Origin of the sequence: Nonomuraea sp. NPDC049714 (genome assembly GCF_044465295.1) — a bacterium.
GTDB lineage: Bacteria > Actinomycetota > Actinomycetes > Streptosporangiales > Streptosporangiaceae > Nonomuraea.
Genome location: NZ_JBITLM010000002.1, coordinates 738,303 through 851,698 on the forward strand (window position 1 = coordinate 738,303; position 113,396 = coordinate 851,698).

Below are 113,396 nucleotides of genomic sequence, written 5' to 3' on the forward strand. Positions count from 1 at the left end.
GTACAAGATCTTCACCGCGCGGCGCGACGTGCGCTTCCTGGAGATGGAGTACGCCATCCCGCGCGAGCGGCTGGGACAGGCGCTGCGCGAGACGCGCGACCTGATCGACCGGATGGACTGGAAGATCACCTTTCCGGTGGAGGTGCGGGTCACGCCCGCCAGCGACGCGTGGCTGTCCACCGCGTACGGCAGACCGACGGCCTACCTCGCCTGCCACATCTACCGGCCCACACCCCACCCCGCCTACTTCGAGGGGGTCGAGGAGATCATGACCCGGCTGGGAGGACGGCCTCACTGGGGCAAACTGCACACCAAGGACGCCGCCTACCTGCGGGGCGTCTATCCCCGCTTCGCCGACTTCGTCGCCCTGCGCGACCGTCTCGACCCCGGCCGCCTGTTCGGCAACGCCTACCTGGAGACGGTTCTCGGCTGACTCTCGTTCCCGCCGGATGACCTTCCGTTCCCGCCGAAGGTAAAAAGCGTTCCCTGAATGGGCGCGAGCGCGTGTCCCGCCGCTCCCGCGCGCCGCGTGCGGGGCACCCTCGACGCTCGTGCCCCGACGATTCGGCCTGCCCTCCGTATACCTCGCGGCGGCCGTGGTCACAGCCGCGGCGACGGCCGTGACCACCGCTGTGCCCCTCGCCATGACGCCCGCTTCCGGACTGGCCGGCCACCCCTCCGCGACCGAGCCCACCCGCCCCTACATCGTCACGGCGCGTGACCGGGCCGCCGCCCGCGATCTCGTCGGCGAGGTGCGCTGGCGAGTGCGGCGTTACTACACCGCCGCGCTGCCCGGCTTCGCCACCTGGCTGAGCGCCGCCGAGGAGGCGGAGCTGCGCGCCGACCCACGCGTGCAAGCGCTGGAGCCCGACCGCGAGATCCACCCGATGACCGGCCGCGCGCCCGCCTCCGTCCAGGCCGAGGGCGGCAAGGGCGTCACCGTCTACGTCGTGGACAGCGGCCTGGACCTCGACCGGAGCGAGTTCGGCGACCGCGCCTGGCGGGCCTTCGACGCCACCGGCGGCACCGGCCAGGACTGCTCTGGACACGGCACCCAGGTGGCCCGCGCCGTCGCCGGCCGCTCGCATGGCGTGGCGCCGCAGGCCAGGATCGCCTCGGTGCGCGTGCTCGGCTGCCGCGGCTCCGGCACCCTCTCGGACCTGCTGGCCGGCCTCGACTGGGTGCACCGGCACGCGCGCGGCCCGGCCGTGACCAACCTCTCGCTCAACGGGGCCGACTCCCCCGCGCTGAACGCCGCCACCCACATGCTCGTGCGCTCCGGCGTCTTCGTCACCGCGGCCGCGGACTCCGGCGCCTGCCGCACCACTCCCGGCGGGCAGGCGTACTCAGCGGCCTCCCCGCAACTCGCCGGCGCCGCCGCCCGCCAGTTGGAGCTCCAGCCAAACACGAATCCCACCGCTCTGGCGTCTTCGCTCAACTGCACAACGGCACGCGGCGATATTCGCCAGAATCCGTCGAGGACGTCTAACCTCCTCCTGCGCGGCGGCGGGCTCTGAAAGGATGGATTCCTCAAATGTGACCGGCGTCACAACGCCCCGAGGCTATCCCACGAAGGCGATGTTCGGACATGCCGGGTACGGTGCTGGCAGGCAACCGGCACACGCGAGAGACTCAAGGGTCCGGGGGAAGAATGAGCACGCTGACGAAGGGACTCGCATGCAGGAGCTCCGACTCGTCGCGGTGAGTGAGGACGGCACCTATCTCGTGCTGGCTACTGCCGGGCGAGGCACGCGCTTCACACTTCCCGTGGACGACCGGCTCCGTGCTGCCGTCCGCGGCAACTTCTCCCGTCTCGGCCAGTACGAGATCGAAGTGGAGAGTCCGTTGCGCCCCAAGGAGATCCAGGCCCGCATCCGTGCCGGCGAAACCGCGGAGGAGATCGCCGCGACCGCCGGCATCCCGGTCGAGCGAGTCCGCTGGTTCGAGGGGCCCGTGCTCCAGGAGCGCGAGTACGTCGCGCAGCAGGCGCAGCGCGCCGCCGTCCGGATGCCCGGCGAGTCCTCCTCCGGTCCCGTCCTCGGCGACCTCGTCGCCGAGCGGCTCAACCGGCGCGGCGTGCCCACCGACGAGATCGACTGGGACTCCGCCAAGCGCGACGACGGCCTGTGGCGGGTCAAGCTCGGCTACGTCTGGAACGGTCACACCAGGCACGCCGAATGGCTCTTCGACCCGCGCCGGCGCCACGTGAGCCCGAACGACGACGAGGCGATGCGGCTGTCGTCGGCCGACTTCGACCCCGACCCCGTGGTCGAGGACACCACCGTCACCCCGTTCACCCCGCGCGTGGCCAAGCTCCAGCCGGTCCCGCCGCTCGCCGCCGACCCGCTGCCGTTCCCGTCCGTCGTCCGGCAGCAGGATCACGAGGAGCCCGCCGTCGGCTATGAGCCGCAGGCCAGGCCGCCCTCGTACGACGTGCCGCCGCCCACCCCCGCCAGGGAGGCCCCCTACGACCGGGCGCCGGCCCGCGAGACCGACCCGGCGCCGCCCCACGACGGCTCGGCGGGCCGCGCACCCGACACCCACCGGACAGAGCCCCCTGTCAGGGAGACCGGCCACACCCGTCCCGGCGAGACCACCTCTCGCCGTGGCGGGTCTTCGCCATGGCTGCCCGACTTCGGGCAGTCGCGGGACCGCGAGTCCATCTACGCCCCCCGCACCACCACACCCGCGCCCGGCTCCCCGACCCACCCGGACCAGTCCGGCGGCTCCACGCCCCAGAGCCCCGCACCCACCGGCACCGCCCCGGGCTCCACCTCTCCGGGCACCGCCTCCCCTGGCACCACACCGCTGCGCGCCTCCACGAGCGCGCCGCCCACCACACGGCAGGACGACCGCACGCCGGACGCCGAGGCCCGCCCCGCCACACGCCACGACGACCGCACGCCGGACATCGGAGCCGGCCCGGCTGCGCGCCACGACGAACGGCCTTTCGCCGCTGACGCGGGCGCGGCGGTGTCTTCCGCCGAGGTCTCGCGCGCCTTCGAGCCCGAAGTGGTGCAGCCCCCCAGGGCCGCTCCCACACCCGAGGCCCCCTCCTCATCGCCCGAGCCCATACCTGCGCAATCGTCCGCCTCAGCGGTCTTCACCCCAGAAAGCACCACGACACCGCCCCCCACGGCGGAGGCCGCCCACACCGAAGGGCCGCCGCCCACCGTCGAGCCCTCCGCGCCCACGGATCTCGCCACGGAGAACGAGCCCGCCACAGGCGCCACAGCGACCACGAACACGGCACCTCCTGCCGAGGCCGCGCCCGCAAAGGCGACGCCGGCAGCAGAGAGCCTCGCTGCGGGAACGCCTGTTGCAGAGCAGCCCGTGGCGGAGCCGTACGTCGCAGAAGCACCCGTGGCAGAAGCACCCGTCGCAGAAGCACCCCTCGCGGAGGCGCCCGTCGCGGAGACGCTGACGCCGTCGCATCCCGCCGCCGATTCTCCTGCGCAGCACCAGCAGGCCACCGAGACCACCTCGCAGGCGCACGGGGCCATCGATTCCGCCGACAGCGCCGCCGTACAGGCAGCTGACGCGTCCGCCGCCGCCGACGCACGCCCCTCTCAGGTATCCGCCGGCCAGGAGGCGACGCCAGCGCCGAGTCCCACCAGGGACGCGGAAACGTCTCCCACCGAGGGGCAGAGCCAAGCCGCAGAGACGAAGGACGACGCCTCACAGGCACAAGAGGCACCCGCGGCGACTTCCGACACGTCGACGGTGACCGCCTCCGACCAGGCGACGACGGCCACTGCCGAGGAGACGGCATCGGCCTCGGCAGAGACCCCGACGCCCGCCGTACCGGAGAAGGACACCGCGCCCGCCGCGCGCCAGGAGGACGCGGCGGCACCGGCCGTCGACAAGCACGCCGCGGCCGCCGTACCCCAAATGGACGCGTCACCAGCACCTCAGCAGGACGCAGGTGCCACCGCACCCCAGAAGGACGCAGCACCCACGCCGCCACAGCGGGAGGCTGTTGCCTCCGCACCCGCGGAGAGCGCAGCACCCGCCTCGCCTCGCCAGGACGCCGCGCCCGCCGCATTCCACGAGAACGCGACGTCCACCTCTCCTCAGCGGGAGGCGGCATCCGCCGCACCCCAGAACGCCACGCCCACCGACGAACCGCAGCAAGAGGCCGCGCCTGACAAGGAGGCGACCCCCGCCGCCGCGAAGCAGGCGGCCCCCGCAGCGCCCACGCAGAACGTCAAGCCGGCCGCCGCCAGTAAGGACGCGGCACCCGACGTCAAAGCACAGCCCGACGTCAAGGCGGAGCCTGAGGTCAGGGCAGAGCCCGAGGTCAGGGCGGAGCCTGCGGCGAAGGTCAAGCCTGGGGGCAAGGGCGCTGAAGGCAAGGGTGCTGAGGGCAACGGGGCCGGAGGCAAGGGTGCTGGGGGCAAGCCGGTGCCCGCCGCGCGGCCGAGCAAGGAGGACGAGGCGAAGGAGGAGCCCGCCGCCAAGGAGGAGCCTCCCGTGCCGGTCCCCTCTCCGCCCCCTGCACCGGCAGCACGCCAGCCGCGCAAGGGCTCCCGGGGCCGTCGCGCGTCGGTGCCCACCTGGGACGAGATCATGTTCGGCGCCCGCCGCCAGGACTGACCCAGCCCAGCGCCACCCACACCGGCCTCAGCACCGGGCCCGCACGAGACCGACGCAAGACCGACCCGGCCGGACCGCCCGGGACCGCTCCAAACCGGGCCTCAACGCCAGAACCGAGCCGGCCGGACGGGCCGGGACCGCTCCAAACCGGGCCTCGACACCAGGACCGAGGCGGCCGCAAGCCCGGCACCGCCACCACCGGGCTCAGCCCTGCCCAGGACCTCGCCCCCCCGGATACCGACACAGGACCGAGCCAAGCCGGGAGCCCGACCCACGACCGCCCACCAGGCTCAAGATCCCTTAGAGCTGGGCCCGAGACCACTCACGACCAGGCCACGACCCACCGCCCCACCAGGTTCAAGACCTCCTGGAGCCGGCCGGCCAAGACCCGGTCAGAACCAAGCCGAGCCGGCAACCCAACGTACGCCCGTCCCCGGGCCCCAAGACCCACCCACCGCCTTGCTCACCCAGGACGCGCCGGGGATCGTGCCGATCAGAAATCGGGTCGGGCTCAGGGGCCTGACCCAAGGGGGTGAAGCCGCTCGGTGGTCACCCCTTCAGAAAGGGTGCCAGCCATTCCGGGGTCACCTCGGCGGGGAAGGCCGTGGCCTGGGATTCGGAGACGTCGATGGCCGAGTAGCCGCCCTTGCCGGCGCCGACTCCCGTGATCATGGTGAGGACTCCGGCGCGTCGCTGGAACCAGGTCTGGCGCAGGCGCCAGCCCACCACGGCGCGCCGCTCCACCACCGCCTGCGCGCGCCGTAGCGAGCCGGAGCGCACCGTCAGGCGGACGCCGTCGTAGCCGTGGCCGAGCGAGTGGTAGCGGTCGATGCCCAGGGGGATGCCGAGGGCCGCCAGGAGCAGGCTGAGCACCAGCAGGACCCACCACAGCGGCGACCCGGTGGCCCAGATCAGCGCGGCGGCGACGGCCGTGAGGACGAGCCACGGGGCGATGGCCCGGAACAGGCGGCGGTTGCGGGCGATGGGCGGGTGGGGGCGCAACTCGGCCTCGTAGGGGCCGATGGCGTCGCCGGTGACCTTGAGGACCACGGGCCGGGGCACGACCGGCAGGAGTTGCCCGCGGGTCTCCGAGTCGCCGAGGCCGGTCACGATGGCCCAGGCCCGGGCGACCCCGGCCCAGCGTTCGGCCAGGCCTTCGACGATCTCGTAGCCGCGCACCCGCCTGGACTCCAGCGACACGCTGCGTCTGTTGATGAGGCCGCGCTCGGCGACGAGGTAGCCGTCGCGTCGGTTGAGCTTGAAGTTCCAGTTGAACACCGCGTACATCACGCCGCCCACGAACGGCATCGCCACCACGAGCAGCACCGCGGCGGCCACCAGCAGGGACGGCCGCTCCCAGAGCCACTCGCCGACCGTCCAGGCGGCGTTCCTGCCGAGACCGAACTCGTCGCCCCACTGGAACGCCAGACCGATGGCGCCGCCCGCGAGCGCGAACGGGGTGAGCAGGTACGCGCCCGAAAGCGGGCCGTACAGGAGCCACTTGCGCGGCACGGCGACGATGACGTCCGCGCCGGCCGCCTCACCGGGCGGCGGCGCGGCCTCGATGACGTCCTGGACCTCGGCCCCGGCGGCGCGGGCGCGGCGCAGCAGGATGGGTCTGAGCCGTTCGGCCTCCTCCAGGGTGACGCCGTCGAGGGTGGCCTCGCCGTCGCCGCCGCTCGCGCCCGTGTCGATCTTGAGTACGGCCAGGCCGAGCAGCCGGTGCATGGGCGGGGTGGACACGTCGACCCCGCGTACCCGTTCCAGAGGGATCGTGCGGACGGAACGGCTGATCAGCGAACGTTTGATCTCCAGCCGGTCGCCGGCGAAGTCGTAGGTGAAGGTGAGCCACCTGATCACCGCGAAGACCACGGTGCCGACCAGGCCCAGCGCGGCCCACAGGTAGGACCTGCCGGAGAAGCCGCCGACGACGAGCACCCCGACCAGCGGCAGCAGCAGCGAGGGCAGCATCCGTACCGGGTCGATGAGCAGCACCTTGGGACTCAACCGCCGCGACGTCACAGCCGCAGGCACCGTACCGAGCTCCGGCGGCCCGCCCGACGGCGGCGGCGAGCCCTCGACCGAGGGCGACCCGTCAGCCGGGGAGGCCCCCTCGACCGAGGCTGAACCGCTGGACCTGGGCGGGCCTCCAGCCGGGGGTGAGCCGTCTGACGGATCCGGGTCCTCAGCCCGGGGCGGGCCTTCAGACGCAGCCGGGCGATCGTACGAGGAGGACATGCCCACGGACGGAGGTGGACCGTCGGACGGGGACGGGCCCTCGGACGGGGACGGACCGTCGGACGGAAGTGGACCCCCGGACGGAGGTGGACCATCGGACGGGGGCGGGCCGTCGGGCTGGGAGGGCTGGGTGGGGCCGGTCACGTCGCGTCGTCCCTGAGCTGCTCGGCGCGGTGGGCGAGGTCTTCGGCCAGGCCCGCGGCCACGAGGTAGTCGAGGCCCTTGATCGTGGAGGAGCCGGCGTGCGAGGCGGTGCGGATCTCGAGCGTCGCCAGCCCGAGCAGCCGCTCCAGCCAGCCCTGCTCCTTGTCCACCGTCTGGATGCGGCTGACGGGCACGAACACCCATTCCCTGGTCAGGAACCCCTGACGGGCGTAGACGACGTCGCCGGACAGCTCCCACCGGTGCACCCTGTAGCGCACGAACGGCTCAGCCACCAGGAACGGCGTCGTCAGCACCCCCACGGCGACCGGCAGCGCCCAGGGCCGGGCGGCGAACCACTCCGGCACCCACGACCACCCGCTCCCGCCCACCCAGCCACCGACCAGGATCGATCCGCCGATGAGGAGCACGAAACCGATCAACGCCTCGATCAGCCAGAGCCCGCGGGCCTTGGGTGAGACGCGGTTCGCCGGATCGCGTAGGGGGCCTGATGACATCACAGCACCAGCTTATGGCTCGCGGCATATCAGCGATCTGTCAGCGGCGGGCCGATTCGTATCCGGAAACTGTCAGTGGCGTAAGCCACAGTTGGGTCATGCGATATGCGATAGAGGCCGAAGGCCTGGTGAAACGCTATGGCGAGACCAAGGCGCTGGACGGCGTCGATCTCGTCGTGCCCCCTGGCAGGCTGCTCGGCGTGCTCGGCCCCAATGGCGCGGGCAAGACCACCGCGGTGCGCATCCTGGCGACGCTGCTGGTGCCCGACTCCGGGCGGGCCTCGGTGCTGGGGTTCGACGTGGGCCGCCAGTCCCACCAGGTCAGGTCGCTGATCGGGCTGACAGGGCAGTACGCCGCGGTCGACGAGATGCTGACCGGCGTCGAAAACCTGGTGATGATCGGCCGCCTGCTGGGGCTGTCCCGCCGCGAGTCGCGCGAGCAGGCGACGGCGTTGCTGGAGCGGTTCGACCTCGCCGCCGCGGGCGGGCGGGCGGCCAAGACCTTCTCCGGCGGCATGCGCAGGCGGCTCGACCTGGCCGCCAGCCTGGTGGGCAGGCCGCAGGTGCTGTTCCTGGACGAGCCCACCACCGGGCTCGACCCGCGCAGCCGCACCGAGCTGTGGGGCGTCGTGCGCGGGCTGATGGCCGACGGCGTGACCGTGCTGCTGACCACCCAATACCTTGAGGAGGCCGACCAGCTCGCCGACGACATCGTGGTCTTCGACCACGGCAAGGTGATCGCCTCGGGCACCTCCGACGAGCTCAAGGCCACCACCGGCGGGCAGGTGCTGGAGGTGCGGCCGCTGGAGGCGCACCAGCTGGAGCTGGTCGCCAAGATCGTCGCCGACATCGTGGACGAGCGGCCCGAGACCTCCGGCGGCAAGGTCACCGTCGCCGTGCACGACCCTGCGGTGGTGCCGGCCATCGTGCGCCGCCTCGACGATCTGGGGATCGTCGCCTCGGAGCTGGCGCTGCGCAAGTCCAGCCTGGACGAGGTGTTCCTGGCCCTGACGGGCCACCGCGCCGAAGAGCCGGCGAAGGCCGAAGAGGAGATCTACTCATGACCGCGATCACCACTCCCCTGCCCGCCCTGCCCGGGAGGGTGGGCCCGGGGGCCACGGTCAGGCAGACGCTGACGCTGGCATGGCGCAGCCTGGTGCAGATCAAGCACAACCCCTGGGAGCTGCTCGACCTCTCCATCCAGCCGATCATGTTCCTGCTGCTGTTCACGTACGTGTTCGGCGGCGCCATCTCCGGCTCGACCGGCGACTACCTGCAGTTCGCGCTGCCCGGCCTGCTCGTCCAGAACGCGCTGTTCTACACCCTGTCCACGGCGATCGGGCTCAACACCGACATCACCAAGGGCGTCTTCGACCGGCTGCGCAGCCTGCCGATCGCGCGGACCGCGCCGCTGGCCGGGCGGATCATCGCCGACACGTTCAAGCAGGTGTGGGCGTTCGCGCTGCTCGTCGGGTTCGGCATGGTGCTGGGGTTCAGGATCTCCACCGGCGTGGCCGGGCTGCTCGGGGCGCTGGTCCTGCTGGTGATCGTGGCGCTGGCCATGTCGTGGATGTCGGTGCTGATCGGGCTCAAGGCGTCCAGCCCCGAGAAGGTGCAGATGATCGCCTTCTCGGTGATGATGCCGCTGACGTTCACCAGCAGCGCGCTGGTGTCGCCCGACACCTTCCCCGGCTGGCTGCGGGCCTGGTCCGACGTCAACCCGGTGACCCATCTGTCCGACGCGATCCGCGGGCTGCTGATCGGCGGCGACGTGGCCAGCCCGGCCATGATCTCGCTGCTGTGGTCGGCGGGCTTCGTCGTGGTGTTCGCCCCGCTGGCGATCAGAGTCTTCCGCAGCCGCGTCTGACCGGGGTCACATGCGCAGTGCGAGCGCGACGACTTCATCCTGGTCCATCCCCCGGCCGCGTTCGAGGTGACGGCGAAACGCCTGATCCCCGAGCGCGGCCTTCGCGTCCGCGGTGAGCCGCACGTGGTCGAAGTCCACCACAGCCGCGATGCCCTTGACCGTCTCCGCGCCGCCGAGCAGCGTCGCGGCCTCCTCCGCCCGCCGCTGCGCCAGGGCCAGCCCCGCGCAGGCGATGATGGCGATCCCCGCGAGCTGCGCGTCGCTCACCTCGGTCGCCTGTTTCAGCGCCAGCGTGAGCAGCCGCCGCGCCCCGGCGAGATCACCTTCGTGTACGGCCAGCAGCCCGAGCGAGGAGTTGACGGCCGAGATCATCTGGATCGGCACGGCGGCGCTCGCGTCCATCATGCTCAGCGCCCGCGCGTAGTGCTCGCGGGCCCGACGCAGGTCGCCGTCCTGCCTGGCGAACTCACCCCAGGCCGCCATGATCCCCGCCTCGCCGAGCTGGTCGCCGCTGTCGGCCGCCACCTGGGCGATGTCGTGCAGGAGCCGCTCGGCCTCGGCGCGGCGGCCCAGCAGATTGAGTCCGAGCGCCAATCTGGCCCGCATGTACGCGGTGTCCTCCAGCGCGCCGAGCTCGACGGCCAGCTCCAGGGCGTCCCGCATCACCGCGATGCCGAGCTCGGACTCGCCGCGCAGGAAGTGGACGTCGGACAGGGTCGCGAGCGCGGTGGCGGCACCCCACCGGTCGCCGATCCTCCGATAGCCGTCGAGCGCGGTCAGGGTCTCCCACTCGCCCTGCTCGATGCGCCCGGCGGAGTAGTGCGTCAGCCCGCGCAGGAGCATCCCGGTGGCGACCACCCACGGGTCGGGGTGCCCGGCCATCTCAGCCACCAGCGCCTCCGACTGCGGCGCGCCACCGCCGGACAGCACGAACATGGGTCCCGCCAGCGCCACCAGCGGATGCGGCGCCACCTCCGGCGAGCCCAGGTCGCGCATCTCCTCCAGCATGACCTGGGCCTCCTCCCACGACAGGAGCAGGCCGACCCCGTTCAGCACGTGAATGGCCAGGTTCGTGGCCCGCATCGGGGCGGGGCCGTCGCTCGCGACCGCGAGCGCCTCGCTCGACCGGAGCGCGCCTTCGAGCCGGTGCCCGCGTAGCCACCAGTACCAGCCGAGCGCGCTGACCAGCCGGAGCGCCAGCTCGCCGGCGCCGCTCTCGATCGCCCACCGCAACGCGGTGGACAGGTTCTCGTGCTCGGCGCTCAGCTCGGCCAGCCGGTCGATCTGCTCTCCGGTACGCAGCCTCGGCTCGGCGGCCTCGGCCAGCTCGGTGAAGTGAACGGCGTGCGCCCGCAGGACGACGTCCAGCTCGCCGGACTCGTCGAGCCGCTCGGTGGCGTAGGCCCGGATCGTCTCCAGCATCCGGTAGCGGCCGGCGTCGAAGATCACGAACGACTTGTCCACCAGCCGGGCCAGCGATCCCAGCACGTCATGGGCGGTGGCGTCGGCGGACCCGCCCTCGATCCGTTCGACGGTGGCGGCGTGGACCCGCTCGATCGCGTCGAGTGTGGCGCCGCCCGCGAACACCGCGAGCCGCCGGCCCAGCACCCGTTCCTCCTCGTCCAGCAGGTTCCAGCTCCACTCGACCACGGCGCGGAGCGTCTGGTGGCGTGCCTGGGCGGTGCGGCTGCCCGAGCTGAGCAGCCGGAACCTGCCCTCCCTCGCCCCCAGCCGGGCGGCGATCTCCCCGGCGGTCAGCGACCGCAGCCGGGCGGCGGCCAGCTCGATGGCGAGCGGCAGCCCGTCCAGGGCCCGGCAGATGGCCCCCACCGGGCCGGCGTCCTGCCGTACCTGATAGCCGGGCCGTACGGCGGCGGCCCTGTCGGCGAAGAGCCGCACGGCGGGATAGCCGACGGCGTCGTCCGGATCGACGCCGGCCGGCGGCAAGCCGAGCGGCGGCAGGGTCCAGGTGACCTCGCCGGTGATGCCGAGCGGTTCCCGGCTGGTGGCCAGGATCCGTACGCCCGGGCAGTCGGCGAGCACCTGGTCGGCGATCCGCGCCGCCTGCTCGACCACGTGCTCGCAGTTGTCCAGCACGATCAGCAGCCGCTTGCCGCGCAGCGCCCTGATCAGGCGTTCGAACGGGTCCTGCGGCAGGGAGGCCATCGGCAGGGACCGGCCGTCGCGCAGGTCGAGCGCGCTCAGCAGGCTCTGCACCAGCCCGGCCTCGTCGCTCACGGGAGCCAGCTCGGCCAGCCGCACCCCGTCGGGCATGCTCTCGGCCACGGCCTCGGCGACCTCCGTGGCCAGCCGCGTCTTGCCCGCGCCGCCGGGTCCGATCAGCGTCACCAGCCGGTGCGCGGACAGCAGGCCGGCGGTGTGGTCGAGGTCGTCCTCCCGGCCGACGAAGCTGGTCAGCCGCGCCCGCAGATTCCCCCGCCGCCCACCCGCCGGAGGCACCCCCTCAGACCCTCGACCCTCGCGCCCCCAGCCCTCCGCCCCACCGTCCGGCTCCCGACCTCCACGTCCGCCGACCTCCGGCTCACCGTTCGGTGTCCGCCCTTCGCGTGCGCTGGTCTGGGGCAGGCCGTCCGGTGTCCGGCCTTCGCGCGCGCCGCCGGGCGCGCTGCTTCTGCGCGTGCCCGGCGTGGGCCGGCCGCTGCCATATTCGGCCGTGGGCTGGTCGCTGCCGCCATCGGTCATGGGCGGGGCGCCGCCGTTGTCGGTCGTGGGCGGGGCGCCGCGGAGCATGGTCAGGTGCAGCTCCGCCAGGGCCGGCGAGGGGTCGGCGCCGAGTTCGTCGCGGAAGGTGCGGCGTGCCGTCTCGTACGCGGCCAGGGCCTCCACCCGTCGGCCCGCGCCGTACAGGGCTCTCATCCGCTGGCCGTGCAGGCGCTCGCGCAGCGGGTGGGCGGCCAGCAGGCCGGACAGCTCGTCGATGAGGCCGGCGGGCCGGCCGAGCCGCAGCTCGGCCTCGATGCGGTCCTCGGCGACCGACAGCCGCCTGCTCTCCAGGCGGGCGATGTCGGCGGCGATCACTTCGCCCGCCAGGCCCGCCAGCACCGGACCGCGCCACAACGCCAGCGCCTCCCGCAGGGTGGCGGCCGCCGTGGAGGCGTCACCGGCCGCCAGCGCCTCCTGGCCCGCACGGGCGAGAAGCGTGAATCTGCGTACGTCGACCTGGTCAGGTCCGGCCGCCAGCCGGTATCCGGCGGGTTCGGCGACGACGAGGCCGGGCGCATGTTTTTTTCCCAGTGCGGAGCGCAGTCGTGAGATCAGCGCCTGCAGCGCGTTGCCGACGCCCGACGGCACCTGGTCGTCCCAAATTCCGGCGATCAGCCGCTCGACGGGAACGATCCGGCCCGCGTCGAGAACGAGCAGGCCAAGCAAGGTCCGCAGCCGCTGCCCCGCGATCTCCACGACCTCGCCGTCTCGGCGGACCTCGAGCGGGCCGAGGACGGCGAAGGTCATGCTTGGGTCCAAGCTCACCCGCTCCATGCCTCGATTCTGACGGATTTCGCGACCTTTACCGGCCACCGACCATCGCGAAACGGTCTTCGCAGCGTCTAGACCCGCGTAGCATCATGCGGCATGGGGCTGCGTAACAAGGCAAGGCGTGTGCGACGCACCGCTGTCATTGTGACAGCGGTGATGGCGACACTCGCCTCGACCGGTTGCGGAGCCTTCTTCGGCAGATCCGAAGCCAGCGACATCGCGAGGATCAACGTTTCGAGCCCGGATCTGAGCGAGGGTAAACCGCTGCCCCGCCAGCACTCCTGCAAGGGCGCGGAAGGCAGCCCGGCGCTGCGTTGGTCCAGTCAGCCCCTGCCGAAGGCGAAGTCGGTCGCGATCGTCGTCGATTCCCATACTCCGTCCACGTCGGCCGTGCACTGGGTGCTGTTCAACATCCCCGCCACCACGACCGAGCTGGGCGCCGATTCCGCCGAGAGCCTGCCAGAAGGCTCCAGTCAGGCGAAGGTCACCAGCGGCAAGGTCGGCTACGAGCCCCCTTGCAATGACAAGGGCACCTACCGGTTCAGCGTCTACACGCTGAGCGGGCGGGTCGAGGTCCAGGAGGGCGCCCACCTCTCCGAGATCCTGAAGAAGATCGCGGACCAGACCATTGCCCGTGGAAGACTCACGGTGGTTGACATTGAGTGAAATCGCGGACACTGCGCGTATTAATGGTTACCAATTCTTCACTTAGGGTGTGACAACGCTCATAGTGGTCCGACAGAATCAGATCGAATTGTTAGGTGCTGGTGATCACAGGGGGCAGGTCGCGTCGATGGCCGCGCGATCTCACCGGCGCCACAGGGAGGCCATGGCTTTGAGGGTGGTGCAATGATCGCGGTCGTCGTGAGCTTGGTCGCTGTCGTGCTCCTCGTGCTCGTCGTCGTGGCACTGGGCATGCGTTCCATGAACCGCCGGGAGAGTTCGCTTCCTCCCGAACGGCTGAAGGAGATGGCTGAGAAGGAGGGGTTGACCCACGCGCGCTCGACGGACGAGTTCGCCGCGTCGGAGCCCAAGATGAGTAAGTTCAGCCCGGACTTCAGCCCTATTGACGAACGCAAGGCCAAACCGGTGCGCACCGGCCAGCGTGGCAAGCGTGGCGTTGACGAGTGGGGCAACCCCAGCTCCGATGATGAGGACGAGGAGTTCTGGGCCAACATCCGCAGCGACGCCGAGGAGGGTGGTTTCGGCGCCGGCGGCACGGTCGCCGCCCGTAAGGGCGCTTCCCGTCCCGTCGATCGTGAGCGGCCCAGCGGCGAACGGCCCGGCGGCGAGCGTCAGCGCCCCGGCGGTCCGGCGGAGCGTGAGCGGCCCAGCGCCCCCGCGGAGCGTGAGCGGCCCGCGGCCCGGCCCGGCTCCGCTGAGCCCGGCCGACCGGCCGCCCGGCCCGCCCGCAGAGGCAGGCGTGAGCCCGTCGCCGCCGACCCGAACGCGGCGACCATCCAGGCGCCGCTACCCCAGCGCCCCGCGAAGGCCCCCGCACCGACCCCGGCTCCCGCCACCGCCTCCGCAGGCCTGGCGAACCTGGTCGAGCCGGTGCAGCAGCGCCCCGCGCAGTCCAACGGGCAGTTGGCGGACCAGCGCACGGTGACGTTCGCCGCCCCGACGGCCGACGTGATGAGCATCCTGGGCGCCGGCGCCCAGTCGGTGCCGTCGACCCGGCCCGACCCGCTGCAGACCGGCGGCTCCTTCCCCGCCACGCAGAGCCAGTCCCTTTCGAGCAACGGCCAGCCCGCGCCCGGCGGCGACTCCCGCTACCGGTCGGTGTCCAGCAACGGCTCTCCCGGCAGCGGTTCCTTCCCGGCCGTGCACCCGGCGTCCAGCGGTTCCTTCCCCGCCATGCCCGCCGCACCCCTGCACGGAGCGCCGACCAGCGACCCGTTCCCCGCCTACACCGGCGGCGCCGGCCCGCTCGACCCCACCTGGAACAGCACCCCGGCCACCCCGGCCACCACGTCCGGCTCCTGGGCGGCCTCGCCCGACATCCTTGACGACCCCGCCCCCGCCGGCTCGACCCCGAGCGGATCCTGGCCCGCGTTCGAGCCCGCGCCGACCGCGCCGGCATCCACCTACCCCACCTCCTACGAGGTGCGGCCCGGCTGGGCGGTGGCCGACGACTCCGACCCGCTGACCGGCCCCTCCCCCGCCACCAGCACACCCACGGCTCCGGCCAGAGCCGTGTCGGCCTACGACGACGTGCTGTCGGCCCCATCGCCCGTGCAACCCGCCCAGGCGTACGCGTACGAGACGGGCGACTACGCCAACAGCCCGGCCGCGTGGCAGGAGCAGCCGCCCGCGGCGGCCGCCGGAACCTGGCCCGGCTACAGCGCGGCCCCCGAGGCCGGCCGCTCCGCCGAGCAGACCGGCGGGCACCGCCGGACGACCCCGGAGCAGGAGTTCCCCGACTACTACCGTTGATCGGCGCGGCGCCGAGCGACACGACGGGGACGGCATACTTCTGTAAAACCCGTTGTCCGCGTCTTAAGGACGACCGTGGCGGCACTAGGGTTTGCACCATGACCCGCGTGACTGACAGTAGCGTCCTGAGTACTCTCAGGCACGACGTGCCCGCCTCGCTCGTGGTCTTCCTCGTCGCGGTGCCCCTCTCACTGGGCGTCGCGATGGCCTCGGGGGCCCCGCTCGCCGCAGGATTGATCGCCGCCGTGGTCGGCGGCATCGTGGCGGGAGCCCTGGGCGGCTCGGCCGTTCAAGTGAGCGGGCCCGCGGCCGGACTGTCCCTGGTCGTCGCCGACCTGGTGCAGACGTACGGCTGGCGGGCCACCTGCATGATCACCCTGCTCGCGGGGGCGGTGCAGCTCCTGCTGGGCGTGTTCCGGGCGGCCAGGGCGGCGCTGGCCGTCTCCCCCGCCGTCGTGCACGGCATGCTGGCGGGCGTCGGCGTGGTCATCGCCCTGTCCCAGTTGCACATCGTGCTGGGCGGCAGCCCGCAGCGTTCGGCGCTGGCCAACCTGGTGGAGTTGCCCGGCCAGCTCGCCGAGCTGCACGGTCACAAGATCGCGGTGGGCCTGCTCACGATCGGGGTGCTGGCTGTCTGGCTGCGGATGCCGAAACCGGTCAAGGCGGTGCCCGCGCCGCTGGCGGCGCTGCTCATCGCCTCGGCCAGCGCCTGGGCCTTCAACTGGGACGTCACCCGCATCGACCTGTCCAACACCTTCACCCAGTGGGCCTTCCCCGTGCTGCCGCAGGGAGACTGGCATCTGATCCTGGCCGCGGTGCTCCTGGTGGCGCTGCTGGCCGGGGTCGAGTCGCTGCTGTGCTCGGTCGCGGTCGACAGCATGCACACCGGCCCTCGCGCCGACCTGGACCAGGAGCTGGCCGGGCAGGGCGTGGCCAACATGGTCTCCGGCGCGCTGGGCGGCCTGCCGCTGGCGGGAGTGATCGTACGCAGCACAGCGAACGCGCATGCGGGCGCGCGCAGCCGGGCGTCGACGATCCTGCACGGCGTGTGGGTGCTGGTGTTCGCGCTCGGCTTCGGCTGGTCGATCCAGCTGATCCCGATGGAGGCGCTGGCGGCGCTGCTGGTGTTCATCGGCGTGCAGATGGTCAACCTCGGCCACATCAAGAAGGTGCACGGCCACGGCGAGGTGCCCGCCTACATCGTCACGATGGGCGGTGTGATCGTGCTGGGGCTGGCCGAAGGCGTGCTGTTCGGCCTGGCCCTGGCCGCGCTGCTCGCGCTGCGCCGGTTGACCTGGGTCACCGTCAAGACCCGGCTGGAGGCCGACGGACGCCACCACGCGACGATCTCCGGCTCCCTCACCTTCCTCGGCGTGCCGCGGCTCACGCAGGACCTGCGGGCCATCCCCGCGGGGGCGGCCGTGGACCTCGACCTGGACATCGATTTCATGGACAACGCCGCCTTCGAGGCGATCCACTCCTGGCGGCAGGACCACGAGCGGCTCGGCGGCACCGTCGACATCGACGAGCTCCACGACGAGTGGTACGCCATGGCGGCCAGCGGGGTCCGCATGTATCCCGCCAAGAACCCGGCCAGGGCGCCGGAGCGGTCGTGGCTGCCGTGGGCCCACCGGCGTCACCGTACGGCCCACCGCGTCATGCCGATGCACGGCACTCCCGTGCAGCCGGACTGCCAGCTCACCGCGGGCGCGCGGGAGTTTCACCGGCGTACGGCTCCGCTGGTGCGGCCCATCTTCACCGAGCTGGCCCGTAAACAACAGCCGACCCACCTGTTCATCACGTGCGCGGACTCCAGGGTCGTGCCCAGCCTGATCACCGCCAGCGGCCCCGGGGATCTGTTCACCGTGCGCAACATCGGCAACCTGGTGCCGCGCAAGGGCGACGACTCGCACGACGACTCGGTGGGGGCGGCGATCGAGTACGCGACGCAGGTGCTGGGTGTGCACACGATCACGGTGTGCGGGCATTCGGGCTGCGGGGCGATGGCCGGGCTGCTCAGCGGCGGGGTGAAGGCGGGCAGCCTGCCGGCGATGCGGCGCTGGCTGCGTCATGGCAACCACAGCCTGGCCAGGTTCATCGAGACCGAGGGCGACCGGCTGGACGGCAACGCCCTGGACACGCTCTGCCGGGTGAACGTGCAGCAGCAGCTGGAGAACCTGCGCACCTACCGGAAGGTGGACGAGCAGATCCGATCCGGGCGGCTGAAACTGGTGGGCCTCTACTTCGACATCGGCTCGGCCAGGGTGCACATGCTGCCGCCGGTGCCCTCCACGCTTTCGGTGAAGAAGTGACGGCGCCCGTTCTGCGTAATCCTCCACAGACCGGGCGCGCGTCCGCGCCTAACGTCGTCGGCATCCGCGAGGCCGTCCCCAGTGCCCATGGCTCGCTTCGCGGGAGGTCCTGACTCCCAGGGGCCCGAGGGGCGGAGGCGCCGGGGCCCTTCGCCCCTCATTCAGCGCCGGTGTGCGCGTACGACTCCCCCGGACGTCCTGCGGCGACGGCCGGGTAGTAGGCCGCCCACGCCTCGTCTCCCATGCGCAGCACCTTCAGCCCGATCCAGCCCAGCCCGACGACCGGCACGGTCCAGAAGACCACCGTCGCGGGCCCGTACTCCACCAGGAACGACCCGAGATAACCGGCGGCGACCAGCGCCGGCACCCACCAGCCGGTGAACCCGGTCCGCCACACCGCCGCGACCAGCACCGGCAGGCCGAGGAAGCCGAAGAACATCCACGGCATCTGGAAGCCGAAGACGACGCCCGGCAGGTTCAGCATCTCGTCGAGGATCTTCTGCGCCTGCTCCGGTGTGTAGCGCTGTCCCAGCCACCACTCCACGGGGTCGCTCAGCAGCAGGCCGGAGAGCGACAGGTAACCGATCACGGTGAACGCGCCGGACACGTGCCCGAGCCGGGTCGCCCTGCGCCTGGTGAGATGGACGAGCCCGAACGCGGCCACCGCCATCAGCATCCAGCTCCAGTGATAGAGCACGGACTGGGTCTGGGCGAGGACGGGGTTGTCGCCGAAGCTGACCGCCTCACGATCGTCGCCCCACGTGCCGGGGTCGATGATGACGGCCAGCGCCTGCAGCAGCGGGGCCACGATGAGCAGAAGGCCTGCTGTGACGCGGCGGAAGGTCACCTGATTGTTCAACATGCCGCCGACATTAGGCGGGGGTCGCGGTGGCGGTCGTCCGCCTGCCGAATGACCGCCTGTCGCCTTCTCGGCGGACGTCGGCGCCTCCGCGCGGCCCTCCCCGAGCGTCCGCGCGCCCCGAGAGCCCACGCGCTCATGACCGGTACGCGGCCCGAGCCGGCGAGAGGCGGCGGCCGGGTGTGAGACGAGCCGGCCTGTAGGCCGGGTTCTGTTCTAGGCGCTTCGCTGACCTTGGGTTGCTTCGCGATCTCGGTTCTGAGCTGCGGCAGCATGTCTCAGTAGTTGTCAGTAGCTTCCGGCGCTTCTTGGGCTGTGGCGGAACAGAGACGGAACAAGATCCACCGCGCACCGTGGCTGCGGTGCTCGTCTACCGTTAACTGGGACTCGAACCAGTGACCTCTTCGGTGTGAAGCAATAGCGATTCACCTTGGACCTAGTATTTGACCTGGTCAGGAGCGTCTTAAGATGCATGGATGTGCAGGGGCGAGCGTCTGATGGCACCTGGAATGTCACTCAGTTGGTCACTCATGTTCCTAGCTGAACCTCTCGTCCAGCAACACAGGGAGCTAGGGACAAGCGAGGATTCGCATGCCGGACTCGTTTGGCTCGTCTGATCCGGTTGTCTCGGACCCGATGCAGACTAGTATGTATGAGTATGTTCTGGTCGGGAGTTCTGGCAGGGCTTTTCGGGGCAATCATCGGTGGCGGATTCACGTGTTGGGCAGCATGGATACAAGTTCGCGGAATGGTAAATGCTGCACAACTTGAGATCAGAGCTTCCGCTATTCACGCGAACCGGTCACGACAAATCGAATTGAAAAGACATGCTTTGGCTGAGACTTTACGCGCAGCCGTTGTTACTGAAAGGCTAGTGGATAGCCTTGTGCGCTTACATCGGCACGAGAATTTAGAATTAGCAACATGTAGTGCTGCAGACCTTCCCGATGAACTTGTTCGGGCTACCCAAAATCTAAGTTCATGCGTTTGGGAGTACGGGGATGAGCTCCTCGGAAAGGAAGCAGCAGATGCTGTTGATCGGATTGTAGACATGTTAGATGGTGTATTGTTTCGTGATCATAATCCTGGGCGCTATGTACCCGATGCACCTGACAAGGGAACGAATGGCCTGTGCAAATACGGCTTGGCGGCGTATTATGATTTAGGCACTTATTCAGTAAGAGCGACTATCGCATTAAGGGATGCGAGAAATGCACTGCATGAAATCGAGGGGGAGTTTAGCGATTGCTAAAGACCATATCTCTACATGCAACCGTCTTCCCTCCCTGTTAGCAATTAGGTCACTATGGGAGGTTTTATGAGGGGATCGAGTTGACAGCAAGGAGCTGGAAGGAGGTCCTACCGCTTGATGACATAGTTGAGCAAGTTGCCAATTATTCTGCAATCCCTCTCGCTCTACTAGGGTTCTCTTTCACCTTATGGCAATTGTTAAAAACTAGACGTGCGGCCGAAGCCGCTAGGGATGCTGCACGAGCAGCACAGCAATCTATTGCACGGAATAGCTTGTTAATGCTGATACCACAACTTCAGCGCATTGAAGAGGAGTTGGATAGAGCCGTTCATGTCTCTTCTCTAGAATTGACTATGGCTTGGCTCACGAGTTGGCGTTGGCAGGCGGGTCAAGTGAGGGGATATTTGAGCGTTGTCTCAGTTACCGATAAGAAAGTTATGAAAGTCTTACAGTCGTCAGTTATGAAAGCTTCGGTAGCGAAGACTGATCTTATAGATGGCGCCGAAGGGCTCGATCTTGTTCTCGCAACAAAGACGGCCAGAGAGGCTATTGCTGCTGTCACTAATGAGTTAGGCGTTCTTGCGGCAATGCAGGGCGCACAAGCGGAAGAGGGACAGTGATGACAGAACCGAAAATTGAAGCAGCACGTCCAGATCCACGTTTGGCTAAGATTGTGGCCAATCTACTAATTAGAACACGAATGGGTTCCATTACATGGGAGCATCTCCGCAGAGGACCACGCGGCATGCAAGCACTTGAATTCTCCTACTCAACTTCGTCAGCTAGTATTGTTGTAGCTTCATCTGCCATGGGGCAGGACCCATACACGCTTCAGATATATAATGGAGATGGGATCATAATTGAACAGCTGGAAGTAAGTGCCCGCAGTAGGATGGTGCAAGAATCTGCTAAAGAAATACCGAAAACAGTTATATTCAAATCTCCCCTCTTTGATGAGATCAGAGAGTTGCATGGCCTGGCTTATCGGCAAGCTCTCAATGTTGATCAGATGCTTGACACCATTGTTCAAGAGCTCGAACAGGGAGAGTGAACAAGCAACATGCGCATGCCCATCCCGTCTGCCGTCGACCCACCGCGGAGCGGCAGCGGGCCGGCGACGGAGGTGCAAGCCCGGCTTCGCGTGTCCCTGCGCCTGGGCGCCTTCCACGGTCATGAGACCCCAACGGTCACGGCCGGGCTTGCGGCGGAGGAGGCAGTCTGCTGGGCTTGCCTGGATCGATGGCAGACGGGATGGGCCTCTACCCCAGCCACTCCACCACCGCACGGGCGTGCGACGCCATCCCGGAGCCGGAGCGCCCCCGCCGGAGGCACGTAGTAAGGCCAGCCCTGTGGCTGCCTCCGCTTGCGCTGACCAGCTCGGCCCTGTGAGCAGAGCAGTGCGCCCCCTCCAAAAGCGGCCCTGTCCTCGTCCGCGCCAGCCGACCGGCGTTCTGCGGGTCGGGCATGGAGCCCAAGTGGAGTGCCCGGCCCGCGTCGCGTCGGCGGCGCGTGCGGCCCGGTCAGGGCCGCTTTAAGTTTGTAGAGAAAGTTCTCACAAGCATCAGCTGTTACAGGCTCTTGGGCATGCCTACTGCGCTGGCCAGGGCTGCAAGGTCGGGTAGCTCTACAACCTCGACTCCGTGCTCCTGAAGAATTTCGACTCCTTGGCAGTCGGCCACGAATAGGCTGGGTTCTCTCCACGCAATCACGACACGTGGGATACCAGCAGCCAGGATGAGCTCTGTACATGTCGTTGGACGTGACTTACGTACCGAGCAAGGCTCAAGAGTGCTGTATAGCGTCGCGTCACGCAATGACGTCTCACCGGCTCTGGACAATGCCGATTCTTCGGCATGTGCATGTATGTCAACATCTCGTGAGTATCCGTTGACGATTTCCCGTCCATCCTTGCCCACAATGATCGCGCCAACGGAGAAGGCCGTTGATGATGGTGGACACTTTCTGGCGAGATCGATTGCTTCAAGCATCCATTGACGGTCGGCATCGGTAGCCTTGGCCGGATTCATGATGTGGAGTCTCCGGAGGACTGCTTGGGCAAGTACCGGATTACGATGACGTCGCCAACAGTCTGGACGTCTGCAACCTTCATCCGGCGAGCTGTTCCGCCTGGAAATATTCCGTCATTGACGAACCGGGGAGCTTTTGAGTCGCCTACGAAGATCGGTGCAATCGCAAGATGGATCTCGTCGGCAAGGTTCTGGGTGAGGAATTGTGTATGGATGGTGCTGCCGCCTTCAACCATGAGTCGATGCACGCCACGTGAACCCAGGTCGTCCAGCATGGCGGCCAAACTGAGGATGGGTCCGGTGCCTACGACGTCGGCGAGGCCATCCAAGTTCGCTCGAACCTTCGGCACCGTTGAATTCGGGCAGTAAACTACCTTTTCGCCACCGTGGTGCCAGAACTTGAGGTTAGGGTCCAGGTCGCCACTGGCGGTGATAGTGACTTTGAGGGGATACGGAGAAAGCCCCCGTTTAACACGTTGAGTGCGTCGCTCCTCGGAGTTGACCAGCAAACGCGGATTGTCCTTGCGCATCGTGGTCGCACCGATGAGGATGGCATCGCTCTGGGCGCGCACCTCGTCTACTCGGTCGAAGTCTGCGACGTTAGAAAGCAACAGTCGCTCAGGACTGGCATCGTCGATGTAACCGTCTACGGAGACGGCGCAGCTCAGTAGTACATATGGGCGCGGAGACAAGAGTAATCGTCCTTTGAACGCAGTACGGTGATCTTACGCCTGATGGGCCACGATTTCGTCGAAGGTATCGCGGAACTCTGAGACGGCAGGAATGCTGCCCCAACGCTCCAGTTGACCGTCCAACCTGGTTAGCTCGGTGATGATCCGAGCAGAGCTTGTGGCCTGCGCAATGCTAAGAGCTTGTAGGCCAACCGTGGCGGCCTGCTCGATCTCTTTCGCTCCCGCGTGGGCGAGTGATTCTCTGGCAAGGTAGACACCTCGATCACGATGATAGCCGGAAGGCAATCCTATGATCGCGTTCTGGAAACCCTCGGCCGCACGTCTGTGGTCGCCGAGAACATGATGACTCCGCGCTCGGTGGACGTCGACATAGGACGAATCCATCCACGTCCCCCACGGTGATGAGGGATCGAGATCGAGGGTGGAGAGGATCGTTTGTGCGTCGTCAAGAGCGCGAGCCGATGCTGTTGGGTCCTTCGCCAAAGCGTGGCCGTATGCAGCATAGGTTGCGGCGATCGCTCCAAGTTTGGTATCCGGACGTGCTTGAGCTTTGGCCGCTGTCGAGACACCGATTGCGGTTATGGCGTCACCCATGTCCCCCGCGAGTTGCCCTTTACGCGCCAGGATGTACGTGGTGATGTCGATATCGCCAGTCGCGTAGGACCACTCAAGAGCTCGGTCAAGCCAGTACCGCGAAGCCTGGAAGTTACCTGCATCGTGGTGCAGCCATCCGCAGAACTCAGCGTACTGCGTCTGGATGTAGAGCAGATCGCGGCCGTCAGATCCTCCGTGAACCTGGCGAAGCTGCTGAATGGCGCTGATCTGGGCTTCTACGGTCGGAATCGTGCGTAGTGGTCCCAAGAGGTTGTCGTTGTCGATGAGGACCTGGCGAAGCTGCCGGAAGTGCTCCGCAGGATTGAGGTCCGGAGCTGCTGCACCTGCAAGAGGTACTGATCTGGCTTGTGCGATAGCCGGCGGTCCGGTGACGGCTGCCGTTACAGCGCTAAGACCCAGGCCGCTGAGGAACGTACGGCGGGGCAGAGTCACGAAGATGATCCCTCCGTCTGAAGTGCGGCAGGGGACAGTGATCCCCGCCTCTTCAGACTCTGCTGGGAGATGGGCCACGGAGGCCACAACCTGACTCGTGTTGGCCACATGGTCAGCCTGATTGGCCACATGATTGGCGTGACGAATCTCATTCGGGTTGGGATCAACAAGATTCCAGAGGCGAAGAAGTGCGCCACTCGTGTTGAGTTCGCGATCTACTATTTCAGCCAGTTCGCGTGGTGGCTTGCGCTCACCGCGCTCAATTCGAGCTAAGTAGCTGGCGTTATAACGAATCAGTTCTCCCATTTTGGCCAGTGAGAGACCTCGACGATCGCGCCATGCCCGTAGTTCGGAGCCCCAGAGGTGCAAGGGAGAACGATCGGGTGTCAGCTCTTTCCTGGGCTGTCCCATGCTGCCTCCGCGAGGTCAATGTGGTCATCCTCCTTGGCCACTTCGAAAGTATCCCCGAATTCGAGAAGAAGCGCCAACCTCGAAGCACAGGGAGTTCGCACCACAAGGGTGCGGCCCTCGAATCGGAGGTGAGCTCAGTGAAGCTCTTGATCGACGTCACCGGCAAGTCGTTCATGGTGACGAAGGAAGCGGTCGAGAAGTCCGACCAGAACGGGCGTCAGAAGTCCGAGCGGGAGACCGGCCGACCGATGTGGGTCACGCAGGTCATGGCGCTGGACGAGACGGGCGGCGAGATGATCAACGTCACTACGGCCGGTGAAAGGCCCACGGTGACCGTTGGTTCTCAGGTCTCCCTGTTCAAGCTGGAGGCACTGCCTTGGGCGACCAACGGTCGCAACGGCGTGGCCTTCCGCGCGGCTGACATCAAGCCCGCTGGTGCTCCGGCCAGCAAGTAGACCGCATTTCCCCGACCTACGCCAAGGACAGCGTCCCGAGCTGAAGGTCGAAGCGAAGTCCGCTCACATCAAGAACACAACAGGTGATCAGTGGCCCGCATAGGGCCCCATCGCCCGGAGAGCATCTGCTACCTCTCCGACCTGATCTGCCTGATCTCGCCTGGGATCGGTTCTGACATTCACGTGAGGACCGATCCCGGCGATCATCCCTGGCTATTCCAGGTCCGCATTGAGCCGCAATCGGCTCAAATCCACAATCTTCAGAGGAGTCGTCATCATGACGAACACCGCTGATTTCGCTGCGGTTTTTGTGACGCTCTACGTCGCACACAGCGTAGGAGATCACTGGGTTCAGACCCACCATCAGGCGTGCGCCAAGGGCGCGCCCACAATCGCGGGACGACTCGCGTGCCTTCGGCACGTGGCCACCCTGACCATCACCAAGGGCATCGCGTTCGTCGCGCTCGCTCTGACCACCGACCTGACGACAGAGCCATTGTCTCTGCTCGCTGGATTCGCGGTGGATGCGCTCTCGCACTACTGGGCTGATCGCCGTACCACGCTGGCCCGTCTTGCCGAGGTTATCGGCAAGTACGACTTCTTCCGAATGGGGCTCCCCCGTCCTGGAACTGACGACGCCGCACATCTCGGCACGGGCGCTTACGCCCTCGACCAGTCCTGGCATGTGGGCTGGCTATTCATCGCCGCTCTCATCATCACCGCGTAATCCGATCAGAAGGGATTCCTACCATGGGCTGGCTCTTCAAGGATCGCGAAGACGCGATCACCTGCAACTCCGATGCCGCCGCCGATGCGTGGCGCAAAGCCGCCAAGGCCAAGAAGGCCGGCGACCAAAAAGCCGCAAAGGCATGGACCGATTGGGCGCGTGACTGCGACCAAACCGCAACCAGGTTCGCCAACGGCGACTACGACGACGTTATCCAGAACCCCTAATCACAGGTTCTAAATCGTCGTTATTCAGCCTCGTCACACATAAGCGGGACCGTATCGCCTGCTACAACGCACGGTCCCGCTCTCAACCCCCACCCTCGCCACGAGGAGGAGAGTCATGTCCAAGAGTACCTTCGGGGTACATCACCACAACAGAGGCGGCATTGGCCGTCGCGGTAGCTCCGTCACCGTGATCCAGAACAACGTGCAGCACAGCTACCTGCGCACCGCGAAGATCACCTTCTACGTGGTCTTGGCGGTTGTCGGCATCTTCGCCGCCGTCATCTCCACCTACTACCTGCCCCCGCTCGCTGCCGTCCCGATCGGTCTCGCGGCCGGAACCATCATCGGCGGCCTCGCCGCTTCCATCATCGCCATCTGGCCCGTCCTGCGCGCCATCTGGTGGTGGCTGCCGGAAATCACCCTCGTCCTGCTGCTGATCGGCGGCTGGGTGTACCTCCAAGACCAGACCAACCCCCTCATCACCGGCGCCGCCTACGCTAGCGTCATCGCAGGCTGCTGCCTCACGCCCGCTTCGCGCCGGTATGCGCTCGCTCTGCTGTGGTGCCTCATCGTCCGGCACCGCCTGCGCGCCTGCTTCAGCACCTTCCTGCCCACCGACCGGCACGGCCATCTGCCGTTCATCGGCCTGGCCAAGCCCATCCCGGTCGGGGAACGCGTCTGGGTCTGGCTGCGTCCCGGCCTGTCCCTGGACCAGATCGAAAACCAGCTCGGCAGAATCGCCGTTGCCTGTTGGGCCGCCTCGGTCACCGTGACCAAGGCCCGCACCTCCAACTCCGCCGCTATCTACCTGGACATCAAACGCCGTGATGTCCTCGGCGGCCTGGTCGGCTCCCCTCTCACCGAGGAGCTGCCGACCGACGTTCCGGCCATCACCCGGCCGATCGCCACCGTTCCGGCTCAGCTCGATCTCGCTGACGTGCCGGAAAACGACGACACCGACCCCACCGAGCGTCCGGCCAAGAAGAACGGCCGACCCCCGGCCGTCAACGGCATCCCTGCCAAGACGGCCACGGACAACCCCGACCTCGACTGGATCTGACGCGTCGTCCGCTACCGGGAGAACCTCGTTTGCTCCTCCTGGTAGCACCTCTCACATTCGCCTGACACGTAAGAGGTGACGCTGCCATGCACGCGGCTCTTTCCGACCTTCCGGCCACGATCCCGGTAGCGCCGTCGATGTCCATGTTCGACCCGGTGTTCATCGGGATCAATGAATTCGGCAACCCGGTCTACCTCGACCTGGTGTATCACAACCTGCTGGACGCCGGAGAACCCGGCGGCGGCAAGTCCGTACTGATCCAAAACCTCGTCGGGCACGCCTTCCTGTGCCACGACTTCACTCCCGTTCTGCTCGACCCCAAGTGGGTCGAACTGGGGATGTGGATGGAAGCCGCCGAAGCAACCGGCGGCGTCTTCGTCGGCCCCGACATCGACAAGGGCCTACGCGTGCTGCGCCGCCTGCAAAAGGTGATGGATCGCCGTTACTCCTGGCTGGTCGCGCATGGACGTCGCAAGTTCCTGGCGAGCGACGCCATCAAGGTCATCGGTGTCTTCATCGATGAACTCGCCTACTACACCGCCACCACCGGCACTCCCGAGCAGCAGAAAGAGTTCATCGCACTCGTCCGCGACCTGGTCGCACGAGGCCGCGCCTGCGCCATACCGGTCATCGCCGCTACCCAACGCCCGAGCGTGGACATCATCCCCACCTCGCTACGCGACCTGTTCGGCTACCGGGCAGCCTTTCGCTGCACCACCCCGAACAGCTCCGACATCATCCTGGGCCACGGCTGGGCCTCAGCTGGATTCAACGCCCAAGCCATCAGCCCGGAAACCCCCGGCGTCTTCTACCTCATCGCCGAAGGCGGCATCCCGCACCTGGTCAAAGCCGCCTATCTCACCGACGCGCAAATCCACCAGCTCGTCGACTACGTCACCTGGACCCGCCGCAACGGCGACCAGGCCGCCGTACCTCTCGCCGCCTGAATGGAGAACCCATCATGCACCACGACACGGCCCTCGCCTCGAATGCGAGCACCGCGGGGAGGTGTGCCCCGATGCCCGCTGAGGCCAACCCCGGCATCGCCTGGCTGGAAAGCCCGCACATCATCCAGCACACCCGCTGGTACGACGAACTCAGCCGCCCCTACACCTGGCGCCTGCCCATGTTCTGGCTCAAGAACGACGTCGACACCGGCATCGATGGAGAAACGACCGCGATGACCGTCCCGGCCTCCGCCTACGACGACCCCCACTGGAGGCCGCTGTGATCCACAAGGCCTACCACCCCAACGGCAGTCCCGACCTACGCAACTGGATAGCCCAGTGCGACAACCACTGCCGCAACATCGTCGCCCTGCTTGAGGCGACACCCGCCGGCTGGCTCATCGGCCAGCGCGAAAACGGCCGCTGCTACTGCCCGGCCTGCGCCGAGGTACTCGCCATGGGCCTCATCTCCTGGGCGCTGGCCTGCCCGATCTGCCAATCCCCGTGGCTCATCTTCGGCACCGACAGCAACGGCACCGCCGAATTCGTCCTGTGCGACGGACAGTGCCGCTCCACGTACCTGGCTGCTGACGGCTGGCGCTGCACCTGCTGCGGCGACCCCATCACTTTGGCTGACGGCACCGACTGAACATGCACGCGAGGGCCGGACCTCTCGCCAAAGATCCCCGGCCCTCGCCTCAGCTCACTCCCAGCAAAGGAGCAGAACTGTCATGCACTCTATTCCCGCTTCGGCTGCTCGGATACCGCAGCTCGAACGGCTCAACGCCACCCCCGGTACACGGGTCGTCTTCTACGACCCCACTGGCTCCGAGTACAAGTTGCCCACTTATCCGTGGAAGTGGGCACCCAAGCACCTGAAGACTCGACGCCAACTCGCCGCCCTCGGCCTGCGCCCCGGCGGACAAGCCCCCGTCGCCCAAATCCTGTGGCGCAAAGGCGGCCGTGTCGCCTACCTCTACGACGTCACCCGCGCGCTGCCCAAGCGTAAGCCCACCGGGAAGCAGCTGGCCGCTCTCGACAAGGCCTTGCGTGCGCGTCGTACCAAGCGGAGCGCCTCATGAGCCGCTCCATCGAAACCCCCGACTACGCCGCGTTCCTCAAAAGGATCATCCGCGCCTACAGCAAGCGCATCGCCGAAGGCGACATCGAAGCCCTCGCCGACCTCGCGGGCGTCGTCGCTGAACTCGATCACGCCATCGCCCAAGCCGTCATCCAGCTCCGAGCCAACTACGGCTACTCCTGGGCCGACATCGCCCGCCCTCTCGGCATCACCCGCCAGGCCGCCCAACAGCGCTGGGGCGGTGAGCGCCCATGAACGCCGGAACCGTCTACCTGCTGCACTTCGAGCGGCCCTACAAGCACGCCCGCCACTACATCGGCTGGACCCCCGGCGACCTGAACCGCCGCCTCCGCCAGCACCGTAACGGCACCGGTGCCCGTCTCATGGCCGTCATCACCGCCGAAGGCATCGACTTCGTCGTCGCCCGACTCTGGACCGGCGGACGCAACCTCGAACGCTCCCTGAAACGGCGTGGAGGAGCATCACGCTGCTGCCCCCTGTGCGGCATCACCCCACGTGTCACCGGCTGGGATCAGCCCGACATCGAGCACGTCACCGCAGAGCCCTACGCGATCAACATCGTGCCTGCCATCTGCGCGTGCAACCGAGTCACCCACCACGCGGCCTCGTTCCTGGCAACCGCCTCGATCACCTGCCTTGACTGCCATCAACCCGTCGTCCCCCAACGCGACGTCCAGGAGGAACACCATGTCCTCATCCGTTAACCGAACCGAACGCGTCGAATCCGGCGTCCAACTCCTCATCCTGCTCCTCGTCGGCCTCATGGCCGGAGCAGCCTCCTTCACCCACGTCCACGACTGGACCATGGCCAACAGCCCCGAAGGAACCGGCGAATGGTTCGGCTGGACCAACGCCGTCATCTCCGAACTCACCCCCACCGCCTCCGGCCTGGAAGTCCGGCGACGCAAGCGCAACGGACAATCCATCACCTACCCGATGATCGTCCTCATCGCCTCCGCCGGACTGTCCATCGCGGCCCAAATCGCCGTCGCCAAACCCCACCCCACTGGCTGGCTGATCGCCGCCATCCCCGCCCTGGCCTTCCTGGCCCTCACCAAACTCGTGCTCTCACGCGCCCCCACCACCCAACCGGCGACACCCGAGCCGGTCACCGTGCCGGAGCTTGACCCGGAAACCACACCGAATTCCACGCCTGAACCTGCGGACGCGCCCCTCGGCCATGAGCGCCAGGACCACGCGCACATCGACCACCGCACCCTCCAGGAGCGAACCCCGGCCCTGCCGGTCCTGCAACTGCCCACCCCCGCCCTGGAAGGACAGCACTGACCCATGCAACTCCAGCTCGACACCGCTTCGGCGCTGGCTCTCACCCCCGGGACCACTTCCCTGGCCCCGGGCGTGGGGGCGAACACCGAAACCCTCTTCGCGCGTGAACCTCGCCAGCACATCCGCACCGCCCTGGAACGCGCCGCACGCCCCGACTACCCCGCCTGGCTCGGTCACGTCGAATCAGCCGCCGCTTACACCCACCCCATCCGGCTGCACGGCAACCTGGCCACCGTCGACACCCGCACCGGCGAGATCCTCACCGTCCGGCACACCTCGACCCTGCCCGACGGCGTCATCTACAAAGCCTGCGGCAACCGCCGCCACACCGTCTGCCCCGCCTGCGCCACCACCTACCAACACGACGCCTACCACCTCGTCCGGGCCGGACTCGTCGGCGGCAAGACCATCCCCGACACCGTCCGCACCCATCCGGCCGTCTTCGCCACCCTCACCGCCCCCTCCTTCGGCCCCGTCCACACCCGCGACGTCCGTCACTGCGCCTGCCGCGACAAAAGCCGCTGCACCTGCCGCCCCGCCCCCTGCCATGCCCGCCGCGATGCGCCGAGTTGCCCGCACGGCAGAGCGTTGGCCTGCTGGCAGCGCCACTCCCCCGGCGACGAGCAGCTCGGCCGGCCTTTGTGCGCCGACTGCTACGACCACGCCCACCACGTCGTGTGGAATCACCACGCCGGAGAACTCTGGCGCCGCACCAAGCAACACGCCGAACGGCACCTCAACCAGCTCGCCCGGCAACGCGGCCTGCCCAAAGTCCGGCTCTCCCACGGCAAAGCCGCCGAATACCAAGCACGCGGCGCTGTCCACTTTCACATCCTGCTCCGCCTGGACGGCATCGATCCCGACCAGCCCGACGCCATCACCCCGCCCCCCGGCGGTATCACCATTGACGACATCACCGCCGCCGTCACCCTGGCCGCCACCACCATCGCCTACACCACCCCCGCCCACCCCGACCGGTCCGGCGGCTGGACCATCGCCTGGGGCCGCCAGCACGAGATCCGGCCCATCACCCTGTCGGCCTCCGGCGACGCCCTCGACGATCAGGCCGTCGCGGCCTACCTGGCCAAGTACTCCACCAAGGGCACCGAAGCCACCGGTCACACCTCACGGCGGCTCACCGCCGACACCATCGACCTGTACGCCAACCCCACCGGCACCCACCCCGAACGGCTCATCGCCGCCGCCTGGAAGCTCGGCCATACTCCCGAATGGAGAGGACTGCGCAGGTGGGCGCACATGCTCGGCTTCGGCGGACACTTCCTCACCAAAGCCCGCCGCTACTCGATCACCTTCGGCTCCATCCGCGAACAACGAGCCGCCTACAAACGCGCACACGCCCTCAACCGAGCCCAGCAAGGGCCAGAGGGACACCCCGAACCAACGCCATTTCAGCGTCAAGCCGTCCTTGACACCCAAACCGAGGAAACCACCCTCGTCATCGGATTCCTCACCTACGCAGGCACCGGCTGGCACACCACCGGTGACCAACTCCTCGCCAACACGGCAGCGGCCCAAGCCCGCGAACGCACCCGAGCAGGACGCGAAGAACTCGCCCACCACCAGGCATGCAGTTCGTCCACACCGCTCGCCGCCTGACCAACCTCAGAACGCGAACGGAGTGCACCACCGCCATGAATCCCACCACCCAGCGAACATGGAGCACCGAAGACGTCTCAACCTTCCTCGGCGTGCCCGTTGCCACCTTGTACCAATGGCGACACCGAGGAATCGGTCCAAAGGCGGCCCGTGTCGGTCGTCACCTCCGTTACCTGGAGGAGGACGTTCTTGACTGGTTCCGTCAGCAACGAGATGCGGCCTGATGGCTCGCGTCCGTGACCTCTGGTTCCGGACCGTCACAGGATCGGATGGTCAGAAGCATCGACAGAAGACGAAGCGGCATCCCGACAACGGTGGCAGCAAAGAGGCCAAACGCTGGCTCGCCATCTGGATCGGCTTAGACGGCAGGGAGGAGACGAAAGCTTTCACGACCAAAGTCCAGGCGACGAATCACGGGACGGCCAAGGAGGCTGACCGGCTCCGTGGCATCTATGTCGACGAACGCAGGGGCAGGCTCCTGTTCCGTGAGTACGCCCAGGACAAGTGGCTGCCATCACAGGTGCACTTGAGGACCAACAGTCTCGACACTTACACCGTCCACCTGCACGCGCACCTGATCCCCGCCTTGGGCGAAAGGCGGATCGGCAGCCTCACCAGGGCGGACATGAAAGCCGTCGTCGCACGGTTGAACAAGACCTTGGCCCCGACGACGGTGCACACCGTGTTCGCGGTCCTGCGTCTCGTCATGCAAGCCGCCGTCGATGACGGCGACATCCCCAACAACCCGTGCTCACGCGTTCCCCTACCGCGCATCACGGCCCGCGTGGTCGAGCCCTTGCCAGTAGAGGCTGTCTTGGCTCTCGCCAACGCCATGACCCCTCGCTACCAGCTGGCCGTGTGGCTCGGCTTCGGGCTCGGGCTTCGACTGGGCGAGGCCCTCGGACTGACAGTCTCGAAGGTGGAGACGGGAGCCAAGCGCGTTCTCGTTCATCGCCAAGCGCAGAACGGTGAACTGGTCGAACTCAAGACCAAGGCATCGCGTCGCGCGCTGCCCGTTGATGACCTCGTCCTCGCCCAGATCGTAGAGCATCAAACGTGCTATCCCACTGGTCCTGAGGGCGTGCTTATCACCAACAGGTGTCGTCGTATCGCTCAGCGAAAGTCGTTTAACGAATGCTGGCGCGAGGCCGTAGCAAAGGCCGGCCTTCCCAAGGGCACTCGATTCCACGATCTGAGGCACTTCTACGCCTCCGGGCTGATCAAGGCCAACCTCAACCCGAAGGTGATCCAGACTCGGCTGGGCCATGCCACCATCGCCGAGACGATGGACACCTACGGCCATCTCTTTCCGGACCAAGACGATCTCGGGCGTGGGGCCATTGACGCGCTTCTGCTTCCGAATCTCACGGAACAAGGACGGAACAGGCAATCTTGAACAGTGCTCCGCCCCTGGTCACAGCGGCGGAGTGAGACGAGCCGGCCTGTAGGCCGGGTTCTGTCCTTCGCGATGCGAAGGGGCGACCATCCATCTAGGGCCGTCGTTGCCGGCGGCCTCAAGCGGTCTACCCGTGCGCCTCGGGCGGGCAGCCCTCAAGCGGTGCACGCGGGACGCCCCGGAAGGCGTCCCTTCTTGACCTTGCTCCAGGTGGGGTTTACCGAGCCGCCCACGTCACCGTGGGCGCTGGTGGTCTCTTACACCACCGTTTCACCCTTACCTCCCGGGGACCGGGAGGCGGTCTGTTTTCTGTGGCACTGTCCCGCGGGTCACCCCGGGTCGGCGTTACCGACCACCCTGCCCTGTGGAGCCCGGACCTTCCTCGGCGGGCCCGTGCGGGCCCGACGCGGCCGCCCGGCCGGCTCGTCTGAGTCGAGGTTATCGCATGCAAGCTGTTCGCAAGCAAATGACAAGATCGGGGCGATGGGATAGGGGAGTGTCATCGCCTGAGGGGGGCGGTGCACGATGGTCGTGCCGGGTGTTCTGGCGGCATCCGGCACGACCGGCCTCGGGGGCCGGTCAGCGCAGGTGGGACGTGTCGTTGAACGTCTTGACGACGGACTGGCCGTCGGCGTAGTGCTCGATCAGGGACAGGCAGGCCAGGTCGAGGTGCATGCGGTAGAGGGCTGCCGGGGGTGCCAGCAGGGCCAGGCGCAGCAGGGTCTTGATGGGGGTGACGTGGGAGACCACCAGGATCGTGCGGCCCTCGTAGGTGTCCTTGAGGCGCTGCTGAGCTCGTTCGACGCGGCGCGCCACCGTGGCGAAGCTCTCGCCTCCGGGGGGCGGGGTGTCGGGGTCGGTCAGCCAGGCCGCGAGCTCGGCGGGCCAGCGTCGCTGGACCTCCGTGAACGTGTGCCCTTCCCAGGCGCCGAAATCGGTCTCCCTGAGGTCTTCGTCCACCTCGTAGTCGAGGCCCGTCCGCGCCGCCACGGCCTGGGCCGTCTGCCTGGCGCGGGTGAGGGGGGAGGTGACGATCACGTCTGGCCGGTACGGGTCGCGCGACAGTTTCTCGGCGGCCGCCGTGGCCTGGGCCAGGCCGTTGGGTGTGAGCTCGGGATCGCCGAGGCCCGAGAAGCGCCGCTCCACCGACAGCGGGGTCTCGCCGTGCCTGAGCAGGACCAGGGAGGTCGCCACGTGGGTGGGAGGGGACCAGCCGGTGCCTCTGGTGCGCTGCTGGGCCGCTGCCACGGAGGCGGTGGGGGCGGACAAATCCGGAATGTCGCCCGCATCCAGGAGATCCGTCTGCTCCACCAGGGACGCCGTCCGCTGCGCGGCCGAGTCACTCGCCGTAGGTCGCGCGCTCGCCGTCGGCTGCGCGCTCGCATCGCGCGCCCGGGGGGCGGTCCGTGGGGCCGCGCCGGGGGCGGGTGGTGTGTCGCCGGTCGTTTCGTGGTGTACGGCGGAGCCGCCCGCCTTCCAGGTCAGGCCCTTGGCGGCGGCGTCCATGGCCTCGTTGGCCAGGCGGTCGGCGTGTTGGTTGCGGGCGCGGGGGATCCAGGTCCACTCCGTCACCCGCAGCCGCCTGGCGAGCTTGGCCGCCTCCAGGGCCAGCGGGCGCAGCCCCTCATGCTTGATCTTCCAGCGGCCGGCCATCTGCTCGACGACCAGCTTGGAGTCCATCCGCACGGCCACCTGGGCGCCGTCGCCGGCCAGCTCCAGCACCGAGCGGAGGCCGGCGATCAGGCCGCGGTACTCGGCCACGTTGTTGGTGGCGACGCCGATCGCCTCGGCCGCCTCCGCCAGCACCTGGCCGTCGGAGGCGTCCTTGACCACGGCGCCGTAGCCGGCCGGGCCCGGGTTGCCGCGTGACCCACCGTCGGCTTCGATGACGTACGAGGTCAAATGCCCGACTCCGGGGTGCGGACGAGGATCCTGCGGCACTCGTCACAGCGCAGCACCTCGTCGTGCGGCGCGGCCTTGATCCGGTTCATCTCGGCGATGGACAGGGCCACCTTGCAGCCCTGGCAGCGGCCGCCGTGCAGCATCGCGGCGCCGACGCCGTACTGGTCCCTGAGCTTCTCGTAGAGCGCCAGCAGGTCGGCGGGGATATCGCCGGTGGCGGCGGAGCGGTCGGTGCGCAGCTCGGCCGCCTCCTTGTCGATCTCCGCGAAGGCGGCGTCGCGGCGGGCCTCGGAGGCGGACAGAACCGCGGCGAGCTCGTCGCGCTTCGCGCCGAAGTCGCGCACCTGGGCGTCGGCGGCCTCGCGGCGCTCCATGATCTCCAGCACGACCTCTTCGAGGTCGCTCTGCCGCCGCTGCAGCGAGGCGATCTCGGACTGCAGGCCGGACAGGTCACGCGGCGAGGTCACGGCGCCGGAGTCGAGCCGCTTCTGGTCGCGGTCGGCGCGGGTGCGGACGGTGTCGACGTCGCCCTCGGCCTTGATCTGATCGCGGGCGAGGTCGCTCGCCTCGGTCTCGGCCTCGATCGCCTGGGTGACCAGCCGGGCGTAGCGCTTGGACTGCTCGTCGATCTCGGCCAGCTCGGGCAGAGTGCGGCGGCGGTGTGCCAGCCGGTCGAGCTTGGAGTCGAGCTCAGCCAGGTCGAGCAGTCGCTTCTGGGCCTCGGGGGCTGCTTTCATGATCAATATCCTCTTGTCCAAGCATCGGTGACCGTGGCGGAGACACGTGTCTCAACGTTAACGCCACTGGAGCCCAGGATGGACGCGGCGCTGTCGAGCCACGGCCATTCGGTGGCCCAGTGCGCGGCGTCGATCAGCGCGGGCCCGCCCGCCTCCACGAACTCACTGGCCGGGTGGTGTCGCAGATCGGCCGTGAGGAAGACGTCCACCCCCGCGGCACGGGCGGTGTCCAGGAGCGAGTCGCCCGCTCCCCCGCTGACGGCCACCCGGGAGACGCGGCGGGACTCGTCACCGGCGACGCGGATGCCCCACGAGGTGCGCGGCAGCCCGGCGGCGGCCCGCTCGGCGAACTCGCCGAGCGTCGTCTCCTCGGGCAGGTCCCCGATACGGCCCAGCCCGCGCCAGGGGTCGTCCGGGAACGGCCGCAGCGGCACCAGGTCGCCCACCAGGCCGACGGCGCGGGCCAGGGCGTCGGACACGCCCGGGTTCGCCACGTCGGCGTTGGTGTGGGCGGTGTAGAGGGCGATGTCATGCTTGATCAGCGTGTGGAGCAGGCGTCCCTTGGGCGTGGTGGCGGCGACGCCGGTGACGCCGCGCAGGTAGAGCGGATGGTGGGTGACGATGAGGTCGGCGCCCCAGTCGAGGGCCTCCTCGGCGACGGCGGCGACCGGGTCCACCGCGAACAGCACCCGGCTCACCGGCAGGGCCGGATCGCCGCAGACCAGGCCCACCGCGTCCCAGGACTCGGCTCGGGCGGGCGGGTAGGCCACCTCGAGCACGTCGATCACGTCGGTCAGTGTCACAGCAGCCACCTGCGCAGACTATCGGTTCACCGGGGCCCGCCGTGGCGGACGGCGACGGCCCGGGGCGTCGTTCCTAGGCGGCAGGAGCGCCGGTCCCCGGGGCTCGGTGCGTTGATCACACCAGACGAATACCGACGCGGCATGCATCGGCCGGCGACGGTGACCAACCTGACCGTCCGTGGTCCACGCCACGCGCTCCTGTCGCCTACCGGCGGGCCATCCCCTGAGAGGAAGCGCATTCATCCCCTGCCTGAAGGCCTGGGGCTTGCTGCGGGCCTTCGGTAAGTGGATCCTGATGGGGGTGGAGGACGGCATGACACCTAAGGTCGCGATCATCGGAGCGGGGTTCGGCGGGCTGTGCATGGCGATCCGGCTGGAGCGGGCCGGGATCGGTTCGTACACGGTCTTCGAGAAGGCGGGCGACCTCGGCGGCACCTGGCGCGACAACGGCTATCCGGGCGCGGGCTGCGACATCCCCTCGCACCTGTACTCGTACTCCTTCGAGAAGTACGCGAGCTGGACCCGCCGCTATCCCGGGCAGCCCGAAATTCTCAAATATTTACATCACTGCGCCGATAAATACGGCGTCAGGCGAAAAATCCGGTTCGCCACAGAAATCACCGCCGCCGACTTCGACGGCTCCCGGTGGCACCTCACCACCGAAGGCGGCAGGTCCGAGGCGTTCGACGTGGTGGTGATGGGCGTAGGCCAGCTCAACCGCCCCCGCTTACCCGACATCCCCGGCATGCGGGAGTTCGAGGGCACGTCCTTCCACTCGGCCCGCTGGAACCACGAGCACGACCTGACCGGCGGACGGGTGGCCGTGATCGGCAACGGCTCGTCGGCCGCCCAGTTCGTCCCCCATGTCGCCGAGCGGGCCGAGCGCCTGGAGCTGTTCCAGCGGACCCCGAACTGGGTGATCCCCAAGCCCGACGCCACCTTCGCCCCGGCCGCCAGGCTGGCCTTCCGCTACCTGCCCGGCCTCCAGCGCGCCTACCGCGAGTGGATCTTCCGCTACGCCGAGAACACCCTCTACCCGGCCCTCGCCCAGGGCTGGAGCAGGGAGCTGCTGCGCAAGCGCGCCCTGGCCCACCTGCACGCCCAGGTGGCGGATCCGAGCCTGCGGGCCAAGCTCACGCCCGGCTACCCGGCCGGCTGCAAGCGGGTGATCATCGACAGCGCCTTCTATCCGGCCCTGTGCAGACCCAACGTGGACGTGGTGACCGACAGGATCGTCCGCATCACGCCGAAGGGCGTGCGGACGGCGGAGTCGTCGTACGAGGTGGACACGATCATCTACGCCACGGGCTTCAGGAGCACCGAGTTCCTCGCCCCCATGAGGGTGACGGGACGCGGCGGACGCGACCTCGCCGAGCAGTGGGCGGACGGCGCCGAGGCCTATCTCGGCATCTCCGCGCCGAACTTCCCCAACCTCTTCCTGCTGTACGGCCCCAACACGAATCTGGGGCACAACTCGATCGTCTTCATGATCGAGTGCCAGGTGAACCACATCATGGCGTGCCTGCCGCACCTGTCGCGGGGCGGGCGGCTGGAGGTGCGGCCGGAGGTGATGGCCGCCTGGCGCGCGCGGCTCGACGCGTCGATGGCGCGCATGGTGTGGGGCGGCTGCCAGAGCTGGTACAAGACGGCCGAGGGCCGCGTCACGAACAACTGGCCCGGCCCGGCCACCCTGTATCGCAGGCTGACGGCCAGGCCGCCGCGGCGGGCGTACAGACAGGTGTGACGCCCCGCCAAGGACAGGCGGGTGATCTCGTACGGCGCCACATGGCCGTGGCGGGGCCCACCAGGTAGCGTCCGACCCATGACGACCTCCCTGCACCAGCGCTCCCTCGTGGCCGACACCCACAACGACCTCCTGATGGCCGTCGCGGCGAGGCCGCGCGCGAAGTGGGCCGCCTTCTTCCGTGAGCGCTGGCTGCCGCAGCTCCTCGACGGCGGGGTGAACCTCCAGGTCCTGCCGGTCTTCATCGACGACGGCTACCGGCCCGAGGGGGCGCTGCGGCAGACGCTGCGCATGATCGAGTGCGCGCACGTGCTGGCCGAGGGCAATCCGGAGCACGTACGGCTCTGCCGTGACGCGGCGGAGATCGACGCGGCGCTCGACGCCGGCCTGATCGCGCTGGTCCTGGCCATGGAGAGCATGCCGGGGCTGGACGCGAGCGTGGAGCTGATCTCCACCGTGCACCGGCTGGGCGTGCGGGTGGCCTCGATCGCGCACTGGGGGCGCACGCCGCTGGCCGACGGCAGCGGCGAGGACGCCACCGGCAGCGGGCTCACCTCGCACGGCGTGGCCGCGCTGCGCGAGATGGAGCGCCTCGGCATCGTCTTCGACATCTCCCACCTGGGCGCCTCGGGGGTGGCGCAGGTGCTGGAGCTGGCCACCAAGCCGCTGATCGCGACCCACTCCTCGGCCCGCGCGCTGCGTGACCACCACCGCAACCTGACCGACGAGCAGCTGCGCGGCGTGGCCGGCACAGGCGGCGTGATCTGCGTGAACTTCTTCGCCGGGTTCCTCACCGAGAACGAGCACGAGGCGACGCTGGACCACCTGCTCGACCACATCGAGCACGTCGTGGAGGTGGCCGGGATCGACCACGTCGGCATGGGGCCGGACTTCGTCCGCGAGGTGCTGACGGACCTGACGCCGCCGTGCTGCGAGCACACCTACGGCGTGGACGTCAACGCGGCCATCCCCGGGCTGGACGGCCCGGCGGGGCTGCCCATGGTGACCGAGGGGCTGCTCGGACGCGGTGTGCCGGACAAGGACGTACAGAAGATCATCGGCGGTAACGTGCACCGGCTCTTCGGGGAGATGCTGGGTATGACCCCTTCGTGACGGATCTGGCGGTGGAGGCGGCCGAGCGCAGCGGCGTGGTGATCCGCGAGTTGCGGGAGTTCGCCGAGTTCGAGCGGGTGTACCGGCTCTTCGACGACATCTGGCATCCCGAGCCGGGCAATGCGCCCGTGCCGATGGAGCTGCTGGTCGCCTTCTCGCATACGGGCGGTTACGTGGCGGGCGCCTTCGAGGGCGAGGCTCTGGTGGGCGCGTCGGTGGGGTTCCTGGCGGCGGATCGGACCCTGCACTCGCACGTCACCGGGGCGGTGCTGGGGCGCGGCGTCGGCTATGCCCTCAAGCTGCACCAGCGCGCCTGGTGCCTGGAGCACGGGCTGGGCCGGATCACCTGGACGTTCGACCCGCTGGTGCGCAGGAACGCGCACTTCAACCTGGTCAAGCTGGGGGCCAGGCCGGAGGCGTACCTGGAGAGCTTCTACGGCGTCATGGGCGACGCGATCAACGAGGGGGACGAGTCCGACCGGCTGCTGGCGGTGTGGCGCCTGGCCGAGCCGCCCGGCGGCGAGGCGAGCGAGCCGGCGTGGCCGTGCGCCCTGGAGGCGGTCGGTGAGCGGCCGGTCGGGACGGCGGTGTCCGGCCCCGTGGTGCTGGTGGCGACTCCGCGCGACATCGAGACGCTGCGCCGGGAGGATCCGGGGGCGGCGCGGGAATGGCGGCTGGCCATGCGGGAGGCCCTCGGCGGGCGGCTCGCCCGAGGAGCCCATGTCACGGGCATGACCACCGACGGAAAATACATTGTGAATCATCGCTGACGGGGTATTCCACCGTAGTTTCGGCTCTCTGTAATGTGGCGATAAGGAAGAGCGAGCAAGGAGATCCGCATGACGGAATTCACTCCAACGGTTCCTGCGCGAGTCCTACCCCCCGTCGCCATCCGTGATCTGCCCGACCCACCCCGGTCGCCGTGGCGCATCATCGGCCCCGGCCTGGTGGGAGCCGGAGTGGGGCTCGCCTCGGGCGAGTTCATCCTCTGGCCGTACATCGCCTCCCAGGTGGGCCTGGTGTTCATCTGGGGCGCCCTGATCGGCATCATCACCCAGTGGTTCCTCAACATGGAGATCGAGCGCTACACGCTGGCCACCGGCGAGACCGCGCTCACCGGGTTCAGCCGGATGTGGAAACACTGGGGGCTGGTGTTCGTCCTCATGACGCTCGGCTCGAACCTGTGGCCGGGGTGGGTGACGACGTCGGCCACCATGGTGACCTACCTGACGGGCACGGGCGAGGACAGCGTGCGCTGGATCGCCATCGGCATGCTGCTGGTGATCGCGCTGGGGCTGACGCTGGCGCCGATCATCTACGTGGCGCTGGAACGAGTGATCTTCGTCAAGATCGGCCTGGTGGTCGTCCTCGTGGTGGTCGCCATCGTGTTCGCGATCACCGCCGAGAGCTGGGTGCAGCTGGGCCGCGGCCTGAGCGTCGGCGCGCAGTTCCCGGTGCCGCCGCTGGACTTCGCCCTGCTGATGGGCGCCATCGCCTACGCGGGCGCGGGCGGCGGGCAGAACCTGTGCCAGAGCAACTGGATCCGCGACAAGGGCTTCGGCATGGGCCTGTACGTGCCGCGCCTGGTCAGTCCGGTCACCGGGCACGAGGAGGCCGCCGCGTCGACCGGCTTCCAGTTCGCGCCCACGAAGGCGAACCTGGAGCGCTGGCGGGCGTGGTGGCGCTTCGCCAACATCGAGCAGGCGTCCACGTTCGCGCTGGTGTCGTTCGTGACGATCGCATTGATGTCGATGCTGGCCTACTCCACCGTGTTCGGCCGGGAGGGCCTGGCCAACAGCATCGACTTCCTGCAGGTCGAGGGGCAGGTGCTGCAGGAGACGGTGGCGCCGTGGTTCGGCGTGCTGTTCTGGGTGATCGGCGCGCTGGCGCTGTTCGCCTCGGCGATGGGCATCGTCGACTACACCTCGCGGCTGGCCTCGGACATGCTCAAGACCGTCTACCTGCGTGACCGGGCCATCTCGGTCAACCGCGTGTACTTCCTGCTGGTCTGGGCGATCGCCGTCATCGGCACCCTGATCCTGCTGCTGGGCTTCGACCAGCCGCTCATCCTGCTGGTGTTCTCGGCGAGCTTCGCGGCCGTGATGATGTTCGTGTACTCGATCCTGCTCATCATCCTCAACCGCAAGTCGCTGCCCGAGGCCATCAAGGTCCGCTCCTACCGGCTCGGCGCGCTGATCTGGTCGGTGGCCTTCTTCGGCACGCTGACCGTCATCGTGCTGTTCCAGCAGATCCAGCGAATCTTCGGAGGCTGACCGCCGTCGGCAATGCGGAAGCGAACCTTCCTCGATAGCGGGCAGACTGGCAGGCATGCTGGAAACCTCGGCCCGCCTGCTCAAGCTGCTGTCCCTGCTCCAGGCGCACAAGGAGTGGTCCGGCCCCGAGCTGTCCGCGCGGCTCGGGGTCTCGACCAGGACGATCCGCAACGACGTCGAACGACTGCGCAGCCTCGGCTACCCGGTGCACGCCACCCCCGGCGTGGCCGGCGGTTACCGGCTGGGTGCCGGAGCCGCGCTGCCTCCGCTGCTGCTCGACGACGAGGAGGCCGTGGCGGTCGCGGTCGGGCTCGGCCGGGCGGCGGGCGGCGGCGTGGCGGGCATCGAGGAGTCGTCGGTGCGCGCGCTGGCCAAGCTGGAGCAGGTGCTGCCGTCGCGGCTGCGGCGGCGGGTCAGCACGCTCAACGCCTTCACCGTGCAGATCCCTGGGCAGATCCCCGGCAAGTCGCCGCTGGTGGCGCCGGAGGTGCTGACCACGATCGCGAACGCGGCCCGCGACCGAGAGCGGCTCCGCTTCGACTACACCGGCCACGACGGCGCCGACAGTGTGCGGGACGTGGAGCCGTACCGGCTGGTGCACCGCCACAGCCGGTGGTACCTGGTCGGCTACGACACCGAGCGGCGGGACTGGCGGACGTTCCGGGCCGACCGCATCACTCCCCGCACGCCTGCGGGCCCCCGCTTCACCCAGCGTGACCTGCCCGCCGACGGCGATGTGGCGGCGTACGTGGAGAAGGGCGTGAACACCGCCATGTGGCGCCATCGGGGGACGGTCCTGGTGCACGTCTCGGCGGAGGCGCTGCGGGCCCGGCTGCCCTCGCCCGAGCTGGACATCGAGCCGGTCGACGACGAATCCTGCCTGCTCCGGCTGGGCGGCGACGACCTCAACGGGATGGCCACCTGGGTCGGCTTCCTCGGGCTGGACTTCGAGGTGCTCGACCCGCCCGAGCTGGCGGACGCCGTACGCGTGCTGGCGGAGCGTTACGGCCGGGCGGTCAGCGGGCGGTAAGAGGCCGGTCAGCGCCCCCGCCCAGGATCGGCGCATGGACATCGCGCAGATAGCGGGAAGCAGGGACGACTTTCAGGTCGTTCACCACCTGACGCTCCGAGGCTCGCAGGTGGAGATCGGCAGGCAGCTCGCCGAGCGGGCGCGCAGCCTCGGCTGGGCGCCGCAGCCGATCGATCCCACGGTCGGCAGGGCCCGCAGAACCTGGTTCGAGCGCCACTGGCCGCAGCATCACGCCCGGCTGGACGGCGCCGCCCAGGTGCTCGGGCTCGACCCGGACCAGGACGAGCTCGCGCTCGACGGCCTCGGCTACGTCCCGGCGGGGTCGGGCTGCTCGGCGCTGTGGTGTCCGCCTGCCCGCGCCACCGACGGGCATGGCAGGATCGGCCGCAATTACGACTTCTTCACCATGACGACAACCGAGATCATGGGTGGCGCCGGGCCCGCCCCCGGCGAATTGCCGATGGCCTCGCGCCCCCACGTCATCTCCACGGTGCCGGACGAGGGCCTGGCCTCCACCGTCATCACCATGTCCGACCTGGACGGCTGCATGGACGGCGTCAACGAGGCGGGCCTGGCCGTGATGCTGCTCATCGCCGACGTCACCGACGCCGCGCCGCCCGAGCAGTTCGCTCCCCAGGTCGGCCTGAGCAGCGTGCAGGCTCCCCGGTTCCTCGTCGACACCTGCGAGACCGTGGAGCAGGCCAAGCAGGCGCTGCTCGGGGCCAAGCACTACGACCACGGCATGGGCCTGCACTACCTGGTCGCCGACGCCCACGGCGGGGCGTTCGTGTGGGAGCGCGGCAAGGACGGCTCCGAGCACATCATCGAGAACCCCGGCGAGCCGCTCGCCGTCACCAACCACCTGTTGCACCGCAACCCGGACCCGGCGAACCTGCCGGAGGACACCCCGGCCACCTTCGGCACGTTCGGCCGGCTGTGCGCGCTGCACGAGTGCGCCAAGGCGGCCACCATGTCGCCGGCGGAGCTGCGCGAGAGCCTGCTGCGGGTGGCCACCGGCGCCGATCCGGCCGAGCCGTGGCGGACGACCTGGAGCACGGTCTTCGACACCCACGAGCGCACCCTGGCGACCCGCTTCTACCTGGGTGATTCGGCCGGCGTGCCGAGGTACACCGAGGAGCTGACCTTCAGCGCGCGTCCAGGTACGCCTGCCTGACCGCGGAGCGGGAGAGCTTCCCGGTGGGGGTGCGGGGCAGCCGCTCGCGGTACTCGATCACCTTCGGGTGCTTGAACCTGGCGAGCCGCGGCCCGCAGTGGCCGAGCAGCTCGGCGGTGAGCTCGGGCCCCGGCGTGACGCCCTCGGCCGGCTCGACGAGGGCGACCACGTGGTGGCCCCACTCCTCGTCCGGCACCCCGATGACGGCCACGTCGGCCACCGCCGGGTGCTCCAGCAGCGCGGCCTCGATCTCGGCGGGATAGATGTTGACCCCGCCCGAGACGATCAGGTCGGTGCGCCGGTCGCACAGGAAGAGGTAGCCGTCCTCGTCCAGATAGCCGATGTCGCCGGGGGCGTACCACTCGCCGCGCATGCTGGCGGCGGTCTTGGCCCGGTCCTTGCGGTATTCGAAGGTGCCCAGGCCGGACTTGACGTGGACGAGGCCGGGCTCGCCGGCGGGCGCCTCCTCCCCCGCCGCGTCGAGGATCTTCGCCTCGAACGTGGGCGCGGGCCTGCCCACGGTGCCGGGCCTGGCCAGCCAGTCGTGCGGTTTGACGGCGAAGGCGATGGCGGACTCGGTGGAGCCGTAGTACTCGTACAGCACCGGCCCCCACCAGTCCATCATCGCCTGCTTGACCGCGACCGGGCAGGCGGCGGCGGTGTGGATGACCTGCTGGAGGCTGGAGACGTCGTAGCGCTGCCTGACCTCGGCGGGCAGGCGCAGCATCCGGTGGAACATGGTGGGCACCATCATCGCGTTCGTCACCCGGTGCCGGTCGATCAGCTCCAGGACGGCGACCGGCTCGAACCGGGGCGCGATCACCACGGTGTGCCCGAGATGCAGCGCGAACTGCGTGTGGGCGCACGGCGCGGAGTGGTACATCGGCGAGGTCACCAGGTGCACGCCGTCGCCCGGCCGCAGGTCGAGGACCTCGCCGAGGAACCAGGTGTAGAGCGGCACGACGCTCTCCGGCTCGGCGCCCGGCAGCGGGCGCTGCACCCCCTTGGGAAAGCCGGTGGTGCCGGAGGTGTACCACATGACCGCCCCGGCGGCCCGCCCCTCCGGCGCGGTGACCGGCCGCCCTTCGGCCAGCCGGTCCGTGCCGGTCTCGGCCCCCGGCACCGTCCGCGCCTCCCCCGCCACGACCAGCCTGGCATCGCAGTCGTCCAGGATGTACGCCACCTCGGCCTCGGTCAGATGCCAGTTGACGGGCACGTAGTAGAGGCCGATCTGCCCGGTCGCCATCAGCATGACGATCGCGTCCAGGCCGTTGGGCAGCACGCCCGCCACGACGTCGCCGTCGGTGAGCCCGCGGGCGCGCAGACCGTGTGACACCTGATGGACCCGCGCGAGCAGCTCGCCATAGGTGGTCCGGGACCCGTCGGCGTCGATCACCGCGAGCCGCTCGGGGTCGGCCCCGGCGATCGCGTAGAAGCCCGGCAGCCCGCTGACGTCCATCACAGCCCCAGTGACTCGGCGAGGCGGGCACGGTGGACGCGCGGCGGGCCGAGCAGCACCTCGTCGGTCTTGGCCCGTTTGTAGAACAGGTGCGCGTCGTGCTCCCAGGTGTAGCCGATGCCGCCGTGCAGCAGCAGATGGTCGCGGGCCACCTCGAAGCAGGCGCGGCCGACGTACGCCTGGGCCAGCGCGGCGGCCTCGGGCAGCTCGCCGGGGGACTCGTCGGCGGCCCAGGCGGCGTAGCGCACGATGGACTCGGCCTGTTCGAGCTTGCAGTGCATGTCGGCGAGCTTGTGCTTGACGCCCTGATAAGAGCCGATATAGCGGCCGAAGGTCACGCGGATCTTGGCGTACGCCACGATGGCGTCCAGCGCGGCCCGCATCACGCCGAGCTGCTCGGCCGCCAGCGCCACCGCCAGCCGGTCGCCGGCGCCGTCCTCGGGCCAGGCCCCGAGCACCCGCGCACGGGCGCCGTCGAGCTCGACCCTGGCCTGGCCCCGGGTGGGGTCGAGCGTCTCCAGCGCGGTCCTGGTGACGCCCTCGCCGGCGAGTTCGACGGCGACCATGACCACGCCGCCGCCGGTCAGCGCCGGCGCCACCAGCACGTCGGCCTCCATGCCGGACAGCACCTGGGCCAGCGTCCCGGTGACGGTGGCTGACTCCCCCGCGACCTGTTCGGCGGTGACGGCGTCGGCGGGCGGCAGGGCGAGGGTGGCGGCGAGCCGGCCTTCGGCGATCGCGGTGAGCAGCTCCTTGTCCGGCACCCGGGCCAGCGCGATGGCGGCGAACGTGGTGGCCAGGAAGGGGCCGGGCAGCAGCGCCGCGCCGGTCTCCTCCAGCGCGACCGCCAGCTCCGCGAAGCCCGCGCCGGCTCCGCCGTACTCCTCGGCGACGATCAGCCCGGACAGGCCGAGCTCGCCGGACAGGCGCGCGTACACCTCGGGGTCGTAGCCCTCGCGGACCTTGGGCAGCGGCGAGGCCGCGCCCAGGAAGGCGCGGACGGCGGCGCGCAGTTCCCGCTGCTCCTGGTCGAGTACGAGCTTCACGTCTGCGTCCCCACCTTCAGGTCCTTGAACGGCACGGTCTTGTCCACCCTCGGCTCGGGCGGCAGGTTGAGCACGCGGTCACCGATGATGTTGCGCATGATCTCGTTGGTGCCGCCGCCCAGCGCCATCCCGGGGGCGACGCTGAGCGCCTGGCCGAGCGGGTGGCCGCCGACGACCGAGGCGGGGCCGGCGAGGCGGGTGGCGAGGTCGGCCTGGAACAGGTAGAGCTCGGCCAGCAGCAGCTTGGCGGCGCTGCCGCGGGCGCCGGGGAAGACGCCCGCGTTGGTCTCCTGGGCCAGGCGCTGGTTGAACAGCGCCAGGGCGCGCGAGCGGATGTGCAGCTCGACGAGCTCGTCGCGGACCAGCGGGTCACTCGTGTCGAGCACCTCGCGCAGCGCCGCGACGGAGGCGGGGTTGTCCCGCTGGCCGCCCATGCCGACGCCCGCGGAGATCGACAGCCGTTCGTGCAGCAGCGTCGTGACCGCCACGCTCCAGCCGTCGTTCACCTCGCCGACGCGGTGCTCGTCGGGGATCGGCACGTCGTCGAAGAAGATCTCGTTGAAGTTGGCCCGGCCGCTCATGTCCCGGAGCGGCCGGACGGTGACGCCGGGGTGGCGCATGTCCACCACGAACATGGTCAGGCCCTTGTGCTTGGGCACGTCCACGTCGGTGCGGGCGAGCAGCAGCCCCCAGTCGGCGTGCTGGGCGACCGAGGTCCACACCTTCTGGCCGTTGACGATCCAGCCGTCGCCGTCGCGCACCGCCCTGGTCTGCAGTGCGGCCACGTCGCTGCCCGCGCCCGGCTCGGAGAACAGCTGGCACCAGATCTCCTCGCCGCGCAGCAGCGGCCGGACGAAGCGGGCGCGCTGCTCGTCGGTGCCGCGGTCGACCAGGGTGGGGCCGGTCATGCCGAGGCCGATGGAAAAGACGTACAGGGGCAGGGTGAAGTGGGTGGCCTCGGCGGCGAAGGCGCGCTCCTCGGCCTGGGTGAGGCCCTGGCCGCCCCACTGGCGCGGCCAGGTGATGCCGCTGTAGCCGGCGTCGTGGAGCCTGGCCATGAAGTCCTTGGCACGGGCGATCGGATCGCCCTGCGGCGGCAGGTCGTCCGATGGGGTGTTGGCCACCAGCCAGGCCCTGGCGGCGCGGCGGTAATCAGCGAGATTCACGTCGGCTCCTCAGCATCAGCGCTCACTTACTTTATCCACACGCAGGAGGAGGGTACAGAGCAATGCTCTAGTAGTGTTTTATCCAGATTTGTCGCTGAATCTCCGCTAATTGGAATCGTAGCGACTTAATGTGATCACCTGGTTACCGGGGGGAAAGGCGTGATCACACCGTTCGGCACGTCCGTGCGCGCGCGGCTGACGTTGTTCGCCAGCGTGGCCATGGCGCTGCTCTGCGTCGCGGTCAGCTCCTTCCTGCTCTACATGCTGCACTCCTCGGCCGCCCACGAACAGCGGGTCGCGGTGTCGGGAGCCGCCCTGCGGGTGGTCCACCTGATCGAACGGGACCGGCTGCCCGACGTCCTGCGTTCCGGCCAGCCCAGCATCCAGGTGATCGACGACCGGGGACAGCTGGTGTCCTCGACACAGGACCTCGCCGGAGCACCGCGCATGAGCACGCTCGAACCCACCCGCGGGGCCAGAATGCTCCTGGAGACGTGCGACCTGCCCACCTACCCTGGCCAGTGCAACGTCCTGGTCGTCGTCCGCGTCTATCGGCCGGCGGGCGACTGGCTGGTCTACGCCACCCAGAAGGCGGTCCCCTGGTACGTCACCCCGAGCGTGCCCGCCACCCTGCTCGTACTCTCTCTCGGGCTGGTGGGACTGACCTGGTTCGGTGTCTCCCGGGTCGTGGCCAAGACGCTCGCGCCGGTGGATCGGATCCGCGCCTACCTGGCCGAGATCTCCGCCGGCGGCGGCGGCATGCGCGTGCCGGTGCCCGCCAACGACGACGAGATCCGGGCCCTGGCCGAGACCGCCAACCAGACGCTGGAGCGGCTGGAGGCGGCGATGGAGCAGCAGCGCAGGTTCGCCTCCGACGCCTCGCACGACCTGCGCAGCCCGATCACCGCCATGCGCACCCAGATCGAGGAGGCCCTGCTCTACCCGAACGACACCGACTGGCCCGAGACCGGCCGGGCCCTGCTGGCAAGCCTGGAGCGGCTGCAGGCCCTGGTCACCGACCTGCTCACGCTGGCCAAACTCGACGCGGGCACGATCGCCGCCAAGGAGCCGGTGGACCTGTCCGAGCTGGTCACCGTGGAGACCGCCAGGCACCGTTCCAAGCTCGTGGTCATCACCCTGCAGTCGGGCGTGACGGTCACCGGCGACCGGCTCAGGCTCGCCCGCCTGCTGACGAACCTGCTCGACAACGCCGAGCGGCACGCCGAGAGGATGATCTGCGTCACCGTCCGGAGGAACGGCCAGGCCACCCTGGAGGTGCTGGACGACGGCGGCGGCATCGCGCCCGAACAGCGGGAGGAGGTCTTCCGGAGATTCACCAGGCTGGACGCCTCACGCAACCGCGACGCCGGGGGCACGGGACTCGGCCTGGCCATCGCCCGCGACATCGCCGAGACGCACGGCGGCGCTCTCACCATCGAGGATTCCGACAGGGGCGCCCGGTTCGTGCTGCGGTTGCCGCTCCGGCAGGGCTGAGCCTTGTTTCTGCGATGGTCTCTCACCCGATGGTCGGTGCGCCGCCGCCTGACCGTGGTGACCCTGCTGACGACGCTCTGCGCCGGCCTGCTCGGCGTGGTGCTGGCCACCCCGCTGCTGTACACCCTGCTCGCCAATTATGTGACCGAGCAGGCGGCGCAGGCCGCGCGCCGGGTCGCCTTCGACGTCGAGCGGCGCGCGCCGGACGACCTCAAGCCGGTGGCCGTCACCGAGAGCGTCGACCTCATCCAGGTGATCGACGACCGGGGCGTGGTCCGCCAGGCCAGCTCCTCGCTGCTCGGCTTGCCCGCGCTGACCAGGGCGAAGGTCGAGGGCGACGCCATGCGCGTGGACGGCCGGACCTGCACCGACCGGCTCCCGGGCGAGCACTGCCTGATCACCGTCGGCTACTGGGTGCCCGTGCGCGGCGAAAGCTGGATGGTGTACGCCTACGCGCCCGACGTGCACTACTACATCAGCCTGGAGTACGTGCTCGGCATGCTGCTCGGCGTGCTGGCCGTCTCGCTCGTCACGGCCAACGTGGCCTCGGTGACCGCGGGCAAGGCGCTGGAGCCGGTGAAGGCCATCAAGAGCGAGCTCGCCGAGATCACCGCCACCGACCTGGAGCGCCGGGTCCCGCGCTCGACGCACCAGGACGAGCTCGACGACCTGGCCCGCACCGTCAACCAGACGCTGGACCGGCTGGAGCGGGCGGTGGAGCAGCAGCGCAAGTTCGCCTCCGACGCCTCGCACGACCTGCGCAGCCCGATCACCGCGATGCGCGCCCAGATCGAGGAGGCCCTGCTCTACCCGGAGGGCACCGACTGGCCCGACACCGGCCGGACGGTGCTGGCGAGCCTGGAGCGGCTGGAGGCCATCGTCACCGACCTGCTCGCCCTGGCCAGGCTGGAGGCCAGCGCGCCCCTGGCCGCCGAGCCCGTGGACCTGGCCGACCTGGTGCAGGAGGAGCTGGCGCGACGGCCGCGGACCAAGCGCGTCAGGCGGGGCCTGAGCCCCGGCGTGGTGGTGTCCGGGGACAGGATCCGGCTGTCCAGGCTGCTCACCAACCTGCTGGACAACGCCGAACGGCACGCCGAGTCCATGATCAGGGTGACCGTGCGCGCGCACGGAGGACTGGCCGTGCTGGAGGTCGTCGACGACGGCGAGGGCATTCCGCCCGAACATCGCGAGAAGGTCTTCCAGAGATTCGTCCGGCTGAACGCCGCGCGCAGCCGCGACGCCGGCGGCACCGGACTGGGCCTGCCCATCGCCCGTGAAATAGCGCGTGCGCATAACGGCTCTCTTACGATCGAAGACTCCGACCTCGGCGCCCGCTTTGTCCTACAAATGCCTTTGCGTAGTGATTAAAGTGAACACATGTGACTCCAGGTTTCAGCCGGTTACGGCGCGAGGATTTGTTGGCAACCGCTTGCGAGGTCATCGCGGCTCAAGGTTTCGGCCATACCCGAACGATGGACATCGCCCGAGCCGCCGGTGTCAGCCAGGGCTTGCTCTTCTACCACTTCGAAACGAAGGACCGGCTTTTCGCCCAGGCGTTCTCGTACGCGGCCAGACGTCACCTGGAAGCGCTGAACGGGGTCGAGCGGTCGCAGCGGCCACCGCTGGAGCGGCTACGGGCGCTGCTCCGGCTCTGCTCCCCCGCCGGCTCCTCCGAGGGCTGGCGGCTGTGGATCGACGCCTGGGCGGAGTCGATGCGCAGCGACGACATGGAGGAGACCTCACGGCTGCTGGAGCTGCAGGGGCGGATGGTGCTGCGCGGCATCATCGAGGCCGGGGTGGAGTCGGGCGTCTTCACCTGTGCCGACCCGGAGGCCTCCACCTGGCGGATCTTCGCGCTCATCGACGGGCTGGCGATCCAGATCAACGTGCACGGCAAGGTCCTGTCGCGCCGCCGCGTCACCCAGCTCGTCCGTACGGCGGCCGTCATGGAGCTGGGCGTGGCCGTGGCTGACCTCTGAGCGCAGGACGGTGGCCGCACCGCCGAACGGGTCTGACGAGGGTGGGACCATAGACGGGTTCGGACGGCGATCGACGGAAGGTTTTGATCGGTGAGGCGGCTAGTCACGGTCCTGCTGCTCGCCTGCGCGGCGATGGCGATCGCTCCCCCCGCTCAGGCGCACAACGTGCTGATCAGCAGCGACCCCAAGGACGGGGCGACGCTGTCGGCGCCGCCCGGGCAGATCACGCTGGTGTTCGACCAGCCGGTGCGCCAGGGCTACGCGCAGATCGGCGTGACCGGCGCGGACGGGTCGGCGTGGGCCGACGGGGCGACGACGGTGGCCGCCGAGCGGGTGACGGTCAAGGTGAAGCCGCTGACGACGGCCGGCGCGTACGTGGTCGGCTACCGGATCCTGTCGGCCGACGGGCACCCGGTCACCGGCAAGATCGGCTTCACCCTCGCCGGCGAAGGCGCGCCCACCGGGGCCCCGCAGGAGGCCGGTACCGACCCGGACGCCGCGGCCCAGCCTGATGCTGCGGCCCCGCGGAACGCCGGAGCCGACCGGGACGCCGGAGCCCAGCCGGACGCCGGAGCCGCGGCGGCGGAGGCCGCCGCGAACGGCGGCGCGGGCATGGCCGTGGTGTGGATCGTGGCCGCCCTGCTGGTGCTGGCGGCGGGCACCGCCGTGGCCCTGCGCCGCGCCAACCCCCGCCCGCCGGCCGACGCACCCGACCCGACGGACGCGGCCGACGCGACCGACCCGGCTGACCGGACCGACCCGACCGACGCGGCGGACGCGGCGGACGCGGTCCGGATCGGCGGTGTGCCGGGGCGGCCGGAGGAGGGGACGCGCGCGTGACGCTCATCGACACCCCTCGTGACCAGCGGATCGGCGGGCTGCTGAGCGGCGGGGCGTTCGCCGTGTGCGCGGTCGTGGCCGCCGTGGTGGCCGGCACGCTCACCGCCCAGGAGTCCGTGCCCGGCATCCCGATGCCGGGGCTCGTGGTGACGGTGGGGCTCCCCGTGGTGCGGGTGCTGCTCGACGTCTCGGCCGTGGCCGTGGTCGGGCTGAGCCTGCTGGCCAAGCTGCTCGGCTTCGACGCGCCCGACAAGACCGAGCCGGTCATGCGCCGGGTACGGCCGCTCGCGGTCACCGCCGCCTGGGCGTGGGCCGTCTGCGCCCTGCTGACGATCGTGCTCCAGACGGCCGAGCTCAATCCCGGGAGCGTCCCCACGCTCGGCATGATCGCCTCCTACGTCGACACCGTCGGCACCGGCCAGGGGCTGCTCTTCAGCGCCGCCTGCGCGCTGGCCGCCGCGGGGATCGGGTTGATGGCGGTGCGCTTCGGCGAGAAGGTGCCGGCCGAGCTGCGCATCATCGTCGCCCTGTTCGGCCTGCTGCCCATCCCGGTGACCGGGCACGCCGTCAACTCCGTCTGGCACGACCCCATCATGATCATGATGGAGGTGCACGTCATGGGCGCCGCCGCGTGGACGGGCGGCCTGGTGGCGACGGCCGTGTTCGTCGCCTCGCGCAGGGAACTGCTGGCCGTCGTGCTGCCTCGCTTCTCCCGGCTGGCGACCGTCTGCCTGCTCATGGTGGGCGCGTCCGGGCTGGTGAGCGGGCTCGGCACGATGGCGCTCACGCCCGGCGTCGAGCTGCCCGCGGCGATCCTGACCAGCCAGTACGGCATCCTCGTGGTGATCAAGGTGACGCTGACCGCGCTGCTGGTGCCGCTGGCGGCGCACATCCGGTTCCGGCTGATGCCCGGCATCCGCAGGGGCGAGGCCATGGCCGTCGCCGGCTGGGCGACGGCGGAGCTGGCCGTGATGGGGCTGGCCTACGGCGTGGCGGTGGCGATCACACGGGCCTCCATCGGCTGACGCCGGGTCGCGTACCACTCACACGCCAGCCAGACGACCAGCAGGCCCGGCCCGGCCCAGACGGCCGACTCCGTGGCCAGGGGCGGCGCCCCCAGCAGGTCGTCCTGGCCCAGGAGAAGGCCGTACACCGGTCCCATGAGCGCGCTCTGCGCGGCCAGGCCGCCGTAGACGGCGGCCGTCACCACGACGGACCCGAGCACGGCCCGCACCAGCGGATGCCGGAGCAGGAAGGCCAGGTCCACGCAGAGCCCGGCGGCCACCAGGAACAGCGGCAACGCCGACGGCGGGAACCCGGTGAAGGTGAGCATCGGCCAGAACAGCACGCGGACGCCCACGTACGCCGCCGCCACCAGCGTCGCCGCGCCGAACCTGCCGATCATCATCCGGGCGGCCACCAGCACCCCGAGGCCGACGACGACCGCGTACACCGGGTAGAGGAGATCGGGGACGGGCAGCGTGAAGTTGGTGACCATGATGCGGTCGACCGGACGGCCCATCTGCTCGGCGGCGAAGTCCAGGAGGATCTTCTCGGCGTAGACGACGCCGTTGTCCCACGCCCCGAGCGACAGGATGCCGTACTCCTGGTGCTGCTCGGGGAAGTGCACGTTCTCCAGGAAGAACGCGAGGAACGCGCCGAGCATCACCGTGCGCGTCCGCCCCGGCGGCGCGCCCACGAACCAGCCACGCACCACGCCCGCGATCATGAAGAACGTGCCGATGTACAGCGCGAGGTGCGACGGGCTCCAGGATGTGATGTCCAGCCCGTTGATCCGGTGGTTGATCAGGTCGAGCGGCACCGCGACCAGGAAGATGCCGGTGCCCCACTGGATCAGCCGCAGCGCCGCCCGGTCGACGCCGTAGCCGGTGTAGCCGTGGATGATCGTCAGCGCGAGGACGATGGCGGTGCCGACGGAGTTGAGCAGGTGGGGCGGGGCCAGGTCGTCGCGCAGCCACATGAAGTGCCAGGACACGTCCCAGGCCGAGCCGAGCACCTTGAGCGAGAACGCCACCAGCCACCCGACGTAGAGCAACCGGAACAGATCAGGCGGCGTCGCACGGCCCGCCGGGCCTCTGGTCCAGTAAGGCAAGGCCCACTGGGCGGCCTTCTTGAGCGTCGCTGGTGACTTCACGGCCGAAATCTTACGGTCATCGGACCCGGGGGCCGCTACACCCCTCGCCCGGCAAAGTTTCGGTCACGGTGTCACCTGGAGCCATCCGGCCGTCTCAGCGATCTCTCAGGTGCGGAAAGTAGGCTCACCGCCATGAAACGTACGGCCGTGCTGGTCGCGGTGCTCGCCCTTGTGGGGGTGATGACGTGGTCGGTGTGGCCGTCAGGGCCGGAGGTCAGCGGTCTGCACCAGCGGATCACCGTCGTCGACGGACCCGCCGACGACCAGCGTGTCGAGCTCGACACGACCTTCTTCGCCCCGCCCGGCGGCGGGAAGGCGCCCGCGGTGCTCGTCGCGCACGGTTTCGGCGGCAGCAAGCTGAGCGTCCGCGAGGAGGCCGTCCGCCTGGCCGAGGCGGGCTACGCCGTGCTCACCTGGTCCGCGCGCGGCTTCGGCCGCTCGACCGGCGAGATAGCGCTCAACTCCGCCGACTACGAGGTCAAGGACGTCAAGCAGCTCATCGACTGGCTGGCCAAGCGGCCCGAGGTCCGGCTCGACGCCTCCGGCGATCCGCGCGTGGGCATCACGGGCGGCTCCTACGGCGGCTCCATCGCGCTGATGACGGCCGCGCACGACCCCCGGGTCGACGCGATCGTGCCGCAGATCACCTGGTCCGACCTGGCCGACGCGCTGTTCCCGGACGCCACCGGCAAGGGCCCCGAGAACGGCGTGTTCAAGCGCATGTGGGCGGGCATCTTCTTCGGCCGGGGCGGCGGCGGTGCCCCGCAGGGCCTGGAGGCCCTCAACCGGCAGCCCGAGGCGCTGACCGCCGAGCAGGCGAGGTGCGGCCGGTTCCTGCCCGCCATCTGCGAGGTCTACCAGGAGGTCGCCAAGACCGGCCGGGCCACGCCCGAGGCGGTGGCGTTGCTGAGCAGGTCCAGCCCCGTGGCGGTGGCCGGGCGGATCAAGGCGCCGACGCTGCTCGTCCAGGGCCAGCGCGACTCGCTGTTCCCGCTGGAGCACGCCGACGCCAACGCCAGGGCCATCGCCGCCGCCGGCACCCCGGTCAGCCTGGCCTGGTTCGACGGCGGCCATGACGGCGGCAACGGCGAGGTGGACTGGCTGCACGAGCAGACGACCGCCTGGTTCGCCCACCACCTCAAGGACGAGCCCGCCTCCGTCAGCGCCTTCACCGTCACCCGCGACGGCGGCCGCGACCCCGGCACCCGCCAGCGCATCCGCATGCATCCCGAGGCCGCCGCCTACCCCGGCCTGAGCGGCACCGACGTCACCACCGTCACGCTCGGCGGCCCGGAGCAGAACATCGTCAACCCGCCCGGTGGCTCCCCCGCCTCGATCTCCACCGTGCCGGGCGTCAGCGGCCTGCTGGGCGGCCAGGGCAACGTGAGCGTCTCGCTCGACATGCCCGGCCAGAGCGCCGCCTTCGAGTCCCCTCCGCTCACCGCCCCGCTCCAGCTCACCGGCAGCGCGACGGCCAAGATCAGGGTGTACGGCAGCGGCGAGGTGACGTTGTTCGCCAAGCTCTTCGACGTCGCCGACTCCCTCCAGCCGCCCGTTCTGCCCGCCGGCCTGGTCTCCCCGCTGCGGGTGACCGTCCCCGACGGGGCCGAGTCCGTCGAGGTCGACGTCAAGCTGCCGGTCGTGGACCACCGCTTCGCCGTCGGGCACCGGCTCAGGCTGGTGGTGGCGACCACCGACATGGGGTTCGCCACGCCCGCCGAGCCCTCCTCCTACCGGATCGGCCTGGCCTCCCCCGCGTTGGCGGTCCCGACGGTGGCCACGCTGGCCGCCCCGGTGACCGGGATCGCGTGGTGGGTGTGGGCGATGCCGCTGGCCGCGATCGTGGTCGCCGCCGTCCTGCTGGCCACCGGCCGCAGGCGGACCGCCACGCCGTCCACCGGCGCACCGTCCACCGCCACGCCGGACGAGCCGGTGGCTCCGCTGGAGATCAGCGGGCTCACCAAGGCCTACCGCAACGGCGAGCTGGCCGTCGACGGGCTGTCGTTCCGGGTCGAGCAGGGCGAGGTGCTGGGGCTGCTCGGGCCGAACGGCGCCGGTAAGACGACCACGATGCGGATGATGCTGGGCCTCATCCGCCCCGACGACGGCCAGATCCGGATATTTGGTGAAACGGTCACTCCGGGGGCGCCGGTGCTGTCCCGGCTCGGCGCGTTCGTCGAAGGGCCCGGGTTCCTGCCCCACCTGTCCGGCCGCGACAACCTCCATCTCTACTGGGCCGCCACCGGCCGCCCCGCCGCCGACGCCCGGTTCGACGAGGCGCTGGCGATCGCGGGGCTCGGCAAGGCCCTGGACCGGGCCGTACGCACCTACTCGCAGGGCATGCGCCAGCGCCTGGCGATCGCGCAGGCCATGCTCGGCATGCCGGACCTGCTCGTCCTGGACGAGCCCACCAACGGCCTCGACCCGCCCCAGATCAGGGAGATGCGCGAGGTGCTCAAGCGCTACGCGCGTGACGGCCGTACGGTGATCGTCTCCAGCCACCTGCTGGCCGAGGTCGAGCAGACCTGCACGCACGTCGTCGTCATGCACCGGGGCAAGCTGGTGTCCACCGGCCCGGTGTCGGCACTCCTCGGCTCCGCCGCCACCAACGGGCAGGGCAATGGGCAGGGCAACGGGCACGGCAACGGGCAGGGCTCGCGCCTCGAAGACGTGTTCCTGGACCTGATCGGAGACAAGGCATGACCGTCGCGACGGGCTACGCGCCCGGCCGCACCCTTCCGCTGAGGGTCGAGATCGTCCGGCAGTTCAAGCGGCGGCGCACCCTGGTCATGTTCGGGCTGCTGCTGGCGCTGCCGTGGATCCTCGTGGTGGCCTTCCAGTTCGGCCCGCAGGGCAGCGGCAACCAGCAGTCGGCGCTGCGCATCTCCGACCTGGCCACCGCGAGCGGCCTCAACTTCGCGGCGTTCGCCCTGTCGGTCTCCGCGAGCTTCCTGCTGGTCGTCGCCGTCGCCCTGTTCTGCGGTGACACCGTGGCCAGCGAGGCCGGCTGGTCCTCCCTCCGCTACCTTCTGGCGGCGCCGGTGCCACGCGACCGGCTGCTGCGGCAGAAGCTCATCGTGGCACTCGGCTACTCCGCCGCCGCCGTGATCTGCCTGCCGCTGATGGCGCTGCTCGCGGGCACGCTGGCGTTCGGCTGGGCCGACATCCAGGTGCCCGGTACGGGGGAGACCATCCCGGCGTTCGACGTCCTGCCCCGGTTCGGCATCGCCATCGGCTACGCCCTGGTCAGCCAGCTCGTCGTGGCGGCCCTGGCCTTCCTCATCTCCACCACCACCGACTCGCCGCTCGGCGCGGTGGGCGGGGCGGTGGGCCTGTGGATCATCTGCACCATCCTGCAGGCGGTGGAGGCGCTGGGCGCGCTGCGCGAGTTCCTGCCGACCTTCTGGAACAACGCCTGGTTCGACACCCTCGCGCCGGAGCTGGACTGGAGCGGCATGATCAGGGGCGCGTCACTGTCGATCACGTACGCGGCCCTCCTCATCGCCGTCGCCTTCGTCCGGTTTCGCCGTAAGGACGTGGTCAGCTAGATACTGGCGTCCATGCGGTTCGGCGTCCTGGGTCCTTTGGAGGTGCGCGGCCCCGGCGGGGAGTCGATCCCCGTCGGCGGGCCGCGGCCGCGCGCCCTGCTGGTGATGCTGCTGCTGAACGCCGGACGGGTGGTCGGCGTCGAGGCCCTGATCGACGGCCAGTACGGCGAGGACCCGCCGGCCGGCGCCGCCAACGCCGTGCAGGCGCAGGTGTCCCGGTTGCGGCGCGCTCTGGGGGCCGGGCTGATCGAGTTCCGGGGCAGCGGCTATCTGCTCGCCGTGGACCCCGACACGGTGGACGCGCACCGGTTCGAGCGGCTGGCCGGGCAGGGGCGGCAGCTGCTGGCGGCGGGCCGGCCCGACGCCGCCGCCGCGACGCTCCGCCAGGCGCTCGGGCTCTGGCACGGGCCCGCCCTCCCCGACCTGCCGTTCGGGCGGGCGCAGGCGGCACGGCTGGAAGAGCTGCGGCTGACCGCCAGGGAGGATCTCGCGGAGGCGGAGCTCGCCCTGCCCGCGGGCGCCTCGGTGGCGGAGCTGCGGCGGCTGGTGTCGGCCCATCCCTTGCGCGAGCGGTTCAGAGCCCAGTTGATGCGCGCGCTGCACGTGGACGGGCGGCAGGCGGAGGCGCTCGCGGCGTTCGAGGAAGGCCGCCGCCTGCTCGCCGACGAGCTCGGCGCGGACCCCTCCCCCGAGCTCGCCGCCGCCCACCTCGCCGTCCTGCGTGCCTCCCCGCCCGCGCCGGCGCCCCGGAGGCTGCCGGCGCAGCTGACCAGCTTCGTGGGGCGCGAACCCGACCTGGGTCTCCTCGCCTCGCACGGCTCCCGGCTACGCACGATCGTCGGGCCCGGTGGCATGGGGAAGACCCGGCTGGCCATCGAGGCCGCCACTCGGGCCGACCACGAGACGTACTTCGTCGACCTGTCCTCCCTCCCCCCGGACCTCACATCGGCCCTGACAGCCGACCCGCCGACCACCCGGCACGCGCCGGCCGCCTGCGGACATACACCCTCCACCGCCGGAGCGAAGGACACCATGGCTGCCTGTCCTCCTGGGAAGGAGCAGGTAGAGCAGGGGGAGCAAGCGGGGCAGGTGGGGCAGGTGGAACAGGTGGCGCTGGCGGTGCTGGGGGCGCTGGGGCTGCGGGACAGCGGGCTGCGGACGCCGCGGTTGCGTGACCCCGTCCGGCGCCTGGTGTCGGCGCTCGCGGAGCGGGACACACTGATCGTCCTGGACAACTGCGAACATCTCATCGCCCCCGCCGCCCAACTGGTCCGCACGCTGCTGACCGAGTGTCCCCGGCTGCATGTCCTGGCCACCAGCCGGGAGCCGCTGGGCCTCACCGGCGAAGCCCTCGTGCCGCTGACACCGCTGGCCCTCCCCCCGCCCGACCCCACCGACCCAGCTGACGCCATCCAGGTTCCCCCTGACCCCACAGCCCCCGACGACCACCCGGCGGCGGTGGAGGCGCTCCGGTATCCCGCCGTGCGGTTGTTCGCCGACCGGGCGGCGGCCGTGCGGCCGGCGTTCGAGGTGCGGCAGGACAACGTGGACGCGGTGCTGCGGATCTGCGCCGCGCTGGACGGGCTGCCACTGGCCATCGAGCTGGCGGCGGCGCGGCTGCGGTCGTTCGACGTCGAGGAGATCGCCGCGCGGCTGACCGAGCATGGGCGGTTCAGGCTGCTGTCCCGGGGGGATCGGACCGGGGCGCCGAGGCATCGGGCGCTGCGGGCGGTGGTGGAGTGGAGCTGGGACCTGCTCAGCCCTGAGGAGCGGATCCTGGCCAGACGGTTCTCGGTGTTCGCCGGAGGGGCGACGATCGCGGCCGTCGAGGCGGTGTGCGCACGGCCCACGGTCGAGCCGGCGGTGAGCGAACCCGCCGGGATCGGGGAGACGGCAGGCGAGTTGGGGGACGTTGCCGGGGTTTTGGCGGACTTGGTGGACAAGTCGTTGATCGGGGTCGATGGCGGACGGTATCGGATGCTGAACACGATTCGGCTGTTCTGTGCCGAGCGGCTGGCGGAGGCCGCCGAGGAGGACGGCGTACGCGGGCGGCATGCCCGATGGTGCGAGGAGCTGGGCCGGCGGGCCGATCCGCGGCTGCGGCGGGGGGAGCAGCTCGAGTGGCTGGCTCTGCTGTCCGCTGAGCACGGGAACCTGATGGACGCGCTGCGCTGGGCCGTGCGGCACGATCGGGAGACGGCGCTGCGGATGGTGCTGGCGCTGGCGACCTACTGGTGGCTGAGCGGGCGGCAGAGCCAGGCCGGGGAGGTGGCCGCCGAACTGCTGAGGGCGACCGGCGGGCCGGTCCCAGGGCTGGAGGAGGCGTACGTCATGTGTGTGCTGCATGCCGTGCCCCGAGCAGCGCCCGAGCACTGGGCGCGGGCGGAGGCGTTCATGAGCGGGCTGGATCGGCCCCTGCGCCATCCGTTCACCGCCGCGCTGTGGGGGATGACCGTGGGGCCGCCGGCCCTGCCGGTGGGGCCTGACCGGGACTGGGTGCTCGGCTCTGATCCGTGGGGCGTGGCGCTGGGGCGGTTGAGCCGGGCCCTGCTGCGGTTGCTCGACGGTGAGCCGGCCGTGGCCGAGGCGGAGCTGGCGGAGGTGCTCGCGCTGTTCCGGGCGCTGGGCGAGCGGTGGGGCATCGCGCAGGGGCTGGACTGGCTGGCGGTGATCGCGAGCTGGCGTGGGGAGTGGGACCGGTGCCGGGTGCTGTGGCGGGAGGCGCTGGAGCTGCTCGAAGAGCTGGGCGCGCTGGAGGAGACGGCGGACGTACTGGCTCGTCGCGGGGAGGCGCTGATGCGCGCGGGTGATCTCGCGGCCGCGAGCGCCGACTTCCGGCGCGCCGGGGAGGCCGCCGGGCGGGCGGGCCGGTCGGAGCCGCCTGTCATGGCCGGGCTGGGGCTGGGAGAGCTCGCCTGGGCCGCTGGTGATCCGGCCGAGGCCCGCCGGCGGCTGGAGGCGGCATTGGCCGCTACTCAGAGCGGTGCTTTCGGCGCTCGGCAGGTCCAGGCCCGCGTCCTGGCGGCCCTCGCCCGGCTGTCCGACGACACAGCCGACGGCACCGCCGCCGACGCAACCGACGGCGCAACCGACGGCGCAACCGACGGCGCAACCGACGAAGCCGGCGGCGGCCATGGCGCGTCGGCGCTCTACAGACGGGCGTTCGCCGTGGCGCGCAGGTCTCCGCTGGCTTCGGACCTGGCCGACGCCGCCGAATGGCAGGCCGAGGCCGTCCTGGCGGCGCTGGCAGGGCATCCGGCCCGCCGGGGCGCGGGCAGGGTCTCCTCGGCCGATCTGCAGGAGCGGGCGGGGCGGCGGGTCGCCGCGCTGCTGGGGATGGCGGTGGGATTGCGCGGGCTCGCGGTGGCCGGTGACGCCCAGGTCGCCCGCAGCGCCGGGGAGGCCCGGCGGCTGGCCGGGGCGGCGGGGTTCGCGGGCGAGTTCGCGCGGGGGGCTCGGATGGGCCGGAAGGAGGCGCTGACGGTGCTCGACCAGGCGGAGGCGTGGCTGTCAGCCGACGGGAGGTGAGCTGTCAGCGGGTCCCGGCACAGTCGTGACCATGCAGAACACGAAGGTCCTCATCTCGGGCGCGAGCATCGCCGGCCCCGCGCTCGCCTACTGGCTCGACCGTTACGGCTGCGACGTGACCGTGGTGGAGAAGGCGCCGGGCCTGCGCACGGGCGGGCAGGCGGTCGACTTCAAGGGGGCGACGCACCTCACGGTGCTGGAACGCATGGGCATCCTGGAGGAGGTACGGCGACGTCAGACGGGAGGCACCGACCAGGTCATCGTCGACGCGGACGGCAGGCGGCTGGCGGTCATGCCGGGAGAGTTCACCGGCGGGGACATCGAGATCCTGCGCGGCGATCTGTCGGCCCTGCTGTTCGAGCGGACCGCGGGCACGTGCGAGTACGTCTTCGGCGACTCCATCGCCTCGCTGACGGACACCGGCGACGGCGTGCGCGTCACCTTCGAGCGGGCCGCGCCGCGCACCTTCGACCTGGTGGTGGGCGCGGACGGCATCCATTCGAACGTGCGGCGGCTGGCCTTCGGCCCCGAGGAGTCGTACGTGCGCTTCCTCGGCCACTACTACGCGCTGGCCCAGATCGACGCCGGAGACGGCAACCGGATGTACAACGAGCCCGGCCGGATGGTGACGCTGGGCGGGCCGAAGGCGCCGTCGTTCTTCGTCTTCGCCTCCGAGCCGCTGGACTTCGACCGCTACGACGTCGAGCAGCAGCGGCGGATCCTGATGGACGCCTACCGGGGCGGGGGCTGGCGGATCCCCGAGATCCTGGCCAGGATGCCGGAGGCGCCGGACGTCCATCTCGACTCGATCAGCCGGGTGGAGGTGGACCGTTACGCCGAGGGCCGGGTGGTGTTGCTGGGGGACGCCGCCTACGGCAACACCCTGGGCGGATTCGGCACCGGGCTGGCCGTCGTGGGGGCGTACGTGCTGGCGGGAGAGCTGCTGGCCGCGCGCGGCGATCACCGGGCGGGGTTCGCGGGCTACGAGCGCGAGTTTCGCGACTACGCCAAGGTGGCCAGGCAGGGCAGCGCCGGGCCGTTCCTGGCGCCCCGCTCGCCCGCCCGGATCACCATGCGCAACTGGATCTTCAAGCGCAGGCTGCTGCTCGGGGCGATGCTGAAGATGACCGACCGGTTCGCCACGGACATCCGGCTCAAGGACTACTGATCAGCCCCAGTGCGGGGGTTTGTCCTCCCGGTAGAAGTCGTCGGGGTCGGCCTCGCGCCATTCGCCCCAGCCCAGGTCGGTGTCGTCGGAGGTCTGCTCCGGGAGAAATTCCGTCACGGCATACATGCTACTCAGTGATACAAAGCCGACCCCGGCGGCCTTTCCGGGACCGGGACAAGGGAGAAAGGCGGGGGTACGATGCGTACGCAGATTTGTCGCCTATCCCCCCGTGAGGCTACCCATGGCCACCCCGACAGGATGGCGGCGAGACGGCAATCTTCCGGCGGAGTTGACCAGCTTCGTGGGGCGGACGCGGCTGCTCGCCAACCTCAAGCGGCACCTCGCCGAGTCGCGCCTGGTGACCGTCACGGGGATCGGCGGGGTCGGCAAGTCGCGGACGGTGCTCCGGCTGGCGCACCAGATCCGGACGCAGTATCCCGACGGCGTCTGGTTCGCCGATCTGGCGCGGCTGCAGGACGCCGGGATGGTCAAGCACACGATCGCCTCCGCGCTCGGCATCGCCGACCAGTCCTCCCGCAACGAGACGGATTCGCTGGCGGAGTGGGTCGGCGACCGCGACATGCTGCTCATCATCGACACCTGCGAGCATCTGGTGCAGGGCTGCGCCGAGCTGATCCACGAGCTGCTGGAGTCCGCGCCCAACCTGAAGGTGCTGGCCACCAGCCGCCAGTCGTTGCAGCTGCCGTACGAGCACGTGGTGCCGGTGCCGCCGCTGCAGGTGCCCGGCGACGATCCGGTGGAGAGCCTGTTCACCAACGAGTCGGTGCAGTTGTTCTCGGCGCGGGCCGGGGCGGTGGTGCCCGACTTCGTGCTGGAGGAGCAGAACATCGCCGCGGTGGCCGAGCTGTGCCGCCGCCTCGACGGCATCCCGCTCGCGATCGAGCTGGCGGCCGTACGCCTGCGGGCGCTGTCCGTCGAGCAGATCCTCGGTCTGCTGGCCGACCGCTTCAGCCTGCTGGCGGGCGCGAGCCGGACGGCGCTGCCGCGGCACCAGACGCTGCGCGCGGCCATCGGGTGGAGCCACGAGCTGTGCGAGCCCGCCGAGCGGCTGCTGTGGGCGCGGCTGTCGGTGTTCTCCGGCGACTTCGAGCTCGACGCCGCCCGTTTCGTGTGCGCCGACGAGCGGCTGCCGGCCGAGGAGATCACCAACCTGGTCACCGGGCTGGTGGAGAAGTCGATCCTGATGATCAGGAGCAACCACGCCGGGGTCCGTTACAAGCTGATCGACACGCTCGCGGAGTACGGCGAGGAGTGGCTGGACAAGCTCGGCCAGACCCAGGACCTGCGGCACCGGCATCTGGCCTACTACCTCAATCTGGCGCAGCGCAGCGAGGACGCCTGGTCGGGGCCGAGGCAGGTCTACTGGTTCATCCGCATGCGCCAGGAGCACGACAACGTGCGGCTGGCGCTGGAGCACGCGCTGCGCACGCCCGGCGAGTCGGTGCTGGCGCTGAGGCTGCTGTCGTCGCTCTGGTTCATGTGGGTGTGCTGCGGCTTCCAGCGTGAGGGCCGGCTGTATCTGGAGCGGGCGCTGGAGGCCAACCGCGCCGTGAGCAAGGAGCGGTGCAAGGCCCTGTGGGTGCTGTCCTACGTGCGCAGTGCCCAGGGCGACAGCGTGGGCGCGCTGGACGCGGCCGAGCGCTGCAGCAAGGAAGCGGTCAGGGTGGGCGACTCCCGAGCCGTCATCCTCGCCTCCAAGATGCAGGGCACCGCCGCGGTCCTGCAGGGCGACCTGCAGAAGGCCAGCGCGCTGCTGGGGGTGGCGATCGAGTTCAACACCGACAACAAGGAGCTCAACCCGGGCCTGCTGCCCGCGATCGTCGAGCTGTCGCTGGTGCTGTCGGCGCAGGGTGAGTTCATCGAGGCCGAGTCCCTGCTGCAGGATTGCCTGCAGGTGTGCAAGGAGCGCGGTGAGCTGTGGGTGGGCTCCTACGCGCAGTGGGCCATGTCCCTCACCAAGCTGGCGACCGGCCGCGCCGGGGATGCGCTGCAGAGCGCCAGGGAGGCGCTACGCGTCAAGCGCCACTTCCACGACACGCTCGGCACGCTGCTGGTGCTGGAGACGACGGCGAGGATCTTCGCCGCCCTGGGGCGGGAGCCACTGGCCGCCCGGCTGCTGGGAGCGCTGCAGCAGAACTGGAAGACCGCCGGCCTGCCCATGCTCGGCGCCCCGTTCATGACCAGCGACCATGACCAGTGCGTCAAGGAGTGCCAGAAGGCGATGGGGGAGCATCTTTACGCGCAGGCGTTGGGGGACGGCGCCAGGCTGGACCTCGACGAGGCGTCCGCGCTCGCGCTGGGCGAGCTGGACGCCTCGGAGAACGACCCCGGCTGATCCGCCGGGAGCGGCTTCAGGGCCCGGGACCTGAAGAGCCGTGCGGGGGCCTGACGTCGCCGGATGTCCTATCCGGCCTGCGGCCAGCGGGTGCCCGTCGGCCAGGCGTGCACGTAGCGGGCGCTGCCGAGCGAGAAGGCGATGTGGCCCCGTACCCAGTGTTCGAGACCCTGCACGTACCTGCGGACCGGCATGGAGGCCCAGCTGTCGAGTGCCGCGCGCCGCGCGATGAAGGCGGCGATGGCGGCGTTGTGCATGTTCGAGACTTCTTGGAGCGCCGCCTGGAGGGGCAGCTTCCGGTGGGTGGCCAGCACGGTGACGAGGTTGTGCCTGGCCTTGTCCTTGTCGCGCTCCTTGGCGTACGAGAGCAGGTCGTTGTCCCACCCGATGAGGTCGCACGCGAGGTCCGACAGGGTGCGCACATCGGGATGGTGCCACTCTTCGGCTTCGACCCGATAGCCGCTGGCGATGTCGATGAGCGCGAAGCAGGTGAAGGTGGCGCCGGTGATGCGGCGCATCAGCACGTAATCCTCGGGGGTGGGGATCAGGTCGGCTTCGCGGTTGGCGGCCTCCCAGATCTGGGCGAACAGATACTCCTTGACCGTGGTGCGCCACCGGTCGACCTGAGCGGGGCTGCCTAACTCCGTGATCCGGTCGAGCAGCTCACGCAGGGTGAGACCGAACGGGTCGGTGCTGTCCGGCTCTCTGCGCCTGTCGAGGATCTCCAGGAGCGGCGGGAGGGCGCGGGCGAGCGAGGCGGCCCGGTGCCCTATCCGTTCGCCCTCGCAGATCGCGTCGTCGAAAGCGAAAAGCCAGTTGTACCAGTCGTTGATCAGCCTGAGATTCTCGCGTGGCACGGTCGGATTGGTGCGTGCGGCGAGCATGCCGATCTTGGAGCGCCGGAAGTGCTCGATCGTGTCGGCTCCGGCGAGCAGGTTGCGGGCGGCCAGCCAGGTGTGGCTCTCCGCGTCGACCTCCGTGGCGTTCCCGTTGATCTCATTGGGGAACGGACAGGGCAGCGGAGGGATGTGGAGTGGTCGCCTACTGAAGGGATGCGAAGGATTAGCCACTCATCCAGCATGACGAGGGACCGTTCGAAAGGCCACAGTTGGCTACTTCCAGCCCATTCACCTTCATTTCATACTATGAGCCGCTTTGGTCGAACCATTGAAGAAACTGCTCGTTCGCGAACATCCGGGCCGTGTCGATCGCCGAGGGAGTGCCGGCGCTCGGCTCGGCCCCTGCGTCGAGCAGCGCCCTGACCACGTCAGACTCTTTCTTGAACACCGCCCCCGCGAGCGGCGTCTGGCCCCGGTCGTTGGCCCGGTCCGGATCGGCGCCCAGCTCGGCCAGCATCCGGACCGTCGCCGCATGACCGTGGTATGCCGCCAGCATCAGCAAAGTGTCACCTTTGCCGTTGGTGAGATCGGCTGGAACCCCGGCTTCCACATAAGCCCGCAAGGTGTCCGTCTCACCCGCCCTGGCCAGGTCGAACAGCCTCGTGGCGAACTCTTCGAGCTCCGGATCCCCGTCCATGCCTCCCATTGTGCCTCGATAGGGTGCCCTGCACGGAATCGTTCCGGCTCGCCGTAGGTTCTGGATGAGAGTACCTAGGGAAAGGCTGTCCAACCGTGTTCGACCCGACGGATCTATATGAGCTCGCCGATGACGTCCCCGAGCTGGCCGATCCGGTATTGCTGTACCACTTCGACGGTTTTGTCGATGCCGGCTCCACTGGGCGCCTCGCGCTGGGGCACCTGCTGGCCGAGCTGGAGCACCGGGTTGTCGCGACGTTCGACGTGGACCGGTTGATCGACTATCGCTCGCGACGGCCGATCATGACCTTCGACACCGACAGATGGGTGGAGTGTGAGAGCCACGAGCTGATCGTCCACAGCGTCAAGGACGCGACGGGCACTCCGTTCCTGCTGTTCAGCGGCCCGGAGCCGGACGGGGAGTGGGAGCTGTTCACCCGGGCGGTCGGCACGCTGGTCAAGCGGCTGGGCGTGAGCAGACTGGTGACCCTGCACGGCATCCCGATGGCCGTGCCGCACACCCGCCCGCTCGGCGTCACCGTGCACGCCAGCCGGCCCGAGCTGATCAACCCGCAGACCAGCGCGTTCGGCCGCGTCCAGGTGCCGGGCAGTGCCGCCGCGCTGCTGGAGTTCCGGCTCGGCGCCGCCGGGCACGACGTGGTCGGCTACGCGGTGCACGTCCCGCACTATCTCTCGCAGGCCGAATACCCGAGCGCGGCGGTCGCCGCGCTGGAGGCGATCACGCGCAACACCGGCCTGGTCTTCCCGATGGACGGACTGCGTGAGGCGGCTCAGCGCACCACGGCGGAGATCGAGGAGCAGATCCAGTCCTCCGCCGAGCTGTCCAGCGCGATCACCGGGCTGGAGCAGCAGTACGACGCCTTCGCGGGGGGCTCGGACCGTGAGAACCTCATGGCCGACAGCACGCCGATGCCCACGGGGGACGAACTGGCCGCCCAGTTCGAGCGGTTCCTCGCCGAACGCGACGACGAATAGGCCTAGCCTGGGGCGATGGATGAGATCCGGGTGGGGTTGGTCGGCTATGGGACCGCTGGGGCCGTCTTCCACGCGCCGCTGATCGAGGCGGCCGACGGGCTGCGGCTGACGGCTGTGGTGACGCGCGATCCGGAGCGGCAGGCCAAGGTGCGCGCCCGTTACGGGGCGGCGGGCGTGGACGAGGTGGCGCGGTTGTGGGGGCTGTGCGACCTCGTCGTCGTCGCGTCCCCGAACCGGACCCACGTGGCCGTGGCCACCGAGGCGCTGGCGCACGGCAAGGCGGTGGTCGTGGACAAGCCCTTCGCGCGGACCGTCGAGGAGGCGCGCGGGGTGGTGGAGCTGGCCCGGGAGCGGGGGCTCATGCTGAGCGTCTTCCACAACCGGCGCTGGGACGGCGACTTCCTCACCGTGCGCCGGCTGCTCGACGAGGGGGCACTGGGCCGGGTGCTGCGGCTGGAGTCGCGGTTCGAGCGGTGGCGGCCGGCCCCCAAGGGCGGCTGGCGCGAGGCGGGCGGCGCCGAGGAGGTCGGGGGCCTGCTGTACGACCTCGGCAGCCATCTGGTCGACCAGGCGGTGCGGCTGCTGGGGCCGGCGCGGGAGGTCTACTGCGAGAGCGACGTACGGCGCGAGGGGGTGGCGGCCGACGACGACACCTTCATCGCGCTCAAGCACGACGGCGGCACCCGCTCGCATCTGTGGGTGAGCGCCATGGCGGCCAGGCTCGGGCCGCGCTTCCGGGTGCTCGGCAGCGCCGGGGCGTACGTCAAGGATGGCCTGGACGTCCAGGAGGAGCGGCTGCGCGCGGGCGCGTCGCCGCTGGCGGCGGGCTTCGGCGACGAGGGCGAGGAGCGGTGGGGCATCGCCGGCACGGACGCCGACTCGCGCCGGGTGCCCACCGAGTCCGGCGCCTACCTCGACTTCTACCGCGGCGTCGCGACGGCGTTGCGAACCGGAGCGCCGCCGCCGGTGAGCGCGGACAGCGCGCTGGAGACGCTGGCGGTGATCGAGGCGGCGAAGCTGTCGGCGACGCAGGGGATCGTGGTGCGGACGGGCTGAGCCGGCGGACCGGCTGGGTCAGCGGATCGGCTGGGGTCAGCGGATCGGCTGGGTCACTCGCGCAGGCGGGCGTGCATGGCGGCGGTGTCGTCGGCGGTCCAGCCGTTGCGCGCCAGCCATCCCTGCGGCCCGCCGAAGCGCTCGTCCAGCACGCTGAGGAACTGCTCGATGTAGCGCGGCCGCGGCATGTGGTCGTCGGCCGGGCGCGAGTCCAGATCGTCGCGGTAGGTGAGGCTGCCGCGCAGCCGCCGCAGGATCAGCTCCAGGCGCTCCCCGGTGGCCGCGTAGTCCTCGACGATCGCCTCCCGGGTGACGCCCGCCACGTCGAGCGCGAGCGCCGACAGCACGCCCGTACGGTCCTTGCCCGCCGCGCAGTGCACCACGGCCGCGCCGTCGTCCAGCGCCATCGCCCGCAGCGCCGCCACCACCGCGTCGGGCCGGTCACGCAGGTAGCCGTAGTAGAAGCCGGTGACGCGCAGCTCGGTGTCCTCCTGGCGCTCGTGCCAGGGCAGCACCCGGTCGCCGTCGATGCTGTCGGCCTCGACGTCGGTGTGCCTGCCCCTCTCGGCGAACAGGGTGAGGTGGTGGTGGGTCACCTCGGGCACCGTGGTCAGCGGGCCGGGGCCCTCCAGGGTGACCTCGGCCGTCGAGCGGAGGTCCACGACGTGGCGGAGTTTGAGGTCGCCGACCAGCCGCGACACGTCGGCTTCGGTGAGTCCCTGGAGATTGTCAGCGCGCATGATCCGGCCACTTCGGGTGACGCCGCCGTCACGGGTGGGCAGCCCGCCCAGGTCACGTACGTTGACGGCGCCTGCCAGATCGATCCATCTCGTGTTCGCGTTCACCAGGTTGACCCTATATGTCGGCCAAAATCTCAGCGGATTCGAGGTTCATAACGCAGCATGAACGTATGGATCCGCGAGCTCTGCCCCCTCGGCTGGTTGTCGATCCATCCCTGCCCCCTGATGTCGCGGTCGAGTTGCGGTCGAACCCTCATGTGCTCCGCATGGCACGCACGGGCCGGCGGATGGAGTCCCCGCACAACCCCACCTGGCTGTTCGTCTTACCCGGCTTCCTGCTGTTGATCTGGCTGGTGACCTACAGCCCGGCCGCAGTGGTCGTCGCGGGGGCGGGCATGGGCATGATCGCCCTGATGCGCTGGGTGGTGACCGACAACGCCAACCGCACCGCCAGGCGGCGGCTCGGGCTCGCTTACGAGTACGCGGACCGGTACATCCTGCCCGAGGACCTCGACTACCCCTGCCAGGTGCTGCTGCGCCGCGCGCAGGACGCCTGCGCCGCCGTCCTGGGCTCCCAGGTGCACCAGGCCGGGCTGATCGACACGGTCGGCAACCGGGTGTCGCTGCCGGAGGAGGTGTGGCAGATCGCGCAGCGGCTGGCGAAGCTGTCGGCCATGCACGCCGAGCACGGCAAGCTGGTCCCCCGCGACCTGCCGTCGGGCCTGGAGGACGCGTTCAAGCCCTACAGCACGGCCCTCGACGCGGCCTGGACGTCGCTGTCGAAGCGGGTGCGCCACCTGGAGCGCTACGCCAAGCAGGTGGTGAAGGCCGACAAGGTCTTCCACGCGCACCGCCGGCTGGAGGCGCTGGCCGCGCGCACCCCCGACTATCAGCGGCTGATCGCCGACACCGTCCGCGACGACCTGGCCCACGCCCACATCAAGGAGCTGGCCGACCAGGCCACGCACGTGCGCATGCTGTTCGAGCGGAGCATCCACGAGGCCAGGCAGGCGGCGGGCGAGCTGCTCAGGTCCCCGCTCGTCTGAGCAGCTCCAGCGTCCTGCGCATGCCGGCCTCGTTGCCCAGGCTCCGGTAGATGTCCCTGGCCTGCGTGAGCGGGGGCACGGCCGCGCCGCGTCCGCCGTTGTCGAGGTACGCCTCGCCCAGGTAGAGCAGGCTGCGCGCCATCCACCAGCGGTCGCCCAGCTCCTCGAAGGCGCGCACGGCCCCGCGCAGCTCCTGCTCGGACTCCGCCATCCGGCCGAGCCGGCCGAGCACCCTGCCGAGGGAGACGGCGCTGCGGGCCACCCCCCAGGAGTCGCCGAGCGCCTCCAGCATCTCCTCGGCCCGCCGCGCCATGTCCAGCTCGCGCAGGCCGTTGGACGGGTCGCCGACCTCACCGGCGGCGCGCAGGCAGCGGGCCTCCTCCCACAGCTCCCCGCGCTGCTTGAACATCTCGCCGGCCCGGTCCAGGCTGAAGCTCGCTTTGATGAAGTCGTCCCTGGCCGACCGGTGCTCGCCCGCGCGGTGCAGGCCGCGGGCCTGGGCGGCGAGCACCTCCCCGTAGACGCGCAGCGTCTGCGCCTCGGAGTAGCGGTTGCCCATCCGCTCGAACACCTCCAGCGAGTCCTCCAGCAACTGCCTGGCCTCCTCGGGGCGCCGCTCCGCCAGCCGCATCTCGGCGAGGTTGCGCTGGGTGCGGGCCATCCACCAGAAGTCCTCCTCCCCCTTGAACGCGGTGATCGCGCCGATGAGGTACTCCTGCGCGCGGTCCAGGTGGCCGTCGCTGAACAGCGTCATGCCGACCGCGCGCATCGCCCTGGCCGCCCACCACGTCTCACCCAGCTCGGTGAACACCTCCAGCGCCCACTCGGCGTCCGCGCGCCCCCGCTCCTGCCCACCCTGCCCACCCTGTACGGCGGCGCGGTCGAGCATCGAGATGGCCTGGGCGCGCCGGTCCCCCGCCTGGGCCGCGGCCTCGCAGCCGAGGTCGGCGACCGCGTGCCAGTCGGCCCAGTAGGCGCGCAGCGAGTGGCACAACGAGCAGAACGCCCTGGCCAGCCCCCAGGTCAGCTCCCACATCTCCAGCTGCCTGGCCAGGTGGACCATGGACATCAGGGTGAGCCGCTCGGCGTTCAGCCAGTCGCCGGCGTGGGTCTGGCCCTCGGCGTCGGAGCGGCGGCCGGCCTTGCTCCAGTCCTGTGGCCAGCGGTTCTGGGCGGCGGCCTCGGCGCGGCGGCGGTAGCCGTGCAGCACGCGTTCGATGGCGTCGCGGCGCCGGTCCTGGTCGTCGCCCACGGCCAGCTCGGCGGCGAACAGGGAGACCAGGTCGTGCAGCCGGTAGCGCAGCGTGCCGGTGCCGTCGGTGCCCGAGCACTCGGCCAGCTGCGCGTCGATGAGCGCCTCCAGCTGGTCGGCGCCGTCGAGCCCGGAGATGTCGAGCAGCTCGCCCGCCACCCAGCCGGGCACGTCGGGGGCCGAGCTGAGGGCGCTGAGCTGGCGCAGCAGGCGGCGCTGCATGCCGGTGCAGTCGTCGTAGCTGAGCTGCACCGAGGCCCGCACGCTCTTGTCCACCGTGGGGGCCAGCTCCAGCTGGTCGAGGCGGCGGCGTACGTCGGCCAGCCGGTCGGCCATCTGGCGCAGCGTCCACTGGGCCCGGGTGGCCAGCCGGCCGCCGCAGATGTTGATCGCCAGCGGCAGGTGGTCGCACTGCCGGACGATGCGCTTGGCCGAGTCGAGGTCGTCCACCACCCTGGCGCCGCCGGCGAGCCGGGCCAGCAGCTCGACGCCGTGCGCCTCGCTGAACACGCCGAGTTGGGTGTCGTAGGTGCCGTTCAGGAACAGCGGCTGGCGGGAGGTGACCAGCACGGCGCAGCCGCGCTCGGCCGGGATCAGCGCCTTGACCTGCTCGGCGCTGTGGGCGTTGTCCAGGCCGATGAGGATCCTGCGGCCCTTGGTCCAGGTCAGCCAGAGCTTGCGCAGCTCCTCCAGGCCGCCCGGGTCGGTCGTCAGCCGGACGCCCAGCGCCCGCAGGAATCCGATCAGCACCTCGTCGGGGCGCACCGGGGCGTCGACGCCGCCGCGCAGATCGGCGTAGAGGCGGCCGTCGGGGAACCGGTCGGCGACCTCTTCCCCGAACCGGGTGATGAGGGCCGACTTGCCGACGCCGCCCCTGCCGTACACCGAGACCACCAGCGGCGGCGAGCCGACGGCGGCGGACTTGCGGCGGGCGGCGAAGACCTCGCGCAGCTCGGCGAGCGCCTCGACGCGCCCGGTGAAGTGCTCGGGCACAGGCGGCCACTGGTCGGGCGGGCGGGAGGACGGCTCGGCGGGGGTGACGGGCTTGGGGCGCGTCGTGGTGGTGGCCCAGGTGGCGACGCCCACCAGGAGCGCCGCCGCCGCCGTCACGCCCACCTTGGCCATCGGCGGGATCTCCCATTCGAGTGACGCGGCGAGGATGCTGGCCGCGGCCGCCGCGATCCCCGCGGCGGCGGGTGCGGCCACCCCTAACTTCCCGCCCCGTGGCCTCCCGCGCCGTGGCGTGTCCACCTCGTCTGACACCTACCGCGTCCCCCTTTCTGGGGGTGATTCAAGCCGATGGGGCACGGCCCGCGCCGACCGTACCCCATCGTTCACCTACAAGCCGATCACGTGACAGGTGGCCGTCACCGTCTTGTCGGGATCGCTCTCCGAAGTCGCGGTCAGCTTGACCCGGCCGAGCCGGGCGCCGCCCGCGTCGCGCACGGCGTTGACGGTCACCGTCGCGCGCTCGCCGAAGTCGACGGCGGCCAGGGCGTTGGGCGTCTGGGCGGTCCAGCCCTTGCCGGAGACCTCCGCCTTGAGCCGGTAGACGTCGGAGTTCAGGTGGGCGCTGACGTCCTCCGGGTGCTGCCCCTGCGCGGGGACCGCCCTGCCGGTGTTGAACAGCGGGAACTTGCAGGTGGAGATGTTCTTGCCGGACGGGACGCCGGCGGCGGGCAGCAGCCTGACGCCGCGCCGCTGCGGTCCCGCGCCGTCCAGGGAGCGGACGGCGACCGTGTAGGAGAGCACGCCCTCGCGGTCGCGCTTCACGTCGGTGACGTAGAAGTGCAGCCGGTTGGCCTCGTCCACGTACTCGTACTCGCTGCCGGAGTCGGTGCCGGCGTGGAAGAGGGCGTCGGACAGCTGGCGGTAGTCGCCGACCGTGATCGGCACCTTGGTCCCGTCGGGCATCACGTAGTCCGTCATGCCGATGTCCTGCGGGTTGGCGTCGATCACCCACTCGAAGGGGGCCCGGTCGGCGTTCTTGGTCTTGGCCAGCAGCACGCCGGAGTCGGGGGTGAAGGAGTCGGTGCCCATCCGGTCCACGACCTCGACCGTGTAGTTGTCGTACCCGCCGCCGTCACAGAGCGGGTCGGTCCGCGTGTCGCAGGACGGGGCCTTGTCGCCGGTGTCGAAGGCGATGTTGACGCCGGTCAGCCCGTTCCTGCCCGGCTGCACGGCGCGGGCCGTGACCCTGGCGGTGACCAGGCCGGACTCGTCCAGCGCCTCGCGCGACAGGCGCAGGACGTGCTGCTCGTCGACCATCTCCAGCTTGATCTTGTTGCGCAGCATGTGCTGGGCGCCCATGGACGCGCCGGAGGTGGGCGGGATCAGCCAGCGGGAGTGCGGGCCGCCGGGGCCGTTGAAGCTGCCCCGGCTGAGCATCTCCCAGATGCCGGTGTACGCCCGTCGCGGCGGCACGCCGTACGGATTGTTGTAGTTGTCGGCGATGCCCATGATGTGGCTCAGCTCGTGGGCGTAGACGCCCATGCCCGAGCTCTCGGCCTGGACGGAGTCGACGCCGAAGCGGGCGTTGGGCCAGAAGGTGGATCCGGCCTGCCAGGAGGTCCACTCGACGTAGCGGGTCCTGGACCAGTTGGGCAGGCTGTCGTCGCCTTCGGGACCCCACTCGTCAGGCACGTCCTCCTTCGTGGGGAACTTCATCATGCCGAACTCCTGCCAGGTGGACGATTCGTCCTGGCCGGCGCTCAGGTAGAAGACGAAGTCGAACTGCCCGGCGACCTCCTCGCCGACGTCGGCGAGCCAGGCGGCGTTGCCGTCCGCGCGCAGGTTCTTGTCGCAGGCGTCGCCTGACGGGCAGCCTTCGCCGGCCTGGAACTCCATGGCGTACTCATGGTCCTTGCCCGGCATCGTGTAGGGCCCGAACCCGGTCAGCTCGACGCCGTAGCGCCCGCCGGAGTCCTCCATCCAGTACTCGTGGATGGTGTGGCCCTTGTTGATCTCGTTGGGCGTGTTGAGGAAGTCCTGGTAGAACTTCGCCACCTGGTCACGGGGCACGTCGTGGGCCTGGGCGCTCGGGTTGGCGAAGATCGTCGAGCCCTGCGGCTGGGTCACCACGAACGGCTGGTTGGGGTAGTCGAGCAGGACCAGCGCGCCCTTGAAGGTGCGCTTGGAGCCCTTGGCGCTCGGGTCGTTCCAGTTGGCGCCGGGGATCTTCTTGTAGTCCGCCCACGTCATGTGGTCGGGGTTCTCCCAGTTCTGCGGGTCGATCGGCGCGATGCCGCCCTTGGGACGGCCCTGCCTGAGCTGGGCGTCCCCCTCGGGCGCGTCCTGCTGCCAGGGCTGGGTCCGCGGCCAGTGCTCGTGCCGCCAGGGGTGCTCGGGATCGTCAGCGGGGGGTGCTGCGGAAGCGGGGGTCGCCGTCAGGCTCAGCGGGATCACCACGAGGGCCGCCAGCAACCCTTTTAACAGCTTCTTCGGGTCTATCACGGATTGACGGTATAGAGCTTATTGACCGAGATCACCGGACAACTGTAGGGAAGACGTGTAGTTCTGGTTCCGACACTTGTCGAAACACCCATATGGGGGCATCTGTGGCAGACCTTCAGCGGATCGTCGACGAGCTCGCCGCTCGGCTCGACCACCCGCTGCTGCTTGAGGACCGAATGCAGCGCGTCGTCGCCTACAGCGAGCAGAACGGCGCCATGGACGACGCCCGCCGCGACTCCATCCTGCGCAGGCACACCGCACCCGAGGTGCGGCAGTGGCTGCGCGCGGCCGGCGCGCACGACTCCCCCGTCCCGCTGCGCACCCCGGGCGCGCCCCACCTCGGCCTGCTGCCGCGCGTCTGCGTTCCCGTACGCCATGAGGAGGGCCCTCTCGGATTCCTCTGGTTCATCGACGCCGGGCCGGCCATGTCCGCCGCCCAGGTCGACGAGGCCGCCGCCGCGGCGCCCGCGCTGGCCCTGGCCCTGCTGCACGAGAGCCTGGCCAGCGGGCTGGCCTCCCATCGGGAACTGGAGGCCGTCACCGGGCTGCTGCTCGGCGAGCGCGACGCCGCCCGCCGGCTCATCGAGGCGGGCGCCTTCCCGCAGGCGCGGGCGGTGACCGTGCTGGTGGCCAAGCCCCTGTCGGGCGAGGCGGACGAGGCGCTGCGGCTGGCGCTGGAGCAGGGGCTGCTCGCGCTGCGCCGGCGGCTGAGCGGTCACCATCCGCTGCACCTGGTCCGCTACGACCACGCGGCGCTGCTCGTCGCGGGTCCCCCGGTCTCCCCCGACGACCTGCACGCGGCCCTGTCCGTGTCGCTGGCCGTCCCGGTGGTCGTCGGGGTCGGGCGACCCAGGCCGGCGCTGGCCGAGGCGGCCGGTTCCTACGCGGAGGCGCGGCACGCCGCCGAGGTGGCGGCACGGGTGCCCGAACTGGGCCGCTCGGTGCCGTGGGAGCGGCTGGGCGTCTACCGGATGCTCAGCCGGTGGCCCGACCACGAGATGCACCCCGGCCTGGCGCCGCTGCTGGGGCAGGAGCAGCACCTGCCGCTGCTGGAGACGCTGGAGACGTACCTGGACCTGGCGGGCAGCGCGGTCGCCACCTCCCGCGTGCTGCGCCTGCACCGCACCTCGCTCTACTACCGCCTGCAGCGGGTGGAGGAGCTGGCCCGCACCGACCTGAAGGACGGCGGCGAGCGCCTGGCGCTGCACCTCAGCCTCAAGCTCGCCCGCCTGGCCGGCAGCTACAAACCCCGCAGCACCTCTTAAACCTCCTTATATGGTGATTTAGTTCACTTTCCGGGCAAATCGGAAATTCGGTCCTGTGAGCAGCGTGTTCAGAGACTCGTCCGCACCTTCAAGCACAGGACAAGTCTTGTCACTCGGTTCCTCAACCTTCCGCGCGTTGCGTCATCACAACTACCGCCTCTGGGCAGGTGCGGACCTCGTCTCCATCACCGGCACCTGGATGCAGGTGCTCGGCGTCAACTGGCTCGTCCTGACCCTGACGGGCTCGGCGGCGAGTGTCGGGCTCAGCCTCGTGATGCAGGCGCTGCCCACGCTGCTGCTGGGCATGTGGGGCGGAGCGCTGGCGGACCGGCTGCCGAGCCGCCCGTTGGTGATCGTCTCCCAGCTCGCGCACGCCGCGCTCGCAGCCGCGCTGGCGGCCATCGCGTTCTCCGGTACGGAATCCGTCCTGCCCATCTACGCCGTGGCCCTGGCCGGCGGGGTGGTCTCGGCGCTCGGCGGGCCCGCGCTCGGCCGGTTCGGCGCCGAGGTGGTGCCACCGGCCGACCTGCCGAACGCCATGGCCCTGGGCTCGATCATCAACTCCGGGGGCCGCATCCTCGGCATGTCGCTGGCGGGCATGCTGCTGCCGTTCACCGGCCAGGGCGGCCTCTTCCTGGTCAACGCCGTCACCTTCTTCGCGGTCATCGCCGGGATCGCGGCCATGCGCCCGGCGGAGTTCCACCGGCTCGCCGCCGCCGAACGGCAGCCCGGCGCGATCAAGGAGGGCCTGCGGTACGTGCTGCGCACGCCCTGGCTGCTCGCGGTGCTCGCCCTGTCCCTCGTGCTCGGCAGCCTGGGCCGCAACTACCAGGTGACCATGGCCGCGATGAGCGCGGGCCCCCTGGCGGCGGGCGCGGGCGGCTACGGCCTGCTGTCGACGGTCTTCGCCGTCGGCACCGTGGTCGGCGGGTTCATCACCGCCTCCCGGCCGCGGCTGTCGATCCGGCTCCTGCTGATCGCCGCGTTCGCCATCAGCGCGCTGCAGGCGCTCAGCGGGCTGATGCCGTCCCTGGCCACGTTCGCCGGAGCCATGCTGCCGATCGCGGCGGGCGCCATCCTGGTCGACACCGCGGTCTCCGCACGGGCCCAGCTCGACAGCCCCGACGCCATGCGCGGCCGGGTCATCGCGGCGGTCGGCATGGTCGGCGCCGCCTCCGGCGCGCTCGGCGGGCCCGCGCTCGGCTGGCTCAGCGACGCTTTCGGGCCCAGGGCGGCACTGCAGGCCGGCGGCATCGCTTGCGTGGCCGCGACCCTGCTCGCGGCCTTCACGCTGGCCAGACTCGCCCGCCGTCCGGTCAGCAGGCCGATCCCCCTGAGCCCGGTGCTGGAGAACGCCTGATCTCCGCGATCGGGGGTAGCGACGGACCTCATGGCTACCGACGTCATCACTTTGATCACCCGTGACCACCGCAAGGTCGAGGAGCTCTTCGCGCGCCTCAAGTCCGGCAAGGGCGACCAGAGCGCCACCGTGGCCGAGCTCCACGCCCTCCTCACCGCCCACGCCCGCGCCGAGGAGGACCGGGTCTACCCCGGCATCGACGCCCACCACGGACTGGAGGAGCATAAGGAGGCCGAGGTGCTGCTCGACACCCTCGTGCGGGCGCGGCCCGGCACCCGGGAGTTCCGCGAGACGCTGGAGAAGCTCGCCGACTCCGTCAGCCACCACGTCGAGGAGGAGGAGAGCGAGCTCCTGCCCGAGCTGGCCCGGCAGTCCGGCGCCAAGCGGCTGGAAGAGCTCGGCGAGGCCTTCGCCCAGCGCCGCGACGAGGAGCTGCGGGCCCTGAACGGCCCGTTGGGCGGGGCCACCAAGGCCGAGCTGTACGAGCAGGCGCAGAAGGCCGACATCCCCGGCAGGTCGCAGATGGACAAGGAAGAGCTGGAGCAGGCGCTACGCCAGTCCGCGTCCTAGGGTTTCGGCCCGTCCCCTGGGTAGGGGGCGAGTATGAGCGAACTTCCTCCGGACCGATTCGGATACAGCGACGAGCAGGACATCGAGGTCTCGGAATGGACCGACGACCAGGGCATGAACCACGAGATACGCGAGGACGACCCGCAACACGTGGACACGCTGGACGAGCGGCTGAGGCGGGAGGCGCCTGACAGGCAGCGGGTACGACGGCCCGGGTACCGGCTCACCCAGCCGGACGAGGGCCTGGAACCCGACTCCGAAGGCCGGGAGCTCGGCCAGGACTGGGGCGCGGACGGCGGCGACCTGTCGTCGGAGGAGCGGGCGATCCACATCGAACGCGACGACGAGATGGGATAGTCCGCGCGGCCCGTCGGCTGTCTCAGGCCATCCCCCTCAGCACCGGGAGCAGGCTGTGCAGGTCGTCGACGATGACGTCGGCGACCTGCGCCGCCTTCGGCCGCTCCGCGTGCAGGAACCCCCACGGCCCCCGGCGCAGCAGAGCCGTCCGCATCCCGGCCGCCGCGGCCGGCAGCACGTCGTTGTCCAGCCGGTCCCCCACGTACAGGACCTCGCCCGGCTCCCTGCCCGCGACCGCCGCCACCTTCGCGAAGAACTCGGGCGCCGGCTTCGACACCCCCCATCCGTCGGAGGTGTGCACCGAGTCCACCGGCAACTCCATCTTCACCAGCGCGTCATAGGCCCTGGTCGGCTGGTTCCCGGCCACGATCACCTGGTATCCGGCCGCCCGCAGCCCCGCCAGCGCCTCCCGCACATCCCCGTAGAGGTCGCCGGCGTCGAAGTGGTTGCGCAGATCGTCCGGCTCGTCCCGCTCCCACGCCGCCAGCTCCTCACTGATGTCGAGACCCGGCCGCACCAGCTCGAACGCCTCCCGATGCGAACGGTCCAGCGCCGCCATCCCCCCGAGCGCTCCCATCAGCACGAACGGGCTCACCCCCAGCCGGCGCGCCCACCGCGTCCAGATCCGCGTCTCGTCGATGAGCGTCTCGCCGACGTCGAACACCACTGCCTTGATCATCAATAGCTCCCTTCATCCAGACAACCCCTCAACTGTACGGACCCACCCCCGGCACTGGATCAGCCCCTGGCGAACCTGGCCGCCCAGCCCGCCGCGGACAGGTGCACTCGGCGGCAGGGCGTGAAATACTGAGCGTGCCCGTTCGAATACGAAGGGACAGATTCATGGTGGCCATGATGACCCGGCATGACGAGCACACCAAGTTCGCGCCGACCAGCACGAAGCGGATGCCGGAGACCGCTCGTGAGCTGTTCGACGCACTTCCCGAGCTGCCCGGTTTCCGGGCCGACGTCATCGAAGGGAACCTGATCGTGAGCCCTGTCGGCACCCCCGAGCATGGTCGTCACGCGATGCGCCTCAACCGCGCGCTCCATGCGATCATGGATGAGAAGGGCTGGGAGGCATGGGCCGGCAATGTCGATGTGTGCATCGAAGGGCCCCGTGAGCCGGTCGAGCCCGACTTCGTGCTGGCCCCCCTCGACTGCCCGCTCTGGGGGACCCGCGAACTGCGTTCCACAGCGTTGATCATGGTCGCCGAAGTGGTCTCGCACGGCAGCGCCCGCAGGGACCGCACGGAGAAGCCACTGCTCTATGCGACCGGCGGCATTCCGATCTACCTGCTGATCGACCCGATCGCCAAGTCCCCCTCGGTCACCGTCTACAGCGACATCGACGACGGTGTCTATCGCGCGGTCAATCAGGTGGCACTCGGCACCCCCATCCAGTTGCCCCAACCGATCGGTGTCGAGCTCGACACTTCCATCTTCAAGACAGTGGCTTAGGCCCGAGGCGTCCACACGGTGGGCCGAGCACAGCCCGGCCCCGTACGGTGGAGCCCGTCAAGGCATGAGGCGTTCCATCGCCTTGCCGATGCGCTTCTCCGACACGGGGGTCGACGTGCCCAGGGTCTGGGCGAAGAAGCTGACCCGTAGTTCCTCGATCATCCAGCGGATCTCCCGCACGTCCGGATCGGCGCGCCGCGCCGGGTGCAGCCGGTCCAGCAGGTCCTGGTAGTCGTCCTCGACCTTGTGGACCCGGTCCATCCACTCCTCGTCGCGCCAGGGCTCCTCGGGCAGCTTGGTGAGGCGGCGCTCGATGGCTCTGAGATAGCGCAGCACGTCCGACAGGCGGCCGTGGCCGGTCGCGGTGACGAAGCCTGGGTAGACGAGCTTGCCGAGCTGCTCGCGTACGTCATCGGTGGAGGCGCCGGCGCGCAGGCCGTCGAGGCGCGCGCCGATCGCGTGCCAGACACTGAGAATCTGCTCCACCCTGGCCAGCACCTCGGCCGCCGTCTCATGCAAACCGGCGCGGACGTGCTGATAGAGGCGGTCGTAGCCGACCGGGTCCCAGGCGGGGCCGCCGACTTCGCGCATGAGCTTGTCCACGGCCGCGTTGACGACGTCGTCGAAGAGGGCGACAGCGCCGCCGTGCGGGCTGCGGGACAGGGCCAGCTTCGCCTGGTTGGACAGGCCGCCCAGGAGGGACCTGGCCGGGTTGGTGACGTTGAGCAGGAGCAGGCGGCGGGTGCCCGGCCAGTGGGCGCGGCGCTGCTCCGCCTCCGTCTCGAAGATCTTGATGGAGACGGACTCGCCGGCGTCGACCAGCGCCGGGTAGCCCTTCATCCGGCCCTGCTCGAACACCTTGGGCAGGGTGCCGAAGCTCCACGAGTGGAGGCCCGTCCGTTCGAGGTCGTCGGCCGCCGCCGAGAGGGTCTTGCGCAGGCGGGGGGCCAGGCGGCGCTTGAGCGCGTCGAGGTCCTTGTCCTCGGCGACGGTGCGCTTGCGCTCGTCGATCACCCGGTAGGTGATCCGCAGGTGGTCGGGGACCTGGTCGAGCTGCCAGGCGTCGTGCGGCACGCGGACGCCGGTCAGCCGCAGCAGCTCCCGCTCGACGGCCTCCAGCAGCGGCTCGGCGCCCTGCTTGACGGCGGCGAGCACCTGCTTGGCGTAGTTGGGGGCGGGCACGAAGTTGCGCCGCAGCTGCTTGGGCAGGGATCTGATCAGCGCGGTGATGAGCTCCTCGCGCAGGCCGGGGATCTGCCAGTCGAAGCCGTCGGAGTTGACCTGGTTGAGCACCTGCAGCGGCACGTGCACGGTCACGCCGTCGGCGTCGGCGCCCGGCTCGAACTGGTAGGTGAGCTTCATCCGCTGGCCGAGCTGCCGCCAGTTGTCGGGGTAGTCGCGGACGCTGACGTCCGCGCCCTCGTTGACGAGCATCTCGGGCGAGTACGTGAGCAGCTCGGGCTGCTCGACCCGGGTCTTCTTCCACCAGGAGTCGAAGTGGCGGGCCGACACCACGTCGGCGGGCAGCCGCTGGTCGTAGAAGTCGAACAGGGCCTCGTCGTCGACCATGATGTCGCGGCGGCGCGCCCGGTTCTCGAGCTCCTCCACCTCTTCGAGGAGCTTGCGGTTGGCCTTCAGGAAGGTGTGGTGGCTGTCCCAGTCGCCCTCGACCAGGGCGTGCCTGATGAACAGCTCACGGGACAGGTCCGGATCGATGCGCCCGTAGTTGACCTTGCGCCCGACCACGAGCGGCACGCCGTACAGCGTGACCTTCTCCAGCGCGATCACCGCGCCCTGGTTCTTCTCCCAGTGCGGCTCCGAGTAGGAGCGCTTGACCAGGTGCTGGGCCAGCGGCTCCACCCAGTCGGGCTCGATCTTGGCGTTGACCCGCGCCCACAGCCGTGAGGTCTCCACCAGCTCGGCGGACATCACCCACTGTGGCTGCTTCCTGGCCAGGGCCGAGCCGGGGAAGATGGCGAACCGGGCGTTGCGGGCGCCGATGTACTCCTGGATGGGTCTGCGGCCCTCGGCCGGCCGCTGCTTGTCCATGACGTCCTTGACGCCGATGTTCGACAGGAGCCCGACGAGCAGCGCGGCGTGCACCTGACGGGGGTCGGCCGTCTCGGTGCCCGGGTGGGCGCCGAGCGCCTGGCGGAGCTGGCTGTAGATGTCCTGCCACTCGCGCACGCGCAGGTAGTTGAGGAACTCGGCCCTGCACAGGCGGCGGAAAGCGCTGGAGGACAGCTCCTTCTGCTTGTCGCGCAGGTGGTTCCACAGGTTCACGTACGACAGGAAGTCGGACTCGGGGTCGGCGAAGCGGCGGTGTTTCTCGTCGGCCTGCTGCTGTTTGTCCGAGGGGCGCTCGCGCGGGTCCTGGATGGACAGCGCGGAGGCGATCACCATGACCTCGCGCAGGCAGCCGTTCTTCTCCGCCTCCAGCACCATGCGGCCCAGGCGCGGGTCGACCGGCAGGTTGGCGAGCTTGCGGCCGGTGGCGGTGATGGCGCCGTGGGCGTCGAAGGCGCCGAGCTCGTGCAGCAGGCTCACGCCGTCCTTGACCTGGCGGCGGTCCGGCGGCTCGACGAACGGGAACCCCTCGATGTCGCCCAGCCCGATCGCGGTCATCTGCAGGATGACGGAGGCGAGGTTGGTGCGCAGGATCTCCGGGTCGGTGAACTCCGGCCTGGCGAGGAAGTCGTCCTCCTCGTACAGGCGGACGCAGATGCCGTCGGAGGTGCGGCCCGAGCGGCCCTTGCGCTGGTTGGCGCTGGCCTGGGAGATGGCCTCGATGGGCAGGCGCTGCACCTTGGTGCGATGGCTGTAGCGGGAGATGCGGGCGTAGCCGGGGTCGACGACGTATTTGATGCCGGGGACGGTCAGCGACGTCTCGGCCACGTTGGTGGCCAGCACGACGCGGCGGCCGGTGTGGCGCTGGAAGACGCGGTGCTGCTCGGCGGCGCTCAGCCTGGCGTAGAGCGGCAGGATCTCGGTGTTGCGGAACTCTGCCTTGGCCAGCGCGTCGGCGGCGTCGCGGATCTCCCGCTCGCCGCTGAGGAAGACCAGGATGTCGCCGGGGCCCTCGCTGATGAGCTCACGGCAGGCGTCGACGATGCCCTGGGTCTGGTCGTCCTCGTCATCGAGCGGGCGGTAGCGGACCTCGACGGGGTAGGTGCGGCCGGAGACCTCGATGATCGGGGCGTCGTCGAAGTGGCGGGAGAACCGCTCGGGGTCGATGGTGGCGCTGGTGATGATGACCTTGAGGTCGGGGCGCTTGGGCAGGAGCTGCTTGACGTAGCCGAGGATGAAGTCGATGTTGAGGCTGCGCTCGTGCGCCTCGTCGATGATCAGGGTGTCGTACTGCTCCAGCAGCCGGTCGGTCTGCAGCTCGGCCAGCAGGATGCCGTCGGTCATCAGCTTGACCAGGGTGCGATCGCTCGCCTGGTCGTTGAAGCGGACCTTGTAGCCGACGGCCTGGCCGAGCTCGGTGCCGAGCTCCTCGGCGATGCGCTCGGCGACGGTGCGGGCGGCGATGCGGCGCGGCTGGGTGTGGCCGATCAGGCCGCGGACGCCGCGGCCGAGCTCCAGGCAGATCTTGGGGATCTGGGTGGTCTTGCCGGACCCGGTCTCCCCGGCGATGATCACGACCTGGTTGTCGCGGATCGCCGCGAGGATGTCGTCGCGGCGCTGGGAGACCGGCAGATTCTCCGGATAGGTCACCACGGGCATGCCGTCACGGCGGCGGGCCAGCCGCCGCTCGGCCCGCTCGACGTCGGCGAGGATCTCCGCAGTGATCTTCTCCCGCGCCTCGCGGGAGCGCACCCGGCGCACGCCGTCGAGCCTGCGCCGCAGTCGCCGCTGGTCGCGCGGCATCAGGTCGGGCAGGCGGGAATGGAGGTCGGAGAGCGGAGAGGACAACGCAGGAGTTCCCATACTGCTTTCAGGATAATCAAGCCCCGCGTGCCGGGAGCCAACGGCCTATCGTGCCCCAGCGCCGCCACAGGTCGCATCCCAATATCTGACCGTGATCGCTCACGACCGGCCCACTCTCCCCAGAGTGTGTCCTGAGCGACCACGGTCACCTAATGAGACACCAGGAAATGCCTTCTGGTTGTCTCCGCGCAGCGCTTTTTTGATCTCCTTTTGACATGGCCGTACTGCCGTGTTCACGCATCGTGCACGGTGACCACGTAACCCTCGGGGTCGGCGAAGGAGAACGTGCGGCCGAACGGCCCGTCCACCGGCGCCGACGTGATCGGCACGCCGGCGCCGGCCAGCTCGTCGTGGAGGCGCTGCGCGTCGTCGGCCTTGAGCCAGAGCGCGACGCCGGCGCCCGGGCGCTCGGGCAGTCGCACGCCGGGCAGCGGCTCCCGGACGGCGAACGGGATCGGCGCGGTGTCGAACACCACCGCGTGCGGCGGGCCCGCCGAGGTGCGCTTGAGACCGAGGCGCTGCTCGTAGAACGAGGCCGCGGCCTCCAGGTCACGCACCTGCAGGGCGACGAAGTCGACTCCGGTGACGGTCATGGCGCACTCCTCTTGTATGTCAGGACTTTGACAAGGAGAAGCCTATGTCAAAATACTGACATGAAGCAAGAAGACCTCGGCCGCCTCGTCGGCTACCAGCTCAAGAGGGTCCAGGCGGCGCTGCGCTCGGCCATGGACGCCACGCTGCGCGAGCACGACCTCACCACACCCCAGTACATCTGCCTGGAGCTGCTCGACCAGCGCCCCGGTCTGTCGAACGCCGAGCTGGCCAGAGACGCCTTCGTCACCAGGCAGTCGATGAACGTGGTGCTGCGCAATCTGCAGGGCGCGGGCCTGGTGACCCGGCCCGCGACCGCCTCTCAGGGCAGGGCCCTGCCGCTCCGGCTCACCGAGCAGGGCACGGCCAGGCTGAAGGCGGCCAGGGCGGGCGTCCTGGCCATCGAGCGCCGCCTGACGGCGCGCCTGGACGTCCGTGAGACCGAGGTGCTGCTGGCCCAGCTCTCCGACATGGCGGAGTCGCTGCCCGGCTGACTCAGGCGCGGGCGGCGGCGTGGGCGACGCCGATGATGCCCGCCTGGTTCTCCAGCTCGGCGGGGATCACCCGGGTGTCCAGCCGGAGGTGCGGCAGGAACTTGTCGGCCTTCTTGCTGACCCCGCCACCGATGATGATCAGCGACGGGGAGAACAGCATCTCGACATGCTGGAGATACTGCTGCACCCGCTCGGCCCACTCGTGCCAGCCGAGGTCGTGCTCCTCGCGGGCCCGGTCGGAGGCGCGATGCTCGGCGTCCTTGCCGTGCAGCTCCAGGTGCCCCAGCTCGGTGTTGGGCACCAGCGTGCCGTCGACGAACAGCGCGCTGCCGATGCCGGTGCCGAACGTCAGCATGAGCACCGTGCCGCGCTCGCCGCGCCCCTTGCCGAACGTCATCTCCGCCATGCCCGCCGCGTCGGCGTCGTTGAGCACGGTCGCGCCGCCGAACAGCTCGGAGGCGTTCACCCCCACCCAGGCCGGGTGCAGGTTGACGGCGGTCCTCACCACGCCGTCCAGCACCACGCCGGGGAACGTCACGCCGACGGGGCCCGTCCAGGTGAAGTGGTCGACGATCTCGGCCACCACCTCCGCGACCGGACCGGGCTCGGCGGGCCTCGGCGTGGGAATGCGCAGCCGCTCCTGGGCGAACTCACCCGCCTCGACGTCCACCGGAGCGCCCTTGACCCCGGACCCGCCGATGTCGATGCCCAGAACCTCCATATATACCCACTCCCCCAGCCTCGGCGGAAAACACCTTACTGAACCCCGGCCACGACTCTCGCGTATCTCGCGTCACAAGCGCTAACAAGGAGGTACGGATGCGGTTACGCATCATCGCACTCTGCGCTGTCGCGGTGGCCATGGGAGCTCCTCTCACTGCCCCCGCACAGGCCACCACCAACACCAGGACGAAGTTCGACGTCGTCAACCTCGTGTCGGACGTCAGCGGAAAGGCAGCGGCCACCGATCCGAAACTGGTCAATCCCTGGGGTCTGGCCATGGGCGAGACGCTGTGGGTCTCCAACGCGGGCACCGGCAGCGCCACGGTCTACTCCGGCGAAGGCAGGAAGCAGCAGACGGAGGTCTGGATCCCGGGTGGCGCCCCGACCGGCCAGGTGGTCAACCCCGGCGAGGGCTTCACCGTCAAGGGCAAGCCCGCCACGTTCCTGTTCGCCAGCCCCAGCGGCGCGATCACCGGCTGGAACGCCGAGGTCGACCCGAAGAACGCGATCATCGGCGCGTTCACCCGCGGCGCCGACTACAAGGGCCTGGCGCTCGCGGAGACCGACGACGGCGACTTCCTGCTCGCCGCCGACTTCGCCGGCGGCCGGATTCACGCCTTCGACGAGGACTTCGAGAGGGTACGCCTGTCACGCTCGGCGTTCAGGGACCGGAACGTCCCCCGCACCTACGCACCCTTCAACGTGGAGGTCATCAACGACAACGTCTGGGTCGCCTACGCCCTGCGCGACCCCGAGACCGGCAAATCCGTGGCCGGCGCCGGCAAGGGCTTCGTCAGCCGCTTCGACCTGGAGGGGCGCCTGACCGGCCGCATCTCCCGCGTCGGGCTCAACGCGCCGTGGGCGATCGTCAAGGCCCCGCGCGGTCTCGGCCAGTACGCGAACTCGCTCCTGGTCGGCAACTTCGGTGACGGCACCATCCAGGCCTATCGCAACAACCGTCACCTGGGCGCGCTGCGCGACAACAACGGCAGGAAGATCGCGCTGCCCGGCCTGTGGGACCTGGAGCCCGGCACCGCCACCAACGGCGGCGCGAACTCCCTGTGGTTCTCCGCCGGCGTCGACGGCGGCAAGCACGGCCTGCTGGGCGTGATCCGACCGGCGGGTTCGCGCGGCTCGTCGCCGTCGACGACCACGTCGCCCACCCACAGGCCCTCCCACAATCCCACCAAGTCCAGCCAGTCGCCTTACGGCGGTTACTAGAAAGGGGGCCGGGGTTTCCGGCACGGTCGCGCGAGCCGTGCCGGGACCGGGGCCCTACAGTCGTGGCCGTGAGCGAGCAGAGATTCAGCGATTGGCTACGAGAGCAGTGTGAGCCCGGGTGGACGGCGGTGGTGACGCACCCGTTCGCGATGGCGATCACCACGGGCGAGGCCGCCGAGGACGGCATGCGGCGCTATCTGGAGCAGGACTTCCAGTTCGTCGACTCCTTCACGGCCCTGCTCGGCGCCGCCGTGGCGAGCGCCGACAGCTTCGAGGCACGGGTCCCGTACGGGAAGTTCCTCGGGCAGGTGGCGACCACGGAGGAGAAGACGTACTTCCATCGGGCGCTGGCGGCGCTCGGCGGCCGGACGGAGGTGACGCTCGAGCCGGTGACCGTGGCGTTCAGGCGGCTCATGGACGAGGCCCGCGCCTCCCAGGACTACCCGCTGATCGTCGCGGTGCTGTGCGTGGCCGAGTGGACCTATCTGGGCTGGGCGTCCAGGGCGGTCGAGCCGCTGCCGGAGAGCTTCGTGCACCGGGAGTGGATCGAGCTGCACGAGGGCCCGGAGTTCCGGGCATGGGTCGGCTTTCTGCGCGAGGAGCTGGACCGGCTGGGCGCGGTGATGGACGAGGACGGCAGGCGGCGGGTGCTGGAGGTGTTCGGCCAGGCTGTGGAGCTGGAACGGCGCTTCTTCGACATGGCGCTCGGCTAGGCGAGCGCCGCCCAGGTCGTGCTCGGTCAGGCCAGCGCCGCCGCCAGGTCGGCGACGCGGCGGAAGTGCACGCCGGTCATGCCGAGCCCGACGGCGGCCGTGACGTTCTCCAGGCGGTCGTCGACGAACAGGCAGCGCTCGGGCGCGACCCCGGCCAGCTCGGCGGCGATCTCGTAGATGCGCCTGTCGGGCTTGGCCACGCCCACCCGGGCGCTGCTGACCACGGCGTCGGCGAAGTAGGTCAGGCCGAGCTGGTCGAGGTGGCCTTCGAGGGTGTCCATGGCGTTGGTGACCAGCACCACCGGCACCCGCTCCTGGGCCCGGGCCAGCAGCGCCCGGACCTCCTCGTCCACCCGGAACGGCACCGCGGCGAACTCCGCGGCGGCGGCCCTGGCGCGCTCGTCGCCGCCCAGGGCCGCCGCGATGGACGCCACCCACTGCGCCTCGGTGACGTGGCCGAGGGTGGCCGGCAGGATCAGGGCCGGGTCGAAGGCCGTCTTCCTGAGAGGCAGGCCGTAGCGGGCCTCGATGTCCGCCTGGACCGCGTGGTCGAACTGCCGCAGCACGCCGTCGAGGTCACACAGGATCGCGTCGAAGGTGGTCACAGCCACCCATTGTGCCGGGCGAGCCGGCCCGCCTCGATCCGGTTGCGGGTGTGGGTCTTGCCGATGGCCGACGACAGGTGATTGCGTACGGTGCTCTCCGACAGGTGCAGCCGGGCGGCGACGTCGGCGATCGTGGCGCCGTCCAGCGCGGCGGTCAGCACGTCGCGCTCCCGTTCGGTCAGCGGGCTCGGCCCCGCGTGCAGCGCGGCGGCGGCCAGCGCCGGGTCGATGATCCGCTCACCGGTGACGGCCCGGCGGACGGCCGCCGCCAGCTCCTCCACGGGCCCGTCCTTGACCAGGAACCCGGCCGCCCCGGCCTCCATGGCCCGGCGCAGGTAGCCGGGCCTGGCGAAGGTGGTCAGGATCAGCACCGCGCACTCCGGCAGGGCCGCGCGCAGCTCGGGCAGCACGTCCAGCCCGCTGCGGCCGGGCAGCTCGATGTCGAGCAGCGCCACGTCGGGGCGGTGCGCCGCGGCGGCGGCCACGATCTCGTCCCCGGCGGCCACCTGGGCGACGATCTCCAGGTCGTCCTCCAGGTCGAGGAGGAGCGCCAGGGCGTCGCGCATCATGCCCTGGTCCTCGGCGATCATGATCCTGATCACGGCCGTCTCCGTCTTCCCGCAACCGTCTTTTCCGTAACCCGTTACTTCCAGAAGCCCAGTCGGTGCCTGGCAGCGTAGTCGACGGTCCGGACGGCGCCGGGCTCGAGGGACAACGTGCCGGACCCGGGCTGCATGGATTGCGTGCCGGACGACAGGCGCGGCCAGGAGGGCAGGCCGGGACCGTTCGGGTCGCCGCCGCGGGCGAAGTTCGTCCAGTAGCCGATCATCTGCCTGGACAGCTTCCGCTGTCCCGCCGACAGCGCGGCCTTCTCGTCCTCGAAGAGGTACGGCAGGTCGGCGGCGTGGTAGGCGCCCCATGCGAAGTCGGTCTCCAGCGGCAGGAACATCGGCGCCTTCCGGTCGGCGAACTCGTAGCCGTACACGGGGACGTGGCGAGACAGGAGCGTGTTCTGCTCGTGGGTGGCACGGGCCCACATCCGGTCGGTCAGGACGGCGGCCCACGCCATGCTGGGGGACTTATACCGATTTACCGGATATTTCCGGAGAATGTGCGGTGCTTTCTTGCCGAACGCTTCCCGTACCAGAGCTGAATAATCCGGAGTTTTGCCCTGCATGTCGTAGTTCATCGCGACGAACAGCCGGTGCTCGTCCCGCGTCGCCCCTGCCAGCACCGGCACCCGGTGGAAGCGTCCCTCCCGGACGGCCGTGGCCGGCGAGTCCGGCAGCACGCCGTTGCCGTAGGCGTAGCTCTGGAAGGCGTTCATGATCTGCGGCACGTCGAGGATCTTCTTCACCGGCAGCCGCCGCAGGCACTCCAGGTCGGAGCAGCCGAGCTGCCCGGCGAAGTGCTCACCCATGGCGGCCGTCTCCGCCTCGCTCCGCCAGGCGAACGACGGCTGGGCGGGCAGGCCGGGCACCATGCTGCCGGCGGGCATGTCCATCATGGTCTCGCCGCTCTGCATGATCGCCCGGTCGAACAGGCCCTTCGCGGCCGGCGCGGTGAGCAGCCCGCCGATCGCCAGCGCGCCGTAGGAGACGCCGAAGACCGTCACGTTGCGCGGGTCGCCGCCGAAGGCCGCCGCGTTGCGCCGTACCCAGCGCAGTGCCTCCATCTGGTCCTGCAGCCCGTAAGTGCCGGAGTCGCGCAGTCCCGGATGGCCGAAACCGCTGAAGACGCCCAGCCGGTAGTTGATCGTCACGACCACCACGCCCCGCTCGGCCAGCTTGCGCGCGTCGGAGAAGTGCCCGGCGCCCAGCGCGCCGTCGCCGTGCACCCAGACCATCACCGGCCGCCGGGTGCCCGGCTCGGCGGGCGTGGTCACGTTCAGGAACAGGCAGTCCTCCGTCTCGCTGCGGATCGGCGCGTAGGCGGAGCCCACCTGCGGGCACATGGCGCCCGGCTCGGTGGCGTCCTTGACGCCCCGCCACGCGGGCGCCGGCTGCGGCGCGGCCCAGCGCGCCGCCGTGGCATAGCGGATGCCCTGGAACAGCCGGTGCTGTCCGCTGAGGGCGCCGCGGACCGCGCCGGCGTCCGTCGTCACGACCTCGGGATCGGGCCGGGATCCGGTCCCGGCGTCGGTGGTGGCACACGCTGTGAGCAGTACGGCCATCGCCAGCAGAATTCTCATGCCCTCACCGTCGCCGACACCGGCGGTGGCCCGGAAGATTCGTGGATACGGGATCGGCTAGGACAAAAGTCCTGAAGCCAGTGGCGGCATTACCATCTCCGAGACAGGATTCGGTATCGGAACGGTAGGGCATGAACGATCATCAGCTCCCGCGCGAGCTGTGCCGGCTGTTCGCCGACGGTGGCAGGGGGCGTTCCCTGTCGATCGGCCTGCCCGAGGGGGGCGTGGTCTGGCCCGACCCCGGCTACACGGAGCAGGGGCAGTCGCCGCGGCCCGCGTTCTGGATGAGCGACGAGCCCGTGAGCGCGGACGAGTGGCGCCGCTTCCGTGCCGAGCACCGCCGCAGCGGGCTCTGGCCGATCCTGCTGGACGAGTCCGCCCAGCCCTGGTCTGTGGGGCAGGTGGTGCCCGACGAGCCGATGCTGATCGAGCACTTCACCGCCGAGGGGTTCATGACCGAGGTGTGGCAGGAGTGGGTGTCGAAGATGCCGCAGGACGCCCTGGACGAGCTGTACCCCTACGGCGCGCTCTGCCCGGGGCCCGCGCCGCCCGGCGTGCCGGTGGCCGATCCGGACGCCGTCGCCGACTGGTACGCCGGGGAGCTCGCGGACCGGGGCATGCCGCTCGGCCTGGTCGCCGCTTCCCGCAGCGCCGACGCGCTGGCGGTGATGGGCTGGCAGGGGGCGCTGCACCACAACGAGTGGATGGTGCCACTGGCGGCGGTGGTGCGCAGCTGGGAGGACCGCTTCGGGGTCCGGGTGGTGTGCGTGGGCTTCAACACCCTGGAGCTGAGCGTGGCGGCGCCACCGGTCGAGCCGGAGCACGCGCTGCACGTCGCGGCCGAACACTGGGCGTTCTGCCCGGACAACGTGGTGCAGGGCCCGGGAGATCTTCAGGGGTACGCCGAGCAGATCATCGGCGGGCACACCTGGTCTTTCTGGTGGGACTGACGTCTTTCCGGTGGGACTGACGTAACTCGGGGAGAATGACGCCTTTCTGGTGGGGCTGCCGCCCGCGCCGCTCAGGGCAGGCGGGCCACCGCCGCGTAGTTGCCCGAGGCGGCCGGCTGGTCGGCGCAGTCGGTGGTGTCCCGGTCGGGCCGCCACTGCGGGACCCACACCAGTCCGGGCTCCAGCAGGTCGAGGCCGTCGAGCAACGCCTCCACCTCCGCACGGGTGCGGACGGCGTGCCCGGGCAGCGTCATCGCCAGCAGGTCGTTGATCGCCGGCAGCAACTCGGCGGGGATGCCGTCGAAGGTCGTCTGCAACAGGGCCAGATAGCTCCCCACGGGCACGGACTGACGCAGCCGCTTGATGATGTAGCGGGCCTGCTCGTCGTCGCTGAGGCTGTGCGTGGAGACCAATAACCAGGCCATGGGCCGGTTCCAGTCCACGAAGGTGCGCACGATGCGGTCGTCGAGGATCTCGTCGAACTCCCGCACGTCGCCTTCGACCACGCGCACCAGATCGGTGATCGGCTCGATGGTGGCCTGCGCATTCGCCAGCACCATCGGATCACTCTCGACGTACACGACCCGCGCGCAGGACTCGCTCGGCCTCTCGCGGGCGATGTCGTGCAGCTGACGGCCCTGCGGCAGGCCGCTCGGCACCCCACTGCCGACGACCAGGAACTGGTCGATGCCCACCAGCGCCAGATGACGCACGACTCGCGACAGATAGCCCTGGATCGCCCGCGCTGCCGCCGTGGTCACGGCGGCGGAGACGTCGTAACGGTGCACCGCGTCTCTGTCCGCCCGGAAATTGTTCTTGCCGCCGGTGGCGGCGTCGAGTATCCGCGTGACCCTCGCATGCGCGGTGTCCAGATTGGCCAGATTACGGATGGCACGTTGACGCATTCAGTCTCGCCCCTTTCCCCTCGCCACTTTCATGGGAAAGATACTTCCGGTCTCTGACCCCACTTCGGACAGCCAAGTCAATAATGATCCCTAAAAGCCCCTATAAAACAACACATGCCGAAGTTGTTTCAGGAAATATGGCTTTTCACTATCAGCGGTCGCGAATGATCTCATTCGCCGGGGCGTGGGATAGCCGCTCCCGATGGGAGTAGAGCAGGTCAAGCGTCTCGTCGCGGGTCGTCGTGGTGACCGAGAGCTTGGCGAACGCCTGGTGGTAGCCCTCGACGATCACCGCGTCGGTGATCAGCTCGTCCGCTTCGAGCGCGTGCGAGCAGGCGATGTCCGGCTCGAAGGCCTCGGGGAAGCGCCACAGGGTGAACGGGCCGGTGCGGGGCACGTAGGCCGGATCCTCCATCGGCACGATGTGCAGCGAGATGTTCGGCCGCTTGGTGTACTCGATCAACTGGTCGAGTTGGTCGAGCATCACCTGCGGGGTGGCGATCGAGCGGAGCAGGACGCCCTCGTCCATGACCGCCCACACGACCGGGCCGCCCGGGCTGCCGATCAGCTTCTGGCGGGCCACCAGGATGTCCACCGCCGCGTCGGCCGTGGTCTGCCGGAACGAGCCCATGTCCATCGCCGCGATGGCCGCCAGCGCGTACGTCTCCGTCTGCAGCAGCGGCGGGACGAAGTGGGTGTGATAGGTGCGGATGACCGAGGCCCTCGCGTCGATGGCACAGGTCGTGGCCAGCCAGACGGGGACCCAGTCGGAGTCGTACCACTCCAGCTCGCGCTCGCCCCGGGCCAGCGACAGAACGTATTCACGGGCCGGCATCGCGGTGACCCCGTAGAGGGTGAGCAGGCGCTCGACGGTGGCCGGGGCGGGGGCGAGCCGGCCCTCCTCGATCGCCTCGACCGCCACGGCGCCCCTGCCGAGCGCGGTCTCCACCTTCTCCGGTGACAACTGCGTGGCCAGGCGGAGGGAGCGGAGCCGCTCACCGAGCGCCTGACGCATCGGCTCCTCCAGCGGCGCGGCCGCGTCGGGGATCTCCATGGCGGGCTCCGGATGCTCGGGCAGGCCCTCGGCCTTGCGCGCGAGCTCGATCACCCCCCGCAGGACGACCATCGACTCCTCGGAGAGCCCGGAGGCGGTCAGGCCGATCCCGCCGGCCCGCAGTTGCAGATCGTCAACCGTGCCGGACTCCACATAATCCTCACCCACCAGCCACCCCACGCTCACCTGGAGGGAAGCGGCCAGCGCCCGGAGCACCTGGAGTGTCGGGTTGGTCTGCTTGCCGGTGCGCAACTGGCTGACGTACGCGCGGGTGATGGGGATGCCGGCCTCGGTGAGGGCGGCAGCGACTTGAGCACCTGTGAAGCTCCGCTTGTTCAGCGCGAGATCCAGCCGCTCAGCGAACTTCGCCACGCGATCCTCCTGCTACCCGTGAACGCTCTTCCGGCGTTGGCCTGGTCGGGCACGCAGCCGCCTGCCCGCTTCAGGTCATTGTCCCCGCATTCAGAGCCTCACGTTATCCGAAAACTGAGAGTTGACACCACATCGTGCCTTTGGCCAGTATCGTACGACACGTGGAAACTGAGACCTGACAGCCGGAGCCTCTTCTTGAGGCCCGACAGGGAGGTGGCAGGACGTGACCGTTGATCACCAGGTCAGTCCCTGGTTCACCAGAAATACGGCTCCACCGGCACACGAGCGGGTGGTCGAGCGCATCTGCGCCCGGGCCGCGCCCGAAGGCACGCCGATTCACGTCACGGATCTGCCCTTGGGCGGCGTCCAGATATGGATCGACGGCGACGGTGACAGGTGGAGCCTCTACCACCGGATGGCGCACCAGCTCCGGCTCGCCGGCTGGCACACCGAGACGGGCACCGACCGCCTGCTCGTGCTGGGCTGGAGCGCCGACTGCCTGGCGCACCGCGTCCGGGTGCTGCACGCCGCCCTGGCGGGGCGGCTGGCGGACTTCGACCTGACGTCCTTCACGGCGGTCTCCATCGCCACCCGGCTGTGCCAGGAAGGGCTGCCGGCCGAGCGGATCGTCCCCGAGGTGGAAGCCCGCATCCGTGAGGAGCTGCGCTGGCCCGGCCGGCTGGCCGACCTCGACGGCCTGCAGCGCACCGCCTCGCTCGAACCGCTGCGGCTCCGGCTGGCGCAGGTCGCCGGACTGGAGGCCACGGTACGCCAGCGCTGCGGCGAGCACCTGTCGCTGGCGGGCCGCGTCGCCACCACGGTCACCGGCGGCCAGGCGCCGCCGAGGATCGGCCTCGCCCGCCTGACCACGGGCCTGTCGGAGCGCATGGTCGCGGCCAGCGTGCCCAACCGCCCGCCCGGCTTCCTCCTGGATTCCGTCCCCGCCATCCCAGCGGACAGCTACGCCGCCACGGCGTGATGATCCGCCCGCTCACCCCGGCCTCCCCACAGCCGGGGCGAACCGGCACCGACAGGAGTGATGATGCGCACTGACGAGGTTCGCGGCCCCTACCGGCCGCCTCACGGCGTCCCGGCAGGCGGGACCCGAGCGGCCGCACGCGAACGGCCGGCGACGTCGGCGGCCACCGTCAGGCCCGTGCACCGGCTCCGGCCGCACGTCCGGACGCACGAACGGACACACGTCCGGAGACACGTCCGGAGACACGTCCGAACGCACGAACGGCGACGCGGGAGGCCGGAATGAGCCGGGGCAGGGTGGGCGTGATGGTGCCGCCCGGCAACCCGTCGGCGGAGCCCGAGCTGACCCGCCTGCTCGGCTCCCGGGCCGACATGCACGTCAGCCGCTTCCCCGTACGGCCCGGCCGGGCGCTGGCCGAGCGGCTGGAGAGCTACAACGAGGCGCTGCCCGCGATGGCCTACTCCTTCGGCGAGTTGCCGCTCGACGCGCTCATCATGGCCTGCGACAGCCCTCGCTACCTGCTCGACCCCGACGAGGACCGCGAAGGCTGCCTGCGGCTGACGGAGGAGTGCGGGGTGCCGTTCGCCTCGGCCACGGTGGCCGTGCTGGAGGCGATCGAGCATCTCGGGCTGGACGAGATCCACCTGATCTCGCCGTACCAGCCGTGGCTCACTGAGCTGGCGGAGCGGTTCTGGAAGGCGGCGGGGCTGCGGATCGCGGGCGTGCTGCCGGTGCGCGCGCAGGGCGGCTACGCGCCGTACGCCATGACTCCCAGCGAGCTCGTCGAGCAGGTCAAGCAGGCCGACCTGCCGGCGGACGCGGTGCTGCTGTTCACCGGCAGCGGCATGGCGACGCTGCCCGCGCTCGGCACGCTGGGCGCCGGCAACGACCGGGTCCTGCTCACGTCCAACCTGTGCAGCGCCTGGTGGGCGCTGTCGCGGGCGACGGGCAAGCCGGTCACGCTGAACCGGACGCCGCACCACGCGGCCGCTCACGGGAGAGCCTCATGAACGACCTCCGCACGCCCCACCCCCGCACGTCCCACCCCGGCTCGCACCCTGCCGGCTCGCACCACCCCGGCTCGCACGCCGCCGTGGAGTCCGTCTAGCGGGCCTCTCCCTGAGCAGGCCGGGGCGAGGCCGAGCGCGGTTCCCGCGCTGACGTGAGGAGATGTCGATCAGATGTGGCGGACGCTGTCGAACGAGGCGCGCGAGGCCATCGGTGAGCTGTGCGACGAGCACGGACGCCACCTCTACGACTACTGCCGCACGGCCCTGGCCGGTTCCGACGCCGAGGCGGCGGTCGCCGACGCGCTGCTGTCGGCGCACGCGCACGCGGACCGGCTGGCGGAGCCACGGCTGACGCGGCCCTGGCTGTACGCGCTCGCCCGCGCCCACCGCGCCGCCATCGCGGCGACCAGGCCGGCCAGCACCGGCTCGTGGTCGCGGCCCGGCGTGGCCCCGGACCTGGTGCCCGAGGGCCTGATGGCCCTCGACGGCCCGCACCGGGAACTGCTCGACCTGTCGGTACGGCACGGACTCACGAACGCGGACATCGCCGTGATCTTCGACGCGGAGGCGTTCGAGGTGGCGGCCATCGTCGCCGAGGCGGCCGACACCCTGGAGGAGTGGTTCGCCGCCGTCCGCGCGGCCAGGACCCGTGACGGGTGCCCGCGGCTGTCCACCCGCGTCACGGACTGGACCAAGGCGCCGGGCAGGCGGAACCGCACCCGGATCGCCCGGCACATCCTGTCCTGCTCGGCCTGCCGGGCGGCCCCGAGAACCGTGCGCGCCACCACCCTGCTGCACCGCCTGCCCCTGGCGGCCGTACCCAGCACCCTGCGCGAACAGCCCGCCTGGGGCCGGCCGCTGCCCGGCGACGATCCCCTGTGGCGACCGGACGGATTCCCCCGACAGGCCCGCGGCCTGGTGGAACCCCCTCCGGCGATGATCTCCCTGGTCCCCGGCCCCACGACGGAGACCAGGGAACCCTCCTGGCCGGTGGCGGGCGCGGCCGCCACCGGCCAGGAACCCTCCAGAACCAGCGCCCCCCGCCCCACCGGCACCCACTCGACGGGCACCCGCTCCACGGGAACCGCGTCAGGCGCCACCGCGTCCATCGGCCCCCGTCCCACCGGGACCGCACCCAACGCCACCGCGTCCGGCGGCGGAGGGCCCAGCGGTGGCGGATTCGGCGGTGGCGGGTTCGGCGGGACATCCGGCGGCGGGGGGCCCGGCCGGGGGTTCGGCGGGACGTCCGGCGGTGGGGGGTCCGGCGGCGGGGGGTCCGGCGGCGGGCCCGCGCAGCCGGTGCCCGCCGGTGCCCCTTCAGGCGCCGCGCCGTCACGGGTGCCGTCCGGCAGCGCCGCGCCGGGGGTGTCGCCCAGCGGCGGTCCGCTGGCCGCCCCCATCGGCAAGGCACCCTTCGGAACGGCGCCCGGCACTCCCTTGAGGCCCGCGACCGGCGACGCCCCCTCAGAGGCACCCGCCAACGGCGTTCACCCAAGAGCAACGATCACCGACGCCTCGCCGACAGCGACGACCACCGCCACCGCCGTTCCTTCAGGCACCACCGGCGGTACGCCGCGCGGCCGGGATCCCGCAGTCCTGGCCCAAGGCGGAAGGGAACCCTTCTCCCCCGCCGGTACGGCCCTCCTGGACGCGACACACCTACCAGCAGAGCACCACGCCCCCGGCCCCACGGTCCCGGATCAGCAGGCCCATCGACCCACCGACCGCACGATCCCAGGCCAGCAAACCCAACGACCCACCGACCTCGTGGCTCCGGACGAAAGGCGCGACCCGCCCACCGCGGGGCCGGACCAGGGGCTGGGCCGGCTGGTCGCCACGGGTCCGGCTCGTGCCCTTCCGGAGATCCCCTCGCAGAGGCGTACCCCCACCCGGCAGACGGCCGAAGGCCGCTCACCACAGGAGCCGCCCGACCTCGGCCGCAGGCTCCCCAAGGCAGCCGTCGCCAGGGCCGAGGCCCCGGACAGCACCCCGCGCCGAAGTGCCGAGCCAGGAGACAAACTCGTCTTCTCCGGCGAACGCCCTTCCCGCGAGCGTCCCGTACAGGAGTCTGAACGGCCCCCCCAGCAGCACCAGGCGAATGACCGGCCGCCCGAGCCCGTGCGGGACCCACAGGCGAAGCGCGGGCAGGTGTGGGCCCTCCAACCCCCACGGCTGACCCAAGGCCCCGACCGCCAGAACGTACGAAACCCCGACCAGCCACGCGTACGGCCCGAGCAACTGCGCGTACGGGAACCTGACACCCCGCACGTCCAAGAGCCCGAACGACCCCACGTACAGAGACCCGACACCCCGCACGCGCGAGAACCCGAACGACCGCAGGCCCGGCAATCCGACACCCCGCACACGGGGGAACCCGATCAACTGCGGGTCCGGGAGCCCGGCCCCTCGCGTGTGCGGGAGCCCGACGACCCTCACACGCAGCAGCCCGGACGCCCGCAAGCGCCGGAACCCGAACGCCTGCGGACGCGGGAACCCGAGCGACTCGTCGTCCGGGAGCCCGAACGGCTGCAGGTGCGGGAGCCCCGCAGGTTGCGGGTGCGGGAGCAGGGGGACGAGCAGTGGGAGGAGTTCTGGGAGGGGCGGCCGGACGAGGACGACCCCGAGGCGCGCATCTCCCTGCGCTGGCTGGTCCGGATGGCGCTGGTGATCGGTCTGGTGATGGTGGCCGGAGGTCTCACCTGGTCCGTCTTCCGGAACCAGACGTCGGGGACGGCCGCCTCGGCGACCGGCCCGACGGCGCTGGCGCCCGCCCCCTCTGCGTCGGCTCCCCCGGCCCAGGCCACCGAGGCGCCCGCGCCGACCATGCGGCCGACCGCCCCTGCCGCCGAGGCGACCGGCCAGGGGTCGCCCACCGGCACGGCCACGGCTGAGGCGACCGATCAGAATTCGCCCACGGACACGGCCACGGCTCCCACGCCTCAGGACGAGCAGGCCGAGGCCGGTAAGAAGGCGCTGCCGGCACCACCCGCCCCGGTGGCGCGGCTGTCGCCGGAGTCCGTGCAGCTCGGGACGGAACGCACGGGGACGTTCAAGCTGTCGTGCACCGGCGACTGCGAGGTCACCTCGTTCACCGGCTCGAACGGCATCGTGATCTCGGGCAACACCTTCACCGTCCGGGCCCCGGCCGAGCGGCCGGGCTGTTCGGGGCCGCCCATGACGGAATCGGGTGTCATCACGATCGGCTGGTCCGGCACGGCCACCGGCGACGGCCGCAGCACCGAGGGCGCGACGGCCGGCGACGGCACCCTCACGATGCTCGTCTCCTGGACCGTCACGAGCAACAAAGGCGCCTTCATCCCCGACACGAACGGAGGAGGCTACTGGAGCAACTGCCCTAAGAACGAATGAAACACCCAGGCACCATGCACCAGCCACGCGTGAAGGCCTTGGCCGCGATCCGCGCCCAAGGCCTTCACACATCACCTCAGAAGAACGAGAACTCCGGCTTCGGCTCCGGCAGGGTCAGCTCCCGCGGCCCGAGGAACCTCGCCCGGTCCGTCGGCACGTCCGCCAGCGGTGTCCCCAGCACGAACGGCAGGACCACGCTGCTCCTGGACAGGTCCACCGTGACGTTCGCCCCGGTGCCGGTCTCGGAGCTGTAGGTCGCGTCGGTGCCCGCGATCACCAGCCCGATCCGGTGGCCCTTCTTGAAGGTGTAGTCGTGCGGCAGCGTCTGCCACTTGACCTGGCCGTACCGTCCCACGGGCAGCGGCGAGGGCTCGCTCAGCGAGTCGCGGTTCTGTACGTCGATCCAGCCACGGGCGACGATCTCCAGCGGCCGGTCCACCACGTTGGTGACGACCTTGCGGTAGCAGGCGTCGTCGGCCGTGGTGCTCTCGCCGTGGCAGTCCTCCTCGGTGAGCGTGGTGATGCCCTGGCCGCGCCGCCAGTCGAGGCGGGTGTCGTCGCCGAAGTCGACGAGCAGGGCGGTGAGGTTGGAGGTGGGTTTGTCGAGTTTGACCCGCAGGTCGGCGACGGGGGTGCCGGACATGCGCAGGCTCAGCGGGAGCTCGCCGGTGGTGAACGCGACCCGGCCGGGCTTGGCCGTGCCCACGTCGGTCACCATGTCGGACTCCGTCAGGGCCACGTCGGCGAACGTCGCGGTGGCGTTCCTGTCCCGCCGCAGGGCGAGCGTGCCGTCCTCGGCGGGCCGCAACGCCACCTTGACCGCGCGCGGAGCCGGCCAGTCGCGCTGCGTCATCCACTGCGTGGGTCCGACCTGCACGTCGGCGCGCGGCTCGCGGTCGACGCCGTTGCGTACGCCGTGCAGCCAGCGGTCGAACCAGCGGTGCAGCGTGTCCACCCACAGGTCCCTGCGGCCCTCGAAGTCGAACGGGTCGACGTGCTGATACTGGCCGACCCAGATCTTGCGGGGGACGTTCCGCTCGGCCAGCGCCTGCCACCAGGTGGAGAAGTTGTCCGGCTTGACGTTCAGGTCGTTGGTGGTGTGGACGACGAAGACGCTCGCCCTGACCTTGGAGACGTCGCCGAGCAGGCCGTCGATGTAGTCGCGCTCGTCCCAGAAGGCGTTGTGGTCGCCGGTGTCGTCGCCGTCCTCGGCGTCCATCCGGTCGCGGACCGCCTGGCACTTGGCCTCGGGGTCGGTGTCGACGTAGTTGGCCAGGAAGGAGGCGTAGTCGTAGTTGTAGATCACGCCGTTCGAGCGCTGGTACTTGTACCAGGAGCTGATCGCCGAGATCGGCACGATGGTCTCCAGGCCGCGCACGCCGGTGGCCGCCACCGCGTTGGCGAGGGTGCCGTCGTACGACTTGCCGATCATCGCGGACTTGCCCGTGGTCCAGTCGGCCACGGCCGGGCTGCCGTCCGCCCGGTACGCCTTGGCCCGGCCGTTCAGCCAGTCGATGACGGCCTTCCCGCCGAGCACGTCGGCCTTGCCGCCGACGTCGGGGCAGCCGTCGGAGCGGGTGGTGCCGAGCATGTCCACATTCAGTACGGCATAGCCGCGCGGTACGAAGAAGTTGTCGTAGAAGAGGGGAAATTTCGTGACATTGTCGGCGGCGTCGTAAACCTTCCGCTCGCTCTCGTTCCCCCGCCCCGAGTTGTCGTAGTAGGGGCTCTCGTCGATGACCACCGGCACCCTGAGGCCCGGACCGGACTCCTTGGGCCTGATGATGTCGACCCGCACCCGGTCGAGCCTGCCGTCGGCGTCACTGTCGACGCTCGACTCGACGTACACATGCTCGCGGACGGCGTCGGCGTAGGAGAAGACCGGCTGCGTACGGCCGTTCTCGATGGTGATCGCGGGTCCGGCGCCCGCATGAACCGGGGTTGCCGTGCCCAGGACCAGGGCGACGGCGATGAGGGCCGGGCGTAATTGTGGCACGCGTGACCTCCGTGACAGTGGCGAAGTACGTGAAACTTCTCAGACATCCGCCACCCTGACAAGATCTGTTCGCGAGTGTCCGGAAGCCGGTCCGGCAGGCCACAGGCGGAACCGGCGTCCTAAGGTGGACATGCTGATCAAAGGAGGCACATGCGGAACGTGGCGCGGACCTCCCTCGTGGACGCCGCCATCCAGCAGCTTCGCGACCAGATCACCAGCGGGGCGTGGCCGGTGGGCACCAAGCTGCCCTCGGAGACCCGGCTGGCGCAGACGCTCGGGATGAGCAGGCTGTCCGTCCGGGAGGCCCTGCGGGTGCTGGTGCACGCCGGGCTGCTGAGCACCCGGCAGGGCGACGGCACCTACGTGACGGCCACCGACGAGTCGCAGGTCGCGCTGCGGCGGCGGCTCGACACGGCGGCGGCCATGGACATCATCGACGTGCGGCGCGGGCTCGACCTGGTCGCCGCCCGGCTGGCCGCCGCCAAGCGCGAGGACGACGACCTGGCCGGGATGCGGGCGACCCTGGAGATCAGGGACGCCGCCGCGCGGGCGGGCGACCTGGACGGCTTCGCGGACGCCGACGTCGCCTTCCACCTGAGGGTGGCCGACGCCGCCCACAACCCGCTGCTCAGCGACCTCTACCGGAGCATGGGCGAGGCACTGCGCGACAGCGTGCGGAGCATGGAGCAAGCCGCGCTCGAACCGGACAGCTCCCACCACGACCTGCTCCGCGCCATCGAGGACCACGACGCCGCCGGCGCGGTGACGGTCGCCGTGAGCATCCTGGACAAGCACGAACGCGACCTGTGAGAGCCGCCTCACCCCTTGAAGACGATCGTGTCACCCTGACCTTCCGAGGGCGCGTCCGATGACCTCTCAGTGCGCTCGGACGTGGGCTCGGACGGTTCCGGCTCACGGCCGCGACGCGCCGCCGACGGCGAGCAGAGTGACCAGCGTGACCAGCGCGCCGCCGACGGCGGCGAGCAGCAGCGAGTACGCCGAGAGACCCGCGACAGGCTCCTGCGCGGCACCGGCCTGAGAGGCGACGCCCCGGGGGGAGGCGGCCGGCGCAGCGGCGGTGGGCGCGGCGGAGGCCCCGACGAGTGCCTCAGGGTCCCCCTCCCCCTCGGGGAAGCCCGGCGGCCGGACCGCACCCCAGGGGTTCTTCTCCCCCGCCCCGACATTCCGCACCATCTCTGGCGGCACCGGCCTGATCTCGACGCCGCCCGGCACGGTGAGCGTGCCGACCTCGTACGGCGGGAAGATCCCTTGAACCCCCTCGATCCGGTACGTCCCCTTCGGCAGGTTCACGGCGGTGGCGTAGTGACCGGCCTCGGGCAACGGCGTGCCCTCGAAGGTCATCGGCCGCCCCGTGGCGTCGGTCAGTTTGAGCCCCGTCGTGCCCAGATCGCCCTCGAACGGACGGACCCCGTGCTGGAGCACCCAGAACCCGATCGTGTACGAGGTCCCGGGGGCGAACGCGCCGGGCACCGGGTCCAGGTAGGTCACCGCCCACCCACCGGCCGCCGAAGCAGGCAGCCCGCCGGCGAAGAGCACGGCGACGGCGGCCAGGATGACCATGAATTTCCTCATGTCGCACCTCCGGCGTGGATACACCGGCCAAGCCGCGAAGGTTCCATCGCCCATTGCGTTCCCGGACGATGCACAATCGGGGGGTAGACGGGGATTCGGCGGAGTAGCGAGGAGGGCTCGCGCGGTGTTCGCCACCGGCCGCGAATATCTCACGGGGATGCTCGACGTGCTCGTGTACGAGGGGATGCTGCTCGGGTGGCGGCGTGCCCCGCTGGACGGGTACGTGATCGTCTCGCATGAGGAGGAAGAGGTCACGCTCACCACGGCGCAGGCGCAGCTGTGGATCCAGGGCGCTTTCGGCGCCTACCTGTCATTGGTGGACCAGGGCCGCATCTCCCCCCGCATGCCCAACGGCACCTGACCCCCCGGCCCCACCCCGGACGGGCCCTTCAGGACACCGACGTCAAGCGACGTTGCGGGCGCGTCCCAGGATGTGGGTGAGCTTGGGGCTGCCGGCCAGGGGCTGGTGGATGAAGCGTTCCTGCTCCTCTATCACCAGGCCGCCGGCGCTGATCGCCCGAGCCGTATCGCGGTTGGGGCGGCAGCCGCCGGCGAGCAGCCGCCACAGGGGCGTGATCAGGTCCTGCAGGATCCCGCGCACGGGGCCGGGCGAGCGTACGTGCTCGAAGAAGCGCAGCTCGCCACCGGGCCTGAGCACCCGCCGCGCCTCCACGAGCGTCACCCGCTGGTCCGGCACCGAGCAGAGGACGAGGGACATCACCACCGCGTCGAACGAGTCCTCGTCGTACGGCAGCGCGTCGGCATGCCCCGGCACGACCACCACGCGGACCGGAGCGGTGGCGGCGGCCCGCTCGGCGGCGGCCCGCAGCAGATCGTCCGGTTCGACCGCGACGACCTCGGTCACCGTGGCGGGGTAGTGCGGGAAGTTGAGCCCGTTGCCCGCGCCGACCTCCACGACCCGGCCGCTCAAGCCGGCGAGCAGACGTCTCCGCAACTCCGCCGTGGACCTGTCGGCCTCCACGCTCATCCGCTCGTACATGCGGGCGAAGCGCGGATGCTGGTACTTCGACAGGTCCGGCATGAGGCACACCCTAGGTCACACACCCGGCCCCCGCGCCCGGCGGACGGACGCGGGGGCCGGGGTGTGGCGGCCAGGCGTGGCGGTCAGGCGGAGGCCGAGCGCGGGAGACGGGGTGTCAGGAGGCGCTGTTGCTCATGTAGCGGGCGATCTTCCAGCCGCCGTTCGCCTTGCTGAGCACGAAGAACGCCCGCGTCTCGTCGGCGCCCTCACCGCTGGTCGCACGGACGAAGGCCCAGTTGCCCGAGACCGTCGACTCCTCGATGGTGGGCGACCCGCCGCGCTCCTCCTGCCCCTCGATGAGGCTGCGCAGCCCTTCGGCGCCCTCGGCGGTCGCCTCGCCGTCCACCGCCGCCACCGCGTCGGGGGTGAAGAGCTTCACGGCCTCGTCGGCGTTCCCGGCGGCCATCGCGCTGTAGAACTCCTCGACGACGGCGCGCGGCTCGGCCATGCCGGCGCCATCCGTGGGCGACGTGGTGTCGGTGGGCGACGGGCTCATGGTGTCGGTGGGTGTCGGGGTCATGTCGGTGATCGTCGGCGTACCGGTGTCCGTGGACGTGTCGGGCGGTGAGGTCGGCGGGCTGGCCGCGCCCTTCATCGCTTGTCCGGTGCCGCCCGCAGCGCAGCCGGCGGTGAGTAGGGCCGGGACGATCGCGGCCAGCAGGATGCCCCTGCGCAGGAAAGTCGTGCTCATGGCCGCTTTGATTCCCGCCCTGATCAAGGGCGAATGCGCACTTTATCCACTTCGCACAGGCCCTTTACCAGCTCTGGCACCGCGGGCGGACTGTACCCACTGACTCCCTTCACTGGTTTTGGAGAGATCGTTCAGAGCCACGATCGTTGCCCGTTAGAGACCTGATTTCCGGTGCGCCGCCGATACCGTCGTGCCAGTGCCGCAAAATAAGGCGAATCTAAGCATTTCCCCCGAGCCGCTACCGCAGCGTGACGACGCGGAGCGTTGCGACAGTGCCGACGCCGGACGGCGATGTGTTCTTCCAGCGGCCCATCCAGGCGCTCACGTCTACCCGCCTGTGGAGTTGGACCGCCGCTCCTAGCGGCCGTTTCTCCCGCGCCGTAAGGGGCAGCTGGGACGAATGCAGCACGACAGGGATGAGCCGGTCACGGTGACGCCTTACGAGGACGGCCCGCTGCTCCTGCGAGGGCCGTTCGAGCTCCGCACCCCGGACGGGAAGCGGATCGACTGCGGCCGGTCCACCGTGGCGCTGTGCCGGTGTGGCCACTCGTCGGTCAAGCCGTTCTGCGACGGCTCGCACAAACTGACCGGGTTCCGCGCCTCATGCGGGACCGATGGCAGGCCCGAGGGTGAGCCCGGTGGTGAGCCCGGTGGTGAGACGGTGGAGGACGCGTGACGGCGCAGCCTGCGGGTGGAGTGGGCGGCCCGCCGCACCCGGCGGCCCGCGTACGGCACGCCGCCGGTGAGAGCGGCGCCCAGGGCCAGCCAGCTGCACGCGGCTCGCTCCAGGACCCAGACGGGCGCGAACAGTGACCCGGTGGCGGGGAAGACCGCGCGCCCTCCGGCTCTGCGCCGCCCCGCCTCGGCCGTGACCACGGCCAGCCCCGCGCCCGCCGCCACCGCGCCGTAGCGGCGGCGCCGCAGCGCGACGGCCAGCGCGGGCAGCACCGACAGGAACAGCGCCATCCTGGCGGGCTGTGCCAGGTCGTCGTAGGCCTGGCGGACCCGCTGGGACCAGAAGCGCCGGACTTCGCACGGCAGCCGGCGCACGTACAGGTCCGGCGCGGTGACGACGCGGCCGCCGTGGGCCCGCACGGTGCGGACCAGCTCCAGGTTCTCGAACAGCACGTCGCCGTCGTAGCCGCCCATCCACAGGTAGAAGGGCCTGCGGACGCCGAGGGTGCCGGGATGGTCGGCGCCGAGGGCCCGGTTGAGCAAGGTGCGGGCGGTGTCCCAGCGGGCATGCCAGGGCAGCGGGTCGAAGAAGTTCTGGGGGCGCACCAGGTCGGCCCCGGCCAGCAGCCGGTGCATGCCGGTCAGGCCGCGCTCGTCGTAGCGGACGTCGTCGTCGGCGATCACCACCCGGTCGGCGCGGGCCAGGCGCAGGCCGGTGGTGACGCCGATGACCTTGCCGTTGGCGAAGCGCAGGTCGCCGTCGGGACGGGCGTGCGTGACCAGGCCGTACCAGCGGCGGGCGTGCCGGTCGTAGAGCTCCTCGGGGCTCCCGTCGACGACGATCACGTGGGCGTGCCGGGACAGCCGGCGCAGATAGCCGGTCAGCTCCTCCAGCCCGGCGTCGTCGGACCAGCGCAGCGGCAGCACGTAGTCGAGGTCCATCACTGTCCCGCGACGAGGTCCGCCAGGTCGGGTTCGAGCAGTGAGCTCGCGCCGCACTGCCAGCGGTCCATGACATGCTCGGCCCAGAGCCGTTCGAGGGTCAGCGCGCAGGCCGCGCCGTACAAGATGTCGCCGGTGAGTGACGGGAAGGCGGTCGCGAAGCCGCCGCACAGGTCGTTGGCCGCGACCTGCTCGTGCACGGCGTCGGCCTGCACGTGCTCGTCGTAGAAGCGGGCGGTGGCGTCGTCGCCGCCGAGCCGGCGCAGGCCGGCGGCGTAGCGCCGGTTGGGCAGCGAGGAGGTCATCTCCAGCGCGGCCAGGTTGCCGACCAGGGCGCCGCGCAGCCGCCGGTGCAGGCCGAACAGCGACATGGCGTTGGAGATCGCCAGCGTGATGCCGGGCACGTGCCCGAGGTAGGCGCCGTAGGCGTCGTCGAGGCCGAGGCCGCGCATGGTGGTGCGGAACAGCTCGGAGTGCATCCGCTCGCGGCGTCCGCCGCCGTACTCGTCGGCCTGGATCTCCACCAGCGCGGCCTTGGGGCCGCCGTGCAGGCGGGGGATCGCCCACGTGTGCGGGTCGCCCTCCTTGAGCTGGTAGATGGAGCGGTGCACGGCGAACTCGCGGAACTGCTCCAGGTCGGCCGTGCGCTGCAGGAACTGCGCCATCGGCGGCCCCTCGTCGGCGACGGTCAGCGCGGTGAGCGCCCGGCGGACATGCTGGGGCGCCACCGGCTGGGGCCGGGGCACGGCTCGGGCGAGCGCGTCCTCGAAGCCGCGCTCCAGCACGGCGCGTGCCCGCAGCAGCGACGGCTCCCACTCCCAGCGGTCGTCGACCTCCTCGAAGCCCTGATAGTGCAGCTCGTAGCAGGTGAACAGGGCGAGCTGAAGGTCGTCGTCCAGGACCGCGCCCGGCGGGCAGTCGGGCAGCGGGCCGAGCGTGCCCGGCGGGCCGCCGAGGCGGCGGAAGAGCTCGGCGGTGATCGGGCCACGGGCGGCGGGCAGGCGCATCAGGCACTCCAGAGGTAGACCGACACGTGCGCGCGGCTGTCGTCACCGAACGGGCTTCCCGCCCAGTCCGACCAGCGGTGCTCGCGTCGCATCCCGGCCAGCCTGGCCATCAGGTCGAGCTCGGCGGGCCAGGCGTAGCGGTGGTTCGCGGGCAGCATGCGCACCCCTTCGGCGCTCAGCCGCACCCTGGTCGTGCGCATGAGCTGCTCGGCGGGCGACAGCCGGGCCGCCTCGGCGACGACGACCTCCTCGCTCATGGACAGCAGCCGCAGCACGCTGCCGCCGGCGAAGGCGGTCAGGTCGGGCACCCACGCCTCGACCACGAACCGCCCGCCGGGACGCAGGTGGGCGGCGGCGTTGCGGAAACAGGCCACCTGGGCGTCCTGCGACGGCAGCGCGTAGACGGTGTTGGTGGAGAGCACCACGAGGGCGAACTCGCCGTCGACCGTGGCCGTGGAGAAGTCGCCGATGGTCACCGGGATCCGCTCCCCGCCCGGCTTGGCGCGCAGCACCTCGACCATGTCGGCCGAGCCGTCGATGCCCGCCACCGTGAGGCCCCGCGCCGCCAGGGGCAGGGCCAGGCGGCCGGTGCCGATGCCGAACTCCAGCACCGGGCCGCCCTCGGCGAGGTCGTACAGCCGTGAGACGGCGTGCTCGGTCGGCAGGTCCCGGACGGTCGCGTCGTAGATGTCCGCGATGCCGCGCCCATAGGCGGAGGCGTCGAAAGCCGGCACCGTGCACCTCCCCCATCCCCCGAGTTTCAGCAGGTGGATGCCCGGGGGCGGGTCGGCTAAACGCTCACCGCGACCTGCACGAGCTCGCCGTCCACGCGGACCTGGTAGACCGGCACGGCCACCTCCGGCTCGTCCAGGCAGTGCCCGGTGACCAGGGAGAACACCTGCTTGTGCAGGGGCGAGGCGACGGTCGGCTCGCCCTTCCTGGTGCCGACGATGCCGCGCGAGAGCACGTACGCGCCGCTGAACGGGTCGAGGTTGCCCAGCGCGTGCACGACGCCGTCGTAGGTACGGAACAGCGCCACCTGCCGGCCGTCGACGAGGGCGCACACGCCCCGCTCCGGCTGCAGATTCTGATAGCCGCAGACGCTCACCCAGCTGCTCATGACAGCACCACCGGCTTGATCTGGCCCCGCTCGGTGGCGAAGACGATCGACGGGTCGGGGACGCCCGGCGCGTTGACGAAGCTGACGAACCTGCTGAGCTTGTCCGGATCTTCCAACGTTGCCCTCCATTCATCCACGTAAGTGGCGACGTGCTGGCTCATGTGCGCGTCCAGGTCGGCGCAGATGCCCAGTGAGTCGTCGATGATCACTGAGCGCAGGTAGTCGAGGCCGCCGTCGAGCGACTCCACCCAGGCGGCGGTGCGCTGCAGCCGGTCGGCCGTGCGGATGTAGAACATCAAGAAGCGGTCGATGGTCCTGATCAGCTCTTCGGTGCTCAGGTCACCGGCCAGCAGGTCGGCGTGGCGGGGCTTGAAGCCGCCGTTGCCGCCCACGTACAGGTTCCAGCCCTGCTCGGTGGCGATGATGCCGAAGTCCTTCGACCTGGCCTCGGCGCACTCGCGGGCGCAGCCGGACACGGCCGACTTGAGCTTGTGCGGCGAGCGCAGCCCCCGGTAGCGCAGCTCCAGCTCGATGGCCAGGCCCACGGAGTCCTGCACGCCGTAGCGGCACCAGGTGGATCCGACGCACGACTTCACCGTGCGCAGCGCCTTGCCGTAGGCGTGGCCGGACTCGAACCCGGCGTCCACCAGCCGGCGCCAGATCTCCGGGAGCTGGTCGACGCTGGCGCCGAACAGGTCGATCCGCTGCCCTCCGGTGATCTTGGTGTAGAGGCCGAAGTCGCGGGCCACCTCGCCGATGACGATGAGCTTGTCCGGGGTGATCTCGCCGCCGGGGATGCGCGGGACGACGGAGTAGGTGCCGTTCTTCTGGATGTTGGCCAGGAAGCGGTCGTTGGTGTCCTGCAGTGTCGCCATCTCGCCGTCGAGCACGTGCCCGTTGTGCAGGGAGGCGAGGATGGAGGCGACGGCGGGCTTGCAGATGTCGCAGCCCCGGCCGTGGCCGTGCGCGGCGATGAGCTCGGAGAACGTGGTGATGCCGCGCACCCGGACGATGTCGAACAGCTCGGCCCTGGAGTAGGCGAAGTGCTCGCACAGGTTCTTGCTGACCTCGACGCCCGACTTCTCCAGCAGTTGCTTGAGCATCGGCACACAGCTCCCGCAGGTGCTGCCGGCCCGCGTACAGGCCTTGATGCCCGGCACGTCGGTGCAGCCCTGGTCGGCGATGGCCGAGCGGACCGCGCCCGCGCTGACGTTGTTGCAGGAGCAGACCTGCGCGTCGTCCGGCAGGTCGAGCTGCGCGCCGCCGCCGGTGAACAGCAGGTCGGACGGTGCCGCGGGCAGCGGCTTGCCGACGAAGGAGCGCAGTGAGGTGTACGGCGAGGCGTCGCCGACGCAGATGCCGCCGAGCAGCGTCTGGGCGTCGTCGCTGATGAACAGCCTCTTGTAGACGCCGGCCACAGGGTCCATGTAGGTGACGTCGAGCGCCCCTGTCATGGCGCCGAACTGGGCCACCTCGACGCCGAGCAGCTTGAGCTTGGTCGACATGTCGGCGCCCTCGAAGCCGGCCTGGCCGCCCAGGATCCGGTCGGCGGCCACCTCCGCCATGGTGAAGCACGGCCCGACCAGCCCGTAGACCATGCCGCCGGCCAGCGCGCACTCGCCGATGGCGTAGATGTCGGGGTCGGAGGTGCGCATCGCGGAGTCCACCACGATGCCGCCGCGCTCGCCCACCTCCAGCCCGCTCGCCCTGGCCAGCTCGTCGCGCGGCCTGATGCCGGCGGAGAAGACGACCACCTGGGCGTCGATGAGCGTGCCGTCGGGCTTGCGCAGCCCGGCGACCTGCCCCTTGTCGTCGGTGACGATCTCCTGGACGCCCGCGCCCGCGTGCACGCTCAGGCCGAGCTCCTCGATGTGCGCCTTCAGCACCGAGCCGCCGCCCTCGTCCACCTGGCGGGGCATCAGCCACGGGCTCATCTCGACGATGTGCGTGCGCAGCCCGAGCGAGCGCAGCGCGTCGGCCGCCTCCAGGCCGAGCAGCCCGCCGCCGACGACGACGCCGTCGGCGGCCTCCTTGGCCGCCATCCTGATCGCGTCGAGGTCGTCGATGGTGCGGTAGACGAAGGCGTGCTCGGCGCCGGGCACCGGCGGCACGAACGGCGCCGACCCGGTGGCCAGCACCAGCACGTCGTACGGCTCCTGCGCGCCGCCTTCGACGGTGACCAGGCGGGCCTGCCGGTCGATGCCGGTGACGCGGCTGTCGAGCCTGACCACCGCCTGCTCCGGCACCGGGTAGGAGAGGTCCTCGGCGCTGACGCCGGACAGGTAGGAGGTCAGCGCCACCCGGTCATAGGCCGGGCGGGGCTCCTCCCCGATCACCGTGATGCGGCCGTCGAAGCCGCGCTGGAGCAGGGCTTCCACGAGCCGGTGAGCGGCGGGGCCGTACCCGACCACGACGATCTTCCTCATGCCGAGATCCCTTCTTGTTCGCACAACCAGCCGACGATCCCCTCCACGGCGTCACGGCAGGTGCCGCAGCCGGTCGTGGCCCTGGTGGCGGCCGCCACCCCGGCCACGTTCCTGGCGCCCGCTTCCCAGCACGCCCGGATCTGGCCCTTGGTCACGTTGTTGCACTGGCAGACCTTGGCCGCGTCCGGCATCAGCACCGGGCTCTCCGCGACCGGCGCCGCCGCCAGCCCCGGGAACAGCAGCCCGGCGCGGTCCCCCGGCACCGGCCCGCCACGGTCGAAGAGCTGGGTGAGCGTGCCGACGGCGTCGCTGTCGCCCAGCAGGATCGCGCCGACCAACCGGCCGTCGCGGATGACGAGCTTGCGGTACGTCCCCTTCGCCCGGTGGCTGAAGCGCACCACCTCGGCGTGCTCGTCGGTGAGCTGGGTCTCGCCCATCGCGGCGAGCTCGACGCTGCTCGCCTTGAGCCTGGTCACCAGCCGCGAGCCCCGGTAGCGGGACTTGCCGCCGGTGATCACGTCGGCTGCCACGGCGGCCTGCTCCCAGGCGGGCGCGACCAACCCGTAGACGGTGCCGTCGTGCTCGGCGCACTCGCCGATGGCGAAGATCGACGGGTCGTCGGTGCGCAGCTCGTCGTCGACGACGACGCCGCGCCGCACCTCCAGGCCCGCGTCGGCGGCCAGGCCGGTCAGCGGGCGGACGCCGCAGGCGAGCACGACCAGGTCGCCGTCGACCAGCTCGCCCCCGGCCAGCCGGACGCCGTCCTCCTCGACGGCCTCGGCCACCACGCCGGTGCGGATGTCCACGCCGAGCCCGGTGAGCGTCTCGCCGAGCACCACCCCGGCCTCGGGGTCGAGCTGGCGCTCCATCAGGTGGCCGGCGAGGTGCAGCAGCGTCACCGGCAGGCCGCGCCCGGCCAGGCCGCGGGCCGCCTCGATGCCGAGCAGGCCGCCGCCGACGACCACCGCGCGGCGGCTGTGCGCGGCGGCCTTGAGGATGCGGTCGCAGTCGTCGAGCGTGCGGAACGGGACGGCCCGCTCGACCCCGGGGATGCGGGGCACGATCGCCTCGCTGCCGGTGGCCAGGACGAGCAGGTCGTACGGCTCACGCCGCCCGTCGGTGGTGTGAACGGCGCGGGACTCCCGGTCGATCCAGGCGACCGCGCTGCCCGGCACCGCCTCCACCCGGTTGGCGCCGTACCAGGACAGCTCGTGCAGCCGGAGCTGCTCGGGCCTGGCCTTGCCGGCGAGCACGTTCGACAGCAGCACCCGGTTGTACGGGTGGCCTTCCTCGGCGCCGAACACGGTGATCGAGATGTGCGGGTCGCGCGCCCGCACCTCGCTGACCAGCCGTGATCCGGCCATGCCGTTTCCTACGACGACGAGCCTCATATGTCCCGCTCCACTCTGACGGCGCAGACCTTGAACTCGGGCATCCGGGAGACGGGGTCGAGCGCCGGGTTGGTGAGGCGGTTCGCCCCCTCCCAGTGGAAGGGCATGAACACGGTGTCGCTCCTGATCGCGTCGCTGATCCTGGCCACGCCCCGGCCCTCGCCGCGCCTGCTCGTCACCAGCACCTGGTCCCCGGCCTCGATCTTCAGCCGCTCGGCCAGATCGGGGTGGAGCTCCACGTACGGTTCCGGCGCGGCCTTGGTGAGGGAGGCGATCCTCCGGGTCTGCGCGCCGCTCTGGTACTGCGCCAGCACGCGACCCGTCGTCAGGTAGACGGGGTAGTCCTCGTCGATCTCCTCCGCCGGGGGCCGGTGCTCGACGGGCACGAAGACGGCGCGGCCGTCGGGGGTGGCGAAGGAGTCGAGGAACGGCCGCGGCGTGCCGGGGTGCTCGGGCTCCGGGCAGGGCCAGAACACGCCGGTCTCGTCGGCGATCCGCTCGTAGGTGATGCCGGAGTAGTCGGCGGCGCCGCCCGCGCCGGCCCGGCGCAGTTCCTCGAAGACCTTGCCGGGCTCGTCGGCGAAGTCGTGGCCGAGCCGGCGCGCCAGACCGGCGATGACCTCCAGGTCGCTCCGGACGCCCGCCGGTGGCTCGACGGCCTGCTTCCGCAGCAGGACGCGGCCTTCGAGGTTGGTCATCGTGCCGGTCTCCTCGGCCCACTGGGTGACCGGGAGCACCACGTCGGCCAGCGCCGCCGTCTCCGACATCACCACGTCGCAGACCACCAGCAGGTCCAGCGCCCTGATCCGGTCGGCCACGTGGGCGGAGGCGGGCGCCGAGACGACCGGGTTGGAGCCGAACACCAGCATGGCGCGCGACCCCTCCGGCGTGCCGAGGGCGTCGAGCAGCTCGTAGGCCGAGCGGCCCGGCCCCGGCAGGTCCTCCGGCGGCACGCCCCACACGCCCGCGACGTGCTCGCGCGCCGCCGGGTCGTCGATCTTGCGGTAGCCGGGGAGCTGATCGGCCTTCTGCCCGTGCTCCCTGCCGCCCTGGCCGTTGCCCTGCCCGGTGAGGCAGCCGTACCCGGAGCCCTGCCTGCCGGGCAGGCCCAGCGCCAGGGCGAGGTTGACGAAAGCGGTCACCGTGTCGGTGCCCTTGGCGTGCTGCTCGGCTCCCCTGCCGGTCAGGACGTACGCGTTGCTCGCCGCCGCGAGGGCGCGCACGGCCTCGCGCATGCGGGGCACCGGCACGCCGGTGATCCGCTCCACCCGCTCGGGCCACCAGGCGGCCAGCGAGGTGCGCACCGCGTCGAAGCCGGAGGTCCGCTCCTCGATGTACGCCTCGTCGACGAGCTCTTCGGCGATGGCCAGGTGCAGCAGGCCGAGCGCGAGCGCCAGGTCGGTGCCCGGCGTGGGCCGCAGGTGCAGCCAGGCGAGCTTGGCCGTCGGGGTGCGGCGCGGGTCGATGACGATCAGCCGGGCGCCGTCCAAATGGCGGACGAACGGCGGCATCGTCTCGGCGGGGTTGGCGCCCGCCAGCAGGATGACGTCGGCCCCGGCCAGGTCGGTGATCGGGAACGGCATCCCCCGGTCCATGCCGAACGCCCGGATCGACGCGGCCGCCGCGGACGACATGCAGAAGCGGCCGTTGTAGTCGATCTGGCTGGTGCGCAGCGCGACCCTGGCGAACTTGCCGAGCAGGTACGCCTTCTCGTTGGTGAGCCCGCCCCCGCCGAACACGGCCACGGCGTCGGGGCCGTGCTCGGCGGCGATGCCGCTGAGCCGTGCCGCCACGTGGTCGAGCGCCACCTCCCAGGACACCGGCTCGCCGTGCAGGAGCGGGCTGGTCAGTCGCTCGCCGTTGGTCAGCAGCTCGGCCGCCGTCCAGCCCTTCTGGCAGAGCGCCCCGGCCGAGTTGGCCGGGATGTCGGTCCGGGGGGTGATGGTGATCTCGGCGCCCTGGACGCCGATCGCCATCCCGCACTGCAGGGCGCAGTACGGACAGTGCGTGTTCACCGGTGCGTTCATCAGACCCTCGCGTAGGCCAGGCTGGGGGCCCGCGAGACGCCGACCGTGCGCGTGTAGCACCACC

The 113,396-nt window shown here is 70.4% G+C and carries 98 protein-coding genes and 1 other RNA gene (2 of these 99 cut by a window edge); 59 read left to right on the top strand and 40 right to left on the bottom strand.

Annotated features, from left to right (window positions below; all coding sequences use genetic code 11):
* The 3 genes from ACIBQX_RS10335 to sepH all read left to right on the top strand — a co-directional run.
* Nucleotides 1-433, top strand: the 3' end of a protein-coding gene (locus ACIBQX_RS10335) for a D-arabinono-1,4-lactone oxidase (RefSeq protein WP_397002751.1). It extends 854 nt beyond the left edge of the window; 433 of the gene's 1,287 nt are visible here — the last part of the coding sequence; its start codon lies off the left edge, out of view; its stop codon occupies nucleotides 431-433.
* Between the two features lie 118 nt (nucleotides 434-551).
* The gene (locus ACIBQX_RS10340; protein ID WP_397002753.1) at nucleotides 552-1,517 is read left to right on the top strand and encodes a S8 family serine peptidase; all 966 of its coding nucleotides are present in this window, start codon (nucleotides 552-554) and stop codon (nucleotides 1,515-1,517) included.
* 160 nt (nucleotides 1,518-1,677) lie between these two features.
* The gene (gene sepH / locus ACIBQX_RS10345; RefSeq protein ID WP_397002755.1) at nucleotides 1,678-4,596 is read left to right on the top strand and encodes a septation protein SepH; all 2,919 of its coding nucleotides are present in this window, start codon (nucleotides 1,678-1,680) and stop codon (nucleotides 4,594-4,596) included.
* Nucleotides 4,597-5,145: 549 nt separating this feature from the next.
* On the opposite strand, the gene ACIBQX_RS10350 is transcribed toward sepH, so the two are convergent.
* Both ACIBQX_RS10350 and ACIBQX_RS10355 read right to left on the bottom strand, forming a co-directional pair.
* Nucleotides 5,146-6,618, bottom strand: a complete 1,473-nt coding sequence (locus ACIBQX_RS10350; RefSeq protein WP_397002757.1) for a PH domain-containing protein — start codon at nucleotides 6,616-6,618, stop codon at nucleotides 5,146-5,148.
* 356 nt (nucleotides 6,619-6,974) lie between these two features.
* A complete protein-coding gene (locus ACIBQX_RS10355; RefSeq protein ID WP_397002759.1) occupies nucleotides 6,975-7,493 on the bottom strand; it encodes a PH domain-containing protein in 519 nt (172 codons plus the stop codon).
* 98 nt (nucleotides 7,494-7,591) lie between these two features.
* On the opposite strand from ACIBQX_RS10355, the gene ACIBQX_RS10360 reads away from it, so the two are divergent.
* Both ACIBQX_RS10360 and ACIBQX_RS10365 read left to right on the top strand, forming a co-directional pair.
* Entirely contained in the window at nucleotides 7,592-8,557 is a 966-nt protein-coding gene (locus ACIBQX_RS10360; RefSeq protein WP_397002761.1) for an ATP-binding cassette domain-containing protein, read from the top strand.
* Nucleotides 8,554-9,360 carry an ABC transporter permease gene (locus tag ACIBQX_RS10365; RefSeq protein ID WP_397002763.1) on the top strand — a complete coding sequence of 269 codons (807 nt, stop codon included), beginning with the start codon at nucleotides 8,554-8,556 and terminating at the stop codon, nucleotides 9,358-9,360. The genes ACIBQX_RS10360 and ACIBQX_RS10365 overlap by 4 nt, the downstream gene beginning before the upstream one ends.
* A gap of 6 nt (nucleotides 9,361-9,366) precedes the next feature.
* On the opposite strand, the gene ACIBQX_RS10370 is transcribed toward ACIBQX_RS10365, so the two are convergent.
* Nucleotides 9,367-12,831, bottom strand: coding sequence for an AfsR/SARP family transcriptional regulator (locus ACIBQX_RS10370; RefSeq protein ID WP_397002765.1), 3,465 nt, complete (start codon nucleotides 12,829-12,831; stop codon nucleotides 9,367-9,369).
* A 120-nt stretch (nucleotides 12,832-12,951) separates the two neighbouring features.
* On the opposite strand from ACIBQX_RS10370, the gene ACIBQX_RS10375 reads away from it, so the two are divergent.
* The 3 genes from ACIBQX_RS10375 to ACIBQX_RS10385 all read left to right on the top strand — a co-directional run bounded on the left by ACIBQX_RS10375 (nucleotide 12,952) and on the right by ACIBQX_RS10385 (nucleotide 17,603).
* A complete protein-coding gene (locus ACIBQX_RS10375; RefSeq protein ID WP_397002767.1) occupies nucleotides 12,952-13,521 on the top strand; it encodes a YbhB/YbcL family Raf kinase inhibitor-like protein in 570 nt (189 codons plus the stop codon).
* A 183-nt stretch (nucleotides 13,522-13,704) separates the two neighbouring features.
* Nucleotides 13,705-15,291 carry a hypothetical protein gene (locus ACIBQX_RS10380; RefSeq protein ID WP_397002769.1) on the top strand — a complete coding sequence of 529 codons (1,587 nt, stop codon included), beginning with the start codon at nucleotides 13,705-13,707 and terminating at the stop codon, nucleotides 15,289-15,291.
* A 98-nt stretch (nucleotides 15,292-15,389) separates the two neighbouring features.
* Entirely contained in the window at nucleotides 15,390-17,603 is a 2,214-nt protein-coding gene (locus tag ACIBQX_RS10385; RefSeq protein ID WP_397002771.1) for a SulP family inorganic anion transporter, read from the top strand.
* 157 nt (nucleotides 17,604-17,760) lie between these two features.
* Here the strand turns inward: ACIBQX_RS10385 and ACIBQX_RS10390 are convergent, their stop codons facing one another.
* Complete coding sequence (locus ACIBQX_RS10390) at nucleotides 17,761-18,465, bottom strand: hypothetical protein (RefSeq protein WP_397002773.1); 705 nt, start codon at nucleotides 18,463-18,465, stop codon at nucleotides 17,761-17,763.
* A 649-nt stretch (nucleotides 18,466-19,114) separates the two neighbouring features.
* On the opposite strand from ACIBQX_RS10390, the gene ACIBQX_RS10395 reads away from it, so the two are divergent.
* The 3 genes from ACIBQX_RS10395 (at nucleotide 19,115) to ACIBQX_RS10405 (ending at nucleotide 20,765) form a co-directional block, all read left to right on the top strand.
* On the top strand, nucleotides 19,115-19,714 hold the full coding sequence (locus tag ACIBQX_RS10395; RefSeq protein ID WP_397002774.1) for a hypothetical protein: 600 nt from the start codon (nucleotides 19,115-19,117) through the stop codon (nucleotides 19,712-19,714).
* 80 nt (nucleotides 19,715-19,794) lie between these two features.
* Entirely contained in the window at nucleotides 19,795-20,334 is a 540-nt protein-coding gene (locus ACIBQX_RS10400) for a hypothetical protein (RefSeq protein ID WP_397002776.1), read from the top strand.
* 125 nt (nucleotides 20,335-20,459) lie between these two features.
* The gene (locus ACIBQX_RS10405) at nucleotides 20,460-20,765 is read left to right on the top strand and encodes a hypothetical protein (RefSeq protein WP_397002778.1); all 306 of its coding nucleotides are present in this window, start codon (nucleotides 20,460-20,462) and stop codon (nucleotides 20,763-20,765) included.
* A 517-nt stretch (nucleotides 20,766-21,282) separates the two neighbouring features.
* On the opposite strand, the gene ACIBQX_RS10410 is transcribed toward ACIBQX_RS10405, so the two are convergent.
* The 3 genes from ACIBQX_RS10410 to ACIBQX_RS10420 are packed head-to-tail and all read right to left on the bottom strand — an operon-like array spanning nucleotide 21,283 to nucleotide 23,891.
* Nucleotides 21,283-21,741, bottom strand: coding sequence for a deaminase (locus tag ACIBQX_RS10410; protein WP_397002780.1), 459 nt, complete (start codon nucleotides 21,739-21,741; stop codon nucleotides 21,283-21,285).
* Nucleotides 21,738-22,433, bottom strand: a complete 696-nt coding sequence (locus ACIBQX_RS10415) for a RibD family protein (RefSeq protein ID WP_397002782.1) — start codon at nucleotides 22,431-22,433, stop codon at nucleotides 21,738-21,740. Before ACIBQX_RS10415 ends, ACIBQX_RS10410 begins: the two co-directional genes overlap by 4 nt.
* Before the next feature lie 33 nt (nucleotides 22,434-22,466).
* On the bottom strand, nucleotides 22,467-23,891 hold the full coding sequence (locus ACIBQX_RS10420; protein ID WP_397002784.1) for a helix-turn-helix domain-containing protein: 1,425 nt from the start codon (nucleotides 23,889-23,891) through the stop codon (nucleotides 22,467-22,469).
* Nucleotides 23,892-24,037: 146 nt separating this feature from the next.
* Here ACIBQX_RS10420 and ACIBQX_RS10425 point away from each other — a divergent pair, with 146 nt between their 5' ends.
* The 14 genes from ACIBQX_RS10425 to ACIBQX_RS10490 all read left to right on the top strand — a co-directional run bounded on the left by ACIBQX_RS10425 (nucleotide 24,038) and on the right by ACIBQX_RS10490 (nucleotide 32,709).
* Nucleotides 24,038-24,346 (top strand): hypothetical protein, encoded by a 309-nt coding sequence (locus ACIBQX_RS10425; protein ID WP_397002786.1) that lies wholly within the window; start codon nucleotides 24,038-24,040, stop codon nucleotides 24,344-24,346.
* Between the two features lie 277 nt (nucleotides 24,347-24,623).
* Nucleotides 24,624-25,073 carry a DUF3307 domain-containing protein gene (locus ACIBQX_RS10430; protein WP_397002788.1) on the top strand — a complete coding sequence of 150 codons (450 nt, stop codon included), beginning with the start codon at nucleotides 24,624-24,626 and terminating at the stop codon, nucleotides 25,071-25,073.
* 23 nt (nucleotides 25,074-25,096) lie between these two features.
* Nucleotides 25,097-25,300 carry a hypothetical protein gene (locus ACIBQX_RS10435; protein ID WP_397002790.1) on the top strand — a complete coding sequence of 68 codons (204 nt, stop codon included), beginning with the start codon at nucleotides 25,097-25,099 and terminating at the stop codon, nucleotides 25,298-25,300.
* 115 nt (nucleotides 25,301-25,415) lie between these two features.
* Entirely contained in the window at nucleotides 25,416-26,360 is a 945-nt protein-coding gene (locus ACIBQX_RS10440; RefSeq protein ID WP_397002792.1) for a hypothetical protein, read from the top strand.
* An 86-nt stretch (nucleotides 26,361-26,446) separates the two neighbouring features.
* The gene (locus ACIBQX_RS10445; protein ID WP_397002794.1) at nucleotides 26,447-27,307 is read left to right on the top strand and encodes an FtsK/SpoIIIE domain-containing protein; all 861 of its coding nucleotides are present in this window, start codon (nucleotides 26,447-26,449) and stop codon (nucleotides 27,305-27,307) included.
* Nucleotides 27,308-27,378: 71 nt separating this feature from the next.
* Nucleotides 27,379-27,591, top strand: a complete 213-nt coding sequence (locus tag ACIBQX_RS10450; RefSeq protein WP_357587197.1) for a hypothetical protein — start codon at nucleotides 27,379-27,381, stop codon at nucleotides 27,589-27,591.
* Nucleotides 27,588-27,956 (top strand): hypothetical protein, encoded by a 369-nt coding sequence (locus ACIBQX_RS10455; RefSeq protein ID WP_397002796.1) that lies wholly within the window; start codon nucleotides 27,588-27,590, stop codon nucleotides 27,954-27,956. Before ACIBQX_RS10450 ends, ACIBQX_RS10455 begins: the two co-directional genes overlap by 4 nt.
* A gap of 82 nt (nucleotides 27,957-28,038) precedes the next feature.
* A complete protein-coding gene (locus ACIBQX_RS10460) occupies nucleotides 28,039-28,389 on the top strand; it encodes an RRQRL motif-containing zinc-binding protein (protein ID WP_397002798.1) in 351 nt (116 codons plus the stop codon).
* Nucleotides 28,386-28,643, top strand: a complete 258-nt coding sequence (locus ACIBQX_RS10465) for a hypothetical protein (protein ID WP_397002800.1) — start codon at nucleotides 28,386-28,388, stop codon at nucleotides 28,641-28,643. Before ACIBQX_RS10460 ends, ACIBQX_RS10465 begins: the two co-directional genes overlap by 4 nt.
* Nucleotides 28,640-29,113: a hypothetical protein gene (locus tag ACIBQX_RS10470; RefSeq protein ID WP_397002802.1), complete on the top strand. Its 474-nt coding sequence runs from the start codon at nucleotides 28,640-28,642 to the stop codon at nucleotides 29,111-29,113. Before ACIBQX_RS10465 ends, ACIBQX_RS10470 begins: the two co-directional genes overlap by 4 nt.
* Nucleotides 29,097-29,696 carry a hypothetical protein gene (locus ACIBQX_RS10475; RefSeq protein ID WP_397002804.1) on the top strand — a complete coding sequence of 200 codons (600 nt, stop codon included), beginning with the start codon at nucleotides 29,097-29,099 and terminating at the stop codon, nucleotides 29,694-29,696. Before ACIBQX_RS10470 ends, ACIBQX_RS10475 begins: the two co-directional genes overlap by 17 nt.
* Nucleotides 29,697-29,699: 3 nt before the next feature.
* Entirely contained in the window at nucleotides 29,700-31,313 is a 1,614-nt protein-coding gene (locus tag ACIBQX_RS10480; RefSeq protein WP_397002806.1) for a replication initiator, read from the top strand.
* A 35-nt stretch (nucleotides 31,314-31,348) separates the two neighbouring features.
* Nucleotides 31,349-31,537 (top strand): helix-turn-helix transcriptional regulator, encoded by a 189-nt coding sequence (locus ACIBQX_RS10485; protein ID WP_397002808.1) that lies wholly within the window; start codon nucleotides 31,349-31,351, stop codon nucleotides 31,535-31,537.
* Nucleotides 31,537-32,709, top strand: coding sequence for a tyrosine-type recombinase/integrase (locus tag ACIBQX_RS10490; RefSeq protein ID WP_397002810.1), 1,173 nt, complete (start codon nucleotides 31,537-31,539; stop codon nucleotides 32,707-32,709). The genes ACIBQX_RS10485 and ACIBQX_RS10490 overlap by 1 nt, the downstream gene beginning before the upstream one ends.
* Before the next feature lie 33 nt (nucleotides 32,710-32,742).
* Here the strand turns inward: ACIBQX_RS10490 and rnpB are convergent.
* The 4 genes from rnpB to ACIBQX_RS10510 form a co-directional block, all read right to left on the bottom strand.
* Nucleotides 32,743-33,135: RNase P RNA component class A (gene rnpB, locus ACIBQX_RS10495), an RNA gene on the bottom strand.
* 153 nt (nucleotides 33,136-33,288) lie between these two features.
* A complete protein-coding gene (locus ACIBQX_RS10500) occupies nucleotides 33,289-34,611 on the bottom strand; it encodes a bifunctional RNase H/acid phosphatase (protein WP_397002812.1) in 1,323 nt (440 codons plus the stop codon).
* Nucleotides 34,608-35,348 carry a zinc ribbon domain-containing protein gene (locus tag ACIBQX_RS10505; RefSeq protein WP_397002814.1) on the bottom strand — a complete coding sequence of 247 codons (741 nt, stop codon included), beginning with the start codon at nucleotides 35,346-35,348 and terminating at the stop codon, nucleotides 34,608-34,610. Before ACIBQX_RS10505 ends, ACIBQX_RS10500 begins: the two co-directional genes overlap by 4 nt.
* Before the next feature lie 2 nt (nucleotides 35,349-35,350).
* Entirely contained in the window at nucleotides 35,351-36,151 is an 801-nt protein-coding gene (locus ACIBQX_RS10510) for a Nif3-like dinuclear metal center hexameric protein (protein WP_397003857.1), read from the bottom strand.
* A gap of 313 nt (nucleotides 36,152-36,464) precedes the next feature.
* Between ACIBQX_RS10510 and ACIBQX_RS10515 the strand changes: the two genes are divergently transcribed.
* The 6 genes from ACIBQX_RS10515 (at nucleotide 36,465) to ACIBQX_RS10540 (ending at nucleotide 43,485) form a co-directional block, all read left to right on the top strand.
* Nucleotides 36,465-37,895: a flavin-containing monooxygenase gene (locus ACIBQX_RS10515; RefSeq protein WP_397002816.1), complete on the top strand. Its 1,431-nt coding sequence runs from the start codon at nucleotides 36,465-36,467 to the stop codon at nucleotides 37,893-37,895.
* A gap of 78 nt (nucleotides 37,896-37,973) precedes the next feature.
* Nucleotides 37,974-39,008 carry a dipeptidase gene (locus ACIBQX_RS10520; RefSeq protein WP_397002818.1) on the top strand — a complete coding sequence of 345 codons (1,035 nt, stop codon included), beginning with the start codon at nucleotides 37,974-37,976 and terminating at the stop codon, nucleotides 39,006-39,008.
* Nucleotides 39,005-39,778: a GNAT family N-acetyltransferase gene (locus ACIBQX_RS10525; protein ID WP_397002820.1), complete on the top strand. Its 774-nt coding sequence runs from the start codon at nucleotides 39,005-39,007 to the stop codon at nucleotides 39,776-39,778. Before ACIBQX_RS10520 ends, ACIBQX_RS10525 begins: the two co-directional genes overlap by 4 nt.
* A gap of 69 nt (nucleotides 39,779-39,847) precedes the next feature.
* The gene (locus ACIBQX_RS10530) at nucleotides 39,848-41,281 is read left to right on the top strand and encodes an Nramp family divalent metal transporter (RefSeq protein WP_397002822.1); all 1,434 of its coding nucleotides are present in this window, start codon (nucleotides 39,848-39,850) and stop codon (nucleotides 41,279-41,281) included.
* Between the two features lie 55 nt (nucleotides 41,282-41,336).
* Entirely contained in the window at nucleotides 41,337-42,311 is a 975-nt protein-coding gene (locus tag ACIBQX_RS10535) for a helix-turn-helix transcriptional regulator (protein WP_397002824.1), read from the top strand.
* A 34-nt stretch (nucleotides 42,312-42,345) separates the two neighbouring features.
* Nucleotides 42,346-43,485, top strand: coding sequence for a C45 family autoproteolytic acyltransferase/hydolase (locus ACIBQX_RS10540; RefSeq protein WP_397002826.1), 1,140 nt, complete (start codon nucleotides 42,346-42,348; stop codon nucleotides 43,483-43,485).
* Here the strand turns inward: ACIBQX_RS10540 and ACIBQX_RS10545 are convergent.
* Genes ACIBQX_RS10545 through ACIBQX_RS10555 form a run of 3 tightly spaced genes read right to left on the bottom strand, consistent with a single transcriptional unit; the run spans nucleotide 43,457 to nucleotide 47,156 of the window.
* Nucleotides 43,457-44,944 (bottom strand): AMP-binding protein, encoded by a 1,488-nt coding sequence (locus ACIBQX_RS10545; protein ID WP_397002828.1) that lies wholly within the window; start codon nucleotides 44,942-44,944, stop codon nucleotides 43,457-43,459. The genes ACIBQX_RS10540 and ACIBQX_RS10545 overlap by 29 nt on opposite strands.
* Nucleotides 44,944-45,990: an acyl-CoA dehydrogenase family protein gene (locus ACIBQX_RS10550; RefSeq protein WP_397002830.1), complete on the bottom strand. Its 1,047-nt coding sequence runs from the start codon at nucleotides 45,988-45,990 to the stop codon at nucleotides 44,944-44,946. The genes ACIBQX_RS10545 and ACIBQX_RS10550 overlap by 1 nt, the downstream gene beginning before the upstream one ends.
* Nucleotides 45,987-47,156 carry an acyl-CoA dehydrogenase family protein gene (locus tag ACIBQX_RS10555; RefSeq protein WP_397002832.1) on the bottom strand — a complete coding sequence of 390 codons (1,170 nt, stop codon included), beginning with the start codon at nucleotides 47,154-47,156 and terminating at the stop codon, nucleotides 45,987-45,989. The genes ACIBQX_RS10550 and ACIBQX_RS10555 overlap by 4 nt, the downstream gene beginning before the upstream one ends.
* A 159-nt stretch (nucleotides 47,157-47,315) precedes the next feature.
* Here ACIBQX_RS10555 and ACIBQX_RS10560 point away from each other — a divergent pair, with 159 nt between their 5' ends.
* The 5 genes from ACIBQX_RS10560 to ACIBQX_RS10580 all read left to right on the top strand — a co-directional run bounded on the left by ACIBQX_RS10560 (nucleotide 47,316) and on the right by ACIBQX_RS10580 (nucleotide 52,494).
* On the top strand, nucleotides 47,316-48,650 hold the full coding sequence (locus ACIBQX_RS10560) for a sensor histidine kinase (RefSeq protein ID WP_397002834.1): 1,335 nt from the start codon (nucleotides 47,316-47,318) through the stop codon (nucleotides 48,648-48,650).
* 36 nt (nucleotides 48,651-48,686) lie between these two features.
* On the top strand, nucleotides 48,687-50,018 hold the full coding sequence (locus tag ACIBQX_RS10565; protein ID WP_397002836.1) for a sensor histidine kinase: 1,332 nt from the start codon (nucleotides 48,687-48,689) through the stop codon (nucleotides 50,016-50,018).
* An 11-nt stretch (nucleotides 50,019-50,029) separates the two neighbouring features.
* Nucleotides 50,030-50,629, top strand: a complete 600-nt coding sequence (locus tag ACIBQX_RS10570; RefSeq protein WP_397002838.1) for a TetR/AcrR family transcriptional regulator — start codon at nucleotides 50,030-50,032, stop codon at nucleotides 50,627-50,629.
* A gap of 90 nt (nucleotides 50,630-50,719) precedes the next feature.
* Nucleotides 50,720-51,469 carry a copper resistance protein CopC gene (locus ACIBQX_RS10575; protein ID WP_397002840.1) on the top strand — a complete coding sequence of 250 codons (750 nt, stop codon included), beginning with the start codon at nucleotides 50,720-50,722 and terminating at the stop codon, nucleotides 51,467-51,469.
* A complete protein-coding gene (locus ACIBQX_RS10580; protein WP_397002842.1) occupies nucleotides 51,466-52,494 on the top strand; it encodes a copper resistance D family protein in 1,029 nt (342 codons plus the stop codon). The genes ACIBQX_RS10575 and ACIBQX_RS10580 overlap by 4 nt, the downstream gene beginning before the upstream one ends.
* Here the strand turns inward: ACIBQX_RS10580 and ACIBQX_RS10585 are convergent.
* Nucleotides 52,452-53,624: a hypothetical protein gene (locus ACIBQX_RS10585; RefSeq protein WP_397002844.1), complete on the bottom strand. Its 1,173-nt coding sequence runs from the start codon at nucleotides 53,622-53,624 to the stop codon at nucleotides 52,452-52,454. The genes ACIBQX_RS10580 and ACIBQX_RS10585 overlap by 43 nt on opposite strands.
* Nucleotides 53,625-53,756: 132 nt before the next feature.
* Between ACIBQX_RS10585 and ACIBQX_RS10590 the strand changes: the two genes are divergently transcribed.
* From ACIBQX_RS10590 to ACIBQX_RS10610, 5 genes are all read left to right on the top strand, one after another.
* Nucleotides 53,757-56,327, top strand: coding sequence for an alpha/beta fold hydrolase (locus tag ACIBQX_RS10590; protein WP_397002846.1), 2,571 nt, complete (start codon nucleotides 53,757-53,759; stop codon nucleotides 56,325-56,327).
* Entirely contained in the window at nucleotides 56,324-57,172 is an 849-nt protein-coding gene (locus ACIBQX_RS10595) for an ABC transporter permease (protein ID WP_397002848.1), read from the top strand. Before ACIBQX_RS10590 ends, ACIBQX_RS10595 begins: the two co-directional genes overlap by 4 nt.
* A 12-nt stretch (nucleotides 57,173-57,184) precedes the next feature.
* Complete coding sequence (locus ACIBQX_RS10600) at nucleotides 57,185-60,700, top strand: BTAD domain-containing putative transcriptional regulator (protein WP_397002850.1); 3,516 nt, start codon at nucleotides 57,185-57,187, stop codon at nucleotides 60,698-60,700.
* Between the two features lie 31 nt (nucleotides 60,701-60,731).
* The gene (locus ACIBQX_RS10605; protein ID WP_397002852.1) at nucleotides 60,732-61,868 is read left to right on the top strand and encodes an FAD-dependent monooxygenase; all 1,137 of its coding nucleotides are present in this window, start codon (nucleotides 60,732-60,734) and stop codon (nucleotides 61,866-61,868) included.
* A 289-nt stretch (nucleotides 61,869-62,157) separates the two neighbouring features.
* Entirely contained in the window at nucleotides 62,158-64,224 is a 2,067-nt protein-coding gene (locus ACIBQX_RS10610) for an ATP-binding protein (RefSeq protein WP_397002854.1), read from the top strand.
* Nucleotides 64,225-64,292: 68 nt separating this feature from the next.
* On the opposite strand, the gene ACIBQX_RS10615 is transcribed toward ACIBQX_RS10610, so the two are convergent.
* A complete protein-coding gene (locus ACIBQX_RS10615) occupies nucleotides 64,293-65,294 on the bottom strand; it encodes a hypothetical protein (RefSeq protein ID WP_397002856.1) in 1,002 nt (333 codons plus the stop codon).
* A 73-nt stretch (nucleotides 65,295-65,367) separates the two neighbouring features.
* Complete coding sequence (locus ACIBQX_RS10620) at nucleotides 65,368-65,769, bottom strand: ankyrin repeat domain-containing protein (protein WP_397002858.1); 402 nt, start codon at nucleotides 65,767-65,769, stop codon at nucleotides 65,368-65,370.
* An 86-nt stretch (nucleotides 65,770-65,855) separates the two neighbouring features.
* Between ACIBQX_RS10620 and ACIBQX_RS10625 the strand changes: the two genes are divergently transcribed.
* Together ACIBQX_RS10625 and ACIBQX_RS10630 are read left to right on the top strand one after the other, a co-directional pair.
* Nucleotides 65,856-66,755 carry a proteasome assembly chaperone family protein gene (locus ACIBQX_RS10625; protein WP_397002860.1) on the top strand — a complete coding sequence of 300 codons (900 nt, stop codon included), beginning with the start codon at nucleotides 65,856-65,858 and terminating at the stop codon, nucleotides 66,753-66,755.
* Nucleotides 66,756-66,770: 15 nt separating this feature from the next.
* On the top strand, nucleotides 66,771-67,811 hold the full coding sequence (locus tag ACIBQX_RS10630) for a Gfo/Idh/MocA family oxidoreductase (protein ID WP_397002861.1): 1,041 nt from the start codon (nucleotides 66,771-66,773) through the stop codon (nucleotides 67,809-67,811).
* Between the two features lie 53 nt (nucleotides 67,812-67,864).
* Here ACIBQX_RS10630 and ACIBQX_RS10635 read toward each other — a convergent pair whose 3' ends face one another.
* Complete coding sequence (locus tag ACIBQX_RS10635) at nucleotides 67,865-68,656, bottom strand: tyrosine-protein phosphatase (protein WP_397002862.1); 792 nt, start codon at nucleotides 68,654-68,656, stop codon at nucleotides 67,865-67,867.
* 161 nt (nucleotides 68,657-68,817) lie between these two features.
* Here ACIBQX_RS10635 and ACIBQX_RS10640 point away from each other — a divergent pair, with 161 nt between their 5' ends.
* Entirely contained in the window at nucleotides 68,818-69,597 is a 780-nt protein-coding gene (locus tag ACIBQX_RS10640; protein ID WP_397002863.1) for a hypothetical protein, read from the top strand.
* Here the strand turns inward: ACIBQX_RS10640 and ACIBQX_RS10645 are convergent.
* The gene (locus ACIBQX_RS10645) at nucleotides 69,578-72,055 is read right to left on the bottom strand and encodes an ATP-binding protein (RefSeq protein WP_397002865.1); all 2,478 of its coding nucleotides are present in this window, start codon (nucleotides 72,053-72,055) and stop codon (nucleotides 69,578-69,580) included. The two genes, ACIBQX_RS10640 and ACIBQX_RS10645, sit on opposite strands and share 20 nt — an antisense overlap.
* A 132-nt stretch (nucleotides 72,056-72,187) precedes the next feature.
* Nucleotides 72,188-74,302, bottom strand: a complete 2,115-nt coding sequence (locus tag ACIBQX_RS10650) for a M6 family metalloprotease domain-containing protein (protein WP_397002867.1) — start codon at nucleotides 74,300-74,302, stop codon at nucleotides 72,188-72,190.
* 104 nt (nucleotides 74,303-74,406) lie between these two features.
* On the opposite strand from ACIBQX_RS10650, the gene ACIBQX_RS10655 reads away from it, so the two are divergent.
* The 4 genes from ACIBQX_RS10655 (at nucleotide 74,407) to ACIBQX_RS10670 (ending at nucleotide 77,854) form a co-directional block, all read left to right on the top strand.
* Nucleotides 74,407-75,567, top strand: coding sequence for a PucR family transcriptional regulator (locus ACIBQX_RS10655; protein ID WP_397002868.1), 1,161 nt, complete (start codon nucleotides 74,407-74,409; stop codon nucleotides 75,565-75,567).
* Nucleotides 75,568-75,631: 64 nt separating this feature from the next.
* The gene (locus tag ACIBQX_RS10660; protein ID WP_397003859.1) at nucleotides 75,632-76,927 is read left to right on the top strand and encodes an MFS transporter; all 1,296 of its coding nucleotides are present in this window, start codon (nucleotides 75,632-75,634) and stop codon (nucleotides 76,925-76,927) included.
* 30 nt (nucleotides 76,928-76,957) lie between these two features.
* Nucleotides 76,958-77,497 carry a hemerythrin domain-containing protein gene (locus ACIBQX_RS10665; protein WP_397002870.1) on the top strand — a complete coding sequence of 180 codons (540 nt, stop codon included), beginning with the start codon at nucleotides 76,958-76,960 and terminating at the stop codon, nucleotides 77,495-77,497.
* Between the two features lie 33 nt (nucleotides 77,498-77,530).
* Nucleotides 77,531-77,854: a DUF5709 domain-containing protein gene (locus ACIBQX_RS10670; RefSeq protein WP_397002872.1), complete on the top strand. Its 324-nt coding sequence runs from the start codon at nucleotides 77,531-77,533 to the stop codon at nucleotides 77,852-77,854.
* 22 nt (nucleotides 77,855-77,876) lie between these two features.
* Here ACIBQX_RS10670 and ACIBQX_RS10675 read toward each other — a convergent pair whose 3' ends face one another.
* The gene (locus ACIBQX_RS10675; protein WP_397002874.1) at nucleotides 77,877-78,533 is read right to left on the bottom strand and encodes an HAD family hydrolase; all 657 of its coding nucleotides are present in this window, start codon (nucleotides 78,531-78,533) and stop codon (nucleotides 77,877-77,879) included.
* 164 nt (nucleotides 78,534-78,697) lie between these two features.
* On the opposite strand from ACIBQX_RS10675, the gene ACIBQX_RS10680 reads away from it, so the two are divergent.
* On the top strand, nucleotides 78,698-79,315 hold the full coding sequence (locus ACIBQX_RS10680) for a Uma2 family endonuclease (RefSeq protein WP_397002876.1): 618 nt from the start codon (nucleotides 78,698-78,700) through the stop codon (nucleotides 79,313-79,315).
* A 57-nt stretch (nucleotides 79,316-79,372) separates the two neighbouring features.
* Here ACIBQX_RS10680 and hrpA read toward each other — a convergent pair whose 3' ends face one another.
* Together hrpA and ACIBQX_RS10690 are read right to left on the bottom strand one after the other, a co-directional pair.
* Nucleotides 79,373-83,245 (bottom strand): ATP-dependent RNA helicase HrpA, encoded by a 3,873-nt coding sequence (hrpA, locus tag ACIBQX_RS10685; protein ID WP_397002878.1) that lies wholly within the window; start codon nucleotides 83,243-83,245, stop codon nucleotides 79,373-79,375.
* A 233-nt stretch (nucleotides 83,246-83,478) separates the two neighbouring features.
* On the bottom strand, nucleotides 83,479-83,838 hold the full coding sequence (locus ACIBQX_RS10690) for a VOC family protein (protein WP_397002880.1): 360 nt from the start codon (nucleotides 83,836-83,838) through the stop codon (nucleotides 83,479-83,481).
* A gap of 60 nt (nucleotides 83,839-83,898) precedes the next feature.
* On the opposite strand from ACIBQX_RS10690, the gene ACIBQX_RS10695 reads away from it, so the two are divergent.
* The gene (locus tag ACIBQX_RS10695) at nucleotides 83,899-84,330 is read left to right on the top strand and encodes a MarR family winged helix-turn-helix transcriptional regulator (protein ID WP_397002882.1); all 432 of its coding nucleotides are present in this window, start codon (nucleotides 83,899-83,901) and stop codon (nucleotides 84,328-84,330) included.
* 1 nt (nucleotide 84,331) lies between these two features.
* On the opposite strand, the gene ppgK is transcribed toward ACIBQX_RS10695, so the two are convergent.
* Nucleotides 84,332-85,051: a polyphosphate--glucose phosphotransferase gene (gene ppgK, locus ACIBQX_RS10700; protein WP_397002884.1), complete on the bottom strand. Its 720-nt coding sequence runs from the start codon at nucleotides 85,049-85,051 to the stop codon at nucleotides 84,332-84,334.
* A 98-nt stretch (nucleotides 85,052-85,149) separates the two neighbouring features.
* On the opposite strand from ppgK, the gene ACIBQX_RS10705 reads away from it, so the two are divergent.
* Nucleotides 85,150-86,274: a TIGR03118 family protein gene (locus tag ACIBQX_RS10705; protein ID WP_397002886.1), complete on the top strand. Its 1,125-nt coding sequence runs from the start codon at nucleotides 85,150-85,152 to the stop codon at nucleotides 86,272-86,274.
* Nucleotides 86,275-86,342: 68 nt separating this feature from the next.
* Entirely contained in the window at nucleotides 86,343-86,987 is a 645-nt protein-coding gene (locus ACIBQX_RS10710; RefSeq protein WP_397002888.1) for a TenA family protein, read from the top strand.
* A 26-nt stretch (nucleotides 86,988-87,013) separates the two neighbouring features.
* On the opposite strand, the gene ACIBQX_RS10715 is transcribed toward ACIBQX_RS10710, so the two are convergent.
* The 3 genes from ACIBQX_RS10715 to ACIBQX_RS10725 are packed head-to-tail and all read right to left on the bottom strand — an operon-like array spanning nucleotide 87,014 to nucleotide 89,783.
* Nucleotides 87,014-87,592 (bottom strand): HAD family hydrolase, encoded by a 579-nt coding sequence (locus ACIBQX_RS10715; protein WP_397002890.1) that lies wholly within the window; start codon nucleotides 87,590-87,592, stop codon nucleotides 87,014-87,016.
* A complete protein-coding gene (locus ACIBQX_RS10720) occupies nucleotides 87,589-88,194 on the bottom strand; it encodes a response regulator (RefSeq protein ID WP_397002892.1) in 606 nt (201 codons plus the stop codon). The genes ACIBQX_RS10715 and ACIBQX_RS10720 overlap by 4 nt, the downstream gene beginning before the upstream one ends.
* A gap of 41 nt (nucleotides 88,195-88,235) precedes the next feature.
* Nucleotides 88,236-89,783 carry a carboxylesterase/lipase family protein gene (locus tag ACIBQX_RS10725; protein WP_397002894.1) on the bottom strand — a complete coding sequence of 516 codons (1,548 nt, stop codon included), beginning with the start codon at nucleotides 89,781-89,783 and terminating at the stop codon, nucleotides 88,236-88,238.
* Between the two features lie 131 nt (nucleotides 89,784-89,914).
* Between ACIBQX_RS10725 and ACIBQX_RS10730 the strand changes: the two genes are divergently transcribed.
* The gene (locus ACIBQX_RS10730) at nucleotides 89,915-90,733 is read left to right on the top strand and encodes a DUF4253 domain-containing protein (protein WP_397002896.1); all 819 of its coding nucleotides are present in this window, start codon (nucleotides 89,915-89,917) and stop codon (nucleotides 90,731-90,733) included.
* Between the two features lie 71 nt (nucleotides 90,734-90,804).
* Here the strand turns inward: ACIBQX_RS10730 and ACIBQX_RS10735 are convergent, their stop codons facing one another.
* Nucleotides 90,805-91,638 carry an SAM-dependent methyltransferase gene (locus ACIBQX_RS10735; protein ID WP_397002898.1) on the bottom strand — a complete coding sequence of 278 codons (834 nt, stop codon included), beginning with the start codon at nucleotides 91,636-91,638 and terminating at the stop codon, nucleotides 90,805-90,807.
* A gap of 151 nt (nucleotides 91,639-91,789) precedes the next feature.
* A complete protein-coding gene (locus tag ACIBQX_RS10740) occupies nucleotides 91,790-93,064 on the bottom strand; it encodes a Scr1 family TA system antitoxin-like transcriptional regulator (RefSeq protein WP_397002900.1) in 1,275 nt (424 codons plus the stop codon).
* A gap of 223 nt (nucleotides 93,065-93,287) precedes the next feature.
* On the opposite strand from ACIBQX_RS10740, the gene ACIBQX_RS10745 reads away from it, so the two are divergent.
* From ACIBQX_RS10745 to ACIBQX_RS10755, 3 genes are all read left to right on the top strand, one after another.
* Nucleotides 93,288-94,043: a hypothetical protein gene (locus ACIBQX_RS10745; RefSeq protein ID WP_397002902.1), complete on the top strand. Its 756-nt coding sequence runs from the start codon at nucleotides 93,288-93,290 to the stop codon at nucleotides 94,041-94,043.
* Between the two features lie 281 nt (nucleotides 94,044-94,324).
* The gene (locus ACIBQX_RS10750) at nucleotides 94,325-95,053 is read left to right on the top strand and encodes a hypothetical protein (RefSeq protein ID WP_397002904.1); all 729 of its coding nucleotides are present in this window, start codon (nucleotides 94,325-94,327) and stop codon (nucleotides 95,051-95,053) included.
* Between the two features lie 171 nt (nucleotides 95,054-95,224).
* On the top strand, nucleotides 95,225-98,422 hold the full coding sequence (locus ACIBQX_RS10755; RefSeq protein ID WP_397002906.1) for a hypothetical protein: 3,198 nt from the start codon (nucleotides 95,225-95,227) through the stop codon (nucleotides 98,420-98,422).
* A gap of 76 nt (nucleotides 98,423-98,498) precedes the next feature.
* Here the strand turns inward: ACIBQX_RS10755 and ACIBQX_RS10760 are convergent, their stop codons facing one another.
* Entirely contained in the window at nucleotides 98,499-100,418 is a 1,920-nt protein-coding gene (locus tag ACIBQX_RS10760) for a Xaa-Pro dipeptidyl-peptidase (protein ID WP_397002907.1), read from the bottom strand.
* Nucleotides 100,419-100,568: 150 nt separating this feature from the next.
* On the opposite strand from ACIBQX_RS10760, the gene ACIBQX_RS10765 reads away from it, so the two are divergent.
* Nucleotides 100,569-101,228 carry a FadR/GntR family transcriptional regulator gene (locus tag ACIBQX_RS10765; RefSeq protein ID WP_397002909.1) on the top strand — a complete coding sequence of 220 codons (660 nt, stop codon included), beginning with the start codon at nucleotides 100,569-100,571 and terminating at the stop codon, nucleotides 101,226-101,228.
* Nucleotides 101,229-101,330: 102 nt separating this feature from the next.
* Here ACIBQX_RS10765 and ACIBQX_RS10770 read toward each other — a convergent pair whose 3' ends face one another.
* The gene (locus ACIBQX_RS10770; protein ID WP_397002911.1) at nucleotides 101,331-102,011 is read right to left on the bottom strand and encodes a hypothetical protein; all 681 of its coding nucleotides are present in this window, start codon (nucleotides 102,009-102,011) and stop codon (nucleotides 101,331-101,333) included.
* A gap of 124 nt (nucleotides 102,012-102,135) precedes the next feature.
* Between ACIBQX_RS10770 and ACIBQX_RS10775 the strand changes: the two genes are divergently transcribed.
* The gene (locus ACIBQX_RS10775; protein WP_397002913.1) at nucleotides 102,136-102,372 is read left to right on the top strand and encodes a hypothetical protein; all 237 of its coding nucleotides are present in this window, start codon (nucleotides 102,136-102,138) and stop codon (nucleotides 102,370-102,372) included.
* Between the two features lie 42 nt (nucleotides 102,373-102,414).
* Here the strand turns inward: ACIBQX_RS10775 and ACIBQX_RS10780 are convergent, their stop codons facing one another.
* Nucleotides 102,415-103,053 (bottom strand): class I SAM-dependent methyltransferase, encoded by a 639-nt coding sequence (locus tag ACIBQX_RS10780; protein ID WP_397002915.1) that lies wholly within the window; start codon nucleotides 103,051-103,053, stop codon nucleotides 102,415-102,417.
* A 115-nt stretch (nucleotides 103,054-103,168) separates the two neighbouring features.
* Entirely contained in the window at nucleotides 103,169-103,744 is a 576-nt protein-coding gene (locus tag ACIBQX_RS10785; protein WP_397002917.1) for a nuclear transport factor 2 family protein, read from the bottom strand.
* Between the two features lie 400 nt (nucleotides 103,745-104,144).
* Here ACIBQX_RS10785 and ACIBQX_RS10790 point away from each other — a divergent pair, with 400 nt between their 5' ends.
* Nucleotides 104,145-104,420 (top strand): CDGSH iron-sulfur domain-containing protein, encoded by a 276-nt coding sequence (locus tag ACIBQX_RS10790; RefSeq protein ID WP_397002919.1) that lies wholly within the window; start codon nucleotides 104,145-104,147, stop codon nucleotides 104,418-104,420.
* A 940-nt stretch (nucleotides 104,421-105,360) separates the two neighbouring features.
* Here ACIBQX_RS10790 and ACIBQX_RS10795 read toward each other — a convergent pair.
* The 7 genes in view from ACIBQX_RS10795 to ACIBQX_RS10825 are tightly spaced (at most 56 nt apart) and all read right to left on the bottom strand, a layout consistent with a single transcriptional unit that may run on beyond the window.
* On the bottom strand, nucleotides 105,361-106,368 hold the full coding sequence (locus ACIBQX_RS10795; RefSeq protein ID WP_397002921.1) for an iron-containing redox enzyme family protein: 1,008 nt from the start codon (nucleotides 106,366-106,368) through the stop codon (nucleotides 105,361-105,363).
* The gene (locus tag ACIBQX_RS10800) at nucleotides 106,368-107,102 is read right to left on the bottom strand and encodes a class I SAM-dependent methyltransferase (protein ID WP_397002923.1); all 735 of its coding nucleotides are present in this window, start codon (nucleotides 107,100-107,102) and stop codon (nucleotides 106,368-106,370) included. The genes ACIBQX_RS10795 and ACIBQX_RS10800 overlap by 1 nt, the downstream gene beginning before the upstream one ends.
* A 56-nt stretch (nucleotides 107,103-107,158) precedes the next feature.
* Nucleotides 107,159-107,488, bottom strand: coding sequence for a nitrite reductase small subunit NirD (gene nirD, locus ACIBQX_RS10805; RefSeq protein ID WP_397002925.1), 330 nt, complete (start codon nucleotides 107,486-107,488; stop codon nucleotides 107,159-107,161).
* On the bottom strand, nucleotides 107,485-109,914 hold the full coding sequence (nirB, locus tag ACIBQX_RS10810; RefSeq protein WP_397002927.1) for a nitrite reductase large subunit NirB: 2,430 nt from the start codon (nucleotides 109,912-109,914) through the stop codon (nucleotides 107,485-107,487). Before nirB ends, nirD begins: the two co-directional genes overlap by 4 nt.
* On the bottom strand, nucleotides 109,911-111,305 hold the full coding sequence (locus tag ACIBQX_RS10815) for an FAD-dependent oxidoreductase (RefSeq protein ID WP_397002929.1): 1,395 nt from the start codon (nucleotides 111,303-111,305) through the stop codon (nucleotides 109,911-109,913). Before ACIBQX_RS10815 ends, nirB begins: the two co-directional genes overlap by 4 nt.
* Nucleotides 111,302-113,332 carry a molybdopterin oxidoreductase family protein gene (locus tag ACIBQX_RS10820; protein WP_397002931.1) on the bottom strand — a complete coding sequence of 677 codons (2,031 nt, stop codon included), beginning with the start codon at nucleotides 113,330-113,332 and terminating at the stop codon, nucleotides 111,302-111,304. Before ACIBQX_RS10820 ends, ACIBQX_RS10815 begins: the two co-directional genes overlap by 4 nt.
* Nucleotides 113,332-113,396, bottom strand: the 3' end of a protein-coding gene (locus ACIBQX_RS10825; protein ID WP_397002933.1) for an MFS transporter. Its footprint extends 1,246 nt past the window's final position; the window shows 65 of its 1,311 coding nt (coding positions 1,247-1,311); its start codon lies beyond the right edge, outside the window; its stop codon occupies nucleotides 113,332-113,334. Before ACIBQX_RS10825 ends, ACIBQX_RS10820 begins: the two co-directional genes overlap by 1 nt.

What these genes read in the sequence shown, in the direction of transcription:
- sepH (WP_397002755.1), top strand. Translation starts at nt 1,678, where the DNA reads ATGCAGGAGCTCCGACTCGTCGCGGTGAGTGAGGACGGCACCTATCTC.
- ACIBQX_RS10355 (WP_397002759.1), bottom strand. Translation starts at nt 7,493, where the DNA reads ATGTCATCAGGCCCCCTACGCGATCCGGCGAACCGCGTCTCACCCAAG.
- ACIBQX_RS10360 (WP_397002761.1), top strand. Translation starts at nt 7,592, where the DNA reads ATGCGATATGCGATAGAGGCCGAAGGCCTGGTGAAACGCTATGGCGAG.
- ACIBQX_RS10365 (WP_397002763.1), top strand. Translation starts at nt 8,554, where the DNA reads ATGACCGCGATCACCACTCCCCTGCCCGCCCTGCCCGGGAGGGTGGGC.
- ACIBQX_RS10370 (WP_397002765.1), bottom strand. Translation starts at nt 12,831, where the DNA reads ATGACCTTCGCCGTCCTCGGCCCGCTCGAGGTCCGCCGAGACGGCGAG.
- ACIBQX_RS10375 (WP_397002767.1), top strand. Translation starts at nt 12,952, where the DNA reads ATGGGGCTGCGTAACAAGGCAAGGCGTGTGCGACGCACCGCTGTCATT.
- ACIBQX_RS10380 (WP_397002769.1), top strand. Translation starts at nt 13,705, where the DNA reads ATGATCGCGGTCGTCGTGAGCTTGGTCGCTGTCGTGCTCCTCGTGCTC.
- ACIBQX_RS10385 (WP_397002771.1), top strand. Translation starts at nt 15,390, where the DNA reads ATGACCCGCGTGACTGACAGTAGCGTCCTGAGTACTCTCAGGCACGAC.
- ACIBQX_RS10390 (WP_397002773.1), bottom strand. Translation starts at nt 18,465, where the DNA reads ATGTTGAACAATCAGGTGACCTTCCGCCGCGTCACAGCAGGCCTTCTG.
- ACIBQX_RS10395 (WP_397002774.1), top strand. Translation starts at nt 19,115, where the DNA reads ATGAGTATGTTCTGGTCGGGAGTTCTGGCAGGGCTTTTCGGGGCAATC.
- ACIBQX_RS10405 (WP_397002778.1), top strand. Translation starts at nt 20,460, where the DNA reads ATGCAAGCACTTGAATTCTCCTACTCAACTTCGTCAGCTAGTATTGTT.
- ACIBQX_RS10410 (WP_397002780.1), bottom strand. Translation starts at nt 21,741, where the DNA reads ATGAATCCGGCCAAGGCTACCGATGCCGACCGTCAATGGATGCTTGAA.
- ACIBQX_RS10420 (WP_397002784.1), bottom strand. Translation starts at nt 23,891, where the DNA reads ATGGGACAGCCCAGGAAAGAGCTGACACCCGATCGTTCTCCCTTGCAC.
- ACIBQX_RS10430 (WP_397002788.1), top strand. Translation starts at nt 24,624, where the DNA reads ATGACGAACACCGCTGATTTCGCTGCGGTTTTTGTGACGCTCTACGTC.
- ACIBQX_RS10435 (WP_397002790.1), top strand. Translation starts at nt 25,097, where the DNA reads ATGGGCTGGCTCTTCAAGGATCGCGAAGACGCGATCACCTGCAACTCC.
- ACIBQX_RS10440 (WP_397002792.1), top strand. Translation starts at nt 25,416, where the DNA reads ATGTCCAAGAGTACCTTCGGGGTACATCACCACAACAGAGGCGGCATT.
- ACIBQX_RS10445 (WP_397002794.1), top strand. Translation starts at nt 26,447, where the DNA reads ATGCACGCGGCTCTTTCCGACCTTCCGGCCACGATCCCGGTAGCGCCG.
- ACIBQX_RS10450 (WP_357587197.1), top strand. Translation starts at nt 27,379, where the DNA reads ATGCCCGCTGAGGCCAACCCCGGCATCGCCTGGCTGGAAAGCCCGCAC.
- ACIBQX_RS10460 (WP_397002798.1), top strand. Translation starts at nt 28,039, where the DNA reads ATGCACTCTATTCCCGCTTCGGCTGCTCGGATACCGCAGCTCGAACGG.
- ACIBQX_RS10465 (WP_397002800.1), top strand. Translation starts at nt 28,386, where the DNA reads ATGAGCCGCTCCATCGAAACCCCCGACTACGCCGCGTTCCTCAAAAGG.
- ACIBQX_RS10470 (WP_397002802.1), top strand. Translation starts at nt 28,640, where the DNA reads ATGAACGCCGGAACCGTCTACCTGCTGCACTTCGAGCGGCCCTACAAG.
- ACIBQX_RS10475 (WP_397002804.1), top strand. Translation starts at nt 29,097, where the DNA reads ATGTCCTCATCCGTTAACCGAACCGAACGCGTCGAATCCGGCGTCCAA.
- ACIBQX_RS10480 (WP_397002806.1), top strand. Translation starts at nt 29,700, where the DNA reads ATGCAACTCCAGCTCGACACCGCTTCGGCGCTGGCTCTCACCCCCGGG.
- ACIBQX_RS10485 (WP_397002808.1), top strand. Translation starts at nt 31,349, where the DNA reads ATGAATCCCACCACCCAGCGAACATGGAGCACCGAAGACGTCTCAACC.
- ACIBQX_RS10490 (WP_397002810.1), top strand. Translation starts at nt 31,537, where the DNA reads ATGGCTCGCGTCCGTGACCTCTGGTTCCGGACCGTCACAGGATCGGAT.
- ACIBQX_RS10505 (WP_397002814.1), bottom strand. Translation starts at nt 35,348, where the DNA reads ATGAAAGCAGCCCCCGAGGCCCAGAAGCGACTGCTCGACCTGGCTGAG.
- ACIBQX_RS10515 (WP_397002816.1), top strand. Translation starts at nt 36,465, where the DNA reads ATGACACCTAAGGTCGCGATCATCGGAGCGGGGTTCGGCGGGCTGTGC.
- ACIBQX_RS10520 (WP_397002818.1), top strand. Translation starts at nt 37,974, where the DNA reads ATGACGACCTCCCTGCACCAGCGCTCCCTCGTGGCCGACACCCACAAC.
- ACIBQX_RS10530 (WP_397002822.1), top strand. Translation starts at nt 39,848, where the DNA reads ATGACGGAATTCACTCCAACGGTTCCTGCGCGAGTCCTACCCCCCGTC.
- ACIBQX_RS10535 (WP_397002824.1), top strand. Translation starts at nt 41,337, where the DNA reads ATGCTGGAAACCTCGGCCCGCCTGCTCAAGCTGCTGTCCCTGCTCCAG.
- ACIBQX_RS10540 (WP_397002826.1), top strand. Translation starts at nt 42,346, where the DNA reads ATGGACATCGCGCAGATAGCGGGAAGCAGGGACGACTTTCAGGTCGTT.
- ACIBQX_RS10545 (WP_397002828.1), bottom strand. Translation starts at nt 44,944, where the DNA reads ATGGACGTCAGCGGGCTGCCGGGCTTCTACGCGATCGCCGGGGCCGAC.
- ACIBQX_RS10590 (WP_397002846.1), top strand. Translation starts at nt 53,757, where the DNA reads ATGAAACGTACGGCCGTGCTGGTCGCGGTGCTCGCCCTTGTGGGGGTG.
- ACIBQX_RS10595 (WP_397002848.1), top strand. Translation starts at nt 56,324, where the DNA reads ATGACCGTCGCGACGGGCTACGCGCCCGGCCGCACCCTTCCGCTGAGG.
- ACIBQX_RS10600 (WP_397002850.1), top strand. Translation starts at nt 57,185, where the DNA reads ATGCGGTTCGGCGTCCTGGGTCCTTTGGAGGTGCGCGGCCCCGGCGGG.
- ACIBQX_RS10605 (WP_397002852.1), top strand. Translation starts at nt 60,732, where the DNA reads ATGCAGAACACGAAGGTCCTCATCTCGGGCGCGAGCATCGCCGGCCCC.
- ACIBQX_RS10620 (WP_397002858.1), bottom strand. Translation starts at nt 65,769, where the DNA reads ATGGGAGGCATGGACGGGGATCCGGAGCTCGAAGAGTTCGCCACGAGG.
- ACIBQX_RS10630 (WP_397002861.1), top strand. Translation starts at nt 66,771, where the DNA reads ATGGATGAGATCCGGGTGGGGTTGGTCGGCTATGGGACCGCTGGGGCC.
- ACIBQX_RS10640 (WP_397002863.1), top strand. Translation starts at nt 68,818, where the DNA reads ATGGCACGCACGGGCCGGCGGATGGAGTCCCCGCACAACCCCACCTGG.
- ACIBQX_RS10665 (WP_397002870.1), top strand. Translation starts at nt 76,958, where the DNA reads ATGGCTACCGACGTCATCACTTTGATCACCCGTGACCACCGCAAGGTC.
- ACIBQX_RS10670 (WP_397002872.1), top strand. Translation starts at nt 77,531, where the DNA reads ATGAGCGAACTTCCTCCGGACCGATTCGGATACAGCGACGAGCAGGAC.
- ACIBQX_RS10675 (WP_397002874.1), bottom strand. Translation starts at nt 78,533, where the DNA reads ATGATCAAGGCAGTGGTGTTCGACGTCGGCGAGACGCTCATCGACGAG.
- ACIBQX_RS10680 (WP_397002876.1), top strand. Translation starts at nt 78,698, where the DNA reads ATGGTGGCCATGATGACCCGGCATGACGAGCACACCAAGTTCGCGCCG.
- hrpA (WP_397002878.1), bottom strand. Translation starts at nt 83,245, where the DNA reads ATGGGAACTCCTGCGTTGTCCTCTCCGCTCTCCGACCTCCATTCCCGC.
- ACIBQX_RS10690 (WP_397002880.1), bottom strand. Translation starts at nt 83,838, where the DNA reads ATGACCGTCACCGGAGTCGACTTCGTCGCCCTGCAGGTGCGTGACCTG.
- ACIBQX_RS10695 (WP_397002882.1), top strand. Translation starts at nt 83,899, where the DNA reads ATGAAGCAAGAAGACCTCGGCCGCCTCGTCGGCTACCAGCTCAAGAGG.
- ppgK (WP_397002884.1), bottom strand. Translation starts at nt 85,051, where the DNA reads ATGGAGGTTCTGGGCATCGACATCGGCGGGTCCGGGGTCAAGGGCGCT.
- ACIBQX_RS10705 (WP_397002886.1), top strand. Translation starts at nt 85,150, where the DNA reads ATGCGGTTACGCATCATCGCACTCTGCGCTGTCGCGGTGGCCATGGGA.
- ACIBQX_RS10725 (WP_397002894.1), bottom strand. Translation starts at nt 89,783, where the DNA reads ATGAGAATTCTGCTGGCGATGGCCGTACTGCTCACAGCGTGTGCCACC.
- ACIBQX_RS10730 (WP_397002896.1), top strand. Translation starts at nt 89,915, where the DNA reads ATGAACGATCATCAGCTCCCGCGCGAGCTGTGCCGGCTGTTCGCCGAC.
- ACIBQX_RS10735 (WP_397002898.1), bottom strand. Translation starts at nt 91,638, where the DNA reads ATGCGTCAACGTGCCATCCGTAATCTGGCCAATCTGGACACCGCGCAT.
- ACIBQX_RS10750 (WP_397002904.1), top strand. Translation starts at nt 94,325, where the DNA reads ATGAGCCGGGGCAGGGTGGGCGTGATGGTGCCGCCCGGCAACCCGTCG.
- ACIBQX_RS10755 (WP_397002906.1), top strand. Translation starts at nt 95,225, where the DNA reads ATGTGGCGGACGCTGTCGAACGAGGCGCGCGAGGCCATCGGTGAGCTG.
- ACIBQX_RS10765 (WP_397002909.1), top strand. Translation starts at nt 100,569, where the DNA reads ATGCGGAACGTGGCGCGGACCTCCCTCGTGGACGCCGCCATCCAGCAG.
- ACIBQX_RS10770 (WP_397002911.1), bottom strand. Translation starts at nt 102,011, where the DNA reads ATGAGGAAATTCATGGTCATCCTGGCCGCCGTCGCCGTGCTCTTCGCC.
- ACIBQX_RS10780 (WP_397002915.1), bottom strand. Translation starts at nt 103,053, where the DNA reads ATGCCGGACCTGTCGAAGTACCAGCATCCGCGCTTCGCCCGCATGTAC.
- ACIBQX_RS10785 (WP_397002917.1), bottom strand. Translation starts at nt 103,744, where the DNA reads ATGAGCACGACTTTCCTGCGCAGGGGCATCCTGCTGGCCGCGATCGTC.
- ACIBQX_RS10790 (WP_397002919.1), top strand. Translation starts at nt 104,145, where the DNA reads ATGCAGCACGACAGGGATGAGCCGGTCACGGTGACGCCTTACGAGGAC.
- ACIBQX_RS10795 (WP_397002921.1), bottom strand. Translation starts at nt 106,368, where the DNA reads ATGCGCCTGCCCGCCGCCCGTGGCCCGATCACCGCCGAGCTCTTCCGC.
- nirD (WP_397002925.1), bottom strand. Translation starts at nt 107,488, where the DNA reads ATGAGCAGCTGGGTGAGCGTCTGCGGCTATCAGAATCTGCAGCCGGAG.
- nirB (WP_397002927.1), bottom strand. Translation starts at nt 109,914, where the DNA reads ATGAGGAAGATCGTCGTGGTCGGGTACGGCCCCGCCGCTCACCGGCTC.
- ACIBQX_RS10815 (WP_397002929.1), bottom strand. Translation starts at nt 111,305, where the DNA reads ATGAGGCTCGTCGTCGTAGGAAACGGCATGGCCGGATCACGGCTGGTC.
- ACIBQX_RS10820 (WP_397002931.1), bottom strand. Translation starts at nt 113,332, where the DNA reads ATGAACGCACCGGTGAACACGCACTGTCCGTACTGCGCCCTGCAGTGC.